This is a genomic window from Sphingomonas gilva, assembly GCF_003515075.1.
GTDB lineage: Bacteria > Pseudomonadota > Alphaproteobacteria > Sphingomonadales > Sphingomonadaceae > Sphingomonas > Sphingomonas gilva.
This window is the reverse complement of the sequence record NZ_QWLV01000010.1, coordinates 1-111,664: the sequence shown is the minus strand read 5'-3', so window position 1 is coordinate 111,664 and position 111,664 is coordinate 1. Positions and strand designations below refer to the sequence as shown.

The following is a 111,664-nucleotide window of genomic DNA, read 5'->3' as shown; positions in this document are numbered from 1 at the left end:
CAAGCTCGTCCGCCGCTACAACAATACACCCCGCAAATGCCTCGGCTTCCAAACCCCAGCCGAAGCCTTCCTCCAACCGTTGCACTTCAAATGTGAATCCACACCCGGAACAAGTCCGGGGTGACGAGATTGGCGATCAACGATTCAACGCGCGCGCGTAGATTACATCCTGGTGGACGGTCGCGCCGACCCTGAAGTCGCGCTTGCCCGAAAGCGTGAAGCCATGGCGCTCGTAGAACGCCCGGGCGCGGGCGTTTTCGCCGTACACGCCGAGCAGCACGCGTGACTTTCCCGCCCGCCGCGCATCGTCGAGCGCCAGCTCCATCAGCGCCCCGCCCAGCCCCGTTCCGTGGAACCGCGACAGTGCGTAGATGCGCTTGAGCTCGATATCGCCGGGCCCGATCGCGATCGGCAGGTCGGGCGCGGTGAGCACCGTGTAGCCGACCGGCGCGCCGCCGGTCGCGGTCTCGGCGATCGAGACGACGCTGCCCCCGTCGCCCAGCCATTTGCCGAACGCGGCCGCGCTGTTGTTCGCGGCGCAATGCGCGACGATATCGGGACCGTCGAGAATGCCGGCGAACGCGTCGAGGAAGGTCGCCGCCCCGACCAGCGCGAGCGCCGCGGCGTCTTCGGCCGCGGCGCGCCGCAGGGTGAAGTCAGGCGTCAGCCGACGATCTCTTCGGGCTTGAAGAAATAGGCGATCTCGATCGCCGCATTCTCGTCCGAATCCGAACCATGGACGGTGTTCGCCTCGATCGATTCGGCGTGGGTCTTGCGGATCGTGCCCTCGGCCGCGTCCTTGGGATTGGTCGCGCCCATCACGTCGCGGTTGCGCTTCACCGCGTCCTCGCCCTCGAGCACCTGCACCACGACGGGGCCGGAGATCATGAAATCGACCAGCTCACCGAAGAAGGGCCGCTCCTTGTGCACCGCGTAGAAGCCCTCCGCCTGCTCGCGGGTCATGTGGATGCGCTTGGAGGCGACGACGCGCAGGCCCGCATCCTCCAGCATCTTGGTGACCGCGCCGGTCAGGTTGCGGCGCGTGGCGTCGGGCTTGATGATCGAAAAGGTGCGGGTCGCGGCCATGCCGTGCTGTCCTCTAATAGGGTGGTGATGATGGATTTGCCGCGCCCTTAGACGCGGGGCGCGGTTCAGGCAACCTGTTCCCAGCGCCCGCCCTCGCTCTGCTTCCAGTAGCGGCGCTCGACGCCCTCGCGCGTCGCGAGGCCGCGCCACGCGGCGCGCGCCGCCTCTATTCCGGTCTCGTCGAAAAAGTGGAAGGCGCGGTCGAAGGCGAGCGCATCGTCGCGCCACTCGCCGTCGATCAGCGCGATGTGGCGCGCGCCGTTGGCGGCGGCGCAATCGGCGGCGATCAGCACCGGCTGGCCATCGTCACGCTCGCCGCCCGCCTGCGCGTGGGGCAGGAAGCTGTCGGGCGCATAGGTCCACAGCGCCTTGTCGATCTGCCCGCGCTGCGTCTCCGACGCCGACACCACCAGCAGCCGCGCGCCCGATTCCAGCACCCGCTCGGCGATGCGCGGCAGCGCGCGTTCGATCGGGGTGGCGGTCAGATGGTAGAAATCGACCTGCATTGCTGTGTCCGTCGCCCCTGCGCAGGCAGGGGCCGCTTGGTTTGTGGCACTTCTGAACTCTGCGCTTGCCGACTGAGGCCCCTGCCTGCGCAGGGGCGACGACTAAGCCTCGAAATTCTCGGCAACGAACCGATCCAGCAGCCGCACGCCATACCCCGTCGCGCCCTTGTCCCAGGTCGCGCCGGGCTTGTCCGCCCAGACCATCCCGGCGATGTCGAGATGCGCCCATTTGACGCCCTCGTCGACGAAGCGCTGGATGAACTGCGCCGCGGTGATCGATCCCGCGCCGCGCGGGCCGACATTCTTCATGTCGGCGATGGGGCTGTCGATCAGCTTGTTGTAGGCATCGGACAGCGGGAAGCGCCACAGCGGGTCGCCCACCGCCTTGCCAGCGGCGGCGAGCTTCTCGGCCAGTTCGTCGTCGTTGGAGAACAGGCCGCCATGCTCGTTGCCCAGCGCGATGATCATCGCGCCGGTCAGCGTCGCCAGATCGACGATCGTCCTGGGGCGGAAATGCTTCTGCACCCAGGTGATCGCGTCGCACAGCACCAGCCGCCCCTCGGCGTCGGTGTTGAGGATCTCGATCGTCTGGCCGGACATGGAGGTGACGATGTCGCCGGGACGCTGCGCCGCGCCGTCGGGCATGTTCTCGACCAGCCCGCAGATGCCGACGACGTTGGCCTTGGCCTTCCTCAGCGCCAGCGCACGGATCGCGCCGGCGACCGCGCCCGCGCCGCCCATGTCCCACTTCATGTCCTCCATGCCGGGGCCGGGCTTCAGCGATATGCCGCCGGTGTCGAAGGTCACGCCCTTGCCGACCAGCGCCAGCGGCGGATCGGCGTCGTTGCCGGTGCCGTTCCAGTGCATCGCCAGCAGCCGCGCCTCGCGCACGGAGCCCTGGCTGACGCCCAGCAGCGCGCCCATGCCCGCCTCGCGCATCGCCGCCTCGTCGAGCACGGTCAGCTTGACGCCGAGCGTCTCCATATCACGGCAGCGCGCGACGAATTCCTCGGGAAACAGGATGTTGGGCGGATCGGACACCAGCGCGCGGGTGAAGGCGACGCCCTGGGTCAGCGCGTCCTGATGCGCCCAGGCGGCGTCGCTGCCCTCGGGCGCGCCGACGATCGTCACTTCCTCCAGCGTGGGTTTCTGCTTGTCGGCCAGCCTGGTGCGATAGACGTCATGCCGCCACGCGCGCTGGCGCGCGCCGGCTGCGAGCAGCGCGGCGGCCGCGGCGTCGGCGGCGCTGCCGGTCAGGTCGATCGCCACGCCGGTCTCGCCGGAGACCAGCAGCCGCGCGGCGACAGCGCCGCCCGCGCGCTCCCATTCCTGCGGCGTGCCCCCGCCGGTGCCGACCAGGATGATCCGCCGCGTGCCCTTCCCTTCGGCGATGAACGCCTCGGCGATCGTTCCCGCCTCGCCTTCGAAGCGCACCCCGGCGGCCGAGGCGCGCACCAGCGTGGAGGCGTCCGCGCCGAGCCCGCCGATCGCGGTCCCGGCGAGCCCGCCCTTGGCGATCGGATAGGCGATGGGCATGCGGTCGGGAGCCGTATCGGCGAAGCGGACTTTCATTGCGGACGAGCCTTTCAGGGGAATCGGTATTGCGACCATCTAGGCGCACCCTCCGCCCGACGCAAAGGCGCGCCCTTGGATGGACGGCGCGGGTGCGGTGCGATAGGGCAGCCGCTTCGACGCCCCGTCAGGGGGGCGATTGGGGTGTTTGGCTGAGTAATGCGCCACGGACTGTTCGCCACCGCAGCCTTCGCGCTCGGCCTCGCGCTCGCCGCCCCGGCGGTCGCGCAGGACCTGCAGGATCGCCCGGTCGATCCGCCGCCGCCCAGCCCCACCGCGCCGGTCGAGGACGACCAGATCGAATTCAGCGCCAACAGCCTCGAATATAATTACGAGACCGAGATCGTCACCGCCTCGGGCGACGTCCGCCTGTTTCGCGAGGGCAACCGCCTGCGCGCCGACAGCGTTACCTGGAACCGCGCCACGGGCAAGGTGACGGCGACGGGCAACATCGCCGTGGTCAATCCGCAGGGCGATGTCGCCTACGGCGATTCGATCGAGCTGACCGACAGCCTGAAGGACGGCGTCGTCCAGAATCTGCTGATCGTGCTCGACGAAGGCGGCCGGCTCGCGGCGCAGCGCGGCACGCGCGGCGGCGACGTCGTCACGCTCGATCGCGCCGCCTACACGCCCTGCGCGGTGGTCGACAGCGAAGGCTGTCCCAAGGACCCGGTGTGGAAGATCGAGGCGGTGCGCGTCACCTATGATCAGGTGCGCGAGCGGATGAGCTACAAGGGCGCGCGCTTCTCCCTGTTCGGCTTCACCCTGCCGCTCCCCAATTTCTCGCATCCGACCGGCGATCTGGGCGGATCGGGCCTGCTGGTGCCCGATGTCCGCTATGACAGCATCAACGGCATCGACATCGCCGCGCCCTATTATTGGCGGCTGTCGCCCAACCGCGATCTCGTCGTCACCCCGCGCGTGTTCAGCAATGTCGCGCCTATGATCTCGGGCGAATATCGCGCGCTGACCGGGGACGGCGCCTACCGGATCGCGGGGCACCTGACCTATTCGGACGTGCTGCCCCAGACCGCCGAGGCCGGCGACGCCAGCCAGAACGAGCTGCGCGGCTATATCGACGCCTCGGGCCGCTTCCAGCTCTCCCCCGAATGGAGCGTGTCGGGATCGATCCGGCGGGTGACCGACCGCACCTTCCTGCGCCGTTACGAACTGTCCAACGACGATCGCCTGCGTTCGGTGGTGAAGGCCGAGCGGATCGACCGCGACAGCTATCTCCAGATCGCCGGCTGGGCGGTGCAGACGCTGCGCTTCGGCGATCCGCAGGGGCAGCAGCCGATCGCCCTTCCCGCGATCGACTATCGCCGCCGCATCGCCGATCCGCTGCTCGGCGGCGTGATCGAGCTGCAGGGCAATACGCTCGCATTGCTGAGGACAGAGGGGCAGGATACGCAGCGCGCCTTCGCCGGCGCCCGCTGGGACCTGCGCAAGCTGACCGATTGGGGCCAGGAGGTGACCTTCACCGCCTATGCGCGCGGCGACGTCTATCACACCAGCGACACGCTCTCGACCGAGATCCTCGGCTATCGCGGTGAGGAGGGCGTGCAGGGGCGCGTGATCGGCGCGCTCGCGGTCGACGTGCAATGGCCGTTCATCGGCGCGTTTCTCGGGGGCACGCAGCGGATCACCCCGCGCGTGCAGCTCGTCGCCTCCCCGCCGGTCCGCAATCTCGATATTCCCAATGAGGACGCCCGGGCGGTCGATCTGGAGGATTCGAACCTCTTCGCCCTGAATCGCTTCCCGGGCTACGACCGGTTCGAGGATTCGGCGCGCGTCACCTACGGCGTCGACTATGCGCTGGACCTGCCCGATTTCGCGCTCGAGGCGACGGTCGGCCAGAGCTACCGCCTCGACGCGCAGCCCACCTTGTTCCCCGACGGAACCGGCCTGTTCGACCGCACGTCCGACATCGTCGGGCGCACGCGCGTCAAGTTCCGCGATTTCGTCACCTTCACCCATCGCTACCGGCTCGACAAGGACGACCTCGCCGTTCGCCGCAACGAGATCGACGCGACGATCGGCAGCCGGCGCACCTACGCGCAGCTCGGCTATCTGCGTCTCAACCGCGATATCGGTGACGAGCTGGAGGACCTGCAGGATCGCGAGGAGGCGCGCGTCGGCGGGCGGGTCGCGTTCGCGCGCTTCTGGTCGGTGTTCGGATCGGCGGTGATCGACCTGACCGACCGCCAGGAGGATCCCCTGTCGCTTGCCGACGGCTATGAGCCGCTCAGGCACCGGCTGGGCGTCGCCTATGAGGACGATTGCATCGAGATCGGGCTGACCTGGCGGCGCAACTATTCGGACATCGGCGACGCGCGCTCGGGCGACAGCGTGCTCTTCCGGCTGGCGTTCAAGAATTTGGGCCGCTAAGCCCTCGTTCAGTTGAATGGCGGCATGGGCCGCCGATGCATTTGCGCCGTTGAAGAGGTTGCCTTGAAGAATATCGCCAAATCCCCGCGCGCGCGTCTTGCGCTTGGCGCCCTGGGGCTGATCCTCGCGGGCGCCGCGGTCGCGCAGACCGCGCCTGCGCCGCAGGACGACGTCCCGCCGCCGACCAACCTGAACCTGCCCGAAAATCCGACGATCTTCGGCAAGCAGGACCCGAACGTCCGCAAGGCCACCGCGATCGTCAACGGCGAGCTGATCACCGGCACCGATGTCGACCACCGCCTGGCGCTGGTCGTCGCGGCCAACCAGGGGCAGGTTCCGCCTGACGAGCTCGAGCGCCTGCGCCTGCAGGTGGTGCGCAACCTGATCGACGAGACGCTGCAGATCCAGGAGGCCAAGGCCAACGAGATCGAGGTCACCCAGCAGGAGATCGATCAGGGCTATGCCCGCGTGGCGCGCAGCTTCCAGCGCACGCCCGCGCAGTTCGACGAATTCCTGCGCCAGCAGAACTCCTCGCCCAAGTCGCTGAAGCGCCAGATCGAGGGCGAGCTCGCCTGGCAGCGCCTGCTCAGCCGCCAGATCACCCCCTTCGTCAACGTGGCGGACGAGGAGGTGCAGTCGATCATCGCCCGGCTGAACGCGTCCAAGGGCACGGCCGAATACCGTCTGGGCGAGATATTCCTGTCGGGCACGCCCGACACCATGGAACAGACCGTTGCGAATGCGCAGCGGATCATCGAGCAGCTCAAGAATGGCGGCTCCTTCGCCACCTATGCGCGGCAGTTCTCCGAAGCCTCGACCGCCGCGGTCGGCGGCGATCTCGGCTGGATTCGCGCCGCGCAGCTGCCCGAACAGCTCGCCTCTGCGGCGCAGGAGCTGCAGGTCGGCCAGGTCGCCGGTCCGATTCCGCTCCCGGGCGGCGTCTCGATCCTGCTCAAGGTCGACGAGCGCCAGATCCTGACCGCCGACCCGCGCGACGCGGTGCTCAGCCTGCGCCAGATGTCGATCGCCTTCCCGGCGGGGACTACCGAAGCGCAGGCCACGCAAAGGGCGTCGCAATTCGCGAGCGCGATCCAGTCGCTGCAGGGCTGCGGCCGGGTGGACGAGGTGGCCAAGACGTTGGGCGCGACCGTGGTCGACAATGATTCGGTGCGCGTGCGCGATCTGCCGCCGCAGCTGCAGGACATCATGCTCGGCATGCAGATCGGCCAGGCGACGCCGCCTTTCGGCTCGCCGACCGAGGGCGTGCGCACGCTGGTGCTGTGCGGCCGCGACGACGCCCAGGTGGCGAGCGCGCCGTCCTTCGATCAGGTGATGGGCCAGCTCGAGGAAGAGCGCACCAACCGCCGCGCCCAGCGCTATCTGCGCGATCTGCGCCGCGATGCGGTGGTCGATTATCGATGAGCGCGGCATGACCCCTCTCGCGGTTGCCCTGGGTGACCCGGCGGGGATCGGGCCCGAAATCGTCGCCAAGGCCTGGGAAGCACGCGACCAAGCCGAACTCCGCCCCTTCTTCGCCGTCGGCGACCCGCGCTCGATCGGCCGAATCTGGAACGGCCCGGTCGAGCGGATCGACGATCCGATCGAGGCGGAACGCGTCTTCGCCCGCGCGCTCCCCGTGATCCCGGTGCACGACGCGGGCGAGATCGAACCGGGCAACCCCGATCTCGCCGGCGCGCGCTGCTCGCTCGATTCGCTGGAGCTCGCCGCGGGGCTCGCGCGCGCGGGCGGCGCGGGCGCGGTCGTCACCGCGCCGGTCAGCAAGGCGCAGCTCTACGCGATCGGCTTCGCCCATCCCGGCCAGACCGAGTTCATCGCCGAACGCTGCGGCGTGGCGGGCGACAATACGGTAATGATGCTCGCCGGGCCTTCGCTGCGCGTGGTGCCGGTAACGACGCATGTGCCGATCAGCGCGGTGCCCGACATGCTCAGCATCGAGCTGCTGCTGGCCAAGGCGCGCACCACCGCGCGCGGCCTCACCCGCAGTTTCGGCATTCAGCGTCCGCGGCTCGCCTTCGCCGGGCTCAATCCCCATGCCGGCGAGCAGGGCGCGCTGGGCCGCGAGGAGGTCGACATCATTGAACCCGCGGTGTGCATCCTGCGCGACGAGGGCATCGACGCGACCGGCCCCTTCGCCTCGGACACGCTGTTCGACGCGCGTGCTCGCGCCAATTACGACGCGGCGATCTGCATGTATCACGATCAGGCGCTCATCCCGCTGAAGACGCTCCATTTCGACGAAGGCGTCAACATGACGCTGGGCCTGCCGATCGTGCGCACCGCCCCCGATCACGGCACCGCCTTCGCCATCGCCGGGCGCAGCGTCGCCAATCCCGGCGCGATGATCGCGGCGATCCGTATGGCCGCCGACGCCGCCCGCCACCGCGCTTTCGCCGAGGCGTGAGCGGCCTTCCTCCGCTGCGTGAGGTCATCCGCGCGCACGGCCTGTCCGCCAGCAAGGCGCTGGGGCAGAATTTCCTGTTCGATGGCCAGTTGCTCGACCGGATTGCGCGTGTGCCTGGCGATCTTGGGGACGCGGAGGTGCTCGAGATCGGCCCCGGTCCGGGCGGCCTAACCCGCGCCCTGCTGGCGGCCGGCGCGCGCGTCGCGGCGATCGAGCGCGACCGGCGCTGCATGGCGCCGCTTGCGGAATTGGGTGAGGCCTATCCGGACCGGCTGCGCGTGATCGAGGGCGACGCGCTGGCGATTGATCCGCTGCCGCTGTTCGAGGGCCGCCCGCATATCGTCGCCAACCTGCCGTATAATGTCGGCACCGCGTTGCTGATCGGTTGGCTGGAGGCGGACTGGCCGCCCTGGTGGCGAAGCCTGACGCTGATGTTCCAGAAGGAGGTGGCCGAGCGGATCGTCGCTTCGCCTGGCAGCGACGCCTATGGCCGGCTGGCGGTGCTCGCCCAGTGGCGATCGAACCCGCGCATTGCGATGAGCGTCCACCGCTCCGCCTTCACGCCGCCGCCCAAGGTGATGTCCGCGGTGGCGCACATTGTGCCGGAGGAAGCGCCGGAGGGTGTGTCGGTCAGGACGATCGCACGTCTGGCCGCCGCCGCCTTCGGCCAGCGCCGCAAGATGCTGCGCCAGAGCCTCAAGGGAACGCCCGGCGCGCTCGATGCGCTCGGCCGGCTGGGAATCGACCCGACCCGCCGCGCCGAAACCGTCAGCGTCGCCGAGTTCGTATCACTGGCGCGAACGCTCGATCAGGGCTGAGCGTCCTCGGTCTCTTCCGCGGTCGGTTTGGGCGCGACAGTCTGCGCGGCGACCACCGCCTGGGGCGGACCCTTGGCGATCGACGAGGCGAGCGTCGTCGCCTCGGGGCAGGCCGAGGTGCACAGCGCCTTGATGCGGGCGAGATTCTCGCGCGCCTTCTCGACCGCGCCCTTGGCGACCATTGCATCGCCCTGGCCCGCGAGCGCCTTCAAGTCATTGGGCTCGAGCGTCAGCGCCTCGCGATAGAGGCGGATCGACTTGCCGGTCAGCCCCTGCGCCTTGGCCACCTCGGCGAGGCGCAGGAACGCCTGGCGATTGCGCGGATCGACCACCAACGCTGTTTCCAGCGCGTCGGTTGCGCCCTTGAGGTCGCCGGCCTTCTGCGCCGCGACGCCCTTTTCCATCAGCGCCAGGCTGCGCGGATCGATCACGTCGTCCGCGCGCTGGCCGTGGCTGACGCTCGATACGGTCAGCAGCGTCAGCGAGATGGCGGCGGCGATGGGGGTAAAGCGCATGATCGTCTCCAACACGGCCGGTCGGGCCTGATCTGACCTGGCCTGATCTAACATGATCGCCCCAGTTTCGCGACAAAGAAGCCGTCCGTCGAGTCCCTATATGGATCGAGCCGCAAACCGGCTCCACGAGGCGTTCCAACTGCAAGATCAATCGTTTCCGCTTTCCATCCATCATGACGTGACAGGAAATCGGCGATCCGGTCCGCACCTTCCTCGTCGAGCAGCGAGCAGACGATATAGGTGAGCGTGCCTCCCGGCCGCACCAGCGAAGCCCCCAGGTCGAGCAGGCGCGCCTGCAATGCGACGAGGCGGGCGAGCCGCTCGGGAGTCAGCCGCCAGCGCGCCTCGGGGTTGCGCCGCCAGGTGCCCGTGCCCGAACAGGGCGCGTCGATCAGCACCAGATCGGCCGCGCCCACGACATCGCCCAGCGCCGCCGCCTCGCGCCCCGGATCCAGCAGCCGTGTTTCGACGATCGACACCCCCGCCCGCCCAGCGCGCGGCGGCAGCCGCTGCAACCGGCCGCGATCGGTGTCGGTGGCGATGATATGACCGTGATCCTCCATCGCCGCTGCCAATGCCAATGTCTTGCCGCCTCCACCCGCGCACAGGTCGATCACGTTCGCGCCGGGAGACACGGCAGCGGCCAGCGAAACGAGCTGGCTGCCATGGTCCTGCACCTCGACCAGCCCTTGCGCATATTCCGCGCTGTTCTCGATTGCGGCGCCGGTCGGCAGGCGCAGCCCGTCGGGCGCATGGGGCAAGGGTTCGGCGTCAGGCCAGGCCGCCATGACGTCATCGCGGCTCGCCTTGAGCCGGTTGACCCGGATGTCGAGCGGCGCGCGGCCGAGCAGCGCGGCCTGTGTCGCGGCATCGACGCCCGATTGCGTCAGCCGGTCGGCCAGCCAACCAGGCGCGGTTCCGGCGGGGGCAGGCGTCTCGTCCTGCCCGATCGGCGCGGGCGCGTGCGGCTCGCCGTCGAACAGCGCGGCGATATCAGGGCGGTCCTCGGTCAGCCCCAGCATCGCCGCCCGCCCGCTCGCAGGCAGTTCCCCCGCGCGCCGGATCGCGTCATAGAGCAGTTCGCGCACCGCGCGGCGATCCTTCGACCCGGCATAGCGTCGCGTTGCGAAATAGCGCTGAGCGAGCGTGTCCGCTGCCGCGCCGCCTTCCCGCGCCGCCGTTATGACCTGATCGAGGATCTCGATCGCCGCCTGGACACGCGCGCCTGGGGTCATATCCAGCCACCGTCATGCCGGACTTGTTCCGGCATCCATCGTGCCACACGCAAGGGCTTTGCCTGGGGCACGATGGACCCCGGAACAAGTCCGGGGTGACGGAAAAAGGGTGGTAATCTGATCGCCAATGAGCCCGCCCTAACGAGTAGGATAATTCGGGGCTTCCCGCGTGATCGTCACGTCGTGAACATGGCTTTCGCGCAGACCCGCGCCGGTGATGCGGACGAACTTCGCCCGCGCCTGCAGATCGGCGATGCTCTTCGAGCCAGTATAGCCCATCGCCGCCTTCACCCCGCCGACCAACTGGTGGATCACGTCGCGCGCGGGTCCCTTGAAGGGCACCTGCCCCTCGATCCCCTCCGGCACCAGCTTGAGCTGGTCCTTGATGTCCTGCTGAAAATAGCGGTCGGCCGAGCCGCGCGCCATCGCGCCGACGCTTCCCATGCCGCGATAGGATTTGTACGCACGCCCTTGATACAGGAAGGTTTCTCCCGGAGCCTCCTCCGTGCCTGCGAGCAGCGATCCGACCATCACCGATGACGCTCCGGCGGCCAGCGCCTTGGCGACGTCGCCCGAGGTGCGCAGCCCACCGTCGCCGATCACCGGCACGCCGGACTTGGCCGCCTCGGCCGCGGCTTCCATGATTGCGGTCAGCTGCGGCACGCCGACGCCCGCGACGACGCGCGTGGTGCAGATCGATCCGGGTCCGATACCGACCTTGATCCCGTCCGCGCCAGCATCGATCAGCGCGCGCGTCGCCTCGGCGGTCGCGACATTGCCGGCGACGACCTGCACCGAATTGGACAGCCGCTTCACCCGCTCGACCGCGCGTGCGACGTCGCGATTGTGGCCGTGGGCGGTGTCAATGACGATCAGGTCGCACTCGGCTTCGACCAGCGCCTCGGTGCGATCATAGCCCTTGTCGCCCACCGTGGTCGCCGCCGCCACGCGCAGCCGGCCCGATCCATCCTTGGTCGCATCGGGATAGGTCACCGCCTTCTCGATATCCTTGACCGTGATCAGCCCGACGCAGCGATAGGCGTCGTCCACCACCAGCAGCTTCTCGATCCGCCGCTGGTGGAGCAGCCGGCGCGCCTCCTCCTGGCCGACGCCGGTCGAGACGGTCGCGAGATTGTCCCTCGTCATCAGCTCGGCGACGGGCTGGCGCGGATTCTCGGCGAAGCGCACGTCCCGGTTGGTGAGGATGCCGACCAGCTTGCCCGACGCCTCGACCACCGGAATTCCGCTGATCCGGTTGGCCGCCATCAGCGCCTGCGCCTCGGCCAGCGTGGCGTCAGGCGCGATGGTGATCGGGTTGACCACCATGCCGCTTTCGAAGCGCTTGACCTGGCGGACGGCGGCGCATTGTTCCTCAACCGAAAGGTTGCGATGGAGCACGCCGATCCCGCCCATCTGCGCCATGACGATCGCCATGTCCGCCTCGGTCACGGTATCCATGGCCGAGGACAGGATAGGGATGTTGAGCGAAATCTCGCGGGTCAGCTTGGTGCGCGTATCCGCCTGGCTGGGCAGCACATCCGATTCGCCGGGCAGCAGCAGGACATCGTCGAAGGTGAGGCCGAGCGGAATGTCCATGAGCGCCAGAAGTCCCTTGTGCGGAATCGATTCGTGGCGGCCCATGTAATCAAGCGGCGGGCCGAGGGCTAGGGCCACGAACCGTCGCCCCTGCGCAGGCAGGGGCCTCAAGTCGGCATATGCGAGGGTCGATGTGCCACAAACCCAGCGGCCCCCGCCTGCGCGGGGCGACGGATCAGGTCACGCCCTCACGCGCCAGCAGCGCTTTCGCCTGTTCCACATGCATCTCCTCGATCATCCGGTCCTTGTAGCGCTCCGCCCCGCCCGACGCGGCGGCGATCAGGGCGTGCGCCTCGGCGATCTCGGTTTCGGTTGCGGCGAAGGCGCGGGCGGCGATGTCGATCTGGCCCGGATGGATCAGGCTCTTGCCGTCGAACCCCAGCGCGCGGCCATGACGACATTCTTCTTCCAGCCCTTGCGGATCGTCGAGCGCATTGAACACGCCGTCGAGCGCCCAGATCTCGCGCCCGCGCGCGGCGAGCACCACCAGTTGCAGCGCCGTCGCCATCGCCGCGCGGCCGCTCCCCGGTGGCAGGCGCAGGCCGGCGGCGAGATCGTTGGTGCCGACGATCAGCCCGGCGATCTCGTAACCCCAGCCCTTGGCGCTCGCGATCGGGCCGACATTCATCACACCGGCGGGAGTCTCGATCATCGCCAGCGCCGGCCGCTTGGCATAGGCACCGGCGGTGGCGATCACCTCGGGCATCTCGACCTTGGGGACGATCACATGCGTCGCGGCGGATTTCTTGACCGCCTTCAGATCGTCCTTGAAATGATCGCTGCCTTCCGCATTGACGCGTATGCCCACCATCCGATCGCCGAAGGTGGCGGATGCGGCCACCGCCGCGTCGCGCGCCGCCTCCTTGTCCTCAGCCTTCACCGCATCCTCCAGGTCGAGGATCACCATGTCGACCGCCAGGGTCCGCGCCTTATCGATCGCGCGAGGGTTGCTCGCAGGCATGAACAGCGCAGTGCGCGGGGCGATGTAGGTCTGTTCGCTCATCGGCGTTCTATGCTAGCAATCGGCTCGACAGGCCAAGGGGGAACCGGGACGATGTTGACGACTCTATTGAGCATTCTCGCTGCGGTGGTGGTGTTCTACCTGCTCGTCAGCGTGAAGATCGTCCGCCAGGGCTATCAGTATACCATCGAGCATTTCGGCCGCTTCACCAGTGTCGCCCGACCGGGCTTCAACTTCGTCCCCGCGCTCGTCTACCGCGTCGGGCGCAAGGTCAACATGATGGAGCAGGTGATCGACATTCCGGGGCAGGAGATCATTACCCGCGACAATGCGATGGTCTCGACCGACGGCGTCGTCTTCTTCCAGGTGCTCGATCCGGCCAAGGCCGCCTATGAAGTGAGCGACCTCTATGTCGCGCTGCTTCAGCTGACCACCACCAACCTGCGCACCGTGATGGGCTCGATGGACCTCGACGAGACGCTGTCGAAGCGGGACGAGATCAACGCGCGGCTGCTGTCGGTGGTCGATCACGCGACGACGGCATGGGGAGTCAAGATCACCCGCGTCGAGATCAAGGACATCCGCCCGCCCGCCGACATCGTCAACGCTATGGGCCGCCAGATGAAAGCCGAGCGCGAGAAGCGCGCCAACATCCTCGAAGCGGAAGGCACGCGTGCTTCCGAAATCCTGCGCGCTGAGGGACAGAAGCAGGCGCGCATCCTTGAGGCGGAGGGCCGCCGCGAATCGGCCTTCCGTGACGCCGAGGCGCGCGAGCGCGCCGCCGAAGCGGAGGCGAAGGCGACCCAGCTCGTCTCCGACGCGATCGAGAAGGGATCGAGCCAGAGCCTCAACTATTTCATCGCGCAGAAATATGTCGAGGCGGTGGGGAAGTTCGCCACCTCGCCCAACGCCAAGACCATATTGTTCCCCGTCGAGGCGACCCAGCTGATCGGATCGCTGGGCGGCATCGGCGAGTTGGCGAAGAGCGCGCTCGGCGATCGTGACGCGCCGCTCCCGCCCCCGGCCCCATCGCCTCGCACTGGCCCGTTCGAGATCAAGGGCGAATGATGGACGGCTGGTTCGATTCGCCCGGCGCGTGGTGGATCGCCGGCGGCGCGCTGCTCGTGCTGGCGGAGCTGGCGATTCCCGGCGTGTTCCTGGTGTTCCTCGCGATCGCTGCAGTTATCACCGGCTTGCTCTCGCTGCTGTTCCCCGAGCTGGGGCTGGCCGGGCAGCTGGTCAGCTTCGCCGCCTGGGCGGTGGTCGCGGTGCTGATCGGCAAGCGCTGGTACCGCGAATTCCCGGTCGACAGCAGCGATCCGCTGCTTAACGATCGCGTCGCGCGGCTGGTGGGCGAGACCGTGACGGTGGTCCAGGCGATCGAGAACGGCACGGGCCGCATCCGCGTCGGCGACGGCGAATGGACCGCGCATGGCCCCGATGCCTCCGTTGGCACGCGAATGCGCGTGACCGGCGGCGACCGCGGCGCGCTGCGCGTCGAGCCCCTACCGGGCGCGCTGCCGCAACATTAGCCGAGCGGACGCAGGTCGGGTTCGACGAAGCCGCGCCGTGCGGCGACGGAAAACAACCGCTCGGGCGAATAGAAGCGAAGCGGCCAGTCGCGCTTGCCCCGCGCCGACAGCAGCAGCGCGTTGACGCAAGCCTCCAGCGGCTCGCCCGCCGGACGATCAGCGACATGCGCGCGGACTCCGTGCAGGAACACGCGGGTGATCGTGTCGTGGTAGCCTTGGCAATCGTCGTTCACCCCGCCGACGCTTTCGTTGTAGCGGCGGATGATGCCCGGCAGCTCGGCGTCGAGGTCGATGTCCGGCCGTTCGCGCGCCAGCCATGTGGTGGCGCCGAGGTGCGCCTCATGTGTCCATTCGGCCCTGGGCAGCGTGCAGGCGAGCAGCCCCTGCCCCACCCGGACGATGGCGGCGGCGTCGGCGAACAGGCGGGGCGGATGGTCGGTCATCGATCGGGCTCCTTGGGGAGGGACCCGATCGCTGCCGGGCCGGTTATGCTGTTTCGGCGCTGCTTGCTTGCGGGGCGGCTTGTCGCACCCCCTCGTCCACCGCGTCCGCGAATTGGGCGAAGTTGGCGACGAACTGGTCGACCAGGGCCGCCGCGGTCGCGTCGTATTCCTCCTTGTTCGCCCAGGTCCGGCGGGGATCGAGGATCGCGCTGTCGACCCCCGGCACCGCCACCGGCACCTTGAAGCCGAAGTTCGGATCGGTGCGGAACTCGGCGTCGTTCAGGCTGCCGTCGAGCGCGGCGTTCAACAGCGCGCGCGTCGCCTTGATCGGCATGCGGCTGCCGACGCCGTACTTGCCGCCGGTCCAGCCGGTGTTGACCAGCCAGCACGAGACGCCACCCTGGGCGATCCGCTCCTTGAGCAGGTTGCCGTAGACGCTCGGGTGGCGCGGCATGAACGGGGCGCCGAAGCAGGTGGAGAAGGTCGCCTCGGGCTCGGTCACGCCCATCTCGGTCCCCGCGACGCGCGCGGTGTAGCCGGAGAGGAAGTGGTACATCGCCTGGTCCGGCGTGAGCTTCGCGATCGGCGGCAGCACGCCATAAGCGTCGGCGGTCAGCATCACAACGTTTTTCGGCACCGGCCCCATATTGTGCGCGGAAGCGTTGGGGATGAAGTCGATCGGGTAGGATCCGCGGCTGTTCTCCGCCAGGCTGGCGTCGTCGAGGTCGAGTTCGCGCGTGTCCGGGTTCATCACGACATTCTCCAGCACCGTGCCGAAACGGCGCGTTGTGGCGAAAATCTCCGGTTCGGCCTCTTCGGACAGGCGGATCATCTTGGCGTAGCAGCCGCCTTCGAAGTTGAACACGGCGGTGTCCGACCAGCCATGCTCGTCATCGCCGATCAGCGTGCGGCTTGCGTCGGCGCTCAGCGTCGTCTTACCCGTGCCCGAAAGCCCGAAGAACACCGCGGTGTCGCCCCTGGGGCCGATATTGGCTGAACAGTGCATCGGCATGATGCCCTCGGCCGGCAGCTTGTAGTTGAGCAGCCCGAATACCGATTTCTTCATCTCGCCGGCATAGGCGGTGCCGCCGATCAAGATCAGCTTGTCGGTGAAGCTGACCGCGATCACCGTCTCGCCGCGCGTGCCGTGGCGCGCAGGATCGGCGCGGAAGCTGGGCAGATCGATGATGGTGTATTCGGGGTCGAAACCAGCGAGCTCGCTCTCCTCCGGCCGCACCAGCATCGTGCGGATGAACAGGCTGTGCCAGGCGAGTTCGTTGATTACCCGGACGCGGACGCGGTGCTCTGGCTGCGACCCTCCATAGAGATCCTGCGCGAACAGCTCGTCGCGCTCGCCCAGCGCCGCAAGGAAATCGGCCTTGAGCGCGGCGAAATGCTCAGGACTCATGCCCTTGTTGGTTTTGCCCCACCAGATCGTGTTTTCGGTTTCGGCGTCGCGAACGATGAACTTGTCCTGCGCGCTGCGCCCGGTGTGCTTGCCGGTGGCGACGACCAGCGGGCCGTGCTTCGCCAGCCGTCCTTCGCCGCGGCGGATGGCGTGTTCGTAAAGCGGTGCGGTGATCAGATTCCAGTGGAGGGTCGCATCGGTTGCGATTCCCAATGACGACAGGCCCTTGACGGGCATACGCGGTGCCATATCGGCGATCTCCCCAAGTTTGCATGTCACGGACTTCTGCCGAGTCCGCGTCTTTATGCGGGTCCGTTATCCCGCACTTTGGGACGGGTCAAACTCGTAACCGGTTCCATCGGTTGAGCCGCCCCGCGCTTTGGTTTAACCGGGTGCGCAATGATCCCGCCGCGCAGCCCCGTATCGCGATGACAGCCACGATCGCGCTGGTCGACGACGACCGCAACATCCTTACCTCGGTATCGATCGCGCTGCAGGCCGAAGGATTTCTGACGCGAGTCTATTCGGACGGCGAGACGGCGCTCAAGGCGCTGCTGGAGAACCCGGCCGATCTCGCGGTGTTCGACATCAAGATGCCGCGAATGGACGGGCTGGAACTGCTCCGTCGCCTGCGCGAGAAGTCGGCGCTGCCGGTGATCTTCCTCACGTCGAAAGACGATGAGCTCGACGAAGCGCTGGGCCTGGCGATGGGCGCGGACGACTATATCGCCAAGCCCTTCAGCCAGCGCCTGCTCATCGCCCGCATTCGCGCCATCCTGCGCCGCACCGACGCCGCGCGCAGCAGCGACGAAGGCGCGGAAGAGGGCCAGCCCCAGCCGATCGAGCGCGGCCGCCTGGCGATGGACCCGGCGCGTCACCGCGTCACCTGGGGCGGCGAGCCGGTGACGCTGACCGTCACCGAGTTCATGATCCTCGAAACGCTCGCCCAGCGCCCCGGCATCGTCAAGACGCGCAACCAGCTGATGGACGCGGCCTATCAGGACGACATCTATGTCGACGATCGCACCATCGACAGCCACATAAAGCGCGTGCGCCGCAAGTTCCGCGCGGTCGACCCGGAATTCGACGCGATCGAGACGCTTTATGGCGCCGGATATCGATTCTCCGAAGATTGAGCGGTTCGAGAGCGATCTCGCGCTGCGCTGGTCGGGCCGCGTCTCGCTCACGCGGCGCATCCTCGCGGTCAACATCTTCGCGCTGGCGCTGCTCGCCGGCGGCTTCTTCTATCTCGACAGCTATCGCAGCCGCATTGTCGACAGCCGTGTGATGCAGGCGAACCGCGAGGTCCGGCTGATCGCCGAGGCGCTGCGCTCGGTCCCGCTCGATCAGATGGAGCCGCTCGCCGCCCGCCTTTCGCGGGAAACCTGGTCGCGCATCCGCCTCTACGCGCCCGACGACACCCGCCTGCTCGACAGCCGCGCGCTGGGCGTGCGCAACTTCGTGCTGCGCGATCCCGACAAGCAGGGCTGGGACCAGACCGCTGCGCGCTTCCTCGACGCGGTGATCGATACCGTGGTCGGCGCCGAGCGCGCGCCGCTCTACCGCGATCGCGATCCGGATATCGGCTCGGCCTGGCCGGGCGTTGTGTTCGCGCGCGAGAATGACGCGACGCGCGCGCAGGTGCTGCGCGCGCCGGACCGCACGCCGGTGATCCTCGCCTTTGCGCCGCTGGAGCCGGGCGGGCGCGTGGTGATGACCGCGGTCAACGCACGCAGCATCACCGAAACCGTCCGCGTCGAGCGATTCCGGCTGAGCGTGGTGCTGGGCATCGTTACCTTAATCTCGATCCTGCTCTCGCTGTTCCTCGCGCGCACCATCGTGCGGCCGCTGCGTCGGCTGGCGCGCGCGGCGGTGCGCGTCCGGCTGGGACGCGCGCGCGAGGTGGTCGTCCCCCGCCTGCCCACGCGCCGCGACGAGATCGGCATGCTGGCGCGCGCGCTGTCGGATATGAGCCTTGCCCTACGCGCGCGGATCGACGCGACCGAGGCCTTCGCCGCCGATGTGACGCACGAGCTCAAGAACCCGCTGGCCTCGCTGCGATCGGCGGTCGAGAGCCTCGCCACGGTCAAGGATCCCGCGCTCCAGGCGCAATTGCTTGAAATCGTCCGGGACGATGTGCACCGGCTCGACCGGCTGATAAGCGACATCTCGGATGCCTCCCGGCTCGACGCGCAGCTGAGCCGCGCGCAGTTCGAGGAGGTCGATCTGGCGCAGATGATCGCCGCGCTGATCGAGGTCCGCCGCGCCCGCGCGCCCGAGTCGAGCGTCACGCTACGCTTCGACCAGGCCGACGCCGCCGATATGGTCGTGCTCGGGGAGGGCGCACGGCTCGAACGCGTGTTCGAAAATCTGATCGACAACGCGGTCTCCTTCTCGCCGCCGGGCGGCACGGTGACGATCGGCGCGCGCGAGGAGGATGGCTGGCTGGTTGTCACCGTCGACGATGACGGTCCCGGCGTGCCCGAAGAGGCGCGCACCAGCATTTTCCGGCGGTTCCATTCGGTGCGCCCCGATGCGGAGGATTTCGGGCGGCATTCCGGCCTCGGCCTCGCCATTGCGCGGACCATCGTCGAGGCGCATCAGGGCACCATCGCGGTCGAATCGCGCGCGGACCGCGTGCGAGGCGCCCGTTTCGTCGTTTGCCTGCCGCTTGTGGAGCAATCATGAGCACGCTCAGTTCCGAAACGCTTCACGCCTCCTGCGTCGCCATCGGCGATCGCGCCGTGCTGATCGAGGGCCGGTCGGGGGCGGGCAAGTCCGATCTCGCGCTGCGCCTGATCGACCGGGGCGCCAGGCTGGTCAGCGACGATTACGTCATCCTCACCCGCCGCGACGGCGCGCTATGGGCGACGGCCCCGGCCAATATCGCCGGGATGATCGAGGTGCGCGGGCTCGGCATCGTGCCGATGGAGGCATTGAAGGAAGCGCGGGTCGGCCTGGTCGTGCAGCTTGCAGACAATCCGGAGCGCATGCCGGAACCGCGCGGCGCGCGATGGATCGCCGGTGTGGAGCTGCCCGAAATGGCGCTGCCGTCGCTCGAGGCCTCGGCTCCCATCAAGATAGAGATCGCGCTCAGGCGGCATGGCGGCTGACATCTCTTCCCCTCCGAAAAAACCGATCCTGCTCGTCACCGGACTGTCGGGCGCGGGGAAGTCGACCGTGCTCCGCACGCTCAACGATCTCGGCTGGGAGGTGGTCGACAACCTCCCCCTCCTCCTGCTTGACCGGCTGCTGGCGACCGAGCTTCCCGGCGGCGGCGACGACACCCGCCCGCTCGCCGTCGGCTTCGGCGCCGAGACGCGCGGATTCGACGCGGAGAAGATCGTCCGCCGGATCAAGCGGATGCGCGAGGAACATGGCCGTGAGATCGGCACCTTGTTCCTCGATTGCGCGGGGACCGAGCTTGAACGCCGTTACAACGAAACGCGCCGCCGCCATCCGCTCGCGCTCGATCGGCCGGCCGCCGACGGCGTCGCGCGCGAACGCGAACTGCTCGCGCCGCTACGCGCGTTCGCCAACCGGCTGATCGACACCACCGATCTCTCGTCCAACGATCTGCGGGCGCAGATCCGCGCCAATTTCGGCGGCGACCACTTCGAACCGGTGTTGAGCGTGATGTCGTTCGGCTTCGCCCGCGGCATCCCGCGCAACGCCGATCTGGTGTTCGACCTGCGCTATCTGCGCAATCCGCACTGGGTGGACGAGCTGCGGCCCGGCACGGGGCTCGACGCAGATGTCGCCGCCTATGTTATGGGCGATCCCGGTTATCACACGATCGAGCAGATCGAATCGCTGCTGTTCGAGTTGCTTCCGCGCTACCGCGCCGAAGGCAAGGGCAATGTCACCGTCGCCTTCGGCTGTACTGGCGGGCGTCATAGATCGGTACATGTCGCCGATCGTGTCGCAGGGCGGTTGCGCGCTGAAGGTTTTTCCCCCACGGTCACCCATCGCGATCTGGCCACGGCCCCGCAGGACGCGCTCGAACGCGCGCCGGTCGCAAGATGAGGTTTCGGAGCATCGATTTCGCATGATCGGTCTGGTTCTGGTGACGCACGGGCGGCTAGCCGAGGAGTTTGTCACCGCGATGGAGCATGTCGTCGGCCCGCAGGAGCGCATTATGCCCATCTGCATCGGTCCCGACGATGATATGGAGGCGCGCCGCGCCGATATCGCCAAGGCGATCAAGGCGGTGGACAAGGGTCGCGGCGTGATCGTGCTGACCGATCTGTTCGGCGGCACACCCTCCAATCTGGCCATCTCGCTGATGCGCGCGGGCCATGTCGAGGTCATTGCGGGCATCAACCTGCCGATGCTGATCCGCCTCGAAGGCGCCCGCAAGACGATGAAGGTGGTCGATGCCGTCGCCGCCGCGCGCGAGGCGGGGCGCAAATATATCTCGGTGGCCTCCGAGGTGCTTGGGGAAGCCGCCGCTTGAGCCGGATCGCGCGCACCGTGCTCGTCACCAACAAGCGCGGGCTGCACGCGCGCGCCAGCGCCAAGTTCGTCACGCTCGCAACCCAGCAGCTCTGCACCGTCGATGTCGAGAAGGACGGTGCGAAGGTGACCGGCACCTCGATCATGGGCCTGATGATGCTCGGCGCGGCGATGGGCGACAGCATCACGATCAGCGCTCAGGGCCACGGCGCCGAGGCCGCGGTCGCGGCGCTCTCCTCGCTGGTCGAGGACAAGTTCGGCGAGGATTGAGGCCGCCGTGCTCCGCGACATCTCCGGCTTCTCCAACCCGCTGGTCAAGCGTGTCCGCTCCTTGCGCGACCGCAAGCACCGCCGCCGCGAAGGGCTGTTCCTGGCCGAAGGGCTGCGCATCCTGATCGAAGCGGAAGAGGCCGGTACCCTGCCGGAGATGCTGTTCTTCGCCGATGTCTCCGAAGGTCACCCCCAGGTCGCCCGCCTGATTGCCGCGGTCGAGGCGGCGGGCGGCGAGGCGATTCGCACCAGCGTGGACATTCTCGCCAAGCTCTCCGGCAAGGACAATCCGCAGACCGTGATCGGCGTCTATCCCGAACGCCTGACGCCGCTCGCTCAGATCGACCGCACCGCCGCCGATATTTGGATCGTCGCGCAGAGCTTACGCGATCCCGGCAATCTCGGCACCATCCTGCGCACCGGCGACGCGGTCGGCGCGGGCGGGCTAATCCTGGTCGACGACTGCACCGATCCCTTCGCGGTGGAGGCGGTGCGCGCCAGCATGGGGGCGCTGTTCACACAAGCGGTCGCCGCCACGCGCTGGAGCGATTTCGTCGCCTGGCTCCGCGCCGGTCCCGGCCAGCTCGTCGGCACCTCGCTACGCACCGAAACCGACTATCAGGCGCCGCGCTACGTCAGCCCGACCTTCATCTTGGTCGGCAACGAGGCGCAGGGGCTGCCCGCCGCCTATGAGGACGCGTGCGACCTGCTGGTGCGCATGCCGATGCTCGGCAAGGCGGATAGCCTCAACGCCGCCGTCGCGACCGCGGTGATGGCCTATGAGGTGCTCAACCAGCGCCGTGCAACCAAGGGTTCAGGCTGATCGTTGCATCTCCGTAAACACGGAGGGACGACCCATGAAGACTCTCGCCACATTGCCGTTTGCCGCGCTCGCGCTTTCCGCCTGCACCATGACGATGCCGGGAGACGACGGGCCCGGCACCTATCCGCCCCCGCCCTCGAGCAAGAATTACCGCGCCGTGGGCACCGAGCCCTTCTGGTCGGTCGCCATCGGCGGCGGCGCGATGCGCTATGAATCGGCCGAAGGGCGCATCGTCACCGTGCCGACGCCGCGCCCGCGCGTCGGCATCAACGGCGAACGTTACGAAACCCGTCGCCTGACCGTCGACATCACCCATGTCCGCTGCAGCGACGGCATGAGCGACCGCTCCTATCCGGACACCGTTCGCGTCACCGTGGACGGCCGCAGGCTCAACGGCTGCGGCGGTGAGAGCGGGCTCGGCATGGCGCCGCTTGACGGCACCAGCTGGCGCGTCGCCAATATCGATGGCACGCGCGCGCAGTTCTCGACCATAGCCTTTGCCGAAGGGCGCATCTCCGGGCGCGCCTGCAACAGCTTCAGCGGGACCTATCGGGTCCAGGGCGAACGGTTGATCACCGGCCCGATCATGGCGACCAAGATGGCCTGCCCGGGTCCGCGCATGACTGAGGAGAACGCCTTGCTCGGCGCGCTCCGGGGCCCGCTCACCATTCGCGAACGCAACAATGGCCGGATGGTGCTGGTTTCGCAGAACGGACGGCGGATCGTCCTCGCCCCGCAGTAGAAGCGCCTACTCGGGAACGTAGTTGTCGGCCGCCTCCAGCTCGCTCTGGCGGGCGCGGCGGTCGGCGTACCAGGCGTCGATCATCGCCTGGGTGCAGCCGGTATGCCCGCCCGATCCGATCGGCGAGCAGGTATTGGGCAGCCCGCCGGCGACGCGGCCGACCTCGTCCATCGTCTGCACGCGCGTCGCCCAGGCGGCGTTGGGCTTCTTGTTGGCCGGTTCGCGGAAGCGCTTGGGCAGGCGGTAGCGCTCGCTCTCGGGCAGGCGCTTGCAGACGACGATCTCGTCCTCGGTCGCCTCGGGACAGGGATCGGCGCCATAAACCTCGGCGTTGACGATCCGCTCGGGCGGCGCGTCCTGTGCGAAGACCGGGGCGGCAAGCGCCAATGTGATAACGAAAGCGGCGGCGCGACCCGGCATGGATGTCTCCCTATCCGGCCGGCATGGGGGCCGCAACCTTTCCGCCTCCTGAACCGCCTCGCACTTGTGTGCGCCGCGTTCGCCGATAAGGGTGCGCTCCGCCATGATCCTCGTCATCGACAATTACGACAGCTTCACCTGGAACCTGGTCCATTATCTGATGGAGCTGGGCGCGCCCGTCGAAGTCGTCCGCAACGACGCGATCTCCGCCGGCCAAGCCTTGTCGAGCGGGGCCAAAGGTTTCCTCATCTCGCCAGGCCCCTGCACGCCCAACGAGGCGGGCGTCAGCCTCGATTTGGTCGCCGCCTCCGCCGATGCGGGGAAGCCGCTGCTCGGCGTGTGCCTCGGCCATCAGGCGATCGGCCAGCATTTCGGCGGCAAGGTGGTGCGCGGCCACCTGATGCACGGCAAGACCGCACCGGTTGAGCATGACGCAAGCGGCGTGTTCGCCGGCCTGCCCTCCCCCTTCACCGCGACGCGCTATCACAGCCTTGTCGTCGAGGACGCGGGCGCGCCGCTCAAGGTCAACGCGACCAGCCCGGACGGCGCGGTAATGGGCGTGCGGCACGCAAGCCTGCCGATCCACGGCGTCCAGTTCCACCCCGAAAGCATCGCCACCGAGCACGGCCACGCGCTGCTCGCCAATTTCCTCAAGATCGCCGGCATGGAGCCGACCAAGTGAACCAGTACGGCCCCCTGCCCGATCCGCACGAGCCGCTCGGCCGCGAAGAGGCGGCCAGGGCCTTCGCCGACATCCTCGACGCCAAGGCGAGCGAGGACGAGATCGCCATCTTCCTCGTCGCGCTCTCCGAACGCGGCGAGACCAGCCTCGAAATCGCCGAGGCCGCCAAGGGCCTGCGCCAGCGCCTGATCCCGATCGAGGCCCCGGCAGGGGCGATCGACGTCTGCGGCACCGGCGGCGACGGCCACCACACCCTGAACGTCTCGACCGCGGTCAGCCTGGTCGTCGCGGCGTGCGGCGTGCCCGTCGCCAAGCACGGCAACCGCGCCGCCTCGTCCAAGGCGGGCGCCGCCGATACGCTGGAAGAACTGGGCCTCGACATGGAGCGCGCCGGGCGGCTCGCCGAGGCGAGTCTCAGGGATATCGGCATCGCCTTCCTGTTCGCCGCCAATCACCATCCCGCGATGAAGCGCATCACGCCGATCCGGAAGCGCATCGGCCGGCGCACCATCTTCAACCTGATGGGCCCGCTCGCCAATCCGGCGCATGTCGGCCGCCAGCTGATCGGCATCGCCCGCCCCGATTATGCCGAGCCCTATGCCGATGCGCTGGAACAGCTCGGCACCGAGGCGGCCCTGGTCGTCTCGGGTGAGGAAGGGCTGGACGAGATCAGCTGCGCCGGTGCGACGCGGCTGGTGCCGGTCGGACGCTTGCGCATGGAGCACCGGATCACGCCCGAGATGGTGGGCATTCCCAGCCATCCCATCTCGGCGATCCGTGGTGGCGAGGCGGCGCACAACGCCGCCGCGCTCCGCCGCCTGCTCCAGGGCGAGCACGGCCCCTATCGCGACGCGGTGTTGATCAACGCCGCCGCCGCGCTGCAGGTCGCCGGCCATTCGCCCAGCTGGGAGGCTGGGATAGAGGAAGCCGGCGAGGTGCTCGACAACGGCCTCGCCAACACGCTGCTCGACTGCTGGATCGCCTATTCATGACCGACGTGCTCAAGGAGATCTGCAACAGCAAGCGGCTGGAGGTCGCCCGCCGCAAGGCCGCGCGCCCGCTCGCCGAGGTGGAGGCGGCGGCGCGCGAGGCGTCCGCCGTGCGCGGCTTCCGCGCCGCGCTCGAGACCAAGGCCGCGACCGGTCCCGCGCTGATCGCCGAGATCAAGAAGGCCAGCCCGTCCAAAGGCCCGATCCGCGAGCAGTTCGATCCGCCCGCCCATGCCCGCGCCTATCAGGCAGGCGGCGCGGCGTGCCTCTCGGTGCTGACCGACGAGCCCTATTTCCAGGGGGCGGACGCCTATCTGGTCGCCGCGCGCGAGGCCTGTTCGCTGCCCGTGCTGCGCAAGGACTTCATGGTCGATCCCTGGCAGGTCGCCGAGGCGCGGGCGCTGGGCGCGGACGCCATCCTGATCATCGTCGCGGCGCTGGATGACGGCGAGATGGCGGAGATCGAGGCGGCGGCGATCGATCACGGCATGGATGCGCTGGTCGAGGTCCATGACGCCGCCGAGCTCGACCGCGCGCTGCGGCTGAAGTCGCGGCTGATCGGCGTCAATAACCGCGACCTCAGAGACTTCTCGGTCGATTTCGAGCGCACCTATGAACTGGTCGGCCGCGCCCCGCCGGGCTGCACCTTCGTCGCCGAAAGCGGCCTTGCCAGCCGCGAGGATCTTGACGCCATGGCCAGGAAGGGCGTTCGCTGCTTCCTCGTCGGCGAAGCGCTGATGCGTCAGGCGGATGTCGAAGCGGCGACGCGCGCCCTGATCGGAACCGATTGACATGTTCCCCTTCCCCGTTCGTTTCGAGCGAAGTCGAGAAACGCGGTGCAGCGCGCTGGGCTACGTTTCTCGACTTCGCTCGAAACGAACGGATAGGGTGGAGCATGGCTGAACTCACCCATCTCGACGAAACCGGCGCGGCGCGCATGGTGGATGTGTCGGGCAAGGCGATGACCACGCGCACCGCCGTCGCGCGGGGCCGGGTCACCATGGCGGCCGAAGCATTGGCCGCCATCCGCGACGGCACCGCCGCCAAGGGGGACGTCCTCGCCACCGCCCGCATCGCCGGGATCATGGCGGCCAAGCGCACCAGCGACCTCATCCCGCTGTGCCACCCGCTGCCGCTGTCTTCGATCAGCATCGACCTCGCGACCGACGAGACCGGCATCACCGCCACCGCCACGGCACGCACCGACGGCAAGACCGGTGTCGAGATGGAGGCGCTCACCGCCGTATCGGTCGCACTGCTGACCTTGTACGACATGGCGAAGGCGCTCGATAAAGCCATGACCATCGGCGATATTCGCCTGCTCTCCAAGACCGGCGGCAAGTCCGGCGATTGGGTTCGTGGCTGATCTCCTGCCCGTCGCCGAGGCGCAGGCCCGGCTCCTCGCTCTGGCGCCGGCGGTCGCGGTCGAGACGGTCCCGCTCGCGCAGGCTGTGGGGCGCTGGACAGCCGCGCCCGTCATCGCTGCGCGCGACCAGCCCTTCGCCGATCTCTCCGCCATGGACGGCTACGCGCTGCGCTTCGCCGATCTCGGACAGCCCCTCAAAGTCGTCGGTGAAAGTGCCGCCGGAAAGGGTTTTTTGGGATCCGTGGCTGCGGGCGAGGCGGTTCGCATCTTCACCGGTGCGCCCGTGCCCGACGGCGCGGACACCATCCTTGTCCAGGAAGAAGCCGCGCGTGATGGTGACGGGCTTGCCTTGAGCGGCAAAGGGCCGCTGCGCATCGGCGCCCATATCCGTCCGCGCGCGCAGGATTTCGCCGCCGGCGCGGAGATCATTTCTGGCGGCGCGCACCTGACGCCAGCCATGATCGGCCTCGCGGCGGCAGCGGGGTACGGTGCTCTGCCGGTTCGCCGCGCCGTCCGCGTCGCGATTCTCTCGACCGGCGACGAACTCGTCCCCGCCGGCGCGCCAGCCAGCGGCGCGCAATTGCCCAGCTCGAACGCGCCGATGCTGGCGGCCCTGCTCGCCGACTTGCCCGTTACAGTGCTCGACGGCGGCATCGTCCGCGACGATCTCGCAGCGATGACCGCCGCCTTCACCGCGCTCGACGCCGACGTGATCGTCACAACCGGCGGCGCCTCGGTCGGCGACCACGATCTCGTACGCCCCGCGCTGCTGGCGGCGGGCGGCAGCCTCGATTTCTGGAAGATCGCGATGCGCCCCGGCAAGCCGTTGCTCGCCGGCCGTCTGGGCGGCGCGGTGGTGCTCGGGCTGCCCGGCAATCCGGTGTCCGCCTTCGTCACCGCCACGCTGTTCCTCCGCCCGCTGATCGCGCATCTCTCCGGCGCCGCCGATCCGTTCCCCCGCCGTCTCTCCGCGCCCCTCGCCCATCCGCTCCCCGCCAATGGCCCGCGCGAGGACTATATGCGCGCACGGCTCACGTCGGCGGGGCTGGACGCCTGGCCGGTGCAGGATTCGGGGATGCTCGCCGCGCTGGCCGGATCGGACGCGCTGATCGTCCGCCCGGTCCACGCCCCGCCCGTCGCCGCCGGCGATCTGGCCGAATATCTGCCGATCGCTTGACGAACTCGCACTTTGTTCCTACACGTTCTTCGTTCGTTCCATACGGAGGACCATGATGCTCACGCGCAAGCAGCACGAACTGATCTGCTTCATCAGCGATCGGCTGGAGGAGACCGGCGTCTCGCCTTCGTTCGAGGAGATGAAGGAGGCGCTCAACCTCAAGTCCAAATCGGGCGTCCACCGCCTGATCAGCGCGCTCGAGGAACGCGAGTTCATCCGCCGCCTGCCCAACCGCGCCCGTGCGCTGGAGGTGCTGCGCACCCCCGAGCGCCCCGACAGGAAGGTCACGCCGATCGGAACAGCCAAACCCAAGGCGACGGCATCCAAATCGCTGCCCATCGCCGCGAACGACGTGGTTGAGATTCCGCTCCACGGGCGCATCGCCGCGGGCCTGCCGATCGAGGCGCTGGAAGGCCAGTCGACTCTTTCGGTTCCAGCCGCCCTGCTCGGCTCGGGCGACCATTATGCGCTGGAAGTGTCGGGCGATTCGATGGTCGAGGCGGGCATCCTCGACGGCGACTATGCGCTGATCCGCCGCACCGAGACCGCGCGCGACGGAGAGATCGTCGTCGCGCTGATCGACGAGGACGAGGCGACGCTCAAATATTTCCGCCGCGAAGGCGCGATGGTCCGGCTCGATCCGGCCAATCGCAGCTACGATCCGCAACGCTACGATCCGCGCCAGGTCAGGGTGCAGGGCCGGTTGGCGGGACTGCTCCGCCGCTACGACTGATCCATCGCGGCGGGGTGACTCAGCATTGCCGTCGCCCCTGCGCAGGCAGGGGCCTCTGAGTTTGTGGCGCTCCGACGCCGCCCCTGCCGACTGCGGCCCCTGCCTGCGCAGGGGCGACGATATATTGGTGATGCGGTCCACCTCATTCGAACGGACCTAATGAACCCATCGCCCTCCACCCCTGATCGCGCTATGCCTTCCCCGGCAAGACGCGTCTTTCGGGGGGAAGCATGCGAAAACCGTTCAACTGGCTCCAGGCCACCATCCTCAAGGCGTTGACCGAGGCGCTGTTCCACCGCGTCGAGATGGTCATCCCACCCGCGCAGGTGGTCGCCAACATCCAGCACCAGTTCTCGATGGTGGAGGGCGGGAAGCCGCGCGAAATTGGCCTCACCCTCTATCTGCTCTGCATCGTGCTGGGCGGCCCCTTCTTCCTGCTGTTCGAGCCCAAATGGCGCGCGCGGCGCGTCGAAAAGCGGCTCAAGCGGTCGCGCAACGATCTGATGCAGGATCTCGCCCGCGTCCGCGGCGTCATCTATGCCGGCTATTACGGCCATTGGCAGGGCGAGAGCCAGGACGACAACCGCACCAACCCGGTCTTCGCCGATATCGGCTTCACGCTGCCCTGCCACCGCGTGCGCGGCCCCGGCGAGGTGCCGATCACGCCCTTTCCCGGCCGCGATCTGACCGCCCAGGACATCCTCGGTCACGACTCAATCCCCGATTCGGCCGGCGTCATCGTCATCGGATCGGGCGCCGGTGGCGCGGTCGCCGCGGCCAACCTCGCCGCCCAGGGGCAAGATGTCCTTATCGTCGAGGCAGGCCCGTTCTTCCCGTCTTCGGCGATCACGCACGAGGAACGCCGCATGACCGCGCGGCTGTTCGTCGATGGCGGCATCCAGACCAGCCGCGATCACGATATCGTCGTCTTCCAGGGCCGCTGCGTCGGCGGGTCGACCGTGATCAACAACGGCATCTGCCTGCGCGTGAATCAGGAAGGGTCGACCCATCCGGCGGCGAAGAACGTGTTCGCCGAATGGGCGGCGCTCGGCGCGCCGGTCGACGAGGCGCGCTTCACCCGCGCCTATGAAACGGTCGAGCGTCGCCTGTCGGTGCTTCCGATCGACCCCAAAAGCGGCCGCAACAATGGCCCGCACCTCACCGATGGCTGGCGCGCCTATGCCGCCGCCAGCGGCAATCCGGCCGATAGCGACGCCCCTGCAACCTGGTTCAGCAAGAATTACGGGCCGGACGGCATCGGCGCCAACTGCGCCTATTGCGGCTATTGCAACACCGGCTGCCCCTATGGCCGCAAGCAGGGCGCGGCACAGTCCTTCCTGCTCGACGCACGGCGTGACGGCGCGCGAATCCTCGCCGAAGCGCGGGTCGAGCGCATCCGCTGGCAGCCGGAGCTCGACGGTGAGGACCGCGTGGCCGAGGGCGTCGACGTCGTCCTGCCGAACGGACGCAAGCGCTTCATCCGCGCGACCGCCGGCGTCGTCGTCGCGGCAGGCGCGCTCGCCTCCAGCCGAATCCTCGACAAGAGCGGCATCGCCGGCGCCGGCCAGGGCATCTCGCTCAACATCGCCTGCCCGGTGGTGGCGCTGATGCCCGAGGACAAGGAGATGCGCGCCTGGGACGAGGACCAGATGGCGACCTATGTCGATTGCGGCGATTTCCTGATCGAATCGCATTTTCAGCCGCCGATGAGCATGTCGACGCTGATGCCCGGCTGGTTCCGCCGCCATGCGCGGCGGATGCGCAACTATAACCGGCTGGCCTCGGCGGGCGTGCTGTTTCCGGCGGACCGGCGCGGGCGGCTGGTGAATGGCGGGCTCAGCTTCAAGTTGCGCGACGACGTCGAGCTGCCGCTGCTCCGCCGCGCACTCGCGACGCTCTGCAAGGTCCACTTCGCCGCGGGCGCGATCGAGGTCTATCCGGCGCTTGCCCGCGGCCAGACGCTCACGCCCGATGACGACATCGACGCCTTCTTCGAAGACGCCATCCGCGAGGCGGACGACGTCACGCTTTCCAGCTCGCATCCCCAGGGGGGCAACGCCCGCAACGAAGACCCCGCAATGGGTGTGGTCGATCTCGATTGCCGCCTTCACGGCGCCGCCAACGTGCTGGTGACCGACGCCAGCACCTTCACCAGCTGCATCCGCGTCAACGCGCAGCTGACGACGATGGCGATGGCGCACTACGCCACCGAGGATGCGCCGTTCGGGCCAGTCGAGCGGCCGACAAGGGATGAGGTCGCATCAGCTTAGCGGGGCGGCATCACCGTTTCGGGGTTCCGCCAGGGGTGCTCGGCGTCCGGCTTCCGCACCGTGCGCACCACGGGATCATCGAAGGTGATCGCCACCCCACCGGTCCGCTCCAGTCCGGCCCGGTCGAGCTTCAACCAGCGCGGCGTACAGCTTCCCGGCAGTCTGCGGTCGCTGATTGCGATGTCGGCGCTGGTGCAGAGCGGTGCCATGTCGGCGATATCGACGAAATAGCTGCTCCGCGTTGCGAGGATGCGCCATGTGCGCCCATCGCGCGCGATATCCGCCACGCACAGATCGGCGCTGCACCGCGCGTTGGGCATCGCCGCCAGATCGGCGAGCTCATCCTCGGCTCCGCCATTCTCGGCGAGCGTGTCGCGCACATAATCGCCCGCCCGCGCGCGCAGCAGCGCCAGCCCGTCGCCCGTTCGAATCGCGGCGTGGCGGCCGTCGCCGGTCACCAGCAGATCGGGCGGCGGTGTCGCGGCGATCCAGATCAGTCCCGCTGCGATTGGGGCCAACCCGGCCAGTCGCAGCCGCGAATGCCACAGCAGCAGCCACAATCCGCCCGCGATCACCAGTGCGAACGCGCCGTCCGGCACGTGCGGGATCGCCGTCACCGATCCCGGCGCGGCGGCCACCGCATGCGCGAGCGCCAGCAACGCCTGCAGCGCCAGCCCCGCCAGCCACCAGACGGGCGCGCCGAGCCCGACCGGATCGAGCAGCAAAGCAAGCGCCTCGAGCGGCATGATGACGAAGGTGGTCAGGGGGATCGCAACGATGTTCGCCGCCGCGCCGTACAGCCCCGCCTTGTGGAAGTGGAACAGCACGATCGGCATCAGCGCGATCTCGACCGCGACTCCCGTCAGCAGCAGCGACAGCAGCACGCGGCCGGTCTTCGCCGCAAGCCCCTCCTCGCGCCGGGCGAGCAGCGCCTTCACGCGGGCGTGTTCGTGCAGCGCGACGATCGACGCGACCGCGGCGAAGCTCAGCTGGAAGCTGGGGCCCGCCAGGCTTTCGGGCCAGACCAGCAGCACGATCGCCGCGCCCGCTGCGACCAGCCGCATGGTGATCGCCTCGCGTCCCAGCGCGAGCGCGAGCAGCACCAGCAGCGCGGCGACACAGGACCGGATCGTCGGCACCTCCGCCCCGGCCAGCAGCGTGTACCCCACCGCCGCGGCCGCCGCCACGCCGGCCGCGATCAGCCTCAGCGGCGCGCGCAGCGCCAGCCACGGGCTGAGCGCCAGCAGCCGGAGCACCACCAGAAAGGTCGCCCCGACCACCGCGGTCACATGCAATCCGCTGACCGACAGCAGATGCGTCAGTCCCGCGCGCCGCAGCGCCTCGTCATCCTTCTCGGAAATCGCACCGCGATCACCGGTGACGAGAGCCGAGGCCACGCCGCCCACGCTCCCCGGCAGCTGCGCCTGGATATGCGCGGTCAGTCGGTCGCGCAGGCCCGGCGCGCGGTCGCCGCCCGAGATGATCTCGACCGGACTCAGAGCGCGCCCGGTCGCGCCCAATTGCAGGAACCAGGCGACGCGCCGGAAGTCGTAGGCGCCGGGCACCGCCGCATCGGCGGGCGGCATCAGCCGCGCCCGCAACCGCACGATTGCGCCGGGCGCGACCTTCGTCTCCTCGGCCGCGTTCACCCGCACCCGCGGCGGCAGCTCCGATCCCTTCTCTGGCGCGATGGTCAGCCGCACCATGTCGCGCGCTGGAAGCGGATCGGCCGCGATGACGCGCCCCCGCATCTCGACCACTGCCGGCCGTTCGAGCACTGGCGCGGCGAGCCGTTCCGCCCTCACCCAGATCAACGCGCAGCCCAGCGCTATCGCCAGCCCAGCCCAGAACGCCGCGCGGCCACCACGCCCACGCCAATCCATCGCGCCCGCCGCCGACAAGGCGAGGCCCACCAGAATAAGCGCCATCCATTCCGCGGGGCGCGACAGCAGGAACCAGCCGGCGATTCCCAGCCCCAGCATCACCGGCAGCCATAGAGCCAGCCGGTCGCGCTCGATCTCTAACAGACGCCCCAATTGAACCGGGCGCGGCCATTGCCCGCGCTCCTCATAGGCCGTAGAGGCTCCCCCGGTCGTACTGGCCATCCAATTCAGACTGGGAGCAGACGCGCTTGGGCGCAAGCACCGAAACCGGCGCGGTCGTGACGCGCTTCGCACCGTCGCCGACCGGCTATCTCCATATCGGCGGCGCGCGCACCGCGCTGTTCAACTGGCTATTCGCCCGTCATCACGGCGGCAAGTTCCTGCTGCGCATCGAGGACACCGATCGTGCCCGCTCGACCGAGCCGGCAATCGCCGCGATCCTCGACGGGATGCGGTGGCTCGGGCTCGATTGGGACGGCGACGCCGTCTATCAGTTCGCCCGCGCAAGCCGCCACGCCGAGGTGGCGCGCGAGCTGCTCGCGGCGGGCAAAGCCTATCGCTGCTATCTGACGCCCGAGGAGCTGACCGCACAGCGCGAGGCGGCCAAGGCCGAACGCCGCCCCTTCCGGCTCGACAGCCCATGGCGCGACGCCGATCCGGCGTCGGGGCCCGATCTGCCCAGCGTGGTGCGACTGAAGGCGCCGACCGAGGGCGATCTCGTCATCGACGACAAGGTCCAGGGGACGGTCACCGTCAACGCGGCCGAGATCGACGATTTCGTCCTGCTCCGCTCGGACGGCACGCCGACCTACATGCTCGCAGTCGTGGTCGACGACAATGACATGGATGTGACCCACGTCATCCGCGGCGACGATCATCTCTCCAACGCCTTCCGCCAGCTCGCGCTGATCCGCGCGCTCGGCTGGCGCGAACCGGCCTATGCGCATGTGCCGATGATCCACGGGCCGGACGGCGGCAAGCTTTCCAAGCGCCACGGCGCGATGGGCGTCGACGCCTATCGCGACCAGCTCGGCCTGCTGCCAGAGGCGGTCGGCAACTATCTGCTCCGCCTCGGCTGGGGCCACGGCGATGACGAGATCATCAGCCGCGCGGACGCGGTCCGCTGGTTCGATCTCGATCATGTCGGAAAATCGCCGTCGCGGTTCGATTTCAAGAAGCTTGCAAACCTCAACGGCCATTACATCCGCGAGGCGAACGATGCCCGGCTGGCCGCTCTGGTTGCCGATCGCCTGCCCTTCGCCGTCACCCCCGGGCAGCTGGATTTGCTGCGCCGCGCCATGCCCTCGCTGAAGCCGCGCGCCAGCGATCTCTTGGAATTGACCGACAATAGCGCTTTCCTTTTTCGCATGCGCCCACTGGAAATGGACGAAGCCGCCGCCGCTCTGCTAGGGGGGGATGCGCCGCTCATCCTGGCTCTCGCCCATGCTGCGCTTGACGCGAGCGAGAGTTGGGATACGGAAGCGCTCGAAACGGCGGTACGCCAGGTCGCCGAGGACGCCGGGGTGAAGCTCGGCGCGGTCGCGCAACCGCTGCGCGCCGCGCTCACGGGTCGCAAGACCTCGCCCGGCATCTTCGACGTGCTGGTGCTGCTGGGCCGCGAGGAAAGCTTGGGCCGCATCGCCGACCAGATGGCGAAGCCGGACTGACAACAGACGAAGGATCCATGATGACCGAGACCGCGAAGCTTCAGATCGGCAATCGCGAGGTCGACTATCCGGTGCTCACCGGCTCGGTCGGCCCCGACGTCATCGATATCCGCAAGCTTTACGGCGATACCGGGCGTTTCACCTTCGATCCCGGCTTCACCTCCACCGCGTCGTGCGAATCGGCGCTCACCTATATCGATGGCGACGAGGGCGTGCTGCTCCATCGCGGCTATCCGATCGGCCAGCTCGCCGAACATTCGAGCTTCATGGAGGTCTCGCACCTCCTCTTGAACGGCGAGCTGCCGAGCAAGGAGGAACTGGAGCGCTTCACCTACACCATCACCCGCCACACCATGCTGCACGAACAGCTGGCGCAATTCTATCGCGGCTTCCGGCGCGATGCGCATCCGATGGCGGTGATGTGCGGCGTGGTGGGCGCGCTTTCGGCCTTTTATCACGATTCGACCGACATCACCGATCCGCACCAGCGCATGATCGCCAGCCACCGGCTGATCGCCAAGATGCCGACGATCGCGGCGATGGCGTACAAATATTCGGTCGGTCAGCCCTTCGTCTATCCCGACAACACGCTGTCCTACACGGGCAACTTCCTGCGGATGACCTTCGGCGTCCCGGCCGAGGAATATGTCGTGAATCCGATCGTCGAGCGCGCGCTCGACCGCATCTTCATCCTCCACGCCGATCATGAGCAGAATGCGTCCACCTCGACCGTGCGGCTCGCCGGCTCGTCGGGGGCCAATCCCTTCGCCTGCATCGCCGCGGGCATCGCCTGCCTGTGGGGTCCGGCGCATGGCGGCGCCAACGAGGCGGCGCTCAATATGCTGCGCGAGATCGGAACGGTCGACCGCATCCCCGAATATATCGCCCGCGCGAAGGACAAGGACGATCCCTTCCGCCTGATGGGCTTCGGCCACCGCGTCTACAAGAACTACGATCCGCGTGCGACGGTGATGCAGCAGACCGTGCGCGAGGTGTTGGGCGAGCTCGGCGTCAGCGATCCCGTGTTCGACGTCGCGCTGCAGCTAGAGGAAATGGCGCTCAGCGACGATTACTTCATCGAAAAGAAGCTGTTCCCCAATGTCGACTTCTATTCGGGGGTGATCCTCTCGGCGATCGGCTTCCCGACCACCATGTTCACCGTGCTGTTCGCGCTCGCCCGCACCGTCGGCTGGGTCGCGCAGTGGAATGAGATGATCGCCGATCCGCAGCAGAAGATCGGCCGCCCGCGCCAGCTCTACACCGGCCCCACCCAGCGCGATTATGTGTCCATAGAGCAGCGCTGATGCGCACGCTGCTCTTCGTCGTCGGCATCCTGCTGCTCGCGGCGGGATCGCTGTTCATGGCGCAGGGCGGTAATCTCATTCATTGGCCATCAAGCAGTTCCATGCTCGGCGATGCGACCTGGGTGACTTACGGCTCGGCGATAGCGGTCGCCGGGCTGGTGCTGATCCTGATAGGACGGCGTATCCGGCGCTAGAGTTTGTCCTGTTTAGGTGTGGAATCCTTCCCTGCGCAGCCAGGTCCATCCGCCCATCCACAGTTGCCGCCGTCCGGGGTATGACGGGATAAGCCCCTGCCTCGGGTCTCAGCAAAGTACCACTTTGCCGGGTGCCCTACGCAGGGGCGACGAGAGAGTGAATCATGCAAAACAGGACAGCCCCTTAAGTCATAAGATGCGTCGGATTGGCGGGGAACGGACGCGAGCGCTGCTGCGGCTAACGCTTCAGGTCCTGAATCTCGCCTTGCGTCGCGCATCGGATCGTTTGCCAAGCATCGGCTTTATGAGTTCAAACTCTAATCCCGCGCCGGCAGCGTCAGCGCAAAACGCGCGCCCTGTCCCGGCGCGCTGTCGATTGAGATGTCTCCGCCCATCGCGCGCGCCAGGCGGCGGGCGATGTAGAGGCCGAGGCCGCTGCCGCCCGGTTCGGAAGGATCGATCCGCTCGAACTTCTCGAACACGCGCGCATGGTCGGACGCCGCGATGCCCCTGCCCTGATCGGCGACGATCACCGTCGCCAGGTCGCCCTCGCGCTCGGTCCTGATCCAGACCATCCCGCCTTCGGGCGTGTAGCGCACCGCGTTGCCGATCAGGTTCACAAGGATCTGCAGCACGCGGCGGAAGTCTCCGATCGCAGGCATCGCCTCTTCGGCGCCCGGCCGGTCGATACGGATGCCGCGATCGCTCGCGCGGACGGCGAGCAGCCCGGCTGCGCGGCGGGCGATATCGGCCAGGTCGACCGGTTCCTGCTCGGCGCGGAAATCGGCGCGCTCGATCGCCTCCAGGTCGGCGAGATCGTCGATCAGCCCCAGCAGGTGCCGCCCCGCACTGGCGATATCGCTGGCGTAATCGACATAATCGGCGCGCAGCGGCCCCTCCGACCGCGCGCTGATCGAATCGGCATTGGCGACGATGCGCGATAGCGGCCGGCGCAGCGCACGGCCGAGACGCTCCGCGAAGTCGGCCCCTATCACGGGCGGCAACCGCTCGTCGCCGCTATCGGGCGCGCGCACGGCCCGCCCGACATAGCCGGTCAGCCGATCCCGGCGATCACGCAAAGCGGATGCCGAAAGCAGCACGGCGGCGCCAGTGTCGCGCACGATCGCGCGCTGTCCGTCGAAATCGGCGCCTGCGGCGGTCGCCGCGAGGATCGGCAGCGATCCGTCATCCTCCTCCTCGAGCGCGAACACCCGGGTGAGCGGCCGGCCGATCAGGCGCGATGCGTCGAACGGAACGTCGCCATCAAGTGAAAGCGATACCAGCCGCAGTTGCGCATCGGTCTGCCAGCTCCAGTCCCCAATGGCGTCCATCTCGCCGATATCGGGGAACGCTGGCATACGCGGCGGCAGCGGCTTCCAGCCGCTCACCTCCAGCGCGACGCCCTCGGGCACCGGCTGCGCATCGATCCACAGGTCGAAATCATGCTCGCTGTCGCCGGCGATCGCCGGCCGGGAAACGGGTATTTCCAGCCGCGCGGCGAGCTTGGCGAGGGTCGCGACCTGCGGCAGCGCAAGCAGCCGGCCGATCGCGCCGCCCGCGCGCGCGTTGAGCGCAAGCAACTTCGGATCGGCGGACAGCAGGCGGCCTTCGCGGTCGAGCCGCGCGCGCGCAATGTCGCCAGGATCAGCCTCGGCCATGGCCCGCGCTTACGCGAAGCGCGGTTAAGACCGGATTACCCTTACCGCCGCAGCCGCTCGACCGCGACCGCCAGCGCGGCGGCGGCATGGATCGCGACCAGCGCCAGCCCTACCCGCGGCATCGCCAGCAGGCTGGCGGCGAACAGGATGCCCACGACCGTCGCCGGCGCGGGCGCCCATCTCAGCCGCTCGGCAAAGGCGCGCCGGCCGATCGCCAGCAAGGCCAGCGTCGTGGCCACGAGGGTGTATGAAGTCGGCCCGCCGCTGGCGAACACGCCCAGCGCCAATGCCGGAATCGCCGTCAGCGCCACACCGTCCGCGATCCATCCGGCGATCGCCGCGCGCGCCTCGTCGAAACCATGCAGCGCGCGGACGCGGATCACCGCCACCAGCAACACGGCCAGCAGCGCTAGGCCCATGCCCGGCGTCACCCAGCCGAGGGTCGCCGACGCCAGCCCGGCGAAGCCCGCGATCCCCGCCGCCACCTCCAGCGCCCAGGGCACGACCTTGCGCGCCTCCATCATCTCGATGAGCGGGCGGGCGATCCAGGCGGTGATCAGCCGCTCGCTCATCTGTCCCTCGCCGTCGGCCAGCGCCGCCATGCGCAGCGCGTCACCGCGCGCCGCATCCTCGCGGCCGGCGATCAGCAGATGGTCCGCGGCGCTCGCGTCGGGGCTCAGATATCGACGCACCGCGCCCGCCTGCGCGGTTCGCCGCAGCAGCGTCGATTGCAGGTCCCAGTCGCCCAGCGTCGTCACCGTCTCCTTGAGCAGCGCCGCGTCGATCAGCGCCACCCCCGCCCAGTGATCCTGCGGATCGATCCGCTCGAGCGCGGTGCCCGCGGGCGCCTGCGCCACCGAAAGCAGCACCGGCGCGCTTTCGTGGGCGATCGTGCGCAGCACGGCTTCGCTCACGACGACGCCGTCGCCCACCGCCAGCACCGGCTCGTCCGGGCGCAGCTTCTCGCTCAGTTCGGCGGGCCTGCGCGCCAGCTCTATCGCGATCCGACGCGAACCGAGCCGGTCGATCGCGGCGATCAGCGCGGGCGTGACCCGGCCTGCCGTGACGAACACGCGCGACGCGCCCGCCGCGACGAGCCGTCTCGCCTGCACCTCGATTACCGTCGCCCCGGCGAACGGCAGGGTCGCGACCAGCGCGCCATCGGCCTCGTCACGGGCGAAGATCAGTCCGGCGAACATGGGACCGTATTAGGCCAGCGATACGCCGCTTGGCAAAGTCATTGCACGGCGGCTGGCGCCGTCATCGTCGCCTAAACGCCCCCGGCTTAAGACGGGGGCTGCACCTGCCCCTTCGCATCGCCGCGAAAACTGATACGATGGCGAGATGACCGGGGGATATCAGATCATCGATCTGCACGGCGGCCGCGCGGCCGCGCAGCAGGCGGCGCCCACCCAGCCTGAGGAGGTCGCCGTGCCGGACATCGGTTTCGACGATGCCGAGCCTGCGGGCATATGGCCCGCGCGTCTCGCGCTCGGCGCGGCGATCCTGTTGGGCTTGGCATGGACCGGCTTCGTCATCTGGTCCTCGCTGCCTTTGCTTCGCGCCGATCCGCAACCGCCGGTGATCGCCGAGTGGTTGGCGGTGCTTTCCGCCCCCTTGGCGCTGATCGCGCTGATCTGGCTCGCCTTCCAGCGATCCGGCATGGCCGAGGCGAGCCGCTTCGCCCGCGCCGCCGCCCAGATGCGCGCCGAGGCGCAATCGCTCGATAATCTCGTTGTCAGGCTCGCCCAGCGGCTGGACGAGAATCGCGATGCTCTCACCGAACAAGCCGACCGGATGCTCCAGCAGGGCAACGTCGCGGCCGAACGGCTTGCCGCGATCAGCAACGGAGTCGCGCACGAGACCGCCTCGATCGATGCGCACGCCCAGCGCCTGCTCCAGGCGGCGACGGCCGCGCGCGCCGATATGAGCGTGCTGCTCGCCTCCTTGCCCAAGGCGCTCAACCAGACGCGCGGGATGGCCACCGGTATCCAGGAGGCCGGACAGAAGGCGCACGACGCTGCGCAGACGCTGGAGGCGCAGGTCGCCGCATTGATCGCGCGTGGACGCGAGGCGGACGAGGTCGCGGGCGGCGCGGCGCAGCGCCTGTCCGCACATCTCGCGCGGATGGAGAGCACCAGCGTCGCCGCGGGCAATCAGATCGACACCGCGGCGGGCGAAGCCGCAGCGATGGTCGAGCAGACGCTCGTCGCGGCACGCGAGACCATTGCGGAGGCCAGCCGCGACATCTCCGGCCAAGCCGAAGCGATGCGCGCGATGATCGCGGCGGGCCAGTCGGACATCGGCCGCGCGGGCAGCGGCGCGATCGACGCGATGGCCGAACGCATTGAGGCGATCGAGGCGACGATGGGCAGAATCGCCGAGCAACTGGCGCAGCAGCGCGAGGCCGGCGGTGCGGTGATCCAATCGATCGAGCGCGGCATCGATGGTGTCGAGGCTCGGCTGTCGCAGCTCGACGAGACGGGCACCGCGCGCACCCTGAAGCTGGCCGACTCGATCGGATCGCTGCGCGGGCATGCCGAGGAGATGGCCAAGACGCTGGAACAGGGCGGCAGCCTCGCCGATTCGCTCAAGGCCAAGGCCGAGGACCTGCTCGTGGCGCTCGAATCGAACGCGCGCGAGATCGACGAGACTATGCCCGAATCGATCCGCCGGCTCGACGCGCGCATCGCCGATACGCGCGCGGCGCTCGCTCCGCTCGGCGGCGAGGTCGACGCGCTCGTCGCTCCCAGCGAACGCACCCGCGACGCCGCAGCCGCCCTCGCCGCGCTGGTCGCCGAGCAGCGCACCGGGCTGGCCGCCGTGGAGCAATCCGTCTCCACGCACCTGACCGAGAGCAATGGCCAAGCCGAAGCGCTGTCCGCGCTGGTCGCCGAGATCTCGCAGGCTACGCAGGGCTTTGCCGACAGCGCCGCACCGCGGCTGGTCGAGGCGCTGCTCCGCGTTCGCGACACCGCGCACCAGGCATCGGACAAGGCGCGCACCGCGCTCGAGCAGGTCATCCCGCAGGCCGCGCAGGCGCTCGCCGACGCGAGCGGCGAAGCGCTGGAAAAGGCGCTGGACGACAGGCTGCGCGCCCGCCTGGGCGAGCTGGAGGAGGCGTCCTCCGCCGCCGTCGCCGCCGCGCACCGCGCCTCCGACCGCCTGATGCGCCAGATGCTGACCATTGCCGACACCACCGCGCAGGTCGAGCAGCGTCTGGCCGAGGCCAAGGCCGAGCGCGAGGAGTATGACGAGGACAATTTCGCGCGGCGCGTGTCGCTGCTGCTCGAGTCGCTCAATTCGGCGGCGATCGACGTCACCAAGCTGCTCTCGAACGAGGTCACCGACGTCGCTTGGGCGAGCTATCTGAAGGGCGACCGCGGCGTCTTCACCCGCCGGGCGGTGCGCCTGCTCGACAACAACGACGCGCGCGAGATCGCCCGTCATTACGACAACGAACCCGAATTCCGCGAGCAGGTGAACCGGTACATCCACGATTTCGAGGCGATGCTGCGCACCGTGCTGGCGAGCCGCGAGGGCACGCCGCTGGGCGTAACCCTGCTATCCTCGGATATGGGCAAGCTCTACGTCGCACTCGCCCAGGCGATCGAACGTCTGCGGACCTGACTTCCTTTAAACCCCTCCCTTTCAAGGGAGGGGAGGGGGTGGGTGAAGTGGCGGCAGCGGCTCGATGCCGCTGTCGGCGCTTTGGGCTGGATGTCGAAGAGTCTTTTGAGCGCGCAGACGCGCGCGCGCACCCCGACCCCCTCCCTTGAAAGGGAGGGGCCAGAGGCATCAGCCGGCGTTGCTGAACAAATCCAGCGCGTCGACGCCGATCCAGCCGTTGACGTAGTTGAGATAATAGAGCCCGAACAGCACCGTCGCGACGATCGTCGCGCGCAGCGCCATCCGCCAGAAATCGAACCGGTGGGGGGCGCTGTCGGCTTGGCCCGGCACCTTCGCCTCGCCCGCCTCGTCGCTGGTGCGCACGCCGAACGGCAGCACCAAGAAGATGCTGAGGTTCCAGAACAGGAAATAGATGGCGAGCGCCGAGGTCCACTGCATCGGTCGTCAGGCCTCCACGATCAGCACGTCGACCACCGGCTTCTTGCCCGTCCAGCGCGTCGCGCAGCGTCGGACGGCGAGACGGATACCCTCGCGCAGCATTTCGCGGTCGCGCTCGGGCTTGCGTGACGCTTCGGCCGCTGCCTCGGTCGCCTCGTCCAGGAACGCCTCGCGGTCCTCCTCCACCGGCACGCCCTGCAGCTTCAGCTGCGGTGCACCGATCGCGCGCCCGTCGCGTCCGATCGCGACCGCGACCGAGATCTGACCGTTCATCGACAGCCGCCGCCGTTCGCCCATCGTCGCGCCGTCCGCGGGCAGGATGACGTCGCCGTCCAGGATCAGCCGTCCAGTGCGCGTCTGGCCGATCCGCTCCGGACCATCGGGCGAAAGCCGCACGATATCGCCATTCTTCTGGACGATCGCGCTCGGCACGCCGACCTTGGCGGCGAAACGCGCCTGCTCCGCCATGTGGCGGATCTCGCCGTGCACGGGCACGACGATCTCCGGCCGGATCCACTGGTACATCGCCTTCAACTCGGGGCGCCCCGGATGGCCGGATACATGGACGAAGGCCTGGCGATCGGTGATCATGATCACCCCGTCGTCGGCCAGCCGATTCTGGATCACGCCGATCGCGGTTTCGTTGCCCGGAATCTGCTTGGACGAAAAGACCACGGTGTCGCCCGCGTCGAGCTTGATCGGATGGCTGCCATCGGCGATCCGCGCCAGCGCCGCGCGCGGTTCGCCCTGCCCGCCGGTCGCGACGATCATCACCTTGTCGCGCGGCAGCCGCATCGCCGTGTCCCAATCGACGGGTTCGGGAAAGTCGCGCAGATAGCCATTGGCCTTGGCGACCTTGATGATCCGGTCGAGCGAGCGCCCCGCGACGCACAGCGTTCGTCCGGTGTCCTTCGCTACCTCGCCCAGCGTCTGCAGGCGCGCGGCGTTGGACGCGAAGGTCGTCACCAGCACGCGCCCGCGCGCCTCGCCGATCACCTCGTCCAGCCCGCGCCGCACCGCGCCCTCGCTGCCCGACGCCTCAGGATTGAACACGTTGGTCGAATCGCACACCAGCGCGAGGATGCCCTGGTCGCCGATTGCGGTGAGCTCCTCGGCGGTGGAAGGCTGGCCGAGCAGCGGCTCCTCGTCCAGCTTCCAGTCGCCGGTGTGGAACACGCGGCCGAACGGCGTGCCGATCAGCAGCGCATTTCCTTCGGGAATCGAATGCGCCAAGGGCACATATTGGATGGTGAACGGCCCGATCGGGAACCGGCCTTCATTCTCGATGATGTTGAGCTCGATCTGGTCGAGAATGCCTTCCTCGGCCAGCTTGCCGGCGATCAGGCCGGCGGTGAAGGGGGTGGCGTAGAGCGGGACGCCGAGATCGGCGGCGAGATAGGGCAGGGCGCCGATATGATCCTCATGCCCATGCGTCAGGACGATGCCGAGCAGATCGTCGAGACGCTCCTCGATGAAGGCGAGATCGGGCAGCACCACATCGATGCCGGGATAGTTCGGATCGGCGAAGGTGATGCCGCAATCGACCATCAGCCACTTGCCCTGCGTGCCGTAGAGATTGACGTTCATGCCGATCTCGCCCGAGCCGCCAAGCGCGAGGAAGAGAAGTTCGTTACCGGGTGTCATGGAATTCCTTATATGCGCACGCGGGAGGCGGTTGCCTCAACCTTGATCGCGCGTGGTGCTCATATGGGCGCGGGCGTGCAGCATCGCCAGCCCCTGAATGGTCAGATCGGGTTCGACCGAATCGAAAATATCGGTCTGCGCGTCGAAAATCGTGGCAAGGCCGCCGGTGGCGATCACCTTGGCCGGTCGGCCGATCTCGGCGCGCATGCGGGCGACCAGGCCCTCCATCATCGAAACATAGCCCCAGAAGACGCCGATCAGCATCTGGTCCTCGGTATTGCGGCCCACAACCGAATTGGTCCGGGGCCGTTCGATTGCGATGCGCGGCAGCTTCGCGGCGGCGCTGACCAGCGCCTCCAGGCTCAGATTCAGACCCGGTGCGATGATCCCGCCCTTATAGGCACCGGTATAATCGACCAGATCGAAGGTCGTCGCGGTGCCGAAATCGATGACGATCAGATCGCCCTTGTAGAGCGCGTGCGCGGCGATGGTGTTGAGCGCACGGTCGGCCCCGACGCTGCCCGGTTCCTCGACGTCGAGCGCGATGCCCCACTCGGTCGTCCCCTGCCCGGCCACCTCCGCCTCGACGCCGAAATATTTGCTGCTCAGCACCTGCAAATTGTGCAGCGCGCGCGGCACCACGGTGCCGATGATCACCGCGGTGACGTCATCACGCGTACGCCCTTCCAGTTGCAGCAGCTGGTTGAGCCACACGGCATATTCGTCTGCCGTTCGCCGCGGATCGGTCGCGATGCGCCAGCGCGCCTTGATTTCCTGCTCCTCGGTGAGCGCGAAGACGATGTTGGTGTTCCCGGCATCGATGGCGAGCAGCATGGGAAGTCGGCCCTTCAGATCAGGAAAACGTCGGCGGCGTGAATGACACGGGTCGATCCGTCCGCCAAGCGCAGGACGAGCGCGCCGTCCTCGTCGAGGCCGTCGAACAGCCCCTCGACCGCGCCGCCATCGGGCAGGTTGGCGGTGAGCGCGGTGCCCTTGGGATGCGCCCGCTCGATCCACCACCGGCGGACAGGGGCAATCCCCTCGCCCCGCCAGCGTTCCAGCCAACGCGCGAAGCTGTCGGCGAGCATTTCCAGGAAGGGCTCGGGGCCGATGGGCGCACCGTGCGCGGCGAGGCTTGTAACCGGACGCGGCAGGCCCTCTGGATGATGCGCCAGATTGACGCCGATGCCGATCACCACCGCATCGCCGGCGCGTTCGAGCAGGATACCAGACAGCTTCGCTCCGCCGAGCAGCAAGTCATTGGGCCATTTGATCGTCAGGTCACCGCCCGGCAGCACTGTGCGCACCACCTCTTCCAACGCCACCGCCGCGACCATCGCCAGCGTCGCCGCCGGCGGACCGCCCGGCCGCAACCGCACGATCGTGCTGGCGTAGAGATTGCCTCGCGGCGAATCCCATGCCTTGCCCTGCCGCCCGCGCCCGGCGGTCTGGCGCTCGGCCCGCAGCCACAGCCCTTCCTCCGCGCCGCTCGCCGCGAGCGCGATCATGTCGGCGTTGGTCGATGCCGTCTCTGCGACGGTGCGGATCAGAACAGCGAAACCGCGGCGCGCTGCGCGGCGAGCCCCAACGGTGCGATCAGCAGATAGCCGATCGGCGACACCAGGATCGCCGCGACGGTGATCAGTCCGCCCTCGACATAGCTTTCGACCGGACGGAACGCCGGCGCCGGCTCATCGAAGTACATCGTCTTGACGATCTTCAGATAGTAGTAGGCGCCGATCACGCTGGCGGCGATGCCGACCGCGGCGAGGGTCAGGTACCCCGCCGCCACCGCCGCGTCGAACACCAGGAACTTCGCCCAGAAGCCCATCAGCGGCGGAATGCCGGCCAGGCTGAACATGAAGATGGCGAGCGCCGCCGCCACGCCCGGCCGCGTCTTGGACATGCCGGACAGGCTGGCGATGTCCTCCACCGGCTGCCCATCGGCGCCGCGCATCTGCAGCACGCAGAGGAACGCGCCCAGCGTCATCGCGACATAGATCGCCATATAGCTCATCACCGCGGCGACACCCTCGGGATTGCCCGCGGCGAGGCCGATCAGCGCGAAGCCGACATTGTTGATCGAGCTGTACGCCAGCAGCCGCTTGATGTTGGTCTGGCCGATCGCCGCCACCGCGCCTAGGATGATTGAGGCGAGCGCGGCGAAGATCACGATCTGCCGCCATTCGTCGGTCGCGGTGCCCATGCCCTCGACCGCCAGCCGCACCGCCAGCGCCATCGCCGCCACCTTGGGCGCGGAGGCGAAGAAGGTGGTCACCGGCGTCGGCGCGCCCTCGTAGACGTCGGGCGTCCACATGTGGAACGGCACCGCGCTGATCTTGAAGGCGATGCCTGCAAAGGTGAAGACGATCCCGAACAGCAGGCCCAAGGAAAGCCCGTTCTCACTCCCCTGCTGCTGCGCGATACCGACCGCGATCTCCTCGAAGATCGTCGTGCCGGTGAAACCGTAGACCAGCGAGATGCCGTAGAGCAGGATTCCGCTCGCGAGCGACCCGAGCACGAAATATTTGAGCCCCGCCTCGGCCGATCGCGTGTCGCGCCGCATGAAGCTCGCCAGCACATAGGCGGCGAGGCTCTGCAGCTCGAGCCCGACATAGAGCGTAATCAGATCGGCGGCCGACGCCATCATTCCCATGCCGACCGCGGAGAACAGGATCAGCACCGGATATTCGGGCTTCAGGTCGTCGCCCTCGGTGCGCGCGAAGAAGCGCGGCGCGATGGCGATGGCGACCGCCGCGGCGATGAAGATCAGCGCCTTGGCGAAACCGGCGAAGGCGTCCGCCTTGTACAGCCCGTCGAATGCGACGCCACCCGAAGTCGGCGGCCCGATCAGCGAGAAGGATGCGGTGAGGAGCGCCCCGATCGCGAGACCGCTCACCCAGCGCGTCGAACCGCCCCAGGCGGCGACGAGAAGCAGCGCGATCCCGGTCACCGAGAGGATGATCTCCGGCATCGTCATCGCAAGATTGGCGGCGTAATCCATCAGTGCGCCCCCTCATGCGCGGTCTCTGCATGAGCGGCTGCTGCGGCTGGCTTGCCCGCGGTCAAATGCGCATCGCCCGCCGGTCGCGCGCGCTCGATCCGCGCGACCAAGGTGCCGACATCGTTGCGCATCGGCGCCAGGAAGCTTTCCGGATAGACGCCCATCCACAGCACCACCGCAGCGATCGGCGCAAGCAGCCACAGTTCACGCGCCGATAGGTCCGGCATCGCGCGGACATCGTCCTTGGTCAGATCGCCGTACGCGATGCGCCGATAGAGATAGAGCGAATAGGCCGCGCCCAGGATGATGCCCGTCGTGCACACCAGCGCCACCCAGCTCGATACCTGGTATACGCCCATCAGGCTCAGGAACTCGCCGACGAAGCCAGACGTGCCGGGCAAACCGATCCCCGCCATGGTGAACAGCAGGAACAGCACGGCATATTTGGGCATGTTGATCGAAAGCCCGCCATAGCGGTCGATCTCGCGCGTGTGCAGCCGGTCGTAGATCACGCCGACGCACAGGAACAGCGCGCCGGAGACCAGGCCGTGGCTGAGCATCACGATCAGCGCGCCCTCGATCCCCTGCCGGTTGAAGGCAAACAGCCCGACCGTGACGATCGCCATGTGCGCGACCGAGGAATAGGCGATCAGCTTCTTCATGTCCTGCTGGACCAGCGCGATTAGGCTGGTCGCGACCACTGCGATCATCGACAGCGCGAAGATCAGCCAGACCAGCTGCGCCGAGGCTTCGGGGAACATCGGCAGGCTGAAACGCAGGAAGCCGTATCCACCCATCTTGAGGAGCACACCCGCGAGAATGACCGAACCTGCGGTCGGCGCCTGGACGTGCGCGTCGGGCAGCCAGGTGTGCACCGGCCACATCGGCATCTTCACCGCGAAGCTGGCGAAGAAGGCGAGCCAAAGCCACGTCTGCGCCTCAACGGGGAAGTCGGTCTGGAGCAGCACGGGAATGCTGGTGGTGCCGGCAAATTGCACCATCCACAGCATCGCGATCAGCATCAGCACCGATCCGAGCAGCGTGTAGAGGAAGAATTTGTAGCTGGCGTAGATGCGGTTCGCCCCGCCCCAGATGCCGATGATCAGGTACATCGGGATCAGGCCGGCCTCGAAGAAGATGTAGAACAGGAACAGATCCTGCGCGGCGAACACGCCGATCATCAGCACTTCCATCAACAGGAAGGCGGCCATGTATTCGGGCACCCGCGTTTTGATCGCTTCCCAGCTGGCGCCGATGCAGATCGGCATCAGGAACACCGTCAGCATCAGCAGCATCAGCGCCATGCCGTCGATGCCCAGCGCCCAGGCGAAGCGCCCGAACAGCGGGGCGTATTCGGTGAACTGCCACTGCGGCCCGCTGATATCGTAATTGACCCACAGCATGACGCCGAGGGCGAGGTCGATCAGCGTCGCCCCCAGGGCCAGCCAGCGCGCGGCATTGGCGCCGACGAAGAGGCAGGCGATCGCCGCCGCCATCGGCAGCGCGATCATCAGGGAGAGGATAGGGAAACCGTCCAAATTCATTACTCTACTCCCCTCCCTGGAAAGGGAGGGGTAGGGGGTGGGTCGACGCCGCGAAAACCGGCGAGGCGTGAAGCGCGCTGCGCGCGCACCCACCCCCGGCCCCTCCCTTGCAGGGAGGGGAGAAGATGACCGCGCTCATCGCGAAATCGCCCAGGTGACCGCGGCGGTCAGGCCGAGCAGCATCACCAGCGCATAGGTATAGACATAGCCCGACTGCAGCCGCGCCGTAATCCGGCCGCCGCCCGCCACCAGCGCGGCCAGGCCGTTGGGGCCGAACCGGTCGATCGTGCCCTCATCGCCCTTCTTCCAGAACAGGCGCCCCAGCCAGAAGGCCGGCTTGACGAAAACGACATGGTACAGTTCGTCGAAATACCATTTGTTGAGCACGAAGGCGTGGAGCACGCGGAAGCTTTCGGTGAAGCGCGCCGGCCAGTCGCGATGGACCAGATACGCCAGCACCGCGATTCCCAGGCCTATCAGCATCGCCGCGGTCGCCGACAGCTTCACCCACAATGGCACCTCATGCATCGCGTGCATCAGATGCTCGTCATAGGCGAGCGACCCGACCCAGAAGGCGCCATTCTCAAGGAAGGCGTGGCTGAAGACGAAGCCGGCGAGCACCGCGCCGATCGCCAGCACGCCCAGCGGCACCAGCATGGTCAGCGGGCTTTCGTGCGGGTGATAGCCGCCGGTGCCGGTCTTCACCTCCGCCGCACCCGGCGCATGCGTGTGCGGATCGTGCCCGGCATTCTCCTGCGCGGGCGCATTGTCGTGCGCGTCGCCATGGGCGTGCGTGTCGTGATCGCCATGCGCATCGTGCAGCGCGTGCTGGATGTGCTCGGACGCCGCCCAGCGCGGCTCTCCGAAGAAGGTCATGAAGATCAGCCGCCACGAATAGAAACTGGTGAGCAGCGCCGCGAACGCGCCTACCCAGAAGGCTGTGACCCCGCCCCCGCCGCTGGCATAAGCCGCCTCCAGGATCGCGTCCTTCGAATGGAAGCCGGCAAAGCCCGCATGCAGCCAATAGACGCCGACCCCGGTGATCGCGAGCGTGCCCGCCATCATCATCCAGAAGGTGAACGGGATGCTCTTACGCAGTCCGCCGTAGAAACGCATATCCTGCTCATGGTGCATCGCGTGGATCACCGATCCCGCACCCAGGAACAGCAGCGCCTTGAAGAAGGCGTGGGTGAAAAGGTGGAACATCGCCGCGTTGTAGGCACCGACGCCGGCCGCGAAGAACATATAGCCGAGCTGCGAACAGGTCGAATAGGCGATCACCCGCTTGATATCCATCTGCGCGGTGCCGACGGTCGCGGCGAACAGGCAGGTCGCGGCGCCGATGAAGGTGACGAAGCCCAATGCCACCGGCGCGACCTCGAACATCGGCGACAGGCGGCAGACCATGAACACACCCGCGGTCACCATCGTCGCCGCATGGATCAGCGCTGAAACCGGCGTCGGACCCTCCATCGCGTCGGGCAACCAGGTGTGCAGGCCCAGCTGCGCGGATTTGCCCATGGCGCCGATGAAGAGCAGCAGGCACAGCACGGTCATCGTGTCGAAGCGGTAGCCGAGGAAGCCGATGGTCGATCCCGCCATGCCGGGCGCCGCCTCAAGGATCTCGGGGATCGAGATGGTGCCGAACACCAGAAAGGTGCCGAAGATGCCGAGCATGAAGCCAAGATCGCCGACGCGGTTGACGACGAACGCCTTGATCGCGGCGGCGTTTGCGGAAGGCTTCTTGAACCAGAAGCCGATCAGCAGATAGCTGGCGAGGCCGACGCCCTCCCAGCCGAAGAACATCTGGACCAGGTTGTCCGCGGTCACCAGCATCAGCATCGCGAAGGTGAACAGCGACAGATAGGCGAAGAAGCGCGGCTGATCCGGGTCCTCCTCCATATAGCCCCAGCTATAGAGATGGACGAGCGCGGAGACGGTGGTGATGACGACCAGCATCACCGCGGTCAGCGTGTCGACGCGCAGCGCCCAGTCGACGTTCAGGTCGCCCGAAACGATCCAGCTGAAGACCGGCTGGACATAAGCCGCCTGATCGCCGCCAAGAAACGCCAGAAAGATCGGCCAGCTGAGCGCGCACGACGCGAACAGCGCGCCGGTGGTGATCAGCTTGCCGACAATATTGCCGAGCATGCGGTTGCCCAGGCCGACGATGATCGCCGCCAGCAAGGGCAGGAAGACGATGAGCTGGATGTTCACGTGTTCAGCCCTTCATCCGGCTGGGATCGTCGACCGAAATCGTCCCCCGGCCGCGGAAATAGATCACCAGAATGGCCAGTCCGATCGCCGCCTCGCCTGCCGCCACGGTCAACACGAACATGCTGAACACCTGGCCGACCAGATCGCCCAGCGCCGCCGAAAAGGCGATCAGGTTGATGTTCACCGCCAGCAGGATCAGCTCGATCGCCATCAGGATGACGATAATGTTCTTCCGGTTGATGAAGATGCCCAGCACGCCGATGACGAACAGGATCGCAGCGACGACGAGATAGTGGGTCAGGCCGATCATATCGCGGCTCCTGCAACTAGGACCGCGCCATAACCAAGCTCGTCACCCCGGACTTGTTCCGGGGCCCATCTCTCCTCCGGCCAGGCGCTCGCTTGTGGCGCAATGGATGCCGGAACAAGTCCGGCATGACGGGTAAGGAGGAACGGTTGGGGCCTCACAACTCCACCCCCTGTCCGACGCTGGGCTTCATGTTGCGCGTCGAATCCTGGGGGCGCCGGCGCACCTGCCGCGCGATATTCTGCGGCCGCGTGCCGCCCCGGGTACGGTGCGTAAGCACGATCGCGCCGACCATCGCCACCAGCAGAACCAGCCCGGCAGCTTCGAAGATGTATAAATAGCGCGTGTAGAGCAGCCGCCCCATCGCTTCGATATTGGGCATGTCGCCTGCCGCCGGCGCGATCCGCGCGCCCATGTCCACACCCCCGGCGTTCCACGCGGCGACGGCGAAGATCACCTCGGCAGCCAGCACCAGCGCCAGCAGCAGCCCGAACGGCAGATACCGCATGAAGCCGGCGCGCATCTCCGCGAAATCGACGTCGAGCATCATCACGACGAACAGGAACAGCACCGCGACCGCGCCGACATAGACGATCACCAGCAGCATCGCGATGAACTCGGCGCCGGCGATCAGCATCAACCCGGCGGCGTTGAAGAACGCCAGGATCAGCCACAGCACCGAATGCACCGGGTTGCGCGCGGTGATCGTCAGCACCGCCGCGGCGATGACGACGATGGCGAACAGGTAAAAGGCGAGTGTCTGAATCACGCTGGCAGATGGCCCCTCTTGGTGGCGTGGCGCTTAACGGTAGGGCGCATCGGCGGCAAGGTTCGCGGCGATCGCACGCTCCCACCGGTCGCCGTTGTCGAGCAGCTTGGACTTGTCGTAGATCAGTTCCTCGCGGGTTTCGGTCGAAAATTCGAAGTTCGGCCCCTCGACGATCGCATCGACCGGGCAGGCCTCCTGGCAGAATCCGCAATAGATGCACTTGGTCATATCGATATCGTAGCGCGTCGTGCGGCGCGATCCGTCGTCGCGCGGCTCAGCCTCGATGGTGATCGCCTGCGCCGGGCACACCGCCTCGCACAGCTTGCACGCGATGCACCGCTCCTCCCCGTTCGGATAACGCCGCAGCGCATGCTCGCCGCGGAACCGGGGCGAGATCGGGTTCTTCTCGAATGGATAGTTGATCGTCGCCTTGGGCTTGAAGAAATACCTCAAGGTCAGCGCATGCGCCTTGACGAACTCCCACAGGGTGAACGCCTTGATATGGGCAGCAATGCTCATGCGGGCACTCCGTAGCGGACCAGCATCAGATAGCCCGAGATCAGGAACAGGAAGGTCAGCGACAGCGGCAGGAAGATCTTCCAGCCCAGTCGCATCAGCTGGTCGTAGCGGAAGCGCGGGACGGTCGCCTTCACCCAGCTGAACACGAAGAAGAAGAACAGAATCTTGCCGAACAGCCAGAGGATGCCGGGAATGTCGAACCAGGGAATCAGGTCGATATCGAGCGGCGGCAGCCAGCCGCCCCAGAACAGGATGGCGTTCAGCGCGCACATCAGGATGACGTTCGCATACTCACCCAGCCAGAACAGCGCGAAGGCCATTGACGAATATTCGGTCTGATAGCCGGCGACGAGCTCGCTCTCCGCCTCGGTCAGGTCGAACGGCGCACGCGCGGTCTCCGCCATCGAGGAGATCAGGAACACCACCGCCATCGGGAACAGGAGCGGGTTGAAGCCATAGCCATTCAAGAGCCCGAAAACGTGCGCCTCCTGGCCGAGCACGATGCCCGACAGGTTGAACGTTCCCGCCCACAGCACGACCGAGATCAGCACGAAGCCGATCGACACCTCGTAGGACACCATCTGCGCAGCGGCGCGCAAGGCGCTGTAGAAGGGGTATTTCGAGTTGGACGCCCAGCCGGCGATGATCACCCCATAGACGCCGAGGGACGACGCCGCGAGGATGTAGAGAAGGCCGACGTTGATATCGGCCAGCACCACGCCCGCATCGAACGGGATCACCGCCCAGACGATCAGCGCGATAGTGAAGGTGATGATCGGCGCGAGCAGGAACAGTCCGCGATTGGCCGCAGCCGGCACGATGGTTTCCTGAAGGAACACCTTCAGACCGTCTGCGAACGACTGAAGCAATCCGAACGGCCCCACCACATTGGGTCCGCGCCGGAGAGCCATCGCCGCCCAGATCTTGCGGTCGGCATAGATGATCATCGCCACGGCCAGCATCAGCGGCAAAGCGATGATGAGGATGCCGATGATCGTGGCGAGGAACCACGCCCAACCGTGCATCATGCCCCATGATTCGAACCACGCGGTCATTCCGCCGCCTCCGCGAAGTCTTCACCGTGGACCAGCTCGGCCGAGCAGCGCTGCATCGTCGGGGAGGCGCGGCAGATGGCGTTGGTCATGTAGAAGTCGGCGATCGGATAGGTCACCTTGCCCTCGCCCTTGGCCGCCAGCTTGGGCGGGTTCCAGTCGAAGCGGACCAGCCCCTCCTGCCCTAAAGCGGGCGCAGCCTCGGCCATCTTGGCGCGCAGTTGCTCGAACGTGTCGAACGGCAGCGTGTGGCCGAGCTTTTCGGAAAGCGCGCGCAGGATCGTCCAGTCCTCGCGCGCGTCGCCCGGCGGGAACACCGCACGGTCGCCGCGCTGCACGCGGCCTTCGAGATTGACATAGGTGCCGGGCTTTTCGGCATAGCTCGCACCGGGCAGCACCACGTCCGCCGCATGCGCGCCCCTGTCGCCGTGATGGCCGATATAGACCTTGAAGCTGTCTGCGAAGGCCGAGAAATCGACCTCGTCCGCGCCGAGGAAGAACGCCAGCCTCGGCTTCGCGGCGGCGATATCGGCGATGCCGCCCTTCTGCGCATAGCCCAGCATCAGCCCCCCCATCCGGCTCGCAGCCATGTGGAGAACGTTGAAGCCGTTCCAGCCCTGTCCTGAGCCTGTCGAAGCGGCATCGCGCACCAGGTTGAGCGTCTTGGCCAGCGCCAGCGCCGCGCCGTGCCCGCCCTTCAACGCCGCGCCGCCGACGATCACCATTGGCCGCTCGGCCTTGTCGAACGCATCGGCGGCCGCCTTGGGCAGCTTGCCGAGCAGCGACAGATCGTCGCCTAGCCATTCGACCTTGTAAGTCAGGTCGATCTCCGGCCCGATGGCGAAGACCTTCGCGCCCTTCTTGATCGCCTTCCGGATACGCGTGTTCACCAGCGGCGCTTCCCAGCGCAGGTTGGTGCCGATCAGCAGGATCGCGTCGGCTTCCTCGGCCCCCGCGATGGTGGTGTTGAAATTGACCGCGGCCAGGCTGGAGGTGTCGTAATCCATCCCCGTCTGACGGCCTTCGAGGAGGCTGCCGCCCATCGCGGTGACGAGCGCCCGGGCAGCGAACAAAGTCTCGCAATCGACCAGATCGCCGTGGATCGCGGCGATGCTCGATCCCGCATCCACGGCGGCGATCGCGGCGAACGCCTCGTCCCAGCTTGCGGGCACGAGCTTGCCGTCGCGCCGCACGAATGGGCGGTCCAGACGCCGCCGCACAAGGCCGTCCACCGCATGACGGGTCTTGTCGTGCGCCCATTCCTCGTTGACGTCCTCGTTGATCCTGGGCAGCGCGCGCAGCACCTGCCGGCCGCGGCTGTCGAGGCGGATGTTGGTGCCGACCGCGTCCATCACGTCGATGGAGAGCGTCTTCTTCAGCTCCCACGGCCGCGCCTCGAAAGCGTAGGGCTTGCTGGTCAGCGCGCCCACCGGGCACAGGTCGACGACATTGCCCGACAGCTCGGATGTCACCGCCTGTTCGAGGTACGAGGTGATCTGCATCCCCTCGCCGCGCCCCAGCGCGCCGATCTCCTCGACGCCGGCGACCTCCTCGGCGAAGCGCACGCAGCGGGTGCAATGGATGCAGCGGGTCATGATCGTCTTGACGATCGGCCCCATATATTTCTCGGTCACCGCCCGCTTGTTGGCGTCGTAGCGGCTGTGGCCCTTGCCGTATGCGATCGACTGGTCCTGCAGGTCGCATTCGCCGCCCTGGTCACAGATCGGGCAATCGAGCGGGTGGTTGATCAGGAGGAACTCCATCACCCCTTCGCGCGCATGTTTGACCATCGGCGAATCGGTGCGGATCTCCTGCCCGTCGGCGGCGGGAAGCGCACAGGACGCCTGCGGCTTGGGCGGCCCCGGCTTCACCTCCACCAGGCACATCCGGCAATTGCCCGCTATCGACAGCCGTTCGTGATAGCAGAAGCGCGGGATCTCCTTCCCCGCCGCCTCGCATGCCTGGAGCACGGTGGCGCCTGCTGGGACTTCAACTTCGATCCCGTCTACCTTGAGTGTCGGCATTACTCCGCCGCCTCCATCATGGGAGCAAGATAACCACCGTTCTTCTCGGCGATCCGCCGCTCGATCTCCGGCCGAAAATGCCGGATCAGGCCCTGGATCGGCCAGGCGGCGGCGTCGCCCAGCGCGCAGATGGTGTGGCCTTCGACCTGCTTGGTGACTTCGTGCAGCATGTCGATCTCGCTGATGTCGGCATCGCCCTCGCGCAGCCGCTCCATCACGCGCCACATCCAGCCGGTGCCTTCGCGGCACGGGGTGCATTGGCCGCAGCTTTCGTGCTTGTAGAAATAGCTGATGCGGCTGATCGCGCGGACGATGTCGGTGGACTTGTCCATGACGATCACGGCGGCGGTGCCGAGGCCCGATCCGAGCGCCTTCAGCCCATCGAAATCCATCGGCGCGTCCATAATCTGCGCCGCCGGCACCAGCGGCACCGACGATCCGCCGGGGATCACCGCGAGCAGATTGTCCCACCCGCCGCGAATTCCGCCGCCATGCTTCTCGATCAGCTCGCGGAACGGGATCGACATCGATTCCTCGACCACGCAGGGCGTGTTCACATGGCCGGAAAGCTGGAACAGCTTGGTCCCGGCATTGCCTTCGTTGCCGAAGCCCTTGAACCAGGCCGCTCCGCGCCGGAGGATCGTCGGCACCACAGCGATCGATTCGACATTGTTGACCGTCGTCGGGCAGCCATAGAGTCCCGCGCCCGCCGGGAAGGGCGGCTTCAGGCGCGGCTGGCCCTTCTTGCCCTCCAGGCTTTCGAGCATCGCGGTCTCTTCGCCGCAGATGTACGCGCCCGCGCCGCGGTGGACGAACACGTCGAAGTCATAGCCGGACTTGGCGGCATTCTTGCCGAGCAGACCCTTGTCGTACGCCTCGGCAACCGCGGCGAACAGCGTCTCCGCCTCGCGGATGAACTCGCCGCGAATGTAGATGTACGCCGCCCGCGCGCGCATCGCGAAGCCGGCGATCAGCGCGCCCTCGATCAGCTTGTGCGGATCGTGGCGGATGATCTCGCGGTCCTTGCAGCTGCCCGGTTCCGATTCGTCGGCGTTGATGACCAGGAAATTGGGCCGGCCGTCCTTCGATTCCTTGGGCATGAAGCTCCACTTCATGCCCGTCGGGAAGCCCGCCCCGCCGCGCCCGCGCAGCCCCGAGGCCTTGATCTCCTCGATGATCGCGTCCTGTCCGCGCGCCATCAGCCCCTTGGTGTCGTCCCAGTCGCCGCGCTTCAGCGCCGCGTCGAGATTCCACGGCTGGAAACCATAGACGTTGGTGAAGATGCGGTCCTTGTCGGCGAGCATCAGCGCCCTCCCCGCTTCGAGAAAGCACCGAACGCCATCAGCACCACCCCGACCGCTAGCGCGACCAGTATCAACCCGAAGGCGAGCTTGAGCAGCACGCCGAGCAGCGCGACGGCCAGGATGATCAGCCCGATGACGATCAGCAGGTTCATGCCCATTCCCCGCGATAATCGTGGTTGGCAGCGACCATGTCCTTTAGCGTGGTAGGCCCGCCTTCAGGGCAGCTGGTCTGACGCTCGACCTGCGGGCCCGCCTTGGGGCTCTCTCCACGCGCCAGCGCCTCCAGCACCGCGGTCATGCTGTCGTAGGTCAGGTCTTCGTAATTATCGTCGTTGATCTGGACCATCGGCGCGTTGGCGCAGGCGCCCAGGCATTCGACCTCGGTCAGGGTGAACAGGCCGTCGGGCGTGGTCTTGCCCTTCTGCAGCCCGTGGTTCTTGCACGCGGCGAGCACATCGTCCGACCCGCGCAGCATGCACGGCGTCGTGCCGCACACCTGGACGTGGTAGCGGCCGACGGGCGCGAGATTGTACATGGTGTAGAAGCTCGCGACCTCCAGCACGCGGATATAGGCCATGCCGAGCTGCTCGGCGATCTTCTCCATCACCGGGATGGGCAGCCAGCCCTGCGTGTTGGTCTCCTCGCCGATCTGCCGCTGGGCGAGATCGAGCAGCGGCATCACCGCCGACGCCTGCCGCCCCTCGGGATAGCGCGCGATGATGATCTTCGCGGCCTCGACATTGACCGGCGACCACGCCCAATCGCCCCACCGCGCGCGGGTCTCGGCTTCGTCGGGAAGGTGGATGTCAGCCATCTTGCTTTTGCCATATGAAGACGCGCTCGCCCCGGCGATAGGCCAAGACGGTCAAAATAACGACCACCGCCCAACCCAATCCGAGCACAACAAACAAAGTGCTTCTGCCCGCCTCATCAGCTAGCTTGAATCCAAGAAAAGCCGACATCAGGATGATGACCAGAGTTTCTCGATTGCTCACCGGTCGCACTCCCCGAACACGATGTCCATCGCGCCCAGCACCGCCGTGGTGTCCGCCAGCATGTGGCCCTTCATCATGAAATCCATCGCCTGGAGATGGCTGAACGCGGTCGGACGGATCTTGCAGCGATAGGGCCTGTTGCTGCCGTCGCTCACCAGATAGACGCCGAACTCCCCCTTGGGGCTCTCCGTCGCGACATAGACCTCGCCCGCGGGCACGTGGAAGCCCTCGGTGTAGAGTTTGAAATGGTGGATCAGCGCCTCCATCGATCGCTTCATGTCGGCGCGCTTGGGCGGCGCCACCTTGCGGTCGAGGCTGCTGACCGGGCCTTCCGGCATCTCGGCCAGGCACTGCTTCATGATCCGCGCGGACTGGCGGACCTCCTCGACGCGCACCATGAACCGATCGTAGCAATCGCCCTTGGTGCCCACCGGCACCTCGAAATCCATGCGATCATAGACGTCGTAGGGCTGCGACCTGCGCAGGTCCCAGGGCACGCCCGCGCCGCGGATCATCGGACCCGAAAAGCCCCAGGCGAGCGCGTCTTCACGGCTGACCACCGCGATATCGACGTTGCGCTGCTTGAAGATGCGATTGTCGGCGACCAGGCTGATCGCATCCTCGAACAGGCGCGGAAGGCGCGTGTCGAGCCAGTCGGCAATGTCGGTCAGCAGCTTCAGCGGCACGTCCTGATGCACGCCGCCGGGCCGGAAATAGGCCGCGTGCATCCGCGCGCCGGACGCGCGCTCATAGAAGTTCATGCAGTCTTCGCGCAGCTCGAACAGCCACAGATTGGGCGTCATCGCGCCCACGTCCATGACGTGCGAGCCGAGATTAAGCATGTGGTTCTTGATGCGCGTCAGCTCGGCGAAGAACACCCGGAGATATTGCGCGCGCAGCGGCACCTCCAGATCGAGCAGCTTCTCGACCGCGAGCACATAGCTGTGCTCCATGCACATCGGCGAGCAGTAATCGAGCCGGTCGAAATAGGGCAGCGCCTGCAGATAGGTCTTGTACTCGATCAGCTTCTCGGTGCCGCGGTGAAGCAGGCCGACATGCGGATCGACCCGCTCGACGATCTCGCCGTCCAGCTCCATGACGAGACGCAGCACGCCGTGCGCCGCCGGGTGCTGCGGGCCGAAATTGATCGTGTAATTCTGGATCGCGACATCGCCCAGGGTCGGGTCGGCGGCATCGGCATGGCCCAGCCGTTCGTCGAAAACCTCAGCCATCAGCTGTCACTCTTCTTCGCCCGCGGCTTGCGCGTGGAGGGCTTCTTGGCCGGATCGGAATCGGCGCTGGTGGTGTCGTTCTGCGGCTGGGGCTTGCGCGGACTGCGCGTGCGCTTCGCCGCCTGCGCATTGGCGGGCTCCCCGGCGCCGGTGTCGGAGGTCTTCTCGGTCGTCTTCTTCTCGATCACGTCGACCTTGTTCGCCGCGATCGCCTTGTCGGCCTTGGCGAGCTGGTCGGCCGTCACCGGGCTCGGCGCGCCCTTGGCCTCGGGCTGGGCGCCCTTCTCGTCGCCCGGCAGGACATATTCGGCGCCTTCCCAGGGACTCATGAAATCGAAGCTGCGGAAATCCTGCGCCAGCCGCACGGGCTCATAGGCGACGCGCTTGGTCTCCTCCGAATAGCGCAGCTCGACGAAACCGGTCAGCGGGAAATCCTTGCGCTGCGGATGGCCGCGAAAGCCGTAATCGGTCAGGATGCGGCGCAGATCGGCGTTGCCCTCGAACAGCACGCCGTACATGTCGTACACCTCGCGCTCCAGCCAGCCGGCGACCGGCCAGATCGAGGTGACCGAGGGGACCGGCTGCGCCTCGTTGGTCGTCACGCGCACGCGCAGGCGATGGTTTCGCGTGACCGAGAGAAGGTGATAGCAGACGTCGAACCGTTCTGGCCGCTCGGGATAGTCCACCCCTGCTATCTCCATCAGCTGTTGATATTCCAGGCCGGGCGTATCCCTGAGCGCGGTCATCGCCGCGACCAGGCCGTCGCGGGAGAGATTGAGCGTTACCTCGCCCACCTTGTCCTGCGCATCCAGGAACGCCGCGCCAAGGGCGGCGCGCGCAGCTTCGATCACGCCGTCATTGGCGGCATAGACTGGCGCTGGCGAGCTCACCGTTCGATCGTCCCCATGCGGCGGATCTTCCGCTGCAGCTGCATCACGCCGTAGAGCAACGCCTCCGCGGTCGGCGGGCAGCCGGGAACATAGATGTCCACCGGTACGATCCGGTCGCAGCCGCGCACCACGCTGTAGCTATAATGGTAATAGCCTCCGCCATTGGCGCAGCTGCCCATCGAGATGACGTATTTCGGCTCCGACATCTGGTCGTAGACGCGCCGGAGCGCGGGCGCCATCTTGTTGCACAATGTGCCGGCGACGATCATCACGTCCGACTGGCGCGGGGATGCGCGCGGCGCGGCGCCGAAGCGCTCCATGTCGTAGCGCGGCATGTTGACGTGGATCATCTCGACCGCGCAGCAGGCGAGACCGAAGGTCATCCACCACAGGCTGCCGGTGCGCGCCCATTGGAACAGGTCCTCGGTCGAGGTGACGAGGAAGCCCTTGTCGGTCAGCTCGCCGTTCAGATCGTTGAAGAAGGTCTGATCGGGAAGCGTGCCCGCGGGCGGTGCTGTCAGCTCTACTCCCAATCCAGCGCTCCCTTCTTCCAGGCATAGGCGAGGCCCAGCGCCAGCTCACCGATGAAGATCATCATCGCGATCCACGCCGACCAGCCGATCCCGAACACGCTCACCGCCCAGGGGAAGATGAACGCGGCCTCGAGGTCGAAGATGATGAACAGGATCGCGACCAGATAGAAGCGCACGTCGAACTGGCTGCGCGAATCCTCGAAGGCGGGAAAGCCGCACTCATATTCGGAGAGCTTCTCCGGCGTCGGCTGGTGCGATCCGGTAAGGCGCGAGGCCAGCATGGGCAGCACGACGAAAGCGCCGGACAGCGCGAGCGCGACGCCCAGGAACAGGAGGATCGGCAGATATTGCGATAGGTCTAGCAACGGGACTCTCGCGGATGCGAACGGTTTGTCGGGGGCGCTTTAGGCCGATGGTCCGGGTGGGGCAAGGCTCGCGAAGCGTGAGAATCGCTCGCAAAAGCGCGCGTCAGGCGTTTCTCAGCGCGCCGGCCACCAGCTTGTGCAGCCGCGTGTGCAGGCCATCGTTGGCGGCCAGCATCTCGCGGCGCTCGATCGGCTTGTCGCCGCCGCGGTAATCGGTCACGAAACCGCCCGCCTCGCGCACCAGCAGCATGCCTGCGGCGACGTCCCACGGCTCGAGATCGTTCTCCCAGAAACCGTCATATCGCCCGGCCGCGACCCAGGCGAGGTCGAGCGCGGCCGATCCGAAGCGGCGGATGCCCGCCACCTCGGGCGCGATCGCGCCGAAGATGCGGCTCCACTTGGTGATGTCGCCATGCCCGGCATAGGGCACGCCGGTCGCGATCAGCGCCTCGGTCAGGTCGCGCCGGGCGGACACGCGCAGCCGCGCATCCTGCAGCCAGGCGCCTCGCCCCTTCTCCGCCCAGAAGCTCTCGTCGGTCAGCGGCTGATAGACGAGCGCGGTGGTCAGTTCGGTCTTGCCCGAAGGAAGCGGCGTCTCGACCGCGATCGAGATGGCGAAGTGCGGGATGCCGTGGATGAAGTTGGACGTGCCGTCGAGTGGATCGATCACGAAGCGCGGCTTGGTCGGATCGCCGGCGATCAGCCCCCGCTCCTCCATCAGGAAGCCCCAGTCCGGCCGCGCGCGGCTTAATTCCTCGTACAGCGTCTGTTCGGCCCGCTGATCCGCCATGGTGACGAAATCCGCCGTGCCCTTGCGGCTGACCTGCAGCTGCTGGACTTCGTTGAAGTCGCGCCGAAGCCGCGGCGCGGCCTTGCGCGCGGCGCGCTCCATGATGGTGAGAAGACCGGAATGAGAGGGCATGTTTCTTCTTTCCCCCTCCCGCTTTTGGGAGGGTTGTTCGGGAGCGCCGGACTCAGGCCCTCCCCTAGCCCCTCCCGCAAGCGGGAGGGGAATGATCAGTCCGCGCGCCTCACATAGGTGCGCTCATAGACGTCCACCACGATGCGCGTGCCGCTGGTGATGTGCGGCGGCACCATCACGCGCACGCCGTTGTCGAGCATCGCGGGCTTGTAGCTGGAAGAGGCGGTCTGCCCCTTCACCACCGCGTCGGCCTCGACGATGGTCGCCTCGACGGTGTCGGGCAGCTGCACGCTGATCGGCTTCTCGTCGTGCAGTTCCATCACCACGTCCATGCCGTCCTGCAGGAACTCGGCGGCGTCACCCAGCACGTCCTTGTCGAGCGTGATCTGCTCGTAGCTGTCCTTGTCCATGAAGGTCAGCTGGTCGCCGTCGGCGAAGAGGAACTGGAAGTCCTTGGTGTCCAGCCGCACGCGCTCGACCGTCTCGGCCGAACGGAAGCGGACGTTGGTCTTGCGCCCGTCGATCAGGTTCTTCATCTCGACCTGCATATAGGCTCCGCCCTTGCCGGGCTGGGTGTGCTGGATCTTCACCGCGCGCCAGATGCCGCCTTCATATTCGATGATGTTGCCCGGGCGAATGTCGACGCCGCTGATCTTCATGGGGATGCACCTGTCTGCAGATATGGAAAGAGCGTGAAGGCGTGGCCCTTAGCCGCCGCCCCCGCTCCCCGCAAGCAGCGGATAGGGATTGACCGGCCGCCCGCCCGACCAGTTGTCCCCCGGGGCCATCAGCGAGATGCCGAAATGGAGGTGCGTGTTGCCCGGCCCGGCATTGCCGCTGTCGCCGACCGTCGCGATCGGCTGTCCGGCGGAGACGATCGCGCCCTCGCGGATGCCGCGGACATAGCGGTCGAGATGCGCGTAATAATATATCAGCTTGCCCGAGGGCGACCGGATGTAGAGCGTCGTGCCGCCGTCGTCGCTCTGGAACAGCTTGGCGACCCTGCCCTTGGCCGCCGCGAGCACCGGCGTGCCGCGCGGCGCGGGAATGTCGATCGCCAGATGCGACCGCGAACCGCCGCCCCGCGCATCGCCCCAGCTGTCATAGAGCTGGTCGGGCCGGACTCCGGCCACCGGCACGATCAGCCCGGATGCGGTCACCGAGCGGGCGAGCCGCACCTCGTCGACATCGGCGGGCGTCCGCTCATCGAACAACGTCGGCGTCGCGCGCGCCGGCGCCGCAGCGGGTTCCGCGGTCCGGATCGCCGGCCCCTCGCCGCCCAGCAAAGCGACCAGCGCCGCGCCCAGCAAGGCGAACAGGCCCAGCATCATCCAGCCGAACCGTGTCATGCGGTCAGGCCTGGAACAGCGCCGGTGTGCCGGGCTTGACCATCAGCGACAGCCGCGCCGCATCCCAGTTGGTCAGGCGAATGCAGCCATTGCTTTCGGCGCGGCCGATCGTGCTCGGCTCATTGGTGCCGTGAATCCCGTAATGCGGCTTGCTGATGTCGATCCACACCACGCCCACCGGCGAATTGGGTCCCGGCGGCACCTCTACCTTGGGATCGCTCTGATCGGCGGTTTTGAGGAGATCGGGATTGTACGACCAAGTCGGGTTGTACGCGGTGCCCTTGATCGTCCATTTGCCCAGCGGCAGCGGATCGGAGGACGAGCCCATGGTCGCGGGAAACTGCGCCACCAGCTTGTCCGCCTTGTCGTACACCCGAAGCACGCCGTCCGACTTGTCGACGACGATCCGCGCAGCCTCGGGCTGATCGGCGGTGACGTTGAGCCCGCCCAGCGTCGCGCGCCATTGATCGCTCAGATCCGCGGGATAGTCGCGTGACAGCGGCAACGCGTTGGGAAAGACCAGCTTCGCGCCCGCCCCCAGCCTGGCGTCGCGCCCGTTGAGCGCGACCAGCGTCGCCGGCGTGGTGTGGAATTGCTCGGCGAGCTTCTCCAGCAGGTTCTTGTAGTTGAGCGCGGAAAGCTTCGATTGGGCGACGGGATCGTCGGGGAACGGATTGGTGAACGGCCCCTTGGCGGTTGAGGGCGCAACGATCAGCTCGCGCGTCGGCCGCCAGGCGCGATAGGGGTGCAGCTCCCGCAACGTCGCCGGGTCGATCTCGCCGGTCACCTTCAGCCCGCGCGCTTCCTGGAAGCCGCGCAGCGCCGCCGTCAGCGACTGCCCGCGCTTTCCGTCGAGCACGCCCGGCGAGAAGCCGAGCTTGCCTAGGATCACCTGCACGTGCAGCACATTCATGTCGATCGGGGAAACCGATGCGGCGCGCGGAGCGGCCACATTCTGCGCCTCGGAGGCCGAAACGAGGCCAGCCGTGGCCAGACCGAGACAAGCTACGGAAACAAAAGCTTTATACACGCCCAGACGCTCCTAACTTACGCACATGCCATTTCAACGCCGTAACGAGGGCTTGTTTCCGAACACGCCCCCCGAAACGTCCGATGCCTCCCGCCGCGCCCTGCTGTTCGGTGGCCTTGCCGCAGGCGGCGCCATGCTCCTGCCCGGCGGTCTCGGCAGCGCGACGCGTCCCTTTCTTCCCGTCGATGCCGCAACCGAACCGTCGGCCCCGCCGCCGCTCCCCGAAAAGCGCATCGCCTTTCGCAGCGTCAACACCGGCGAGCGGATCGATGCGCGCTATTTCAATGCGAATGGCTGGGACGCGGAAGGTCTCGCCGAGATCAACCACGGCTTGCGCGATTGGCGCACCGGCGAGGTGTTCGAGATCGATCGCAAGCTGATCGCGCTGCTCACCGATCTGCGCGACACGCTGGAGGTCGCGCCGCGAACCGCATTCGACCTCATCTCCGGCTATCGGTCGCCGGCGACCAACAGCAGCCTGCGCAAGGCCGGTGGCGCCCATACGGGAGTCGCGACCAAGAGCCAGCACATGTTGGGCAAGGCCGCCGATATTGCGCTCCCCGGCATTCCGCTCGATCGCCTCCGCAGCGCCGCCCGCGCCGCGCAGAAAGGCGGCGTCGGCTTTTATCCGGTCGACGGCTTCGTCCATGTCGACACCGGGCGCGTACGATTCTGGTGAGCCCCGTTCAGGGATAATTCTGCCGTGCGTGCTTCTTCGATTCGATCACCGCGCGCATTTCCGCCATCACCTCCTCATGATGCCTGCACCTTGGCGCGGAACCAAACGTCGTAAGCCGCCTCTTCCTCGCTGTTCGCGAACTCCGATTCGATGGGCGAATACTTCGTCATGCCGCCAGATTATCAGCTTGCGCCGGAATTGGCGAGAACCTCGCCGAACGCCCTCACCGCCGCCGCTTCATCGCCGCCCCACACGGCATTTGACACCGCGATGAAGTCGGCGCCCGCCGCCGCTAGCGGCGCGGCGTTGTCCGGCGTGATGCCGCCGATCGCGACCGATGGCAGCTCGAACATCGTCGCCCACCAGCTCAAGATCGACGGTTCCGGATGGTGGCGAACCTCCTTGGTCGTGGTCGGATAGAAGCTGCCGAACGCGACATAATCCGCGCCCGCCTCGCCTGCCTCCATCGCCAGGTGCCGGCTGTCGTGGCAGGTCACGCCGATCTGCGCGGATGGGCCGAGCACGGTCCGCGCGTCGCGCGGGTCGCCGTCGCCCTGCCCCAGATGCACGCCGTCCGCCCCCAGCCGCCGGGCCAGCGCGATGCTGTCGTTGACGATGAACGCGACTTGCGCGTCGGCGCAGATGCGCTGCAGCGGCTCGGCCAGCCGCGCCGCTTCATGCTGGTCGACATCCTTTACCCGGAACTGGAACGCGGCGACCGGCCCCGCATCCAGCGCGCGCGCCAGCCGATCGGCGAAGCCGCCCGTCATATCGAGCGGCGAGATCAGATAGAGCTGGCACGGCGGCCGTTTGTCATCGCGCACGAATTGATCCGCAAAGCCTTCCAGCGCGTTGTTGTCCAGCAGCGCCTCGTCACTTTCGGGATCAATCGGCATGTCTCACTCCAAGCGCGCGGACATCCGCGTGGGTTGTTCCGGCTGGAACTATCGTCATTGGCGCGGCGCATTCTACCCGGAAAAGTTGCCGGTCAAGTCATGGTTCTCACACTATGCCGAGCATTTCGATACGGTGGAGATCAACAACAGCTTCTACCGCCTGCCCAGGGCGGAGACCTTCGATGCGTGGCGTGAGCAGGCGCCGGCGGGCTTCTGCTACGCGGTGAAGGCCAACCGATATCTCACCCAGGCGAAGAAGCTGAAGAACTGCGAACAACCGCTCGCGCGGATGATCGCGCCGACGCGACACCTGGAAAGCACGCTGGGACCCATATTGTTCCAGCTTCCCCCTCGCTTCCGTCTCAATCTGGAGCGGCTGGAGAGCTTCCTCGTCCTGCTGCCGGACGACGTGACGGCGGTGTTCGAGTTTCGCGACAAGAGCTGGCTGATCCCGGATACGCTCGACTTGCTCGAACGCCACGGCGCGTCATTCTGCGCGCACGACATGCCGGGCCTCGCCACGCCGCGCTGGGCCACAGGCCCCGCCGCCTATGTCCGCTTCCACGGCGGCGAGGGCAAATATTGGGGCCGCTATTCGGACGAAGCCTTGCTCGACTGGAGCGACTGGATGGTTGAGCAGGCCCGGGCGGGGCGAGCCGTATGGGCCTATTTCAACAATGACGCGGAAGCCCATGCCATCCATGACGCGCTGACGCTGAAGGCGATGATCCGGCAGCGGAAACCTGGCTAGAGTTCGTCCTCCAGCCGGACCTATTCCTCGCCCTTGTAGATGCGCACGAGCCTGTCGAGCATGGCGAGCGCGTCCTCGCGGCTGCGCTGGAATGTGTTGCGGCCGATGATCGATCCATTGCCGCCGCCGTCGCGGATGTCGCGCGCGTCCTGGAACACCGCGTCCTCGCCCTTGGCCGCGCCGCCGGAGAACACCACGATCCGCCGCCCGCCCAGGCACGCCTTCACGACATGCGCGACGCGGTCCGATTGCTTCGACCAGTCGGTCCCTTCATAGGCCTTCTGCGCGTCCTTCTGCTCGACATGGTCGCTTGGCAGCTTGACCTTTATGATGTGCGCGCCAAGCAACGCGGCCATGTGCGCGGCATAGGCGCCGACGTCCAGCGCCAACTCACCCGACTTGGGCAGCGCGCCGCCGCGCGGATAGGACCAGATCACCGTGGCGATGCCGACCGAGGCGGCCTCGGCGCGCATCTCCTTGATCTCCTCCATCATGTCGAAGCAATCGTCGCTGCCCGGATAGATCGTAAAGCCGATCGCCGAGCACCCCAGCCGCAGCGCGTCGTCCACGCCGCCGGTCAGCGCCTGGTTGGCGCCGGTCGCCCAGCTGTTCGAGCTGTTGACCTTGAGGATCGTCGGAATCTGTCCGGCGAAGCTCGATGCCCCCGCCTCGATCATACCCAGAGGCGCGGCATAGGCGGAAAGGCCCGCATCGACCGCCATCTGGAAGTGGTAATGCGGGTCATAGGCCGGCGCGTTGACCGAGAAGCTGCGCGCCGGGCCATGCTCGAAGCCCTGGTCGACCGGCAGGATGACCAGCTTGCCCGTGCCGCCCAGCCGTCCCTGCATCAGAATGCGGGCGAGATTCGCCTTCACGCCCGGATTGTCGGATTCGTAATTGGCGAGAATGGCCTTCACGGTCGGCGTCATTGTAATCCCCTTAGTGTTTGCTAGAGGGCGAGCCAGCGCCGCAGCGCCTGGTCCACCAGAAACATCGTGTCCTCGGAGGCCTGACCGATTCGGCGGCCGATGCGATCCGCACGCACCGCCTGCAGCTTGTCGACGGCGATCTCGCTCGGTAAACGCAAACCCGTCGCGGCTCCGGGCAACACTGGAACGCGAAAAAGGTGATGCCCCGTCACGCCGCTGGTGACCAGACAGACCGTCACCGTCTGATGCGTTTCAAACACGCTGCTTTGCACGACGACGGCCGGGCGCGGCTTGCCGGCAAAATCGCCGCTGCGATCGGCGATGGTGACGAATTCTCCGCGCTTCATTCAGCGGCGTGGGGCGCTTGGTCGCGATCCGGATCGTCGTAGAGCACGCCGAGCCGTTCCCAAGCCTCGTCCTCATCGCTCCAGCCGCGCGCCGCGGCGCTACGCGATTGACGCCTTGCCTCCGCGAGAAAAGCTTGATCGTGCTGCTCGACGTAACGGCGCACCGCGTCGCGCGCGATATCGCTCTTCGACCGTCCCTGGCTACGCGCGACCGCAGACAGGCGGCGCTCAAGATCGTCGTCGAGTCGGACTCCCAACATTGCCGCACCTATGTGTTTAACATGTTAAACATAGCAGCGCCGCCAAGGGCTTTCAACGGGAAAGGGCCGCTACTCCCGGCAGCTCGCGGCCTTCCATCCATTCGAGGAAAGCGCCGCCCGCGGTTGAAACGAAGGAGAAATCGCCCGCGACGCCCGCCTGGTTCAATGCCGCGACGGTATCCCCACCACCTGCGACCGAGACCAGCTGACCCTCTTTGGTCAGCGCCGCCGCGGTCTTCGCCAGCGCGACGGTGGCCGCGTCGAACGGCGGCGTCTCGAACGCCCCCATCGGGCCGTTCCACACCAAAGTGCGGCAGGTCTTGAGCACGTCGGCCAGCGCCTCGACCGCGCTCGGCCCGACATCGAGGATCATCTCGTCGGCGGCGACTTCATGAACGTTGACGGTGCGCGTTTCCGGATTGGCGCGGAATTCCTTCGCCACCACAACGTCATAGGGCAGATGGACGGTGCAGCCGGCCTTGTCGGCGGCGTCCATGATCTCGTCGGCGGTGCCGGTCAGATCATGCTCGCACAAGGATTTGCCGACATCGACGCCGCGCGCGGCGAGGAAGGTGTTGGCCATGCCGCCCCCGATGATCAGGTGATCGACCTTGCCGACCAGATGCTTGAGCACGTCGAGCTTGGTCGAGACCTTGGCCCCGCCGACCACCGCGGCGACGGGATGCTCGGGGTTGCCCAGCGCCTTCTCCAGCGCGTCGAGCTCGGCCTCCATCGATCGCCCGGCAAAGGCGGGCAGCTTGTGCGCCAGCCCCTCGGTCGATGCGTGCGCGCGGTGCGCGGCGGAAAAGGCGTCGTTGACGTAGAGATCGCCCAGCGCCGCCAGCCGATCGACCGTGGCGGGATCGTTCTTCTCCTCTCCGGCATCGAAGCGGGTGTTCTCGAGGATGCCGACCTCGCCCGGCTGCATCGTCGCGATGGCGTCCGCGGCGCCCTGATCGTCGATGAAGCGCACCGGCCGGCCGAGCAGCTGGCTGAACGGCCGAGTCACCAGCGCGAGCGACATCTCCGGATTGCGCTGGCCCTTGGGCCGCCCGAAATGGGCGAGCACCACCACGATCGCGCCGCGATCGGCCAGCTCGCTCACCGTCGGCAGCGCCGCCCTCAGCCGCGTGTCGTCGCTGACCTGCCCGCCGTCCATCGGCACGTTCAGATCCTCGCGCACCAGCACGCGCTTGCCCGCGATATCGCCCATATCGTCGAGCGTCTTGAATGGCTTCATGGTCATTCCTCGATCCTGATCTCATCGCCGACGGCGATATCGCCGCCGCTCAGCACCCGCGCCAACGCGCCGCCGCGCCAGTCTGGGGTGAGCACCGCCTTCAGCCCGGGCGCGATCTCCTCCATGCGGCTGCACGGGTCGCATTCGACCGTGATCTCCAGCCGCACATCCCTGCCGATCGCGAGCACCGCGCCCGCCGTCTGCGGCAGGTCGAGGCCCTCGACCAGCAGGTTGGCGCGGCGCACCGACCAGTGCAGGTCCGCCCCCAGCTCGGCCATCGCCGCCGCCCAGTCGCCCGCTTCGATCAGCGAGACCTGGCGCTTGCCCTTGCCGCCCGGCCGAACCGCGCCGCGAAAATCACCGGCCAGGCCGCCTTTGAGGCTGACCGACACATGATCGATCACCTCGATCGGCCCGCGCGAACGCGCGTGGCGCGCAATCCCGGCGAGGCGGCCAGTCATGATATGCCCGTCGCCCCTGCGAAGGCAGGGGCCTCGATCGGCAAGCGGGACATCTGGTGTGCCACAAACCCAGAGGTCCCTGCCTCCGCAGGGACGACGGCGCCGAACATCAGATCAGCTTGGCCATCGCCGTCGCGGTATCGACCATGCGGTTGGAGAAGCCCCATTCATTGTCGTACCAGCTGACGACGCGGACCAGCTTGCCGTCCATCACCGCCGTCTCCAGGCTGTCGATGGTCGAGGACGCCGGGGTGTGGACGATGTCGATCGAAACCAGCGGCTCGTCCGAATAATGGAGCACGCCCTTCAGCGGCCCGCTCTCCGACGCCGCCTTCAGGATGGAGTTGACCTCCTCCTTGGTCGTATCGCGCTTGGGCGTGAAGGTCAGGTCGATCAGGCTGCCATCGGGCACCGGCACGCGGATCGCCGAACCGTCGAGCTTGCCCTTGAGCTCGGGCAGCACCTCGCCCACCGCGCGCGCCGCGCCGGTGGTGGTCGGGATCATCGACATGCCCGCGGCGCGCGCGCGGCGCAGATCGGGATGGATCTGGTCGAGGATCTTCTGGTCGTTGGTATAGGCGTGGACGGTGGTCATCAGCCCGCGCTCGATGCCCAGCGCGTCGTTCAGCACCTTGGCGACGGGCGCCAGGCAGTTGGTGGTGCACGATGCGTTGGAGACGATGTCGTGCCCCGCCTCCAGCTTGTCGTGGTTGACGCCATACACCACGGTCAGGTCGACGCCCTTGGCGGGCGCGGAGATCAGCACCTTCCTGGCGCCCGCGTCGATATGCTTCTGCGCGCTCTCGCGGTCGGTGAAGAAGCCGGTGCACTCCAGCACCAGCTCGACACCCAGCTCGCCGTGCGGCAGCTTGGCGGGATCGCGCTCGGCGGTGACGCGGATGCGCTTGCCGTCGACCACCAGGTCGTTGCCCTCGGCAGCGACGGTGCCGGGATATTTGCCGTGAACGCTGTCGCGGCTGAACAGCCAGGCGTTGGACTTGGCGTCGGCCAGGTCGTTGATCGCCACCAGTTCCAGGGCGCTGTCGCCACGCTCCAGGATCGCGCGCGCCACCAGCCGGCCGATGCGCCCGAACCCGTTGATCGCTACCTTGGTCATTGCTGTCTCCTCAGTTCCGGATCGCCGCAAGAACCTGCGGCGCTATGGCGTCGGCGGTCAGGCCGAAATGCTTGAACAGGTCGGGCGCCGGGGCGGACGCGCCGAAGCCGTCCATGCCGAAGCGCAGGCCCTGCACCATCGTATGCCGCTCCCAGCCGAGCGTGCTGCCCGCCTCGATCGACACGCGCAGGATCTGCGATGGATCGGCGAAGGGCAGGATTTCGTCCTGATAGGATTGAGGCTGCGCGGCGAACAATTCCCAGCTGGGCATGGACACCACATCGGCACCCACGCCCTCGGCTTCAAGCCGGTCCGCCACGCCCAGCGCTACTTCGACCTCCGAACCGGTGGCGATCAGGATCACGCGACGATCGGCGGATGCGGCGCGCAGACGGTACGCCCCCCTGGCAGAGAGATTCTCGCTCGCCTCGGTCCTCAGCTGCGGCAGATTCTGCCGCGTCAGCGCCAACACCGAAGGGCCGTCCGTCTTGGCCAACGCCAGCGCCCAGCATTCGGCGGTCTCCACCGCATCGCACGGGCGCAGCACCTGGAGATTGGGGATCAGCCTGAGGCTCATGACGTGCTCGATCGGCTGGTGGGTCGGCCCGTCCTCGCCAAGCCCGATCGAATCGTGCGTCATCACATAGATCACCCGCGCGCGCTGCAGCGCGGAAAGGCGGATCGCCGGGCGGCAGTAATCGCTGAACACCAGGAAGGTGCCGCCATAAGGGATCACCCCGCCGTGCAGCGCCATGCCGTTCATCGCCGCGGCCATGCCGAACTCGCGGATGCCGTAATAGATGTAGCGCCCGGCGTAATCGTCGCGGGTCAGGGGCCCCTGCCCCTTGGTCTTGGTGTTGTTCGAGCCGGTAAGGTCGGCCGAGCCGCCGATGGTCTCCGGCAGCGCCGCGTTGATCGCCTCCAGCGCGATCTCGGACGCCTTGCGCGTCGCGATCTTCTGCGGCGCCTCGATCAATCCTGCGATGTGCGCCGATATCCCGTCATCGGTGAAGGTCCCGGCCATGCGGCGCTCGAATTCCGCGCGATCGGAAGAGCTTGCGAGCCGATCCCGCCACTCCGCATGATCCGGTCCGCCCCGCTTGCCCGCCGTCAGCCATGTCTCGCGGATGTCGTCGGGCACCACGAACGGCGCATGGCTCCAGCCCAGCGTCTCGCGCGCCGCGGCAACCTCGGCCGCGCCCAGCGCGGCGCCGTGCGTCGCGGACGTGCCCTGCTTGTTGGGCGCGCCCTTGCCGATGATCGTGCGGCAGCGCACCAGCGAGGGCCGCGCGTCGGCGATCGCCGCATCGAACGCGGCGGCGATCGACGCGGTGTCGTGCCCGTCGCATTCCACCACATGCCAGCCGCCCGCCGCGTAGCGCGCGGGAATATCCTCGCAGGTGGAAAGATCGGTCGATCCGTCAATGGTGATCCGGTTGTCGTCCCACAGCACGATCAGCCGGCCGAGCCCGAGATGCCCGGCAAGGCCAACCGCCTCGTGGTTGACCCCCTCCATCAGGCAGCCGTCGCCCGCGACCACCCACGTCCGGTGATCGACCAGATCGTCGCCGAACGCCGCGTTCAGGTGCCGCTCGGCGATCGCCATGCCCACCGCCATCGCGAGGCCCTGCCCCAGCGGCCCGGTGGTGCATTCGACGCCGGGCAGCTCGAAATTCTCCGGATGCCCCGCGCACGGGCTGCCGAGCTGGCGGAAGTTCCTGATGTCCTCGATCGTCGGCCGGGCGTAGCCGGTCAGGTGCAGCAGCGCGTAGATCAGCATCGATCCGTGCCCGGCGGAGAGCACGAACCGGTCGCGATCCGCCCATTTGGGGTCGGCCGCATCGAACTTCAGATAGCGTGTCCACAAGACCGTCGCGACGTCGGCCATGCCCATCGGCATGCCGGGATGGCCGGAGTTCGCCGCCTCCACCGCATCCATCGCGAGCGCGCGGATGGCGTTGGCGAGATCGGTGTCGGAAACGGCCATGTCGTGCCCCTCGGGCTTGCGCGAATGGAAGCGACCCGCGGGCGCGAGTCGGCGAATGCGCGGGTCTTTGCGGGCCGCGGGCCACCGCGTCAACCGGGCTGGCGGGCTCAAGCAGGGTAATCCCGCTTGCACAGGCGATTGAGCGTGGTAGCTATCATCCGATGTCGAACGACCGCGCCTCTCAGGCCCTCGCCCGGATCGACGCCGCGCTGGCGCGGATCGAATCCGCGGCGCGCAAGCCGGCCGGAGATCCCGCGCTGGCAGCGCGTTACGCGAAGCTGCGCCGGACGACGGAGATGGCGGTCGAACAGCTCGACAGCCTCATCGCGAAGCAGCGCTGATGGCGCAGATCGTCATCACCGTCGGCGGACGCGAATATGCCGTCACCTGCCGCGATGGCGAGGAGGATCACCTGCGCAAGCTCGGCACCTTGCTCGATGCGCGCGCGGAGGAGGCGCGCCAGGCGGTTGGCGGTGTCAATGAGACCCGTCAGCTGCTGCTCGCCGGGCTGCTGCTCGCCGACGAGCTGCACAGCGGCGGTGGCGGCGCGCCCGCGGCACAGACGCAGCCCGATCTCGCGCCAGCGCTTGAACGCCTCGCCGAACGGGTCGAGGCGATCGCCTCCGCTCTTGAGCGCGAAGGCGCCAGCGCCTAGATTGGACGCGACGGGCACTGCCTGGCACGAGCCTTTGCATTATCCCTGAGGCGATTCATCATCCTTGGGGGTTGTCCCTGCGCAGGTCCTGGCCTGTCGCACATGATCCCCACCTGACGTTTACGGCGTCAGAGGATATTCAGGCAAACGACCAAGGCGGTCCCGTCACCCGTTCATGACAGACGCACCCGGCAAGATCGCGCTGCGCCGCACGATGCGCGCCACCCGCGCCGCGATCGTCGCCGCGCGCGGCTCGTCCGCGATCGAAGCGCCGCCGGGCCTTTCCGATCTGCTGCGCGGCGCGGGCACGATCGCCGCCTATGTCGCGACGGGCAGCGAAGCCGATCCCGCGCCGCTGGTCGCCGCCGCGCGTCGCGCCGGGATCGCCATAGCGCTGCCGCACACCGTGTCGCGCGAAGAGCCGATCCGCTTCCTGATCGACGACGGCACGCCGCTGATCCCCGGCCCCTTCGGCCTCACCCAGCCGCCGCACGACGCGCCTGAGGCGGCGCCCGACATCGTGCTGGTGCCCCTGCTCGCCTTCGACGCCGCGCTCCATCGCCTCGGCCAGGGCGCCGGTCATTACGACCGCGCGCTCGCCGGGCTGCGCAAGGCGCTGCGCGTCGGCGTTGCCTTTTCGGGCCAACGCGTCGATGTGCTGCCGGTCGACAGCTGGGACCAGCCGCTCGACGCGGTCATCACCGAAGCCGGCATCGTCTGGCGGGATGGAGCGAAGTCATGACGCCAACTTGGCGCAAGCCATTCGGGATGTTCGTCATTCTCGCGCTGATCCTGGTGTGGGTGGTGCTGATCGCCAGCTTTTCCGGCGTGATCGGCGGATGGCACTGGGCGCTGCAGCTGATCGTCTATCTGGTCGCGGGGATCGTCTGGATCGCCCCGCTCAAGCCGCTGCTGCGCTGGATGGAAACGGGCGCCTGGCGCTAGCCTCCGCTCACCCGCTCACCAGCGCATCGATCCGGGCGGCAAGCACGTCCATCGTGAACGGCTTGGTCATCACGCCCATCCCCGGCGGCAGCTCGCCATCGGCCAGCACGGACTGCTCGGCGAAGCCGGTGACGAACAGCACCTTCAGCTCGGGTCGCACCATCCGCGCCGCTTCGGCGACCTGCCGGCCGTTCATGCCGCCGGGCAGGCCGACATCGGTCACCAGCAGATCGATCACCGCCTGCGATCCGAGGATCGCCAGCGCCCCGGCCCCATCCGCCGCCTCGATCGCCGAATAGCCGAGCTCGGCGAGCTGCTCGGTCACCAGCATCCGCACCGTCGGCTCGTCGTCCACCACCAGCACCGACCGGCCCCGTCCGGGGCGCGGGATGATCTGCGCGTCGCCCTCGGCCGCGCCCTTCGCGTCCGCGCCGTGGTGGCGCGGCAGGTACAGGCGCATCACCGTGCCCTTGCCCAGCGCCGATTCGATGCGGATCGCCCCGCCCGACTGGCGTGCGAAGCCGTAGATCATGGAGAGGCCGAGCCCCGTTCCTTCCCCAAGCGGCTTGGTGGTGAAGAACGGGTCGAACGCGCGGGCGATCACCTCGGGCGACATGCCCGATCCCTCGTCCGCGACGCACAGCACGACATAGTCGCCAGGCGCCATCTCCCATGCCCGCGCGTCGGCTTCCTCGACGGCCTGGTTGCTCGCGACGATTTCGATATGTCCGCCCTCCGGCATCGCGTCGCGCGCGTTGATGCACAGGTTGAGCAGCGCGTTTTCCAGCTGGTTGGGATCGACCCGGGTTCGCCACACGCCGTCGTGGATATCGATGCCGATGTCGTGCGCCGGCCCCACCGCGCGACGGATGATCTCCTCGAGCCCGGTGATCAGCGGACCGGGATCGACCGGCCGCGGATCGAGCGTCTGGCGGCGCGAAAAGGCGAGCAGCCGGTGCGTCAGCGCCGCCGCGCGCTTCGCCGCGCCCTGCGCCGCGTCGATATAGCGCGGCACCTCGCTCGCGCGTCCCTGGCCGATGCGCAGCTGCATCATCTCCAGCGCGCCCGAAATGCCGGTCAGCATGTTGTTGAAGTCGTGCGCAAGACCACCCGTAAGCTGCCCAACCGCCTCCATTTTTTGGGACTGGCGCAGCGTCTCCTCCAGCCGCCTCTGCTCGGTGATGTCGACCGCGACGCCGGTCACCACGCGGGTCCCGCCCTCGCCGATCGAGGTGTTGGTGCGCGACAGCACCCACGCCACCGATCCGTCTTCCTGGATGACGCGATATTCGATCTGCGCGTCGCCCGGCCGATTGTGGCTTTTGGCGATCAGCGCCTTCAGGCGCACCAGGTCGTCGGGCTCGATCCGGCGAAATGCTCCCTCGATCGGAATGCCCCGCGCGCCGTCGGTCGGATCGACGCCGTAGAGCCGGGCGAAGTTGGTGTCGCAGCGGAACAGGTCGATATCGGGCCGATAGGTCCAGGTGCCCACGCCGTTGATCGCCGACAGCGCGAGCCGCGTGCGCTGTTCGGACCGGGCGAGCTCGGCGCGCTGCTCCTCCTCCGCGGTCACGTCGCGTCCCGTCGCGTAGATGCGATCCTCGATCGTCACCGCCGTCCACGATATCGTGCGATAGCCGCCGTTCCGCGCACGGAAGCGGTTGACGAAGCCGAAGGTGGTCTCGCCGATCGCAAGCTGCGCCACCTCGGCGCGCGTCGCGGCGCGGTCGTCGGGGTGCTCCATCCATTCGGACGTGCGGCCGATCACATCCTCCGGCTCCCAGCCGAGCATCGTCGTCAGCGCGGGGTTGACCGCCAGCCAAACGCCCGCCGTATCGGAAACCAGAAGCAGGTCCTGGCTGACGTCCCAGATGCGGTCGCGCTCGGCGGTGCGCTCTTCCACCTCCTCGCGCAGCGATTCGTTGCGCAGGCGCAATTCGGCGACCGCTTCGGCACGTCCCATCGCATCCCAGGAAAGCTGCGCAACCTCCTCGATCAAGCCGATTTCTTCGCTGGTCCATTTGCGGGGCTCGGCCTGATGAACGTAGAGGCCGCCCTCCAGCCGGTCCCAGCGCCGCATCGGCACGCCGACGCCCGCCGCCATGCCGATCTTGGGGAATACCGTATCGCGCCAGTTGGGATCGGCGCGGCTGTCGTCGGTCACGAGCAGCTCGCCCGCCTCGAGATGCTCGTTGACCCAGCCGCCCAGCGTGGCGACGGGCATCCGCCCCTCCAGCGGCTTGACCGCCGAAGTGGTCCAGCCCGCGCCGAACTCGATCTCCCCGGCGCCGACATAGCGGAAGAAGCCGACCCGGTCGGCGCCCAGCCGTTGCCCGAGCGTCTCGACCGCCGCCTGCATGATATCGTCGGGGTCGCCGATCGCGCGCATCCGCTCGGCCAGTTCGAACACGAAATCGCGGTCGTCGCGGGTGCGCCGCAATTCCTCCTCGGCCAGCTTGCGATCGGTGATGTCGAACGACACGCCCAGGAAGCGCTCCGCCCTGCCGTCGGCATCGTGCACTGCCCGCCCCTGGGCGTTGACCCACATCCATGACCCGTCGGGGCGGCGCAGGCGATAGTCGGAGGAATAGAGGTCGCCGCTGGCAAGCGCCGCGTTGATCTCCCCGCTGACGCGCGCGATGTCGTCGGGATGGAAATTGCGCATGAAGGCGCGGATCGGCTGGCCGGCCGCCGCGCGTTCGGGATCGACGCCGTAATGCCGCGCGAAACGCTCGTCGGCATGGACCCGGTCCGCCTTCACGTCCCAGTCCCACACGCCGACGCTGTTGGACGCGCCCAGCGCATGGTGGAGGCGCTCCTCGCTCTCGCGCAACGCCGCCTCGGCGGCGAAGCGGTCGGTGACGTCGGTCGCCTCGACGAAGATGGCGATGACGTTGCCGGCTGCGTCCTTGACCGGCTGATAGACGAAATCGAGCCGGTGCTCGTTGCGCGCGCCGTCTGCGCCGTCCAGCCAGACGGACGCGCCCGTCGCCCGGTGGGCGACCCCGGTGCCGCGCACCGCATCGAGCAGGTCGATAAAGCCCTGCTCGACCACCTCGGGCAGCGCGTCGGCCACGGTCTTGCCGAGCACCTCGCGCCCGCCGACCAGCGTGCGATAGGCCGGGTTGGCGACGGTGATGACATGGCGTTGCCCGGTCAGCAGCGCGATCGCGGCCGGCGCCTGCTCGACCATCTCGCGCATCCGCTCCACCTCTGCGCGATTGTCGCGCGCGGTGAGCACCTTGGCGGTCGTCTCGTGCCCCTGGTTGAGCACGCCGAGCACCGCGCCGTCATCGTCGACGATGGGCGTGAAGCTGTAGTTCCAATAGGTTTCGCGCGGAACCCCGTTCCGCTCCATCGCCAGCATCTGGTCGTACGCCGAAAAACCTTCGCCCGTGCGCAGCACCGCATCGAACTGCGGACCGACCACGTCCCAGATATCCGCCCAGACCTCCATTCCCTGCCGGCCGAGCGCCCAGGGATGGCGATCGGCCGGGATCGGCGCCCAGGCGTCGTTGTAGAGCAGGCGAAGCTCGGGCCCCCAGTAGATCGCGGTGGGGAAGCTCGAATGCAGGCAGATGCTCAGCGCGGTGCGCAGCGCCGCCGGCCAGGTCGCGGGCGGGCCGAACGGGTGCGCGCTCCAGTCGAACCCGCGAATCCGCTCGCCCATGTCGCCGCCGCCGGAGAGGAATGCTGGCGCGGCGACTTCGCCCTTTTCGGGCATTGTTCCAGGGACATCGGCCATCGGGCGCTTTTCTAGCCGGAAAGCGCGCCGGCTCCAATCAGACAAATCGCGTTGTGGAGAATGTCCAGGCAGGCGGCCATTCCATCCGGGAATGGCGCGAGTGACGGGGCTCGAACCCGCGACCTCCGGCGTGACAGGCCGGCGCTCTAACCAACTGAGCTACACCCGCTTGGGCTTGGGAGGCGCTCACCTAGAAGCGCGCCCCCACCCTGTCAAGCGCGGTCGCGGGTAGATTTCTGCTGGCGCCGAAGCAGCGCCGGCCGACCTTCCGTCGCCCCCGCGCAGGCGGGGGCCGCCGGGTTTGTGGCACAATCAAGCGCTGCATATGCCGACTGAGGCCCCCGCCTGCGCGGGGGCGACGGAAAAACAGGATACGGCTTGCTACCGCGGCGGATGCAGCGGGTCCTGATGCGCGGTCAGCGTGCCGTGCTCGAACAGGAAGCCGGCGATGTCGGGCTTGCCCGCGGCGCGCACCACGGTCTGGATGATGATGAGCAGCGGCACCGCGAGCAGCGCCCCCGGCGCCCCCCAGATCCAGCCCCAGAAGGAGAGCGAGATCAGGATCAGAATGGGATTGATCGTCAGCCGCCGCCCGACGATCAGCGGGGTGATGAAGTTCGCCTCGATCGTGTGCGCGGCGATCATCAGCGCCGCGGGCGCCATCGCCATCCAGATGTCGGCGAAGGTCATCAGCCCGCCCAACGCCAGCAGGAACGCCGCCAGGATCGGGCCGAGATAGGGCACGAAATTCAACAGCGCGACGATTCCGCCCCACATCAGCGGGCTGGGCATGCCCATCATCCACAGCCCCCAGGCGATCAGCGCGCCCAGGCCCATGTTGATGAAGGTGATCGTGCCCAGATAGCTCGACGTGTCGTCGACCACCTCCTGGATCACGCGCGCGGTCGCCATCGCGCCGCCGAAGCTAGTCCGGCTGGTGATCGCCCCGCGCCGCAGCCGCGTCCAGCCGGCGAGGAAGAAATAGATGACCAGCACCGCGAAGAACATCTCGATCAGCGCGGACGGCGCGGACGTCGCCAGCACCTCGACGATCGAACCGGGCGGCTCGACCGCCGCGGTCTGCGCCTCGCGCACGCCCGATCCCTGGGCGAACTGGCCGATGATCTCGTTCAGGAACCGGTCCAGGCTGGAATAGAGGTCGAGCAGCGGCGCCAGGTTGGACTGGATTCGCTCGATTCGCTCCGGCAGCACGCGGAACCACTCGATCCCCGGCACGACGATCGAGGCCAGGGCGATGTTGACCAGCACGAGGAAGCCGACGACGCACAGGAACGCGGCGAGCGGCGCGGGAATGCGGCGGCGCTCCAGCCATTCGAGCGGCGGCACCAGCGCGATGGCGATGACGATCGCCGCGGTCAGCGGCAGGAACACCGGCGCCGCGGCGCGCAAGGCGAAGGGCATCGCCAGGAACAACGCCACCGCGGCGATCAGGGTCAGCGCCGCGAGCAGCCGGTCGCGGCGCAGCGAGATCTCTTCGGCGCCCTCGTCCGCCGCGATCCGCGGGAGCTCCCCGGTCGGGTCTTTCTCCGCCGTCAATGCCCGTTCGTCGATCCGCAACGCATCACTCCCTGCCCGCATTCGGGACGGCAATATCCTTCACATATCCGGTTAACCGAAAATTTGCCCTTTTCGTTCAGAAGCCGTCCTCACGTTTGAGTGGGGATCAAACATGCAACATATTTCGGGCGTTGGCGCGCGCATAATTGCAGGCGCCGCCCTGGGACTGGCCAGTCCGGCGATCGCCGGCGGCACGACCGCGGGAACGCGGATCGATAACCAGGCGACCGCCAGCTATGACGGGCCGGGGGGCACCGTCACCGTGCCGTCGAACACCGTCAGCCTGACGGTGGACGAGCTGCTCGACGTGACGGTCGTTTCGGCCGATCCGGGCGACGTCCAGGCGATTCCGGGCAGCGCCGATCGCGTGCTGACCTTCACCGTCACCAATACCGGCAATGGCGACGAGGCCTTCGGCCTGGCGAGCGCCGGGACGCTCGGCGGCGACGATTTCGATCCGGCCGTCACCGCGATCGTCCTCGATTCGAACGGGAACGGCGCTTACGACGCCGGGGTCGACACCGTCTATGTCGCCGGCGGCAACGATCCGCTGCTGGCGCCCGACGCCTCGGTCACCGTCTTCCTGCTTTCGACCATTCCCGGCGGCGCAGGCGACGGCCACCGCGGTCGCGCGCAGCTTTCGGCCGAAGCGAGCACCGGCTCGGGCGCGCCCGGCGCCAGCTTCGCCGGCCAGGGCCAGGGCGGTGGCAACGCCATCGTCGGCGCCACCGGCGCGGATGCGGACGCGAGCGGCTTCTACGCCGTCAGCGCCGCCACCGTCGGCTTCGTCAAGAGCGCGACCGTCGCCGATCCATTCGGGGGGACCAGCGCGGTGCCTGGATCGGTCATCACCTATTCGCTCGTGGCGACGGTCAGCGGCACCGGCACGCTCGGCAACCTCGCCATCGCCGACGCGATTCCGGCGGGGTCCAGCTATCGCCCCGGCACGCTCACGCTCCAGGGCGCGGCGCTCACCGATGCCGCCGACGGCGACGCCGGCGAGCTGGCGAGCGGCGCCATCGCCGTCCGCCTCGGCAACGTCGCCGGCGGGCAGGTCCGCACCGTCACCTTCCAGGTTCAGGTCGATTGAGGAGACTTCGCATGATGAAGCGTCTCGTATTCGCGCTCGCCGCGCTGCTTTCGCCGGCGCTGGCGCACGCCGCCAACGATGTCGCGCTGACCAGCGCGGTGTTCGTCGAAAAGACCGTGCTGGCGAACGGCCAGCAGAAGATCGTGCTCGAGGAGCCGAGCCTGGTGGTGCCCGGCGACAAGCTCGTCTTCGTGCTCAACTATCGCAACAGGGGGGCGACCCCGGCGACTGATTTCGTCGTGACCAACCCGATGCCGGGCGCGGTCGCATTCCAGTCCTCGCCCGATCAGGCAGCGGTCGTTTCGATCGACGGGGGGCGTTCGTGGGGAACGCTTTCCAGCCTGAAGGTCAAGGAATCCGATGGGACGGTGCGTGGGGCCCGCCCGGAGGATGTCACCCATGTCCGCTGGACATTCGCAAAGGCCATTCCGGCCGGACAGGGAGGAAAGCTCAGCTTCCGCGGCGTCGTCCGCTAGTAAGATTACCCCGCTTCAGGCGCCGGCGGGTGGGGACTTCGGCGCCCAATTGAAGTGAGACCATCATGACCAGCAAGACCAGGCTGCTTCTTGCGGCCGGTGCTGTCGCGGGCGTCGCGGGGGCCTCCCCCGCGCTCGCCGGGGGCACCACCGCCGGCACGAGCATCACCAACAACGTCACCGTCAACTATCAGGTCGGCGGCGTCGCGCAGAACGCGGTGACCGCGTCGAACAGCTTCACCGTCGACCGCAAGGTCGATCTGACCATCGTCGAGACCGGCAACGCCACCACATCGGTGTCGCCCGGCCAGACCGTGGCGGTGACGACGTTCGCGGTCACCAACACCTCGAACGAGGTGCTCGATTTCGCGCTGACGGCCGCCCAGTTGACCGGCGGATCGGCGCCGCACGGCGGCACCGACAATTTCAACGTCACCGGCCTCGCCGTCTATGTCGATACCAACGGCAACGGCGTGTACAATGCTGGCACCGATCTCGCGGCGACCTATGTCGACGAGCTCGGCATCGATGCGACCCGCACCGTCTTCGTCGTCGCCGCCGTGCCGCTCGGCCAGGCGACCGGCGACAAGGCGGCCGTCTCGCTCACCGCGACCGCGCGTGAGGGCGGTACGGCGACCAGCCAGGGCGCCGCGATCAGCCAGACCTCGGGCGCCAACACGTCGGGCAAGGACACCGTCTTCACCGACGGCGCCGGCACCGACGATGCGGCGCGCGACGGCGCGTTCAGCGCGCGCGACGATTATACCGTCGCCGCGGCCAGCCTGACCGTCGCCAAGACCTCGACCGTCATCAGCGATCCGGTCAACGGCGCCACCGATCCGAAGATGATCCCGGGCGCGGTGGTCGAATATTGCATCGCCGTCACCAACGCCGCGGGTGGGGCCGCGGCGTCGAACGTCGCGATCAGCGATCCGCTGCCGTCGCAGACGACCTATCTCGCCTCGGGCCCCGGCTCGATCGGGATCATGCTGGGCGGAACCGTCACCGGCGGCGTGTGCAACGCCGACGGCGCGTCGGGCGGCTCGTTCGCCAGCAACACCGTGTCCGGCACGCTCGCCTCCGTTCCGGCGGGCTCGTCGAGCACGCTTCGCTTCCGCGTCACGGTCAACTGACCGTCAGCGGGGTCGGGAGCCGGTTCTCGTGGGGACGAGCCGGCTCCCGATTTGCCCAAGCGCGATGCACGTCATTCGCCATCTTCTTGTCCGGTGCTGCGTGGCCGTGGCGATCGCCGCCGCCGCGCTTCTCCCGTCGATCGCACGCGCGCAGACGCCGGCCCCGGCCATCGTCAACGTCGCGCAGATCGAATGGGACGCGGGGACCGCCCGCCAGGCTCGCCAGTCGAACCGGGTGACGATCGCGCTCGCCCAGACGCCGGCGGCCGCACTCAGCCTGCTGCGCTTCTCCGGCGATTCCGGCAGCCAGCCGCTCGATATCGGCGACGCCCTTTGCCCGCACAGCGGCCCCAACCAGGCGGCGCGCGGGGTCTACGGCCCCGCCGCGCTGCGTCCCGCATCGGTCGCCCCGGCATCCGCCATCCACGCCGCCGACGCGATCGTGCTGCGCTTCGAATCGCCCGCCGACAATCGCGATCCCGCAAGCACGGAGACGGTGCGCCTCGTGCTTTCGGGTGCGGACGGCGATCGCGAGACGGTGACCCTCACCGAAACCGACGCGGATAGCGGCATCTTCACCAGCTATATCCTGACGATCGCGACCCCGCCGGTCGCAGTCCGCGACGATTGCCGCCTGTCGGTCGCGCCGGGCACGCGCGTCACGATCGACACCGCGCGCGGCGACACCGGGGCGCTGGTCGGCTCGCCCGCGCTCGACATCCTGATCGATCCCTATGGCGTCACCTTCGACAGTGCGGACGGCGCGCCCGTCGCGGGCGCGCGCGTCACGCTGATCGACGACGCCACCGGCCAGCCGGCCGAAGTGTTCGGCGACGACGGCGTCTCCAGCTTCCCGTCGAGCGTCGTGACCGGATCGACCGTCACCGACAGCGGCGGCGCGGTGTATCAGTTTCCGCCCGGCGACTATCGCTTCCCGCTCGCCAGGCCGGGGCGCTACCGGCTGCGGGTAGAGCCCCCCGCGCCCTATTCGGCGCCGTCGAGCGCATCGCCCGCCGATCTGGCGGGCTTCGAGCGTCCCGACGGCGGGCCGTACGCCATCGTCGCCGGCTCCTATGGCGCGGCGTTCACGCTCGCGACGCCCGCGCCCGTCAGGATCGACATCCCGCTCGACAAGCCCGGCGCGCCCTTGTCGCTGACCAAGACCGCGAGCGCCGCGGTCGCCGAGCCGGGCGATATCGTCCAGTACCGCATCACCGTCGGCAACAGCGACGCCAACCGTGCGACCGGCGCGGTCACCGTCAGCGACACCATCCCCGATGCCATGCGCCTCAGGCCGGATACCGTGCGCTTCAACGGCGCGCGGGCCGATTACGGCGTCAGCGGCGACGGCCGATCGCTCAGCGTGCCGATCGGGCCGCTCGCCGGCGGCGCGAGCGGCCTCGTCACCTATCTGCTCGAAGTGCGTCCCGATGCGCAGCCCGGCGACGCGCTCAACCGCGCCCAGGCCGTCGATTCGCGCGGAAGCGAAAGCGTCATCGCCGCCGCCAGCGTGCGCATCGCCCGCGACGCGCTGGCCGATCGCATGACCATCATCGGCCGCGTCACCGAAGGCGGCTGCGCCGCCGATCCGCGCTCTTCCAAGGGGATAGCCGGCGTCCGCGTCCTGCTGGAGGACGGCAGCTACGCGGTGACGGACGAGGAAGGCCGCTATCATTTCGATGGCGTCCTGCCCGGCCTGCACGTCGTCCAGGTCGAGCCCGCCACCTTCCCCGCCGATCGCGCGCCGGTCGACTGCGCAGGCGGCGCGGAGGCGGCAGGCAGCGCCATCTCGCGCTTCGTCTCAGGCTCGGGCGGCATGATCAAACGCGCCGATTTCCGTGCCGCCGCGGTCGCACCGCGCGCCGATGCGGCGCGGAAAGCGGTCCGCGCGCCGGTCGCCAGCGACAGCGAGGCAGCGGGCGGCGCGACCGACTGGTTCGCCATTCCCGGCAACGACATCGCCTGGCTGTTCCCGGCCGAGGACCATAATCCACGCACTCGGGCCGTCCGCATCGCCATCCGCCATCTGCCCGGTCAGAAGGTGACGCTGTTCGCCGACGGCAAGCCAGTCGACACGCTCGCCTATGAAGGCGCGACCACGGCGCCCGACGGCGCGCGCGCGGTCAGCCTGTGGCGCGGCGTCGAGCTTGCCGGCCGCACGACCCGCTTCACCGCGCAAGTCCGCGACGCCGGCGGCGCGCTCGTCCGGACGCTTTCCCGCGACGTCCATTTCGCCGCCAGCCCGATGCACGCCGAGTTGGTCCGCAAACGCTCGCTGCTGGTCGCAGACGGCGTCACCCGCCCGGTCATCGCCGTCCGTCTCACCGATCGCGACGGCCGCCCGGTGCACCACGGCCTGGTCGGCGATTTCGCCGTTCCCGCGCCCTATTTCCCGGCGGTCGAGGCCGACGCGCAGGCCGCGCGCCAGCTCTCCGGCCTCGAGCGCGCCCGCCCCGTCTGGCGCGTCCAGGGCGATGACGGCATCGCCACTATCGAGCTTGAGCCGACCACCGCCTCGGGCACGCTCGCCGTCAGCTTCGCCTTCCGCGATGGCGAGGCGACGCGCACCCAGCGGCTGGAGGCGTGGCTCGACCCCGGCGACCGCCCCTGGACCATCGTCGGCTTCGCCGCCGGCACCGCGGGCTTCAGCACCCTCGCCAGCCGCAGCGAGGATCTCGGCAAGGGCGGGGAGACCTGGTTCACCGACGCCCGCCTGGCCCTCTACGCCAAGGGAAGAGTGCGCGGCAAATGGCTGATGACGCTCGCCTATGACAGCGACAAGGATGAGGACGAGACGCGCTTCCAGGGCGCCATCGATCCCGAAGCCTATTACACCGTCTATGCCGACCGTTCGGAGCGCCGCCACGACGCCGCATCGCTGCGCCGCCTCTATCTCCGCCTCGAACGCCCGCAATTCTATGCGCTGTTCGGCGATTACGAGACCGGCTTGGACGAGGCCGAGCTCGCCCGCTACGTCCGCAGTTTCAACGGTGTGAAGGCCGAGTTCAACAACGGCCGGGTGAAGGCCACCGCCTTCGCCGCCGACACCCCCTTCCGCCACCGCCGCGAGGAATTGCAGGGGAACGGCCTCTCCGGCCCCTACGCCCTCGCCGCGCGCGACATCCTGCCCAATTCCGAAACCGTGGTGATCGAGGTCCGCGACCGGCTCCGCTCGGACCGCATCGTCGAACGCACCACCCTCACCCGCTATGTCGATTACGATATCGACTATATCGCGGGCCTGCTCCGCTTCAAATCGCCCGTGCTCAGCCGCTCGTCGAGCCTCGATCCGCAGTTCATCGTGATCGACTATGAGGTCGACGGCGTCGGCGAGCGCGTGGTCAACGCCGGCGGCCGCGCCGCCTGGCGCCTGGCGGACGGCAAGCTGCAGGTCGCCGCCACCGCGATCCGCGACGAGACCGATAGCGATACGACGCTGCTCGGCGGCGCCGATATCCGCTACCGCCCCGACGCCGCGACCGAGATCCGCGCCGAGATCGCCGTCACCGACCGTGACGCCAAGGCGGATTCAGGCGCTGCCGAGGGCGCATCGACGGCCTGGCTGGTCGAGGCCGAGCATCACGGCTCGAAGATCGATCTGCTCGCCTATGCCCGCGAGCAGCAGGGCGGCTTCGGCGTCGGCCAGACCAACGCGTCGGAAACCGGCACGCGCAAATTCGGCGCCGACGTCCGCGCGCGGCTGACCGACGCCTTGTCGGTCTCCGCGCGCGCCTGGCAGGAGGAGTATCTCCTCACCGACGCGCGCCGCCGCGCCGGCGAGGCGCTGGTCGAATACCGCACCAAATCCACCGATCTGCGCGCGGGCGTCATCCTCGCCGACGATCGCCTCGCCGACGGCCGCGAGGCTAGCTCGACCCTCGCCCAACTGGGCGCGACCCAGCGGCTGTTCGGCAACCGCCTCGAACTCGACGCGCAGACCGAATTCGCGCTGTCGGACGCCGACGACAGCGTCGACTTCCCCGCCCGCCACCGCCTCTCCGCGCGCTTCGCCGTGACGCCCGGCATCGGCCTGGTCGGCGCGTACGAGATCGCCGAGGGGGAGGCGGTGAAGGCCCGCACCGCCCGGCTCGGCTTCGATCTGAAGCCGTGGACCGGCGCGCGCCTGGTCGCCACCGCCAACCGCCAGAACATCGCCGAATACGGCCCGCGCACCTATGCCGCCTATGGCCTCGCCCAGTCGCTGCCGCTCGGCAGGAACTGGACCGTGGACCTCTCGGTCGACGGCAATCGCACGCTCTCCGGTATCGAGCCGTCACGTGTAATTAATCCAGCTCAACCCGCCGCTTCCGGCGGACATCTCGGAAGCGACGGAAGCATCGCGGAGGATTTCACCGCGCTTACCGCCGGCGCCACCTATCGCGGCGACCGCTGGTCGTGGACCGGCCGTGCAGAGGTGCGCAGCGGTGACAGCGGCGATCGCTGGGGCGTCACCACCGCGGCGCTCCGCCAGATCGGCGAGGGCCGCGCGCTGGGCGGGCAGGCGAGCTTCTTCCATGCCGACGCGCCCACCGGCGCGACCACCGAAACCGCCCGCATCGCGATCAGCTGGGCGCACCGCCCGGCCGCGAGCGACTGGGCGCTGCTCGACAAGCTCGAACTCAAGTCGGACAGCATTACCGGCGCGGTGATCGGCGCGCCCGGCCCGATCGGCGGCGCGCCGGTGCTGGTCGATGGCGACGCGCTGTCGCGCCGTGTGATCAACAGCCTGTCGGTCAACTATGCGCCCTCGGGCGGGGCGTGCGGGGAGTACGCGATCTTCTGGGGCACGCGCTACGTCTTCGACCGCTTCGGCGCTGACGATGTCGAAGGTTGGAGCAACCTGGTCGGCGCGGACCTGCGCTTCGATCTGTCGGACACCGTCGCCGTCGGCGCGCAGGGAACCGTCCGCCAGGGCGCCGGCATGCGCAGCTTCGCCTGGTCCGCCGGCCCCAGCGTCACGCTGAGCCCGATGAAGAACAGCGCGATCACCGTCGGCTACAACGCCGTCGGCTTCCACGATCGCGACTTCGCGGACGCGCGCTACACCCGCTCGGGGCCCTTCGTGACCCTGAAGCTCAAGTTCGACCAGACGAGCCTGGCGGGATTGGGGCTCAGATAACACCCGTCGCCCCTGCGAAGGCAGGGGCCTCTGTCGGCAGGAGCGATGCCTGGAGGTGCCACGAACCCAGCGGCCCCTGCCTTCGCAGGGGCGACGATGGACAGAATAGGAAGCTCACCCTAGCCTCTCCAAATGCCCGACCACATCCTCGTCATCGACGAAGGCACCACCTCCACCCGCGCAATGCTGTTTTCCGCCGACGGCACGCCACTCGACACGGAACAGCAGGAACTCACCCAATCCTATCCCGGCCCCGGCCTGGTCGAGCACGACCCCGCCGAGATCTGGGACAAGACCCTCGCCTGCGCCCGCGCGGTCGCCTCGCGTGCCGCGCCCGGCAGCATCCGCGCGATCGGCATCACCAACCAGCGCGAAACCGTCGTCTTCTGGAACCGGCGCACCGGAGAGCCGCTCGCCCCCGCGATCGTCTGGCAGGACCGCCGCACCGCGCCGCTATGCCGCCGCCTCAAGGAGGACGGCCACGAAACCGCGGTCCAGGCCAAGACCGGTCTCCTCCTCGATCCCTATTTCAGCGCGACCAAGATCGCCTGGGCGTGCGAAAACTGGCCGCAACTGCGCGAGGCGGGCGACGATCTCGCCATCGGCACCATCGAAAGCTGGCTGATCTTCAAGCTCACCGGCGCGCACATCACCGATGCGACCAACGCCAGCCGCACCGCGCTGATGGCGATCGGCTCGGGCCAGTGGGACGACGGGCTGCTCAGCCTGTTCGGCGTCGATCGCCGTCATCTGCCCGAGATCGTCGATTGCGCCGGCAGTTTCGGCGAGACCGCGCTGCTCGGCGGCTCCATCCCGATCTGCGGCATGGCCGGCGACCAGCAGGCCGCCGCCATCGGCCAGGCCTGCCTCCGGCCCGGCGACACCAAGGCGACCTTCGGCACCGGCGCCTTCATCCTGACCCAGGCCGGCCGCCGCCTCCCCACCTCGCGCCACCGCCTGCTCTCGACCATCGCCTGGCAGCTGAACGGTGAGCGCCACTACGCGCTGGAGGGCGCGATCTTCGTCGCCGGCAGCCTCATCCAATGGCTGCGCGATTCGGTGAAGCTGATCCGGACCAGCGCCGAGACCGAGGAGATCGCCCGCTCGGTTCCCGACAATGGCGGGGTCTATCTCGTCCCCGCGCTCTCCGGCCTCGGCGCGCCCCATTGGGAGCCGGAGGCGCGCGCCGCCATATCCGGCCTCAGCTTCGCCTCGACGCGCGCGCACATCGTCCGCGCCGCGCTGGAGGCGATGGCCCACCAGGCGAGCGACCTCAAGTCCGCCTTCGCCGCCGACGGCCAGGACTGGGCCAAGCTGCGCGTCGACGGCGGCATGATGGCGAACGACTGGCTGGCGCAGGACCTCGCCGACATGCTCGACCTCGAGGTCGAGCGCCCGGCCTTCGCCGAAACCACCGCGTTGGGCGCGGCAATGCTGGCGGGCGTCGGCAGCGGCCTGTTCGCCGATCTGGAGGAAGCCGCCGCGATGCGCGGCAAGCTCGAAAGCTTCACCCCCAAGATGGATGGTAAGACGCGCGAAACGCGCCTCTCCGGCTGGAAGCACGCGGTCGAAGCGGTGATCGGCTAAGCGTTCGCCGCGAACGCGCGTTCGAACAAGGTGAAGGTCGGCGGCAGCTTGCGTGGGCGCTTGCCAGCCAGCACCCGCTCGATCGCCGCGACCACCAGCGTCACCTCGCGCGCGCCGAACGGCTTGCTCAGGCAGCCATGCGCCAGGCCGTCGGCGTCGCCGGGGCAGCTTCCCGTGGCGAACACCACGCACACCCCCTTCTCCGCCGCCACGCGGGCGATCTCGACCCCGCTGCCGTCGGAAAGCGTGACGTCGAGCAGCGCGAGATCGACCGGCTCCGTCTCCAGCACGCGTACCGCCTCGGCCACCGTATCGACCGTCGCGACCACCTCGAAGCCTTCGCTTTCCAGCGAATATTCGGTCTCGAACGCGATCAGCGCCTCGTCCTCGACCACGAGGATGCGGTTGATCCGCCGTTTCGATCTGCCGAATACCATTGCCGCCGCTTCCGATCACCTTATGACGGGGATACAGCCCCTTCGTCGTTACGCTCGCGGTTCATAACGCGCGTAACCGGATTGCGGCTGCACAGATTTTCCTGTGATCCGCGACAGAAGATATTCGAACAGGACCAACCGTGCCCCCATCCCGCCCAAAACCCACATCGGAAAAGCCCGGCGAGGGCCAGCGCATCGCCAAGCTGCTCGCCCGCGCCGGCGTCGCCTCGCGCCGGGAGGTCGAACGGCTGATCGAGGCCGGCCGCGTGTCGCTGAACGGCGCGGTGATCGAAACCCCCGCGACGATCCTCAAATCGCTCGCCGGGGTGACGGTCGACGGCCAGCCCGTCGCCGCGGCCGAGCCGACGCGACTGTTCCGCTACCACAAGCCCACCGGTCTGCTCACCGCCGAGCGCGATCCCAAGGGCCGCCCGACCATCTACGACCGCTTGCCCAAGGGGCTGCCCCGCGTCGTTCCCGTCGGCCGGCTCGATCTCAACACCGAAGGTTTGCTGCTGCTCACCACCGATGGCGGGCTCAAGCGCGAGCTGGAGCTGCCCGCCACCGGTGTCCCGCGCAGCTACCGCGCGCGCGCCTATGGCGCGGTGACGCAGGCCCAACTCGAGGAACTGATCCACGGCATCGAGATCGACGGCGTCCGCTATGGCTCGATCGACGCCAATCTCGAACGCCGCACCGGCGCGAACGTCTGGATCGAGATGACGCTCGCCGAAGGCAAGAACCGCGAGGTTCGCCGCGTGCTCGAACATCTCGGCCTCAAGGTCAGCCGCCTGATCCGAACCAGCTATGGCCCGTTCCACTTGGGCGACCTTCCGATCGGCGCGGTTGAAGAAGTGCGCCAGGTCGATCTGGAGACCTTCCAGAAGGAATTGTCCCGCCAAGTCCACAAGGCGAAGACCAAAATACCTCCCCGGAACGGGGAGGGGGACCGCGCGACGCAGTCGCGTGGTGGAGGGGGCGGCCCCAAGCGACGCCGCCCATGAGAATCATCGCCGGCACGCATCGCGGCCGTCCGATCCTCGCGCCCAAGGGCGATTCCACCCGCCCCACCGCGGACCGCGTGCGCGAGGCGCTGTTCTCGATGCTCGCCAGCCGTATCGGCGATTTCGCGGGCCTCAGCGTGCTCGACCTGTTCGCCGGCTCGGGCGCGCTCGGCCTGGAAGCGCTCTCGCGCGGCGCGGCGCATTGCACCTTCGTCGAACAGGACAAGGCCGCGCTGGACGCGCTCAAGGCCAACATCGCCAGGCTGGCGCTGCCGGGCGCGGAGGTCCGCGCCACCTCGGTTCTCGCGCTCGGTCCCGCGGCCCGGCCCTACGACCTGATCCTCGCCGATCCGCCCTATGGCACCGGCGCCGGCGCGGTGACGCTCGACAAGCTCGCCCGCCTCGGCTGGTTCGCGCCCGGCGCCTGGATCAGCGTCGAAACCGCCTTCAACGAGGATTTCGCCGCCCCCGGCTTCACCGTCGACGCCGTCCGCAACCACGGCAAGGCCAAGATCACGCTGCTGCGCCCGGACAGCTAGCGTAACCAACCGATGCGCCCCTACGTCCCCCTCAACACCCTCAAGCCCGTCGGCGAAGACATCTGGATCGTCGACGGGCCGGAGATCGGCTTCGACTATCTCGGCGCGACGATTCCCTTCCCCACGCGCATGACCGTGGTGCGCCTCGCCTCGGGCGACCTCTGGCTCCATTCGCCGATTGCATTCGACGAAGCGCTGGCGGCGTCGCTCACCGCCATCGGCCCGATCCGCTACCTGATCGCGCCCAACACGATCCATTACTGGTATGTGCCGGACTGGAAGGCGCGGTGTCCCGGCGCCGAGGTCCATGCCGTCCCCAACCTCCTGCGCAGGGCCAAGCGCCCGTTCGCGATCGATCACCCCCTCGTCGCCTGGCCCGCCGCCGCCTGGCCCGACGACTTCGATCAGGACCTGTTCACCGGCGACGTTGTGACCGAGGCGGTGTTCCACCACCGCGCCTCGCGCACGCTGATCCTCACCGACCTGATCGAGAATTTCGAGCTGGAGCGCGTCGAATCGCGCCTGCTGCGGGCGGTGCTGAAGCTCGGCGGCGCGGCCGATCCGGATGGCAAGGCGCCGTTCGACATGCGCCTCAGCTTCTGGCGCAACCGCAAGCGCATCCGCGCCAGCGCCCGGCGGATGCTCGATTGGGCGCCCGAGCGCGTGATCATGGCGCACGGCCGCTGGTACGAACGGGACGGAACGGCCGAACTCCGCCGCGCCTTCCGCTGGGCGCTTTAGAGTCGGGACGGTCGCGTCAGACCAATTCGCGATGTTGCGCCCGGACGGCGCTTCGGATTACCCTGTCGCCATGGGCAAGCTCTCCCCGATCGTCTCGGAGTTCGAAACCGAGGAAGATGCGGCGGCGTATGACGCATGGTTCCGCGCGCAGGTGGAGGCCGCGCTGGCCTCGACCGAACCGTCAATCCCTCACGAGGAGGTGATGGCCAGGTTCAAGGCGAGATTTCCGGGACTGGGCGATGTTGAAGCTGATCTGGAAAGCTGAGGCGGAGCATCAGTTCAACGACATCGTCGGATACATCGAAGCGCTCTCGCCAGATGGCGCAAAAAGGATAACCCGTCTTATCCTTGATGGCCTCAATCGCGCGAGAAATTTCCCACACATCGGTCGCCCGGGCCGCGTGGCCGGAACTCGCGAACTCATTGTGCATCCGAACTACATCGTCATCTATCGCATCACCCCCGATGCCATCGACGTCCTCCGCATCCTCCACGCCCGCCAGCTCTATCCCTGACCATTCATCGCCGGTGCCGCGAGAGCAGCGCCCACAGCGCCTCGTTGTCCACCACCCAGCTATGCCCGCCGCCGACGCTGATCCGCCCGATCACCTCCGCGCCGTCCGCACAATCCGCATAGCGCTCCTCGTACACGCCCTCACTCACCCAGCGCGTCACGGGCGCCGCGGTGCAGCGGTTGAGCGCCGCCCATCGCTGCTCGGCGGCGTGCATGCTGTATTGCCAATAGCCCGCGCCGCCGCCGGCGATCGGGTTGGTGCCGTCCTTGTCGCCGGCAAAGGCGATCACCGGCATCGGCCGGTCGGGGCGGCACGTGGCGGGGTCGGGGCGCGAGGGATCGCTCGCCAGCGGATTGCCCGCGCGCAGGCCGACCACCGGCGCGATCGCGGCGAAGCGATCGGCCGCGACGCAGCCCAGCCATGACGTCATCCGCCCGCCGCCAGAAAGGCCGGTCGCATATACCCGCGCGCGATCGATGCAGCCCTTCGCCGCCAGCGTGTCGATGATCCCGCCGATATAAGCGACGTCGTCGGCGTCGTCGGGCCCGGGAATCTTGCCCGCGATGGTGGGGACGCCGGGGATGTTCCACGCAAACCCCTTGTCCAGCGCAATGCCGGCGTCGGGCGCGACGAGGATGAAGCCGTGCCGGTCCGCGGTCTCCGCCAGCCGCGAATCGGCGAGCATCTGCGCGCCCGTGCCGCCGCTGCCATGGAGCAGGAAGACGAGCGGCGCCGGCCGGGAGCCGTCGAAGCCCTTCGGCACATGCGCCAGCAGCGGGCGCCCGGTATCGCCGATGGCGATGCGCGTGGCCGATCCCGGCGCGCCGATCTCGCAGCCGGCGGCGTGCGCCGCGGAGGTCCAGGCCAGCAGGGGAATGAGGAAAGCCAGAAGGCGGCGCATCATGGTCGTCACGGCTCCAGCATCACCGGTGCGGCCTCGCGCCGCCGTCCCAGCGCGAGCAGCGCGACCAGGCTCACCAGCGAAATTACCGCCAGATACCCGCCGACCAGGGTCAGCCCGCCACGCACGGCAAGCGCCTGCGCCGCCACCGGGGTCAGCCCGCCGGCGATGATCCCCGCCATGTTGAACGCAAGGCTCACCCCCGTATAGCGCACCCGCGCCGGGAACAGGCCGGGCAGCCACGCGCCGAGCGGTCCGTAGACGAATCCCATCACGAACAGCGCCAGCGCCAGCACCGCGAAGATCAGCGGAATCGAGCCCGATCCCAGCCCCGGCGCCAGCAGCAGCCCGGCGATCACCGCGCCCGCGCAACCCCAGGCGAGCACGTTGCCCGCGCTGGTCCGGTCGGCCCAGATGCCCGAAAGCACGATGCCCATCGCCATGAACAGGATCGCGACGAGCTGCAGCGACAGGAACAGCTGCCGGTCGATCCCCAAGGTCGTCGTGGCGTAGCCCAGCGCGAACGCCGTCGCGATGTAATAGACCGCGAAGCAAGCGAGCGCCCCCAGCGTCCCGCCGATCGCGGTGCGCCAGTGATCGCGCATCAGCTCGCCGATCGGCACGCTCGGCGGCGGGCCTTCCTCCAGAACGGCGGCAAAGGCGGGAGTCTCGGCGATCTTCAGCCGCACCCACAGCCCCAGCGCGACGAGGATGATCGAAAGCAGGAAGGGCACGCGCCAGCCCCAGCTCATGAACTGCTCGGGCGTCATCATCATGCCGAGCAACAGGAACAGGCCGTTCGCCGCGATGAAGCCGATCGGCGCGCCCAGCTGCGGCACCATGCCGTATCGCCCGCGCCAGCCCGGCGGCGCGTTCTCGACCGCCAGCAAGGCCGCCCCGCCCCATTCGCCGCCCAGCCCGAAGCCCTGGCCGAAGCGCAGGATGCACAGCATGATCGGCGCCCAGATCCCCGCGGCGGCATAGGTCGGCAGGAAGGCGATGGCGAGGGTCGATCCCCCCATCAGCATCAGGCTCGCGACAAGTGTCGATTTGCGCCCGATCCGGTCGCCATAATGGCCGAACACCCACGCCCCCACCGGCCGCGCGAGAAACGCGACGGCAAGGCTCGCATAGGAGGCGAGCAGCTGGGTCGAAGGCGAATCGGCGGGAAAGAACAGCGGCCCGAACACCAAAGCGGCGGCGGTCGCATAGATATAGAAATCGTAGAACTCGACCGAGGTGCCGACCAGGCTGGCGATCAGGACACGGCGGTGCTGGCGGATCGGATGCATGTTCGCGACATTCCCCAGCCGCGCCGCGCGGTCAATCCCGCTGGACTCGCGCCCCGTCGTTGGTCACACTCGCGATCGGCCTTGGGGAGGGCAATTCGATGAAAGGATTGGCAATGGTCGCGGCCGCCATGCTCGGCGGTACGCATGCGGTCGCGCAGGACGGTTTCGCCGCGCAATACCGCGTCGGTCAGAAGGTCCATTTCAGCGTCAGCGGAAACGCCGCCGATTTTCAGACGTGCACCGTCTCCGAAAACCCGTCCGGGGGGCTGATGCGCGTGCGTTGCGCGCAGTTCCGCAAATGGGCGGCGGGCAACTATATCGTCTATGGCCCAGCGCATATTCGTCCGCTCGGCGCGCCCGCGGGGACGGCGCCTCGGCCCGCATCCCGCCCCGCGACCATGGCCAAGCCCAAGCCCAAACCCAAACCGCCTGTCCCGGCCGTCGGCGGCGGTCTCAAGCCGGGCGAATATGCCTGCTATGGCAGCGGCGGGCGGATCATGATCGGGCTGGGCTTCAAGGTCGCGGCGAACGGCCGCTATACCGATCTTGAGGGCGGCAATCCCGGCACGGTCAGCGTCGCCGGCGGCAACGTCACCTTCCGCGGCGGCCATATGGACGGCCAGGTCGGGCGCGATCTTTCCAACCACGCCTTCCGCATCGGCCTGCAGGCGCGCTGCGAACCCTATTGATCGGCGGCCGCGCCGTCACGTCCGCAGGAATTCCAGGTGCCGGCGGACCGCCTTCTCTCCCGCGCGGGTCGCAGTCCGAGGCACAAGGACGCAAACCGGGCGGAAGCGGCTTTCCGCTTCCGCCCGGTCCGTCAGTCGCGCGGGGCGAGGCTGACCAGCCCCGCGCCTCCAGGATCAGCATCGTCCATTTGTCGGCGACGCGGCCGATCACCTGGGTCACCAGCGCCTCGACGCGCGGGTCGAGGGGCGGATATTCGCGCGGACGATCGGCGGCGGCGGCCATGCTGACACTCTCTTTCGGGTAAGTATAAATCTTTCGGGTGCCTTCTTCCGAAGGGAGAGGAACGGAATACATCGGCGGCGCCTCATGCGAAAGGAGCCAGTCATGAAACCCAGCGGCAACACCATTCTCGTCACCGGCGGCGGCAGCGGCATCGGCCGCGGGCTGGCGCAGCGCCTGCACGACCAGGGCAACACCGTCATCGTCGCCGGCCGCCGCCGCGAGGCGCTGGAGGAGGCGATCGCCGGCCGCGCGAACATGCACGCCGCCACCCTCGACATCGAGGACCCGGCCGCGATCGCCGCCTTCGCCGCGCGGATCGTCGCCGATCACCCCGCGCTCAACATCCTCGTCAACAATGCCGGCATCATGCGCTACGAGGACGTCACCCAGAAGCGCGACCTCGCCGATGCCGAGGCGACCATCGTCACCAACATCCTCGGCCCGATCCGCCTGACCGACGCGCTGGTCGATCATCTCGCAGCCCAGCCCGACGCGGCGATCTTGAACCTCACCTCGGGCCTCGCCTTCGTCCCTGCGCCAAAGGCCGCGACCTATTCGGCGACCAAGGCGGCGATGCACTCCTACACCGTATCCCTGCGCGCGCAGTTGGAGGGCAAGGTCGAGGTGATCGAGATCGCCCCGCCCGCGGTGCAGACCGATCTCACCCCCGGCCAGTCGACGCGCCAGGGCTATATGCCGCTGGAGGACTATCTCGCCGAGACGCTGGGCCTGCTCAACCAGCAGCCCACCCCGCCCGAGATCCTGGTCGAAAACGTCAAGCGCCTGCGCCATGCCGAGGCGAACGGCCAGTTCGACGCGGTGCTCGGCTTCCTCCGCGCGCTGTAGCGGGCGGCGGGCGGCACAAGGCTTGCCCCTGCCGCCCCCGTTCCCTACCTGTTCGCAGGTGAGTCTCCCCGCCCCCGCCCCCCAAGGCCAAGCAGCCGATCCGCCCTATCTGCGCGGCCTGAACGCTCCCCAGCGCGAGGCCGTCCTCACCACCGAGGGCCCCGTCCTCGTCCTCGCCGGCGCGGGCACGGGCAAGACCGCGGCGCTCACCGCCCGCCTCGCCCACCTGCTCTACACGCGCAAGGCGTGGCCGTCGGAGCTGCTCGCGGTCACCTTCACCAACAAGGCCGCGCGCGAGATGAAGGAGCGCATCGGCCGCATGGTCGGTGACGCGGTGGAGGGGATGCCCTGGCTCGGCACCTTCCATGCGATCGGCGCGAAGATGCTGCGCCGCCATGCCGAGCTCGTCGGGCTCCAGAGCAACTTCACCATCCTCGACACCGACGATCAGCTGCGCCTGCTCAAACAACTGATCGTCGCCGCCGATATCGACGAGAAGCGCTTCCCCGCCCGCCTGCTCGCCGGCCTGATCGACGGCTGGAAGAACAAGGGCCTCACGCCTTCGGACATCGGCGCGGACGACGCCGCCGCCTACGCCAACGGCCGCGGGCGGGAGCTCTACGCCCAATACCAGGCCCGCCTCGCCGCCTTGAACGCCTGCGATTTCGGCGACCTGCTGCTCCACATGCTGGTGATCCTCAAGCGGCATCGCGACGTGCTCGAACTCTATCAGCAGCGCTTCAAATATATCCTGGTCGACGAATATCAGGACACCAACGCCGTCCAGTATCTCTGGCTGCGGCTATTGGCGCAGGAGCGCAAGAACATCTGCTGCGTCGGCGACGACGACCAGTCGATCTACAGCTGGCGCGGCGCGCAGGTGGAGAACATCCTGAAGTTCGAGAAGGACTTCCCCGGCGCCGCCGTCATCAAGCTCGAACAGAATTACCGCAGCACCCCGCACATCCTCGCCGCCGCATCGGGCGTTATCGCCAACAATGGCGGCCGCCTGGGCAAGACCTTGTGGACCGAGGCCGGCGAGGGCGAGAAGGTCCGCGTCATCGGCATCTGGGACGGCCCCGAGGAGGCCCGCCGCATCGGCGACGAGATCGAGGCCGCCCAGCGCGGCGGCGCCAGCCTCGACGATATCGCCATCCTCGTCCGCGCCCAGCACCAGACCCGCGAGTTCGAGGATCGCTTCATCGCCATCGGCCTCCCGTACAAGATCGTCGGCGGCTTCCGCTTCTACGAACGCGCCGAGATCCGCGACGCGCTCGCCTATCTCCGCCTGGTCAACCAGCCCGCCGACGATCTCGCCTTCGAACGCATCGTCAACGTGCCGAAACGCGGCCTGGGCGACAAGGCGCTCGCCAAGCTCCACCAGCTCGCCCGCGCGCAGGGCGTCCCCCTCACCATCGCCGCCGCCCGCATCCTCGACACCGACGAACTAACCCCCCAGGCAAGACGCGCCCTCGGCAATTTCGTAGGCGACCTCGCCCGCTGGCGAGACCTGGCCAGTTCCTCCCCCGCTTCAGCGGGGGAGGGGGACCGCCCGGCGCAGCCGGGTGGTGGAGGGGGCCTGCCCCACACGGAACTCGCGCGAACCATCCTAGACGAATCCGGCTACACCGCCATGTGGCAGGCCGACCGCTCCGCCGAAGCCGCCGGCCGCCTCGAAAACCTCACCGAGCTCATCCGCGCGATGGAGGAATACGACTCCCTCGGCGCCTTCCTCGAACACGTCTCGCTCGTGATGGACAACGACGCGCAAGCGGAGCGCGAAAAGGTCACCATCATGACCATGCACGCCGCCAAGGGGCTGGAATACGACACGGTGTTCATGCCCGGCTGGGAGGAAGGCCTGTTCCCCTCCCAGCGCGCGCTCGACGAAGGCGGCAATGCGAGCCTCGAGGAGGAACGCCGCCTCGCCTATGTCGCCATCACCCGCGCCCGCGCCCGCGCCACCATCCTCCACGCCGCCAACCGCCGCATCTACGGCCAATGGACGTCGAGCATCCCCAGCCGCTTCGTCGGAGAACTGCCCGCCGACCACATAGAGGAGGAAACCACCCTCTCCGGCGGCGCCAGCCTGTGGCGCGCCAACTGGTCCGAACACACCGACCCCTTCGCCAACGTCGCGCGCGGCACCGGCCGAGGCCCCGGCTGGCAACGCGCCGCCGGCGCCGGCGGCCTAGCGCCGGTCTCGAACCGCGTCCTCGAAGCCCGAGCCCCCGCCGTCAGCCTAGGCAACAAGGGCCGCGACGACCTGGAGGTCGGAATGCGCGTGTTCCACCAGAAATTTGGCTACGGCAGCATCGCCGAGATAGAAGGCAACAAGCTGGAGATCGACTTCGAACAGGCCGGCCGGAAGCGGGTGATAGATAGCTTTGTGAGCTTGGGGTGAGGATGCCAACAACAGCTGAACTTGTCGCGCTTATCGCAGAACCTTCGGAATCGCTTTCTATCGAACACAAAAGTTGGCTCGATCTTTCCGAAAGACACAGTCAAGCCACTCTAGCAAAAGCTGTAATTGCTTTATCAAACCATGGCGGCGGCATCGTGGTGTTTGGCATGCGTGGCGATGATGCCGTGGCCGGCTTACAATCCTTGCCTCGCCCTGATGCCATCGGTCGATACCGACAGGACGATGTGAACGCCGCTGTCAATCGGTTTGCAGAGCCTCGCGTGCATTGCTCGCTGCTCTTCGCACGCCATCCCAACACGAATGTTGAGCATGCCTTTGTTGTTGTTCCTGGTGATGAGCACGTGCCGGTGATGAGCCGGCGTGATCACGCAGGCGTCATCTCTGCTCAGCGCTGCTATATGCGCAAGCCAGGGCCGCAAAGCGAAGAGCCTTTTACCGCACAAGAATGGCGCAGCATTTTGGATCGGTGTGTCCGATCGGGTCGCGATGACATGCTCGAAGCTATTCGAATCATTGTTCAAGGGCGCGCAGGTGTTACGCCCGATGATGCACGCTTGGAGCAGGTTGTCGATTTTACGAGTCGCGCCATCAGTCGTTGGAATGAGTTGACCGAAAACCTCCCATCCGATGACGCAGGAAAAATGCCGCTCGGGCGTTACGAGCTCACATTCGATCTGCAGAATGTCCCTAATGTGGCTACCCTTGCCAATTTAAGGGATCGGATGGCAGCAGCTGGGCAAACTAGGCACACTGGTTGGGGCCCATTCGTCACTCTGCATAGAGAACCATTGACCCCATACGCACGAGAAAGATGTATCGAAGCTTGGCTCGGCGCTCCGGACGTGGAACGGTATCAAAGAACACCGGCGCATTGTGACTTCTGGCAAGCAAATCTTGACGGCCAATTTTTTCTGATGCGTGGATTTGACGAAGATGGCGTTCAAAGTCGTCCGGCCGGCACTTTGTTCGACGTCACATTACCAATATGGCGTGTAGGCGAGGCAATGCTTTATGTGGCCCGCTTTGCTCGGGCGCTGGATGACAACGCTTCCATAACTCTTAGAGCAACATATAGAGGCCTAGGAGATCGAACACTAACAAGTTGGAATGGACGTCGCGCTATATTCGACAATCGCCGCTGTCGAGATGATGAAGCTGTGATTCAAACTCAAGCGTCGGCTGTTGAATTTGAGGAAAATTTAGTCGAAGTGATGCATCCTATGCTCATTCCACTATATGAGCGCTTCGATTTTTTTGAACTATCTGCTCAAATGGTCGCTGAGGAGTTGGCTGAAATGAGAGCCAATCGCTTCTGACGTCATAACAAATTCAGACACACAAGATCTAATTACGCCGCCACCCGCTCCACCTCGATCGCTCCTTCCCGCGCCCGTACCCACGCCAGATTGTGCGCCGCCTGCATCCGCACCAGCGTGTTCCGCCGACAGCCCGGCGCGGTGGCCCAGCTGGTTGCTCATCGCGCCCACGTCACATGCAGCCGCGCCGCCGCGTCGATAACGGACAGGCCGTGCGGCTCCACCACCTCCGCGCGCAGCCATGAGCCGGGATTCACTGCGAGGCTTGGATGCAGCTTGATTGCCATCAGCAATGACCTCACCCACACTCGTCACCCCGGACTCGTTCCGGGGTCCATCCCTCCACGCGCGCAAGCTGGGCTTGCGGCACGATGGATGCCGGAACTAGTCCGGGATGACGAGGAAAGGGGCGCGACGAACTCCGGGAAACGGCAATGCCGGGACAAGGGGCGGCCGCGCGTGAGGCCGATCGACCGCGGCTCGGCTCGGCCGGAAGAATGGTTCACGCGGAGGCGCGGAGAGCGCGGAGACACTTTCCCGGCAAGGCCCGTGTTCCATCAACATCGCGACACGTCGCGTGGTTGAGGGATGAGAACCGCCGACGCGGCAAAGCGCCCTCCGCGTCTCCGCGCCTCCGCGTGAAAATCCTTTTTCGCCTTCCCCTCGCAGTCCCGAGACGCCGGGAGCTGATCCCGGTCCAACTCTGCTGGTCACCCCGGACTTGATTCGGGGCCCGCCCCGCTTGCGCCGGGCGGCTCCGCGAAATCGATCAGTCGCCGTTTCCTGGGGAGGATCTGATTCACGCAAAGGCGCGGAGCGGCCCGCCGCGCCAGCGGCATTCATGTTCCCGCCGGCGAGCTAGGCATGACGCCGAGCCTGAGCGTGCGCCTCGCGCAGGGCCAAATATCTCCGCGCGCTCCGCGTCTCCGCGCGAACCACTCCTTCTTCTCCGCGGCTCCGCCCGCAACCCCCGTCGCGCACGCCCCCGAAGCGCAGGTTCCGATGCGAGGAAGGACGGACGCCCATCCCCCCACCTCGCGACCAATCATCCGCTCCCGCCGTCCCGGCCAGAACATATCGGAAACAAATCGCTGTCCTACATCGTCCGAAATCGGCATAGACTCGCCGATGACCGATTCGCCCGCCCCTGACGCCGCCACCGATCCGCTCGCCTTTGCGCCGGTGAAAACCGCCGCCCGCCATGACGGCTGGACGCCCGCCCGCCAGCGCGATTTCATCGCCCAGCTGGCGCGGATCGGCGTGGTCGGCGCGGCGGCGAAGGCGGTGGGGATGAGCGCGAAATCGGCCTATGCCCTGCGCAAGCGCGCCGGAGAGGGCAGCGGATTCGCCGCCGCCTGGGCCGGCGCGCTCGACATCGGCCGCGCGCGGGCGCTCAGCCTGGCGATAGACCGAGCGTTGAACGGCGAGGCGACCCCCGTCTTCTATCGCGGCCGTCAGATCGGCGAGCGGCGGCGCTACGACAATCGCCTGCTGCTCGCCGCGCTGCGTGCGATCGATCCCGCCGCGCGCACCGCGCCGGCCGATCTAGGCGGCGGGTTCGGCGGATGAGCCCAACGGCCCGCCGCAGTCCCGGGGTGGCGTGCCGTGACCTTCGTTACCTTCGCCGGGCCGCCTCAGGCCGTCGTCAGCGTCGCCGTCTGGGGCCTGGGCAGGCCGTTCGCCTTGTACTCCGCGGTCAGCGCTTCCTTGCGCGCGCGCAGCTCGTCGCCCAGCGCGTCCATGTCGAGCCCGGCGTGCCGCGCCTGGCTGAACATGCCCTCCATGCGCTTCTCCTCCTCCTCGACATGATGCTCGATCTGTTCGGAGAGGACCTTCACCTTGGCGTCGTAGAACTCGTCGTCGGGCCCGCCCGCCTCGATCTCGGCGATCAGCACCTTGGCGCCGTCATGCTCGACATAGGCCTCCTTCAGCAGGTCCTCCTCCACCTTGCCTTCGCAGGCGGGGTAGAAGATCTCCTCCTCGATCTGCGTGTGGACGATCAGCTCGAGGCAGATCTCGCGCGCCAGCTTCTCCTTGCGGCCATCGCCGCTCGCCTTTTCGAACGCTGCGAACAGCTCCTCGACCTTGCGGTGATCGGCCTTGAGCAGCGCGATCGCGTCCTGTTTGGTGTCTGCCATGCGGGGCCTCCTGTGGTTTCAGGGCCTCAACCGCGCGCCCCGCGCATCGTTCCCGCATATCAGCCTGTTGCGAGTCGTTCGCGCCCGGCGGCGTCACCGGCCATGCTTAACGTGCCACGCCGGAACAGCCCCATTTCGGCACAGACTCGCCCGCCTCCGATGCGTTAAGAGGGCCTCAACCAACCGGGAGCCGAGAGATGGCGAGACACAGGATCGCCCGCACCGCCGCCGCCATGCTGTTCGCCGCCGCGCTGGTCGGCATCACCCCGCCCCCGCGCGACGGGCTGGCGGAGGCGCACGCCCCGGCCGCGCCGTCCCCGCCGCCCGCCATCGTCCCCGAAGCCGCACCCGCGGAGCCCGCCCCCACGCCGCAACCGGCGCCCGCGCCCGCACCCGCGCCGGGGCCCGCCGCCGCCGCCGCAATCCCCGCGCCCAAGCCCAAGCCCGCCCCCGCCCCCTTCGTCGTCCGCCGCATCCTCGACATCCCCGGCCCGATGCGGCACGGCAGCTGGGTGTGGGACGATGCGGGCGTCCCCCCGGGGGAGATCGTCGTCACCGTCGATCTCGCCGCGCAGACCATGTCGGTGTTCCGCGGCGGGTACGAGATCGGCGCCGCGGTCATCATCTACGGCGCGACCGACAAGCCGACGCCCACCGGCACCTTCCCGATCAGCCAGAAGAAGCGCCACCACATCAGCAACCTCTACGGCGCGCCGATGCCCTATATGCTGCGCCTCACCAATGACGGCGTCGCGATCCACGCGAGCGAGGTCGAATGGGGCAACGCCACCCATGGCTGCATCGGCCTGCCGCCGGAATTCGCCGCGAAGCTGTTCGGAGAGGCGGAGCTCGGCACCCGCGTCATCGTCACCGACGGCAAGCACATGGCGCTGCCGAGCGCGTAGGCGAAGCCAACGCAGCGGCGGCGCAAGCCGACGGCAAGCCCGGCCGGCGGCGCGAAGCAGCCGTCCGACGACGCGGCTTTGCCGCGGCGCTGCCGAACGCTTGAGGAAAATTCTGCTGTCCTACATATAACCATATAGGTTATATGCCGAGTCGCTATGCAAATCCTCCCACCCCTGCCGCCCGGCGAGCGCCCGCCGATCCCGCACTTCACCCCGGTCGCCCGCAAATACCGGTCGGACGGCTGGACGCCCGAACGCCAGCGCGCCTTCGTCGCCGCGCTCGCCGACACCGGATCGGTCACCGCCGCCGCGCGCCGCGTCAACATGGCGAGCGAGGGCGCCTATGCATTGCGCCGGCAGCCCGATGCGGAAAGCTTCGCCGCCGCGTGGGAGGCCGCGCTCGATCACGGCGTCCGCCGCCTCGCCGATATCGCCATCGATCGCGCGATGAACGGCGTCCCGGTCCCCATCTTCTGGCGCGGCGAGCAGGTGGGCGAGAAGCGCTGGTTCAACGATCGCCTGCTGATGTTCATCCTCAAGCACCACATGCCCGCGCGCTACGGCGCCGGCCTGCTCGCCGCCCCGCGCAGCCGGGAGCAGATCGAGCAGGAGGCGGCGGAGAACTGCCCCGTCTGCAAGCAGCGCGCCGTGGACGAGGCCGAGGCCAAGGCGAAGGAGGAGGCCGACCGTGCGGCCGCTCTCGCCGCCTTCCCGTCCAAATGGCTGATGGACCTGTTCAAGCGATACCGGGCGAAGGTGTTGAGCGAGCGCCGCCACCGCCTGGCCGGGGAGGTGATCGCCGCCGATTACACGCTGCGCCAGCTCACCCATATCGAGCTGATGCTGTCGATGGGCGGCCGCACGACCGAGATGCTCGACATGTGGAGCACCGAGGACGGCCAGACGCCGTCCATCCTCCACGACAACAACTTGTTCGCCGATCCGGTCAGCAAGATCCTCGACGGTATCCGGCGGGAAGTGTGGGCGCGCCAGGACGGCGGCCTCGAACGCCCCGCCCTCCCCCACCACCACCGCAAGCTGCCGCCGGGCCACGGCCAGGACCCCTGGCCCGGCGACACCCAGGCCGAACGCAAGGCCGCCCGCCGCGCCGCCCAGGCGAGGATCGCCGAGGCGCAGGCGGAATGGGAGGCGGCGTGGAAGGAGGAGACGTGGGCGGTATGGCGCGCCAGCCGAAGCGAGTAGGCGCAGCCAACGCAGCACCGGCGCGAGCGCCGGCGGCAAGCGCGGCCGACGACCGGCCGGAGAACCGGCCGTGTCGTTCGACGACCTGGGCTTTGCCCAGGTCAGCCTGTCCTGAGCGCCTGCCTTGGCAGGCAGTCGAAGGGCGGCTTTGCCGCGGCGCCCCCGCGCGCCAAAGCGACACCCAACCCCAGCCCGCTCATGCTGAGTAGCGCCGCAGGCGCGTATCGAAGCACCGCCCTTCTTCTCCGGGCTTTGTGTTTATCCTACGATCAAGAAACCAGTAGTTGTTCTCTCACGTCAACGCCGCCTCGCATGTCGAGGACATGGACCTGGAGGATTATCACTGATGGCCATCAAGCTTCATCCCAGCTTCGCCGTCCACCCCGGCGCATGGCTGAAGACCGAGATCGTCGCCCCCCACGGCCTCAGCGTGACGGAGCTTGCCGGCAAGCTCGGCGTAACCCGCCAGGCGATGAGCAATCTCCTCAACGCCCATGCCGGCCTCTCCGCCGAAATGGCGATCCGCTTCGAAAAAGCCTTCGGCCTCCGCGCCGACACGCTGCTGCGCATGCAGGCCGCGCACGATCTCGCGCAGGCGCGCGCGCATGAGGGGGATATCCGGGTGGAGCGGGTGGCGGCTTAGAGGCGTCCCATATTCACGCTGCCGTTAGTTCTGAGTAGAAGCAGAGCCTATAAGGCAGCACCTTTTAAACTTCTTTCCGCTGCCACACGGGCAGGCCTCGTTGCGCCCGACTTTCGATCCGGTGGGCCTTGGTGCGATAGGTCGCGCTGCGGAATTTCGACTCATACCTTGAGTGGCCCGTTCAAGGGCATTGTCGTATTTCCACGGAAAGCGCAGATGGATTCCGAATTTCGGCAGTCCATCGTCAGCCCGAACCATTAGGCCGAACCAACTGTCGGCATGATGCACATACTTTCGGCGGCGGCAGTGATCTGCCAGCCGTTCGGTGGCGATCACATTGGGCAGCGACCCGCAATGGATAGTTAGACCGCTTTGACTGTCATCGAAACCTAGGGTGAGGTCATGGCTCTTCCCGTCCCCACGAGTCTGCTCGGCAATCTGCCGCAATCCGCGATTGAGATCGTCTAGTGTCTCGCCGCTCAACGACAGCAGCAAGAAGCCAAGATCAACCAGTGTCGGGTCAGGCCGGTTTTCGATGCTTGCTAGTAGCCGCCCAACTAGCGTGTCCTCCATATGAGTCAGGATGCCGGTAGGAGTATGCTCTCCCGCAATGCCCGTTCGGCGAACGGTCATCGCGGTATCGAGCGAGATGCTGAAATCGTCGGCAATGGTGACGAGATTCATTTCCTCATCGAGCCAGAGATTTTGCTTGAGATGGTAGGCAAGGATCGTCAACTCATTGATGGTGTTGATGCGATCGCCATAGCTCACCCGGCGGTTTACATAACTCAGCAAACGCAACGGAGTTGACAACATCTCCGCAAGCACATCGATCAGAAACACATCTCCGATCAGCGGTGCCTGGATCACTGCATCGGTCTCAAATGTAAGGAATTGGCGGGCCTGTGCCCCCAGCGCGGGATAATGGTCTGACACGACGCACACGGGATAAATCTCGCGCAACGCTGGGACTTCCAAAACTACGCCATCTGCCCGAACGAAGCTGAGCGTCTGATCACTCAGCGACTTCGCACATAGATGCGCTTGGTCGTAAGCGTCCTGTACAGCCTTCTTGAAGTCGCCCCGCAGTTGAAGATCGTTCCCCTTTCGTGCCTCTAGCGTGAGTTTCTTCGACTTGCACTGGACCACAACGGCGCGGTCGGCAAACAGAACCAGCACATCGATTTCGCTGACGCGGCCGCCCTTGCGCAACACATTCACGCTGCGATGAACATTTCCTTCACCGAATACCGCCGCGAGTCGCTTCGCAACAAGCGCCTCGGTAAAGGCTCCTCGATGCTGGAAGGCGGCGTTACGGTACGCTTGGTCGGAGGCCATCCAATAATAAGGGGATTCATAGAGCGCTTCAACGACCCCATAGGCCTGAAGCGAGACGTAGTCGCCCGATGGAGTTCGGAGGATCGGACAAGCATTGGCCACATTGAAGTCACCGATTGTCCTGAAATCAGCATTGGTCGGTGCCTCCGGCGCGGTAAACGCGTCGAGCACCGCAACTGCGATCTCGACCGGCACGGCCGCAGCAGCGGCGATCTCCTGGAGTGAAAAGGTGAAGCCGGGGAGAAAGTTCAGCGTGGTTTGATCGGCGCCAAGAATCTGGTCGAACATCGGCAGTAACTTTTTATTCGGTAGCGTGCTCAGCGCTTCGGCGACCGCTCGGCCATCCGAGGCGTGGAATCCCTTGTTGGCGAACAGCCAGTCATCGTCCGGCGTATAACGGTCGACCGCAAAGTCGCGGTACTGAAAGCTATAGGCAGATTCCCCACCATAGAAGATCGGCTCGCGAAGCACGTCACCTCGTAGGAAGGGACTTGCCTCCTCAACCGACCGCCCCGCCTGAACTTCCTCGAAAGCTTGTTTGATCGCGGCCATCATCGGCTGGTTGAAGCACGCGTGCAGCTCTTCTAATAACTTACCGGTGCGATCGATTAGGCGAAGGATTTTGTCAGGCGTTGGCAGCTCAAAGTCGATAGGGTGCTTGAGCATCAGGCCAAGCAAAGTCGAAAACTCGGTGCGAATAGTCCGCTGAGGCGCATAGGAGGCGGCAAGCGCCTCACTCGTCAACTCACCAGAATGGATGACAAGGTTGTCGCGAAACGACTGCAAGGCTAGGACATGAATATAGCCCGGCGACGAGCACAGATGTTCCAGGTCGTCAAAGACCTCCTGCTCGGTGCGTGATGTCTCGAGCCGAATCATCCCTCTCCTGCTGCCGGTTAACCGACGTACCCGAATCATGACGGGATTTTGTCATTGTGAAGAACTCGATGAAATTCACAACGAGCGACAGCATGATCAGATTGCCGATTGGCGGGCACCGGACCTTTCGATCAAACCCCCACCGCGGCGAAGCCGCGTCGTCGAACGGCTCGGCTGACGGCGGGATCAGCCGGCCGTCGGCCGGGATGATGCTGGTCCTCGTCTAACTCCCGGATCGCGTGCGATCCGCTCGTTAGCCTCGGGCATCATCCCCATCCTCAACGCCGCAATAAAGGCCTCCTGCAGGAGGTGATTGCGTCTTGTTCGAAAGCGCGGGGCGCTTTCGAAAGCGATCGCCCACGCGATCCGGCTCTATTCCTCACCCATGCGTAGCGCAGCGATGAACGCCTCCTGCGGAATGCTAACGGACCCATATTCCCGCATCCGCTTCTTGCCCTCTTTCTGCTTGTCCAGCAGCTTCCTCTTGCGGCTCGCGTCGCCGCCATAGCATTTCGCCGTCACGTCCTTCCTCAGCGCCGCGATCGTCTCGCGGGCGATCACCTTGCCGCCGATCGCCGCCTGGATCGGGATCTTGAACAGGTGCCTGGGGATCAGGTCCTTCAGCCGCTCGCACATGCCGCGGCCGCGCGCCTCCGCCGTGCCGCGGTGGACGATCATGCTCAAGGCGTCGACCGCCTCGTTGTTGACCAGGATGTTCATCTTGACGAGGTCGCCCGGCCGGTGGCCGATCTGGTGATAGTCGAAGCTGGCGTAGCCGCGGCTGATGCTCTTCAGCCGGTCGTAGAAATCGAACACCACCTCGTTCAGCGGCAATTCGTAGCGCAGCTGCGCGCGCCCGCCGACATAGGTCAGGTCCTTCTGGATGCCGCGCCGGTCCTGGCACAGCTTCAGGATCGAGCCGAGATATTCGTCGGGCACGTAGATCGTCGCCTCGATCCACGGCTCCTCGATCTCCTCGATGCGGTTGGGATCGGGCATGTCGGCCGGGTTGTGCAGCTCGATCACCTTCGCGTCTTCGGTCTTCGAATGGCTCAGGTGGATGCGATAGACGACGCTGGGCGCGGTGGTGATCAGGTCCAGATCATATTCGCGCATCAGCCGTTCCTGGATGATCTCCAGGTGGAGCAGGCCCAGGAAGCCGCAGCGGAAGCCGAAGCCCAGCGCCGCGCTCGTCTCCATCTCGTAGCTGAACGACGCGTCGTTCAGGCGCAGCTTGCCGATCGACTCCCGCAGTTTCTCGAAGTCATTGGCGTCGACCGGGAACAGCCCGCAGAACACCACCGGCTGCACCTCCTTGAAGCCGGGGAGCGGCGCCGCGGCGGGCTTCTTCGCGTCGGTGATGGTGTCGCCGACCGCGGTCTGCGCCACCTCCTTGATCTGCGCGGTGATGAAGCCGATCTCGCCGGGGCCGAGCTGGCCGAGCTGCTCGATCTTGGGGCGGAAGGCGCCGACGCGGTCGACCAGATGGGTGGTGCCTGCTGCCAAGAACTTGATCTGCTGGCCCTTCTTGATGCTGCCGTCGATCACGCGGACCAGGATGACGACGCCCAGATAGGGGTCGTACCAGCTGTCGACCAGCATCGCCTTCAAGGGCGCGTCGGCGTCGCCCTTTGGCGGCGGGATCTTGGCGACGATCTGGTCGAGGATCTCGTCGATGCCGATGCCGGACTTGGCGCTGGCCAGCACCGCCTCGGACGCGTCGAGGCCGATGATGTCCTCGATCTCGGCGCGGACCTTCTCGGGCTCGGCGGCGGGCAGGTCGATCTTGTTGATGACGGGCAGGATTTCGTGGTCGTGCTCGATCGACTGATAGACGTTGGCCAGCGTCTGCGCCTCCACCCCCTGCGCCGCGTCGACGACGAGCAGCGCGCCCTCGCACGCGGCGAGGGAGCGGCTGACCTCATAGGCGAAGTCGACATGGCCCGGCGTGTCCATCAGGTTCAGGACATGGCCCTTCCACTCAAGCCGCACCGTCTGCGCCTTGATGGTGATCCCCCGCTCCTTCTCGATGTCCATGTTATCAAGCACTTGTGCGGACATCTCACGGTCGGAGAGGCCCCCCGTGCGCTGGATCAGCCGGTCCGCCAGGGTCGACTTGCCATGGTCGATGTGCGCGATGATCGAGAAGTTGCGGATGCGGTCGAGCGGAGTCATTGCGGCCCCCTAGCAGCGTTCACGCGCTTGCCAAAGCCGTCCCGCGCAATAGTCTCGTCCACCCGTCCGGAGACCTCAGATGCGCACGCTCCTCGCCGCCCTCGCCCTCCTCTCCGCCGCGCCCACGCTCGCGCAAACGCTGATCGTCGGCAACAAGGGGGAGGATACCGTCAGCTTCATCGATCTCCAGACCGCGAAGGAACGCGCCCGCGTCGCCACCGGCGACATGCCGCACGAGATCGCCGTCTCGCCCGACGGCAAGCAGGCCGCGGTGGTGGCGTACGGCGGCACCACCATCGACGTGTTCGACGTGGCCAGCGCGAAGAAGCTGCGCACGATCGACCTCGCCCCCAACCAGCGCCCGCACGGCCTGCTCTGGCTCGCCGACGGCCGGCTGGTCGCGACCGCCGAAGCCAGCCAGTCGATCGCCGTCGTCGCGCCGGACGGCCAGGTGACGGGCATCAGGACCGATCAGCAGGGATCGCACATGGTCGCGATCACCCCCGATGCCGGCCACGCCTTCGTCGCCAACATCGGGTCGGGCACGGTCAGCGTGATCGATCTGGCCGCGGGCAGGAAGCTCCGCGACATCGCTACCGGCGGCAAGCCCGAAGGAATCGCGGTCACGCCCGACGGCAAGCAGCTCTGGGTCGGCGACCTCGACGCCCCGCGCGTCCAGGCGTTCGACGCCAGCAGCTACGAACGCCTCGCCGAGGTCGCGATTCCACCCGTCGCCATCCGCGTTCTTGCGAGCCCCGACGGCAAATGGATCGCAACCAGCAACATCGCCGCGGGCAGCGTCAGCCTGATCGATCCCGCAACCTTGAAGGTGTCGCGCACGATCCCGGTCAGCGGCGAACAGGAGGCGGGTCAGGTCACCCTGCTCTTCTCGCCCGACAACAAGCGCCTCTACGCCGCCGAGACCGGCCGCGATCAGGTGGCGGAGATTGATCTCGCCTCCGGCAAGGTGCTCCGCCGCATCCCCGTCGGCAAGAATGGAGACGGCCTCGCCATCGCGCCCTGATCCGCCGCGCTTGCCCTCCCCGCTTTCCCCGCTAGCATCGCGTTCGACAACAAGGCGTTGGGAGAGCGCGGATATGCTGCACGTCGCCGTGATCGGATCGGGCCCGGCGGGCTATTACACGGCGGAGGCGTGCCAGAAGGCGTTCGGCGACGATGTCCGCGTCGACATGATCGATCGCCTGCCCGTGCCCTACGGCCTGATCCGTTTCGGCGTCGCGCCCGATCACCAGTCGATCAAGGGCGTGTCGCGCCGCTACGAGGGCGTCGCGCTCAGCGACAATGTCCGTTTCGTCGGCAATGTCTCGGTCGGCGGCGACGTGTCGATCGCCGAGCTGATCGAGCTGTACGACGCCGTCGTCCTGGCGACCGGCGCGCCCAACGACCGCAAGCTGGACATTCCCGGCGCTGACCTGGCCGGCGTGCTCGGATCGGCGGCGTTCGTCGGCTGGTACAACGGGCACCCCGAATTCACTGATCTCGCCCCACCGCTCGACGTCACCAGCGCGGTGATCATCGGCAACGGCAATGTCGCGCTCGACGTCGCGCGCATCCTCGCCAAGACGCCGGGCGAGTTCACGGGATCGGACATCGTCGCCCACGCGCTGGAGGCCCTGGCGCAATCGTCGATCCGCCACATCACCATCCTTGGCCGCCGCGGGCCGCACCAGATCGCGATGACGCCCAAGGAACTGGGCGAGCTCGGCCACCTGGAGCGCGCCTCGCCGCGGGTCGATCCGATCGACCTGCCGGAAGAAGGCGCGGATGCGCTGCTCGAGCCGGGCATGCGCAAATCGGTCACCCATCTGCGCGATTTCGCCGCCAATCCGGTGGCGAAGCAGGTGACGATCGATTTCGACTTCTTCGCCGCACCCGTCGCGATCGAGGGCGACGGCAAGGCCGAGCGGGTGGTCGTGGAGCGCACCCGGCTCGACGATCAGCTCCGCTCGATCGGCACGGGCGAGACCTATGCCGTCCCCGCCGGGCTGGTGGTGAGCTGCATCGGCTACACCACGCCGCCGATCGAGGGGGTTCCTTACGAACATGGCCGCGGCCGCTTCGCCAACAATGACGGACGCGTGCTGCCGGGGCTCTACGCCGTCGGCTGGGCGCGGCGCGGCCCGACGGGCACGATCGGCACCAACCGGCCGGACGGCTTCGCCATCGTCGATCTGATCGCCGAGGATATCGGCAAGGGCAACGGCAAGGCGGGTCGCGCCGGCCTTGATGCGCTGCTGGCGAAGCGCGGCGTCGACATCGTCACCTTCCGCGACTGGCAGAAGATCGAGGCGGCCGAAATCGCCCGCGCGCGCGACGGTTCCCCGCGCGAAAAGTTCGTCGGCGTCGCCGAGATGATGGCCGCGCGAAACGGCTGACGCCGGGCTTGAACGTGGAGATTTCGCTGATATAAGCCGCCGCCTGCACGCGGATGCGCGCCCCGGAATCGGGGAATAGCTCAGCCTGGTAGAGCACTGCCTTCGGGAGGCAGGGGCCGGAGGTTCGAATCCTCTTTCCCCGACCAGGGCGCGCCGCCGCGGCACATGAAGGGCGCCGGACCACAGGGTCGCGGCGCCCTTTCCTGTTTTGAGCGCAAGCGCCGGAGCGCAATGCGCGCCGCTCGCTCCTACCTCACGCCCAAGATGGGTATGAACAAGATCAACTGGATGGAGGTGGCCGGTGAACTGGACACACGCGGCCATGCGCTGCTGCCAGCGTTGCTCGCCCCGGCGGCGTGCGACGCGATCGCCGCCCGCTATGACGAGGACCGGGGCTTCCGCAGCCGGGTAGTGATGGCCCGCCACGGCTTCGGTCGCGGAGAGTATCGCTATTTCGCCTATCCGCTGCCGCCGCTCGTCGAGCGCTTGCGCACCGCGATCTACCCGCACCTCGCCCCCATCGCCAACGCCTGGCATGAACGCATGGGACGCGACGACCGTTTCCCGACCGATCACGCCGCCTTCCTGGACCGCTGCCATGCCGCCGGACAGACCCGCCCGACGCCGCTGCTGCTGCAATACGGCGCGGGCGACTACAACTGCCTGCACCAGGACCTCTACGGCGATCACGTCTTCCCGCTACAGGTCGCGGTGCTCCTATCCCGGCCGGGCGAGGATTTCGACGGCGGCGATTTCGTCCTGACCGAACAGCGCCCGCGCATGCAGTCGCGCGCGGAGGTGGTGCCGCTCGGCCAGGGCGACGCAGTGATATTCGCGGTCAATGAGCGCCCGGTACGCGGCACGCGCGGCCATTACCGAGTCAAGCACCGCCACGGCGTCAGCACCGTGCGCTCAGGCCGACGCCACACCCTCGGCATCATCTTCCACGACGCCGCTTAGGCTAGGGCCGCTTGTGATCTGAATACCCGCCTCACCCGTCACCCCGGACTTGTTCCGGGTGTGGATTCACATTTGAAGTGCAACGGTTGGAGGAAGGCTTCGGCTGGGGTTTGGAAGCCGAGGCATTTGCGGGGTGTATTGTTGTAGCGGCGGACGAGCTT

The 111,664-nt window shown here is 67.6% G+C and carries 108 protein-coding genes, 2 tRNA genes and 3 pseudogenes; 55 read left to right on the top strand and 58 right to left on the bottom strand.

Annotated features, from left to right (window positions below):
* Positions 1 to 124, top strand: a pseudogene (locus D1610_RS17640) (IS30 family transposase); the annotation flags it as partial.
* Positions 125 to 136: 12 nt separating this feature from the next.
* Here the strand turns inward: D1610_RS17640 and D1610_RS16365 are convergent.
* Positions 137 to 502: a GNAT family N-acetyltransferase gene (locus D1610_RS16365; protein WP_342768371.1), complete on the bottom strand. Its 366-nt coding sequence runs from the start codon at positions 500 to 502 to the stop codon at positions 137 to 139.
* Positions 503 to 541: 39 nt separating this feature from the next.
* Here D1610_RS16365 and D1610_RS17475 point away from each other — a divergent pair, with 39 nt between their 5' ends.
* Entirely contained in the window at positions 542 to 697 is a 156-nt protein-coding gene (locus D1610_RS17475; protein ID WP_245942343.1) for a hypothetical protein, read from the top strand.
* Here the strand turns inward: D1610_RS17475 and ndk are convergent.
* The 3 genes from ndk to D1610_RS16350 form a co-directional block, all read right to left on the bottom strand.
* On the bottom strand, positions 664 to 1,086 hold the full coding sequence (gene ndk, locus D1610_RS16360) for a nucleoside-diphosphate kinase (protein WP_118865270.1): 423 nt from the start codon (positions 1,084 to 1,086) through the stop codon (positions 664 to 666). The two genes, D1610_RS17475 and ndk, sit on opposite strands and share 34 nt — an antisense overlap.
* A 65-nt stretch (positions 1,087 to 1,151) precedes the next feature.
* The gene (locus D1610_RS16355; protein ID WP_118865269.1) at positions 1,152 to 1,592 is read right to left on the bottom strand and encodes a DNA polymerase III subunit chi; all 441 of its coding nucleotides are present in this window, start codon (positions 1,590 to 1,592) and stop codon (positions 1,152 to 1,154) included.
* A 102-nt stretch (positions 1,593 to 1,694) separates the two neighbouring features.
* The gene (locus tag D1610_RS16350) at positions 1,695 to 3,164 is read right to left on the bottom strand and encodes a leucyl aminopeptidase (RefSeq protein WP_118865268.1); all 1,470 of its coding nucleotides are present in this window, start codon (positions 3,162 to 3,164) and stop codon (positions 1,695 to 1,697) included.
* Between the two features lie 159 nt (positions 3,165 to 3,323).
* Here D1610_RS16350 and D1610_RS16345 point away from each other — a divergent pair, with 159 nt between their 5' ends.
* Genes D1610_RS16345 through rsmA form a run of 4 tightly spaced genes read left to right on the top strand, consistent with a single transcriptional unit; the run spans position 3,324 to position 8,792 of the window.
* Positions 3,324 to 5,552, top strand: a complete 2,229-nt coding sequence (locus tag D1610_RS16345) for an LPS-assembly protein LptD (RefSeq protein WP_118865267.1) — start codon at positions 3,324 to 3,326, stop codon at positions 5,550 to 5,552.
* A 24-nt stretch (positions 5,553 to 5,576) separates the two neighbouring features.
* A complete protein-coding gene (locus D1610_RS16340; protein ID WP_118865266.1) occupies positions 5,577 to 6,974 on the top strand; it encodes a peptidylprolyl isomerase in 1,398 nt (465 codons plus the stop codon).
* Between the two features lie 7 nt (positions 6,975 to 6,981).
* Positions 6,982 to 7,974 (top strand): 4-hydroxythreonine-4-phosphate dehydrogenase PdxA, encoded by a 993-nt coding sequence (gene pdxA, locus D1610_RS16335; protein WP_118865265.1) that lies wholly within the window; start codon positions 6,982 to 6,984, stop codon positions 7,972 to 7,974.
* Positions 7,971 to 8,792 (top strand): 16S rRNA (adenine(1518)-N(6)/adenine(1519)-N(6))-dimethyltransferase RsmA, encoded by an 822-nt coding sequence (rsmA, locus tag D1610_RS16330; RefSeq protein WP_118865264.1) that lies wholly within the window; start codon positions 7,971 to 7,973, stop codon positions 8,790 to 8,792. Before pdxA ends, rsmA begins: the two co-directional genes overlap by 4 nt.
* Here the strand turns inward: rsmA and D1610_RS16325 are convergent.
* The 4 genes from D1610_RS16325 to D1610_RS16310 form a co-directional block, all read right to left on the bottom strand.
* Entirely contained in the window at positions 8,783 to 9,307 is a 525-nt protein-coding gene (locus D1610_RS16325; protein ID WP_118865282.1) for a hypothetical protein, read from the bottom strand. The two genes, rsmA and D1610_RS16325, sit on opposite strands and share 10 nt — an antisense overlap.
* Before the next feature lie 47 nt (positions 9,308 to 9,354).
* Positions 9,355 to 10,542 carry an RsmB/NOP family class I SAM-dependent RNA methyltransferase gene (locus tag D1610_RS16320; protein WP_118865263.1) on the bottom strand — a complete coding sequence of 396 codons (1,188 nt, stop codon included), beginning with the start codon at positions 10,540 to 10,542 and terminating at the stop codon, positions 9,355 to 9,357.
* Between the two features lie 138 nt (positions 10,543 to 10,680).
* Positions 10,681 to 12,138, bottom strand: coding sequence for an IMP dehydrogenase (guaB, locus tag D1610_RS16315; protein WP_118865281.1), 1,458 nt, complete (start codon positions 12,136 to 12,138; stop codon positions 10,681 to 10,683).
* Positions 12,139 to 12,313: 175 nt separating this feature from the next.
* Positions 12,314 to 13,141: an HpcH/HpaI aldolase/citrate lyase family protein gene (locus D1610_RS16310; RefSeq protein WP_118865262.1), complete on the bottom strand. Its 828-nt coding sequence runs from the start codon at positions 13,139 to 13,141 to the stop codon at positions 12,314 to 12,316.
* A 51-nt stretch (positions 13,142 to 13,192) separates the two neighbouring features.
* On the opposite strand from D1610_RS16310, the gene D1610_RS16305 reads away from it, so the two are divergent.
* Together D1610_RS16305 and D1610_RS16300 are read left to right on the top strand one after the other, a co-directional pair.
* Positions 13,193 to 14,167, top strand: a complete 975-nt coding sequence (locus D1610_RS16305) for an SPFH domain-containing protein (RefSeq protein ID WP_118865261.1) — start codon at positions 13,193 to 13,195, stop codon at positions 14,165 to 14,167.
* Positions 14,164 to 14,631, top strand: a complete 468-nt coding sequence (locus D1610_RS16300) for an NfeD family protein (protein WP_118865260.1) — start codon at positions 14,164 to 14,166, stop codon at positions 14,629 to 14,631. The genes D1610_RS16305 and D1610_RS16300 overlap by 4 nt, the downstream gene beginning before the upstream one ends.
* Here D1610_RS16300 and D1610_RS16295 read toward each other — a convergent pair.
* Together D1610_RS16295 and D1610_RS16290 are read right to left on the bottom strand one after the other, a co-directional pair.
* Entirely contained in the window at positions 14,628 to 15,074 is a 447-nt protein-coding gene (locus D1610_RS16295; RefSeq protein ID WP_118865259.1) for a hypothetical protein, read from the bottom strand. The two genes, D1610_RS16300 and D1610_RS16295, sit on opposite strands and share 4 nt — an antisense overlap.
* A gap of 43 nt (positions 15,075 to 15,117) precedes the next feature.
* Positions 15,118 to 16,731 carry a phosphoenolpyruvate carboxykinase gene (locus tag D1610_RS16290; RefSeq protein WP_118865258.1) on the bottom strand — a complete coding sequence of 538 codons (1,614 nt, stop codon included), beginning with the start codon at positions 16,729 to 16,731 and terminating at the stop codon, positions 15,118 to 15,120.
* 179 nt (positions 16,732 to 16,910) lie between these two features.
* On the opposite strand from D1610_RS16290, the gene D1610_RS16285 reads away from it, so the two are divergent.
* Genes D1610_RS16285 through D1610_RS16250 form a run of 8 tightly spaced genes read left to right on the top strand, consistent with a single transcriptional unit; the run spans position 16,911 to position 22,772 of the window.
* Positions 16,911 to 17,618 carry a response regulator transcription factor gene (locus D1610_RS16285; RefSeq protein ID WP_118865279.1) on the top strand — a complete coding sequence of 236 codons (708 nt, stop codon included), beginning with the start codon at positions 16,911 to 16,913 and terminating at the stop codon, positions 17,616 to 17,618.
* A complete protein-coding gene (locus tag D1610_RS16280) occupies positions 17,587 to 19,170 on the top strand; it encodes a sensor histidine kinase (protein WP_118865257.1) in 1,584 nt (527 codons plus the stop codon). The genes D1610_RS16285 and D1610_RS16280 overlap by 32 nt, the downstream gene beginning before the upstream one ends.
* Positions 19,164 to 19,595, top strand: coding sequence for an HPr kinase/phosphorylase (locus D1610_RS16275; protein WP_118865280.1), 432 nt, complete (start codon positions 19,164 to 19,166; stop codon positions 19,593 to 19,595). The genes D1610_RS16280 and D1610_RS16275 overlap by 7 nt, the downstream gene beginning before the upstream one ends.
* Positions 19,585 to 20,508 carry an RNase adapter RapZ gene (rapZ, locus tag D1610_RS16270; RefSeq protein WP_118865256.1) on the top strand — a complete coding sequence of 308 codons (924 nt, stop codon included), beginning with the start codon at positions 19,585 to 19,587 and terminating at the stop codon, positions 20,506 to 20,508. The genes D1610_RS16275 and rapZ overlap by 11 nt, the downstream gene beginning before the upstream one ends.
* Positions 20,509 to 20,530: 22 nt before the next feature.
* The gene (locus tag D1610_RS16265) at positions 20,531 to 20,938 is read left to right on the top strand and encodes a PTS sugar transporter subunit IIA (protein WP_118865255.1); all 408 of its coding nucleotides are present in this window, start codon (positions 20,531 to 20,533) and stop codon (positions 20,936 to 20,938) included.
* Positions 20,935 to 21,207, top strand: coding sequence for an HPr family phosphocarrier protein (locus tag D1610_RS16260; protein ID WP_118865254.1), 273 nt, complete (start codon positions 20,935 to 20,937; stop codon positions 21,205 to 21,207). The genes D1610_RS16265 and D1610_RS16260 overlap by 4 nt, the downstream gene beginning before the upstream one ends.
* 7 nt (positions 21,208 to 21,214) lie before the next feature.
* Positions 21,215 to 22,030: a TrmH family RNA methyltransferase gene (locus D1610_RS16255; RefSeq protein WP_118865253.1), complete on the top strand. Its 816-nt coding sequence runs from the start codon at positions 21,215 to 21,217 to the stop codon at positions 22,028 to 22,030.
* A gap of 34 nt (positions 22,031 to 22,064) precedes the next feature.
* Positions 22,065 to 22,772, top strand: coding sequence for an META domain-containing protein (locus tag D1610_RS16250; RefSeq protein WP_182466882.1), 708 nt, complete (start codon positions 22,065 to 22,067; stop codon positions 22,770 to 22,772).
* Between the two features lie 6 nt (positions 22,773 to 22,778).
* Here the strand turns inward: D1610_RS16250 and D1610_RS16245 are convergent, their stop codons facing one another.
* Entirely contained in the window at positions 22,779 to 23,192 is a 414-nt protein-coding gene (locus D1610_RS16245; RefSeq protein WP_118865251.1) for a hypothetical protein, read from the bottom strand.
* Positions 23,193 to 23,295: 103 nt separating this feature from the next.
* Here D1610_RS16245 and D1610_RS16240 point away from each other — a divergent pair, with 103 nt between their 5' ends.
* The 7 genes from D1610_RS16240 to D1610_RS16210 all read left to right on the top strand — a co-directional run bounded on the left by D1610_RS16240 (position 23,296) and on the right by D1610_RS16210 (position 30,409).
* Complete coding sequence (locus tag D1610_RS16240) at positions 23,296 to 23,874, top strand: anthranilate synthase component II (protein ID WP_118865250.1); 579 nt, start codon at positions 23,296 to 23,298, stop codon at positions 23,872 to 23,874.
* Positions 23,871 to 24,866: an anthranilate phosphoribosyltransferase gene (trpD, locus tag D1610_RS16235; protein WP_118865249.1), complete on the top strand. Its 996-nt coding sequence runs from the start codon at positions 23,871 to 23,873 to the stop codon at positions 24,864 to 24,866. Before D1610_RS16240 ends, trpD begins: the two co-directional genes overlap by 4 nt.
* Positions 24,863 to 25,654 carry an indole-3-glycerol phosphate synthase TrpC gene (trpC, locus tag D1610_RS16230; RefSeq protein ID WP_118865248.1) on the top strand — a complete coding sequence of 264 codons (792 nt, stop codon included), beginning with the start codon at positions 24,863 to 24,865 and terminating at the stop codon, positions 25,652 to 25,654. The genes trpD and trpC overlap by 4 nt, the downstream gene beginning before the upstream one ends.
* A gap of 104 nt (positions 25,655 to 25,758) precedes the next feature.
* Positions 25,759 to 26,229: a cyclic pyranopterin monophosphate synthase MoaC gene (gene moaC, locus D1610_RS16225; protein WP_118865247.1), complete on the top strand. Its 471-nt coding sequence runs from the start codon at positions 25,759 to 25,761 to the stop codon at positions 26,227 to 26,229.
* Positions 26,222 to 27,406, top strand: coding sequence for a molybdopterin molybdotransferase MoeA (locus tag D1610_RS16220; protein WP_118865246.1), 1,185 nt, complete (start codon positions 26,222 to 26,224; stop codon positions 27,404 to 27,406). Before moaC ends, D1610_RS16220 begins: the two co-directional genes overlap by 8 nt.
* 55 nt (positions 27,407 to 27,461) lie before the next feature.
* Positions 27,462 to 28,139 carry a transcriptional repressor LexA gene (gene lexA / locus D1610_RS16215; RefSeq protein ID WP_118865278.1) on the top strand — a complete coding sequence of 226 codons (678 nt, stop codon included), beginning with the start codon at positions 27,462 to 27,464 and terminating at the stop codon, positions 28,137 to 28,139.
* A gap of 230 nt (positions 28,140 to 28,369) precedes the next feature.
* Positions 28,370 to 30,409 carry a GMC family oxidoreductase N-terminal domain-containing protein gene (locus D1610_RS16210; protein WP_118865245.1) on the top strand — a complete coding sequence of 680 codons (2,040 nt, stop codon included), beginning with the start codon at positions 28,370 to 28,372 and terminating at the stop codon, positions 30,407 to 30,409.
* Here the strand turns inward: D1610_RS16210 and D1610_RS16205 are convergent.
* The gene (locus D1610_RS16205; RefSeq protein ID WP_245942346.1) at positions 30,406 to 32,391 is read right to left on the bottom strand and encodes a ComEC/Rec2 family competence protein; all 1,986 of its coding nucleotides are present in this window, start codon (positions 32,389 to 32,391) and stop codon (positions 30,406 to 30,408) included. The genes D1610_RS16210 and D1610_RS16205 overlap by 4 nt on opposite strands.
* A 149-nt stretch (positions 32,392 to 32,540) precedes the next feature.
* Here D1610_RS16205 and gltX point away from each other — a divergent pair, with 149 nt between their 5' ends.
* The 3 genes from gltX to D1610_RS16190 are packed head-to-tail and all read left to right on the top strand — an operon-like array spanning position 32,541 to position 35,457.
* Positions 32,541 to 33,959, top strand: a complete 1,419-nt coding sequence (gltX, locus tag D1610_RS16200) for a glutamate--tRNA ligase (RefSeq protein ID WP_118865243.1) — start codon at positions 32,541 to 32,543, stop codon at positions 33,957 to 33,959.
* Positions 33,960 to 33,979: 20 nt separating this feature from the next.
* A complete protein-coding gene (locus D1610_RS16195; RefSeq protein WP_118865277.1) occupies positions 33,980 to 35,263 on the top strand; it encodes a citrate synthase in 1,284 nt (427 codons plus the stop codon).
* The gene (locus D1610_RS16190; RefSeq protein WP_118865242.1) at positions 35,263 to 35,457 is read left to right on the top strand and encodes a hypothetical protein; all 195 of its coding nucleotides are present in this window, start codon (positions 35,263 to 35,265) and stop codon (positions 35,455 to 35,457) included. The genes D1610_RS16195 and D1610_RS16190 overlap by 1 nt, the downstream gene beginning before the upstream one ends.
* Before the next feature lie 317 nt (positions 35,458 to 35,774).
* Here D1610_RS16190 and D1610_RS16185 read toward each other — a convergent pair whose 3' ends face one another.
* The gene (locus D1610_RS16185; protein WP_118865241.1) at positions 35,775 to 37,115 is read right to left on the bottom strand and encodes a sensor histidine kinase; all 1,341 of its coding nucleotides are present in this window, start codon (positions 37,113 to 37,115) and stop codon (positions 35,775 to 35,777) included.
* Positions 37,116 to 37,156: 41 nt separating this feature from the next.
* Entirely contained in the window at positions 37,157 to 38,314 is a 1,158-nt protein-coding gene (locus D1610_RS16180) for a hypothetical protein (RefSeq protein ID WP_118865240.1), read from the bottom strand.
* A gap of 145 nt (positions 38,315 to 38,459) precedes the next feature.
* Between D1610_RS16180 and D1610_RS16175 the strand changes: the two genes are divergently transcribed.
* The gene (locus D1610_RS16175) at positions 38,460 to 40,745 is read left to right on the top strand and encodes a coiled-coil domain-containing protein (protein ID WP_118865239.1); all 2,286 of its coding nucleotides are present in this window, start codon (positions 38,460 to 38,462) and stop codon (positions 40,743 to 40,745) included.
* Positions 40,746 to 40,913: 168 nt separating this feature from the next.
* Here the strand turns inward: D1610_RS16175 and D1610_RS16170 are convergent, their stop codons facing one another.
* The 24 genes from D1610_RS16170 to D1610_RS16060 all read right to left on the bottom strand — a co-directional run bounded on the left by D1610_RS16170 (position 40,914) and on the right by D1610_RS16060 (position 62,805).
* Positions 40,914 to 41,183: a DUF1467 family protein gene (locus tag D1610_RS16170; protein WP_118865238.1), complete on the bottom strand. Its 270-nt coding sequence runs from the start codon at positions 41,181 to 41,183 to the stop codon at positions 40,914 to 40,916.
* A gap of 6 nt (positions 41,184 to 41,189) precedes the next feature.
* Positions 41,190 to 42,827, bottom strand: a complete 1,638-nt coding sequence (locus D1610_RS16165) for a ribonuclease J (RefSeq protein ID WP_118865237.1) — start codon at positions 42,825 to 42,827, stop codon at positions 41,190 to 41,192.
* 36 nt (positions 42,828 to 42,863) lie between these two features.
* Positions 42,864 to 43,661, bottom strand: a complete 798-nt coding sequence (locus D1610_RS16160; protein WP_118865236.1) for a type III pantothenate kinase — start codon at positions 43,659 to 43,661, stop codon at positions 42,864 to 42,866.
* 14 nt (positions 43,662 to 43,675) lie between these two features.
* Positions 43,676 to 44,377 (bottom strand): biotin--[acetyl-CoA-carboxylase] ligase, encoded by a 702-nt coding sequence (locus D1610_RS16155; protein WP_118865235.1) that lies wholly within the window; start codon positions 44,375 to 44,377, stop codon positions 43,676 to 43,678.
* Positions 44,374 to 45,831: an NADH-quinone oxidoreductase subunit NuoN gene (nuoN, locus tag D1610_RS16150; protein ID WP_118865234.1), complete on the bottom strand. Its 1,458-nt coding sequence runs from the start codon at positions 45,829 to 45,831 to the stop codon at positions 44,374 to 44,376. The genes D1610_RS16155 and nuoN overlap by 4 nt, the downstream gene beginning before the upstream one ends.
* A complete protein-coding gene (locus D1610_RS16145; protein ID WP_118865276.1) occupies positions 45,831 to 47,369 on the bottom strand; it encodes an NADH-quinone oxidoreductase subunit M in 1,539 nt (512 codons plus the stop codon). Before D1610_RS16145 ends, nuoN begins: the two co-directional genes overlap by 1 nt.
* 141 nt (positions 47,370 to 47,510) lie before the next feature.
* Positions 47,511 to 49,592 (bottom strand): NADH-quinone oxidoreductase subunit L, encoded by a 2,082-nt coding sequence (nuoL, locus tag D1610_RS16140; protein WP_182466881.1) that lies wholly within the window; start codon positions 49,590 to 49,592, stop codon positions 47,511 to 47,513.
* A 4-nt stretch (positions 49,593 to 49,596) separates the two neighbouring features.
* Positions 49,597 to 49,902, bottom strand: a complete 306-nt coding sequence (gene nuoK, locus D1610_RS16135) for an NADH-quinone oxidoreductase subunit NuoK (protein WP_118865233.1) — start codon at positions 49,900 to 49,902, stop codon at positions 49,597 to 49,599.
* Positions 49,903 to 50,056: 154 nt separating this feature from the next.
* The gene (locus D1610_RS16130; protein ID WP_118865232.1) at positions 50,057 to 50,668 is read right to left on the bottom strand and encodes an NADH-quinone oxidoreductase subunit J; all 612 of its coding nucleotides are present in this window, start codon (positions 50,666 to 50,668) and stop codon (positions 50,057 to 50,059) included.
* A gap of 33 nt (positions 50,669 to 50,701) precedes the next feature.
* Positions 50,702 to 51,187, bottom strand: a complete 486-nt coding sequence (gene nuoI, locus D1610_RS16125) for an NADH-quinone oxidoreductase subunit NuoI (protein ID WP_118865231.1) — start codon at positions 51,185 to 51,187, stop codon at positions 50,702 to 50,704.
* Positions 51,184 to 52,242 (bottom strand): NADH-quinone oxidoreductase subunit NuoH, encoded by a 1,059-nt coding sequence (gene nuoH, locus D1610_RS16120; protein ID WP_118865230.1) that lies wholly within the window; start codon positions 52,240 to 52,242, stop codon positions 51,184 to 51,186. Before nuoH ends, nuoI begins: the two co-directional genes overlap by 4 nt.
* Positions 52,239 to 54,263: an NADH-quinone oxidoreductase subunit NuoG gene (nuoG, locus tag D1610_RS16115; RefSeq protein ID WP_118865229.1), complete on the bottom strand. Its 2,025-nt coding sequence runs from the start codon at positions 54,261 to 54,263 to the stop codon at positions 52,239 to 52,241. Before nuoG ends, nuoH begins: the two co-directional genes overlap by 4 nt.
* Positions 54,263 to 55,567: an NADH-quinone oxidoreductase subunit NuoF gene (gene nuoF / locus D1610_RS16110; protein WP_118865228.1), complete on the bottom strand. Its 1,305-nt coding sequence runs from the start codon at positions 55,565 to 55,567 to the stop codon at positions 54,263 to 54,265. Before nuoF ends, nuoG begins: the two co-directional genes overlap by 1 nt.
* Positions 55,567 to 55,719: a hypothetical protein gene (locus D1610_RS17200; protein WP_182466880.1), complete on the bottom strand. Its 153-nt coding sequence runs from the start codon at positions 55,717 to 55,719 to the stop codon at positions 55,567 to 55,569. Before D1610_RS17200 ends, nuoF begins: the two co-directional genes overlap by 1 nt.
* Positions 55,716 to 56,381 (bottom strand): complex I 24 kDa subunit family protein, encoded by a 666-nt coding sequence (locus D1610_RS16105; RefSeq protein ID WP_118865227.1) that lies wholly within the window; start codon positions 56,379 to 56,381, stop codon positions 55,716 to 55,718. The genes D1610_RS17200 and D1610_RS16105 overlap by 4 nt, the downstream gene beginning before the upstream one ends.
* Complete coding sequence (locus D1610_RS16100) at positions 56,374 to 56,562, bottom strand: hypothetical protein (protein ID WP_118865226.1); 189 nt, start codon at positions 56,560 to 56,562, stop codon at positions 56,374 to 56,376. The genes D1610_RS16105 and D1610_RS16100 overlap by 8 nt, the downstream gene beginning before the upstream one ends.
* Entirely contained in the window at positions 56,559 to 57,794 is a 1,236-nt protein-coding gene (locus D1610_RS16095; RefSeq protein WP_118865225.1) for an NADH-quinone oxidoreductase subunit D, read from the bottom strand. Before D1610_RS16095 ends, D1610_RS16100 begins: the two co-directional genes overlap by 4 nt.
* The gene (locus D1610_RS16090) at positions 57,794 to 58,684 is read right to left on the bottom strand and encodes an NADH-quinone oxidoreductase subunit C (protein ID WP_118865224.1); all 891 of its coding nucleotides are present in this window, start codon (positions 58,682 to 58,684) and stop codon (positions 57,794 to 57,796) included. The genes D1610_RS16095 and D1610_RS16090 overlap by 1 nt, the downstream gene beginning before the upstream one ends.
* The gene (locus D1610_RS16085) at positions 58,681 to 59,217 is read right to left on the bottom strand and encodes a NuoB/complex I 20 kDa subunit family protein (protein WP_118865223.1); all 537 of its coding nucleotides are present in this window, start codon (positions 59,215 to 59,217) and stop codon (positions 58,681 to 58,683) included. Before D1610_RS16085 ends, D1610_RS16090 begins: the two co-directional genes overlap by 4 nt.
* The gene (locus D1610_RS16080) at positions 59,208 to 59,582 is read right to left on the bottom strand and encodes an NADH-quinone oxidoreductase subunit A (RefSeq protein WP_118865222.1); all 375 of its coding nucleotides are present in this window, start codon (positions 59,580 to 59,582) and stop codon (positions 59,208 to 59,210) included. The genes D1610_RS16085 and D1610_RS16080 overlap by 10 nt, the downstream gene beginning before the upstream one ends.
* A 103-nt stretch (positions 59,583 to 59,685) precedes the next feature.
* Positions 59,686 to 60,504 carry an inositol monophosphatase family protein gene (locus D1610_RS16075; protein ID WP_118865221.1) on the bottom strand — a complete coding sequence of 273 codons (819 nt, stop codon included), beginning with the start codon at positions 60,502 to 60,504 and terminating at the stop codon, positions 59,686 to 59,688.
* 95 nt (positions 60,505 to 60,599) lie between these two features.
* On the bottom strand, positions 60,600 to 61,163 hold the full coding sequence (efp, locus tag D1610_RS16070) for an elongation factor P (protein WP_118865220.1): 564 nt from the start codon (positions 61,161 to 61,163) through the stop codon (positions 60,600 to 60,602).
* Positions 61,164 to 61,211: 48 nt separating this feature from the next.
* Entirely contained in the window at positions 61,212 to 61,853 is a 642-nt protein-coding gene (locus D1610_RS16065) for a M23 family metallopeptidase (protein WP_118865219.1), read from the bottom strand.
* Positions 61,854 to 61,857: 4 nt separating this feature from the next.
* Complete coding sequence (locus D1610_RS16060) at positions 61,858 to 62,805, bottom strand: L,D-transpeptidase family protein (RefSeq protein WP_245942337.1); 948 nt, start codon at positions 62,803 to 62,805, stop codon at positions 61,858 to 61,860.
* Positions 62,806 to 63,016: 211 nt separating this feature from the next.
* On the opposite strand from D1610_RS16060, the gene D1610_RS16055 reads away from it, so the two are divergent.
* Complete coding sequence (locus tag D1610_RS16055) at positions 63,017 to 63,562, top strand: YcbK family protein (RefSeq protein WP_182466879.1); 546 nt, start codon at positions 63,017 to 63,019, stop codon at positions 63,560 to 63,562.
* A gap of 182 nt (positions 63,563 to 63,744) precedes the next feature.
* Here the strand turns inward: D1610_RS16055 and thiE are convergent, their stop codons facing one another.
* Positions 63,745 to 64,458, bottom strand: coding sequence for a thiamine phosphate synthase (gene thiE, locus D1610_RS16045; RefSeq protein WP_118865216.1), 714 nt, complete (start codon positions 64,456 to 64,458; stop codon positions 63,745 to 63,747).
* Here thiE and D1610_RS16040 point away from each other — a divergent pair.
* Positions 64,457 to 65,209, top strand: coding sequence for a DUF72 domain-containing protein (locus tag D1610_RS16040; RefSeq protein WP_118865215.1), 753 nt, complete (start codon positions 64,457 to 64,459; stop codon positions 65,207 to 65,209). The genes thiE and D1610_RS16040 overlap by 2 nt on opposite strands.
* A 20-nt stretch (positions 65,210 to 65,229) precedes the next feature.
* Here D1610_RS16040 and D1610_RS16035 read toward each other — a convergent pair whose 3' ends face one another.
* The 7 genes from D1610_RS16035 to tkt form a co-directional block, all read right to left on the bottom strand.
* Complete coding sequence (locus tag D1610_RS16035; protein ID WP_182466878.1) at positions 65,230 to 66,138, bottom strand: class I fructose-bisphosphate aldolase; 909 nt, start codon at positions 66,136 to 66,138, stop codon at positions 65,230 to 65,232.
* A gap of 20 nt (positions 66,139 to 66,158) precedes the next feature.
* A complete protein-coding gene (locus tag D1610_RS16030) occupies positions 66,159 to 66,485 on the bottom strand; it encodes a type II toxin-antitoxin system PemK/MazF family toxin (RefSeq protein WP_118865213.1) in 327 nt (108 codons plus the stop codon).
* A complete protein-coding gene (gene relB / locus D1610_RS16025) occupies positions 66,482 to 66,745 on the bottom strand; it encodes a type II toxin-antitoxin system RelB family antitoxin (protein WP_118865212.1) in 264 nt (87 codons plus the stop codon). Before relB (D1610_RS16025) ends, D1610_RS16030 begins: the two co-directional genes overlap by 4 nt.
* A 52-nt stretch (positions 66,746 to 66,797) precedes the next feature.
* A complete protein-coding gene (locus D1610_RS16020; protein WP_425453249.1) occupies positions 66,798 to 67,985 on the bottom strand; it encodes a phosphoglycerate kinase in 1,188 nt (395 codons plus the stop codon).
* A gap of 2 nt (positions 67,986 to 67,987) precedes the next feature.
* Positions 67,988 to 68,446, bottom strand: a complete 459-nt coding sequence (locus D1610_RS16015; protein ID WP_182466877.1) for an MOSC domain-containing protein — start codon at positions 68,444 to 68,446, stop codon at positions 67,988 to 67,990.
* A gap of 109 nt (positions 68,447 to 68,555) precedes the next feature.
* Positions 68,556 to 69,563, bottom strand: coding sequence for a type I glyceraldehyde-3-phosphate dehydrogenase (gene gap / locus D1610_RS16010; RefSeq protein ID WP_118865209.1), 1,008 nt, complete (start codon positions 69,561 to 69,563; stop codon positions 68,556 to 68,558).
* Positions 69,564 to 69,573: 10 nt separating this feature from the next.
* Complete coding sequence (tkt, locus tag D1610_RS16005; RefSeq protein ID WP_118865208.1) at positions 69,574 to 71,550, bottom strand: transketolase; 1,977 nt, start codon at positions 71,548 to 71,550, stop codon at positions 69,574 to 69,576.
* A 161-nt stretch (positions 71,551 to 71,711) separates the two neighbouring features.
* Here tkt and D1610_RS16000 point away from each other — a divergent pair, with 161 nt between their 5' ends.
* From D1610_RS16000 to D1610_RS15985, 4 genes are all read left to right on the top strand, one after another.
* Complete coding sequence (locus D1610_RS16000) at positions 71,712 to 71,891, top strand: hypothetical protein (protein ID WP_118865207.1); 180 nt, start codon at positions 71,712 to 71,714, stop codon at positions 71,889 to 71,891.
* Positions 71,891 to 72,205: a cell division protein ZapA gene (locus D1610_RS15995; RefSeq protein ID WP_118865206.1), complete on the top strand. Its 315-nt coding sequence runs from the start codon at positions 71,891 to 71,893 to the stop codon at positions 72,203 to 72,205. The genes D1610_RS16000 and D1610_RS15995 overlap by 1 nt, the downstream gene beginning before the upstream one ends.
* A gap of 175 nt (positions 72,206 to 72,380) precedes the next feature.
* Positions 72,381 to 72,947: a 5-formyltetrahydrofolate cyclo-ligase gene (locus D1610_RS15990; RefSeq protein WP_118865205.1), complete on the top strand. Its 567-nt coding sequence runs from the start codon at positions 72,381 to 72,383 to the stop codon at positions 72,945 to 72,947.
* Positions 72,944 to 73,150, top strand: coding sequence for a DUF2842 domain-containing protein (locus D1610_RS15985; protein WP_118865204.1), 207 nt, complete (start codon positions 72,944 to 72,946; stop codon positions 73,148 to 73,150). The genes D1610_RS15990 and D1610_RS15985 overlap by 4 nt, the downstream gene beginning before the upstream one ends.
* Positions 73,151 to 73,157: 7 nt before the next feature.
* On the opposite strand, the gene D1610_RS15980 is transcribed toward D1610_RS15985, so the two are convergent.
* From D1610_RS15980 to D1610_RS15970, 3 genes are all read right to left on the bottom strand, one after another.
* Complete coding sequence (locus D1610_RS15980; protein ID WP_118865203.1) at positions 73,158 to 76,895, bottom strand: PAS domain-containing protein; 3,738 nt, start codon at positions 76,893 to 76,895, stop codon at positions 73,158 to 73,160.
* 92 nt (positions 76,896 to 76,987) lie between these two features.
* Positions 76,988 to 77,064 (bottom strand) — tRNA-Asp (locus D1610_RS15975).
* A gap of 212 nt (positions 77,065 to 77,276) precedes the next feature.
* Complete coding sequence (locus D1610_RS15970; protein WP_245942344.1) at positions 77,277 to 78,413, bottom strand: AI-2E family transporter; 1,137 nt, start codon at positions 78,411 to 78,413, stop codon at positions 77,277 to 77,279.
* Positions 78,414 to 78,585: 172 nt separating this feature from the next.
* Here D1610_RS15970 and D1610_RS15965 point away from each other — a divergent pair, with 172 nt between their 5' ends.
* The 5 genes from D1610_RS15965 (at position 78,586) to glpK (ending at position 87,878) form a co-directional block, all read left to right on the top strand.
* Complete coding sequence (locus D1610_RS15965) at positions 78,586 to 79,563, top strand: hypothetical protein (protein WP_118865201.1); 978 nt, start codon at positions 78,586 to 78,588, stop codon at positions 79,561 to 79,563.
* Between the two features lie 11 nt (positions 79,564 to 79,574).
* Complete coding sequence (locus D1610_RS15960; RefSeq protein ID WP_118865200.1) at positions 79,575 to 80,039, top strand: DUF11 domain-containing protein; 465 nt, start codon at positions 79,575 to 79,577, stop codon at positions 80,037 to 80,039.
* Positions 80,040 to 80,104: 65 nt separating this feature from the next.
* Positions 80,105 to 81,172 (top strand): DUF11 domain-containing protein, encoded by a 1,068-nt coding sequence (locus tag D1610_RS15955; RefSeq protein WP_118865199.1) that lies wholly within the window; start codon positions 80,105 to 80,107, stop codon positions 81,170 to 81,172.
* A 100-nt stretch (positions 81,173 to 81,272) separates the two neighbouring features.
* Positions 81,273 to 86,291, top strand: coding sequence for a hypothetical protein (locus D1610_RS15950; RefSeq protein ID WP_245942335.1), 5,019 nt, complete (start codon positions 81,273 to 81,275; stop codon positions 86,289 to 86,291).
* A 132-nt stretch (positions 86,292 to 86,423) separates the two neighbouring features.
* Positions 86,424 to 87,878, top strand: a complete 1,455-nt coding sequence (glpK, locus tag D1610_RS15945; protein ID WP_118865198.1) for a glycerol kinase GlpK — start codon at positions 86,424 to 86,426, stop codon at positions 87,876 to 87,878.
* On the opposite strand, the gene D1610_RS15940 is transcribed toward glpK, so the two are convergent.
* Positions 87,875 to 88,315: a response regulator gene (locus tag D1610_RS15940; RefSeq protein ID WP_118865197.1), complete on the bottom strand. Its 441-nt coding sequence runs from the start codon at positions 88,313 to 88,315 to the stop codon at positions 87,875 to 87,877. The two genes, glpK and D1610_RS15940, sit on opposite strands and share 4 nt — an antisense overlap.
* Before the next feature lie 140 nt (positions 88,316 to 88,455).
* Here D1610_RS15940 and D1610_RS15935 point away from each other — a divergent pair, with 140 nt between their 5' ends.
* The 5 genes from D1610_RS15935 (at position 88,456) to D1610_RS15915 (ending at position 91,114) form a co-directional block, all read left to right on the top strand.
* On the top strand, positions 88,456 to 89,319 hold the full coding sequence (locus D1610_RS15935; RefSeq protein WP_118865196.1) for a pseudouridine synthase: 864 nt from the start codon (positions 88,456 to 88,458) through the stop codon (positions 89,317 to 89,319).
* Complete coding sequence (rsmD, locus tag D1610_RS15930; RefSeq protein WP_118865195.1) at positions 89,316 to 89,858, top strand: 16S rRNA (guanine(966)-N(2))-methyltransferase RsmD; 543 nt, start codon at positions 89,316 to 89,318, stop codon at positions 89,856 to 89,858. Before D1610_RS15935 ends, rsmD begins: the two co-directional genes overlap by 4 nt.
* A 12-nt stretch (positions 89,859 to 89,870) precedes the next feature.
* On the top strand, positions 89,871 to 90,599 hold the full coding sequence (locus tag D1610_RS15925; protein WP_118865194.1) for a DUF4336 domain-containing protein: 729 nt from the start codon (positions 89,871 to 89,873) through the stop codon (positions 90,597 to 90,599).
* A 70-nt stretch (positions 90,600 to 90,669) separates the two neighbouring features.
* Positions 90,670 to 90,864: a type II toxin-antitoxin system RelB family antitoxin gene (gene relB, locus D1610_RS15920; protein WP_118865273.1), complete on the top strand. Its 195-nt coding sequence runs from the start codon at positions 90,670 to 90,672 to the stop codon at positions 90,862 to 90,864.
* Positions 90,839 to 91,114: a type II toxin-antitoxin system RelE/ParE family toxin gene (locus tag D1610_RS15915; protein ID WP_118865193.1), complete on the top strand. Its 276-nt coding sequence runs from the start codon at positions 90,839 to 90,841 to the stop codon at positions 91,112 to 91,114. The genes relB (D1610_RS15920) and D1610_RS15915 overlap by 26 nt, the downstream gene beginning before the upstream one ends.
* A gap of 4 nt (positions 91,115 to 91,118) precedes the next feature.
* Here D1610_RS15915 and D1610_RS15910 read toward each other — a convergent pair whose 3' ends face one another.
* Positions 91,119 to 92,018: a CE1 family esterase gene (locus D1610_RS15910; RefSeq protein WP_245942334.1), complete on the bottom strand. Its 900-nt coding sequence runs from the start codon at positions 92,016 to 92,018 to the stop codon at positions 91,119 to 91,121.
* A gap of 5 nt (positions 92,019 to 92,023) precedes the next feature.
* Positions 92,024 to 93,307 (bottom strand): MFS transporter, encoded by a 1,284-nt coding sequence (locus D1610_RS15905; protein WP_118865192.1) that lies wholly within the window; start codon positions 93,305 to 93,307, stop codon positions 92,024 to 92,026.
* Between the two features lie 113 nt (positions 93,308 to 93,420).
* On the opposite strand from D1610_RS15905, the gene D1610_RS15900 reads away from it, so the two are divergent.
* The gene (locus D1610_RS15900; RefSeq protein ID WP_118865191.1) at positions 93,421 to 93,996 is read left to right on the top strand and encodes a hypothetical protein; all 576 of its coding nucleotides are present in this window, start codon (positions 93,421 to 93,423) and stop codon (positions 93,994 to 93,996) included.
* A 166-nt stretch (positions 93,997 to 94,162) separates the two neighbouring features.
* Here the strand turns inward: D1610_RS15900 and D1610_RS17470 are convergent.
* Positions 94,163 to 94,279 (bottom strand): annotated as a pseudogene (locus D1610_RS17470) (winged helix-turn-helix transcriptional regulator); the annotation flags it as partial.
* A gap of 102 nt (positions 94,280 to 94,381) precedes the next feature.
* Here D1610_RS17470 and D1610_RS15890 point away from each other — a divergent pair.
* From D1610_RS15890 to D1610_RS15880, 3 genes are read left to right on the top strand one after another with little or no spacing between them, the layout of a single operon-like run.
* Complete coding sequence (locus tag D1610_RS15890) at positions 94,382 to 95,125, top strand: SDR family oxidoreductase (RefSeq protein ID WP_118865190.1); 744 nt, start codon at positions 94,382 to 94,384, stop codon at positions 95,123 to 95,125.
* A 58-nt stretch (positions 95,126 to 95,183) separates the two neighbouring features.
* Entirely contained in the window at positions 95,184 to 97,529 is a 2,346-nt protein-coding gene (locus tag D1610_RS15885) for an ATP-dependent helicase (RefSeq protein WP_182466876.1), read from the top strand.
* 2 nt (positions 97,530 to 97,531) lie between these two features.
* Positions 97,532 to 98,866, top strand: coding sequence for an AlbA family DNA-binding domain-containing protein (locus D1610_RS15880; RefSeq protein WP_118865188.1), 1,335 nt, complete (start codon positions 97,532 to 97,534; stop codon positions 98,864 to 98,866).
* Positions 98,867 to 99,024: 158 nt separating this feature from the next.
* On the opposite strand, the gene D1610_RS17555 is transcribed toward D1610_RS15880, so the two are convergent.
* Positions 99,025 to 99,153: a hypothetical protein gene (locus D1610_RS17555; RefSeq protein ID WP_281268993.1), complete on the bottom strand. Its 129-nt coding sequence runs from the start codon at positions 99,151 to 99,153 to the stop codon at positions 99,025 to 99,027.
* Between the two features lie 841 nt (positions 99,154 to 99,994).
* Here D1610_RS17555 and D1610_RS15870 point away from each other — a divergent pair.
* On the top strand, positions 99,995 to 100,435 hold the full coding sequence (locus D1610_RS15870) for a hypothetical protein (RefSeq protein WP_118865187.1): 441 nt from the start codon (positions 99,995 to 99,997) through the stop codon (positions 100,433 to 100,435).
* Between the two features lie 65 nt (positions 100,436 to 100,500).
* On the opposite strand, the gene D1610_RS15865 is transcribed toward D1610_RS15870, so the two are convergent.
* Positions 100,501 to 101,004 (bottom strand): hemerythrin domain-containing protein, encoded by a 504-nt coding sequence (locus tag D1610_RS15865; RefSeq protein WP_118865186.1) that lies wholly within the window; start codon positions 101,002 to 101,004, stop codon positions 100,501 to 100,503.
* A 197-nt stretch (positions 101,005 to 101,201) separates the two neighbouring features.
* On the opposite strand from D1610_RS15865, the gene D1610_RS15860 reads away from it, so the two are divergent.
* The 3 genes from D1610_RS15860 to D1610_RS15850 all read left to right on the top strand — a co-directional run bounded on the left by D1610_RS15860 (position 101,202) and on the right by D1610_RS15850 (position 103,755).
* Positions 101,202 to 101,909, top strand: a complete 708-nt coding sequence (locus tag D1610_RS15860) for a L,D-transpeptidase family protein (protein ID WP_245942332.1) — start codon at positions 101,202 to 101,204, stop codon at positions 101,907 to 101,909.
* A gap of 156 nt (positions 101,910 to 102,065) precedes the next feature.
* Positions 102,066 to 103,112 carry a hypothetical protein gene (locus D1610_RS15855; protein WP_118865184.1) on the top strand — a complete coding sequence of 349 codons (1,047 nt, stop codon included), beginning with the start codon at positions 102,066 to 102,068 and terminating at the stop codon, positions 103,110 to 103,112.
* A 346-nt stretch (positions 103,113 to 103,458) separates the two neighbouring features.
* On the top strand, positions 103,459 to 103,755 hold the full coding sequence (locus D1610_RS15850; RefSeq protein ID WP_118865183.1) for a HigA family addiction module antitoxin: 297 nt from the start codon (positions 103,459 to 103,461) through the stop codon (positions 103,753 to 103,755).
* Between the two features lie 24 nt (positions 103,756 to 103,779).
* Here the strand turns inward: D1610_RS15850 and D1610_RS15845 are convergent, their stop codons facing one another.
* Both D1610_RS15845 and lepA read right to left on the bottom strand, forming a co-directional pair.
* The gene (locus tag D1610_RS15845) at positions 103,780 to 105,972 is read right to left on the bottom strand and encodes an SEC-C metal-binding domain-containing protein (RefSeq protein ID WP_118865182.1); all 2,193 of its coding nucleotides are present in this window, start codon (positions 105,970 to 105,972) and stop codon (positions 103,780 to 103,782) included.
* Positions 105,973 to 106,344: 372 nt separating this feature from the next.
* Positions 106,345 to 108,147, bottom strand: coding sequence for a translation elongation factor 4 (lepA, locus tag D1610_RS15840; RefSeq protein WP_118865181.1), 1,803 nt, complete (start codon positions 108,145 to 108,147; stop codon positions 106,345 to 106,347).
* A 79-nt stretch (positions 108,148 to 108,226) separates the two neighbouring features.
* Between lepA and D1610_RS15835 the strand changes: the two genes are divergently transcribed.
* From D1610_RS15835 to D1610_RS15820, 4 genes are all read left to right on the top strand, one after another.
* Positions 108,227 to 109,171, top strand: coding sequence for a YncE family protein (locus tag D1610_RS15835; protein WP_118865180.1), 945 nt, complete (start codon positions 108,227 to 108,229; stop codon positions 109,169 to 109,171).
* Between the two features lie 73 nt (positions 109,172 to 109,244).
* Complete coding sequence (locus D1610_RS15830) at positions 109,245 to 110,543, top strand: FAD-dependent oxidoreductase (protein ID WP_118865179.1); 1,299 nt, start codon at positions 109,245 to 109,247, stop codon at positions 110,541 to 110,543.
* 69 nt (positions 110,544 to 110,612) lie between these two features.
* Positions 110,613 to 110,689, top strand: a tRNA-Pro gene (locus D1610_RS15825).
* 85 nt (positions 110,690 to 110,774) lie between these two features.
* Positions 110,775 to 111,503: a 2OG-Fe(II) oxygenase gene (locus D1610_RS15820; protein ID WP_182466875.1), complete on the top strand. Its 729-nt coding sequence runs from the start codon at positions 110,775 to 110,777 to the stop codon at positions 111,501 to 111,503.
* Positions 111,504 to 111,541: 38 nt separating this feature from the next.
* Here the strand turns inward: D1610_RS15820 and D1610_RS17635 are convergent.
* Positions 111,542 to 111,664: pseudogene (locus D1610_RS17635) on the bottom strand (IS30 family transposase); the annotation flags it as partial.

Bases quoted from the DNA above. Each gene is read 5' to 3' on its own strand.
- D1610_RS17475 (WP_245942343.1), top strand. From the start codon at position 542: ATGCGCGACGATATCGGGACCGTCGAGAATGCCGGCGAACGCGTCGAG.
- D1610_RS15925 (WP_118865194.1), top strand. From the start codon at position 89,871: ATGCGCCCCTACGTCCCCCTCAACACCCTCAAGCCCGTCGGCGAAGAC.
- D1610_RS15830 (WP_118865179.1), top strand. From the start codon at position 109,245: ATGCTGCACGTCGCCGTGATCGGATCGGGCCCGGCGGGCTATTACACG.
- nuoN (WP_118865234.1), bottom strand. From the start codon at position 45,831: ATGGATTACGCCGCCAATCTTGCGATGACGATGCCGGAGATCATCCTC.
- nuoH (WP_118865230.1), bottom strand. From the start codon at position 52,242: ATGACCGCGTGGTTCGAATCATGGGGCATGATGCACGGTTGGGCGTGG.
- efp (WP_118865220.1), bottom strand. From the start codon at position 61,163: ATGAAGATCAGCGGCGTCGACATTCGCCCGGGCAACATCATCGAATAT.
- D1610_RS16355 (WP_118865269.1), bottom strand. From the start codon at position 1,592: ATGCAGGTCGATTTCTACCATCTGACCGCCACCCCGATCGAACGCGCG.
- D1610_RS16030 (WP_118865213.1), bottom strand. From the start codon at position 66,485: ATGAAGCGCGGAGAATTCGTCACCATCGCCGATCGCAGCGGCGATTTT.
- D1610_RS16035 (WP_182466878.1), bottom strand. From the start codon at position 66,138: ATGACGCCGACCGTGAAGGCCATTCTCGCCAATTACGAATCCGACAAT.
- D1610_RS16245 (WP_118865251.1), bottom strand. From the start codon at position 23,192: ATGCCGGGTCGCGCCGCCGCTTTCGTTATCACATTGGCGCTTGCCGCC.
- D1610_RS15855 (WP_118865184.1), top strand. From the start codon at position 102,066: ATGCAAATCCTCCCACCCCTGCCGCCCGGCGAGCGCCCGCCGATCCCG.
- rapZ (WP_118865256.1), top strand. From the start codon at position 19,585: ATGGCGGCTGACATCTCTTCCCCTCCGAAAAAACCGATCCTGCTCGTC.
- D1610_RS15915 (WP_118865193.1), top strand. From the start codon at position 90,839: ATGTTGAAGCTGATCTGGAAAGCTGAGGCGGAGCATCAGTTCAACGAC.
- D1610_RS15850 (WP_118865183.1), top strand. From the start codon at position 103,459: ATGGCCATCAAGCTTCATCCCAGCTTCGCCGTCCACCCCGGCGCATGG.
- D1610_RS16195 (WP_118865277.1), top strand. From the start codon at position 33,980: ATGACCGAGACCGCGAAGCTTCAGATCGGCAATCGCGAGGTCGACTAT.
- trpC (WP_118865248.1), top strand. From the start codon at position 24,863: ATGACCGACGTGCTCAAGGAGATCTGCAACAGCAAGCGGCTGGAGGTC.
- D1610_RS16065 (WP_118865219.1), bottom strand. From the start codon at position 61,853: ATGACACGGTTCGGCTGGATGATGCTGGGCCTGTTCGCCTTGCTGGGC.
- D1610_RS15940 (WP_118865197.1), bottom strand. From the start codon at position 88,315: ATGGTATTCGGCAGATCGAAACGGCGGATCAACCGCATCCTCGTGGTC.
- D1610_RS17200 (WP_182466880.1), bottom strand. From the start codon at position 55,719: ATGAACCTGCTGATCGTCATCGGGCTGATCATCCTGGCCGTCGCGCTG.
- D1610_RS16300 (WP_118865260.1), top strand. From the start codon at position 14,164: ATGATGGACGGCTGGTTCGATTCGCCCGGCGCGTGGTGGATCGCCGGC.
- moaC (WP_118865247.1), top strand. From the start codon at position 25,759: ATGGCTGAACTCACCCATCTCGACGAAACCGGCGCGGCGCGCATGGTG.
- nuoI (WP_118865231.1), bottom strand. From the start codon at position 51,187: ATGAGCATTGCTGCCCATATCAAGGCGTTCACCCTGTGGGAGTTCGTC.
- D1610_RS15995 (WP_118865206.1), top strand. From the start codon at position 71,891: ATGGCGCAGATCGTCATCACCGTCGGCGGACGCGAATATGCCGTCACC.
- rsmD (WP_118865195.1), top strand. From the start codon at position 89,316: ATGAGAATCATCGCCGGCACGCATCGCGGCCGTCCGATCCTCGCGCCC.
- D1610_RS15965 (WP_118865201.1), top strand. From the start codon at position 78,586: ATGCAACATATTTCGGGCGTTGGCGCGCGCATAATTGCAGGCGCCGCC.
- D1610_RS16000 (WP_118865207.1), top strand. From the start codon at position 71,712: ATGTCGAACGACCGCGCCTCTCAGGCCCTCGCCCGGATCGACGCCGCG.
- D1610_RS16185 (WP_118865241.1), bottom strand. From the start codon at position 37,115: ATGGCCGAGGCTGATCCTGGCGACATTGCGCGCGCGCGGCTCGACCGC.
- D1610_RS16075 (WP_118865221.1), bottom strand. From the start codon at position 60,504: ATGCCCTCTCATTCCGGTCTTCTCACCATCATGGAGCGCGCCGCGCGC.
- nuoG (WP_118865229.1), bottom strand. From the start codon at position 54,263: ATGCCGACACTCAAGGTAGACGGGATCGAAGTTGAAGTCCCAGCAGGC.
- nuoF (WP_118865228.1), bottom strand. From the start codon at position 55,567: ATGCTCGCCGACAAGGACCGCATCTTCACCAACGTCTATGGTTTCCAG.
- D1610_RS17555 (WP_281268993.1), bottom strand. From the start codon at position 99,153: ATGGCAATCAAGCTGCATCCAAGCCTCGCAGTGAATCCCGGCTCATGG.
- D1610_RS15910 (WP_245942334.1), bottom strand. From the start codon at position 92,018: ATGATGCGCCGCCTTCTGGCTTTCCTCATTCCCCTGCTGGCCTGGACC.
- relB (WP_118865212.1), bottom strand. From the start codon at position 66,745: ATGTTGGGAGTCCGACTCGACGACGATCTTGAGCGCCGCCTGTCTGCG.
- D1610_RS16285 (WP_118865279.1), top strand. From the start codon at position 16,911: ATGACAGCCACGATCGCGCTGGTCGACGACGACCGCAACATCCTTACC.
- D1610_RS15960 (WP_118865200.1), top strand. From the start codon at position 79,575: ATGATGAAGCGTCTCGTATTCGCGCTCGCCGCGCTGCTTTCGCCGGCG.
- D1610_RS16165 (WP_118865237.1), bottom strand. From the start codon at position 42,827: ATGACACCCGGTAACGAACTTCTCTTCCTCGCGCTTGGCGGCTCGGGC.
- D1610_RS16020 (WP_425453249.1), bottom strand. From the start codon at position 67,985: ATGAAGCCATTCAAGACGCTCGACGATATGGGCGATATCGCGGGCAAG.
- D1610_RS16295 (WP_118865259.1), bottom strand. From the start codon at position 15,074: ATGACCGACCATCCGCCCCGCCTGTTCGCCGACGCCGCCGCCATCGTC.
- lepA (WP_118865181.1), bottom strand. From the start codon at position 108,147: ATGACTCCGCTCGACCGCATCCGCAACTTCTCGATCATCGCGCACATC.
- D1610_RS16205 (WP_245942346.1), bottom strand. From the start codon at position 32,391: ATGCTGGGGCTGGGAATCGCCGGCTGGTTCCTGCTGTCGCGCCCCGCG.
- lexA (WP_118865278.1), top strand. From the start codon at position 27,462: ATGCTCACGCGCAAGCAGCACGAACTGATCTGCTTCATCAGCGATCGG.
- gap (WP_118865209.1), bottom strand. From the start codon at position 69,563: ATGACCAAGGTAGCGATCAACGGGTTCGGGCGCATCGGCCGGCTGGTG.
- D1610_RS15980 (WP_118865203.1), bottom strand. From the start codon at position 76,895: ATGGCCGATGTCCCTGGAACAATGCCCGAAAAGGGCGAAGTCGCCGCG.
- D1610_RS16170 (WP_118865238.1), bottom strand. From the start codon at position 41,183: ATGCAGTGGACCTCGGCGCTCGCCATCTATTTCCTGTTCTGGAACCTC.
- D1610_RS16290 (WP_118865258.1), bottom strand. From the start codon at position 16,731: ATGGCACCGCGTATGCCCGTCAAGGGCCTGTCGTCATTGGGAATCGCA.
- D1610_RS15985 (WP_118865204.1), top strand. From the start codon at position 72,944: ATGACGCCAACTTGGCGCAAGCCATTCGGGATGTTCGTCATTCTCGCG.
- D1610_RS15870 (WP_118865187.1), top strand. From the start codon at position 99,995: ATGACCGATTCGCCCGCCCCTGACGCCGCCACCGATCCGCTCGCCTTT.
- D1610_RS15955 (WP_118865199.1), top strand. From the start codon at position 80,105: ATGACCAGCAAGACCAGGCTGCTTCTTGCGGCCGGTGCTGTCGCGGGC.
- guaB (WP_118865281.1), bottom strand. From the start codon at position 12,138: ATGGACATTCCGCTCGGCCTCACCTTCGACGATGTCCTGCTGCTGCCC.
- D1610_RS15860 (WP_245942332.1), top strand. From the start codon at position 101,202: ATGGCGAGACACAGGATCGCCCGCACCGCCGCCGCCATGCTGTTCGCC.
- D1610_RS15865 (WP_118865186.1), bottom strand. From the start codon at position 101,004: ATGGCAGACACCAAACAGGACGCGATCGCGCTGCTCAAGGCCGATCAC.
- relB (WP_118865273.1), top strand. From the start codon at position 90,670: ATGGGCAAGCTCTCCCCGATCGTCTCGGAGTTCGAAACCGAGGAAGAT.
- D1610_RS15835 (WP_118865180.1), top strand. From the start codon at position 108,227: ATGCGCACGCTCCTCGCCGCCCTCGCCCTCCTCTCCGCCGCGCCCACG.
- D1610_RS15890 (WP_118865190.1), top strand. From the start codon at position 94,382: ATGAAACCCAGCGGCAACACCATTCTCGTCACCGGCGGCGGCAGCGGC.
- D1610_RS16040 (WP_118865215.1), top strand. From the start codon at position 64,457: ATGTCTCACTCCAAGCGCGCGGACATCCGCGTGGGTTGTTCCGGCTGG.
- D1610_RS16320 (WP_118865263.1), bottom strand. From the start codon at position 10,542: ATGACCCCAGGCGCGCGTGTCCAGGCGGCGATCGAGATCCTCGATCAG.
- D1610_RS16210 (WP_118865245.1), top strand. From the start codon at position 28,370: ATGCGAAAACCGTTCAACTGGCTCCAGGCCACCATCCTCAAGGCGTTG.
- D1610_RS16305 (WP_118865261.1), top strand. From the start codon at position 13,193: ATGTTGACGACTCTATTGAGCATTCTCGCTGCGGTGGTGGTGTTCTAC.
- D1610_RS15880 (WP_118865188.1), top strand. From the start codon at position 97,532: ATGCCAACAACAGCTGAACTTGTCGCGCTTATCGCAGAACCTTCGGAA.
- D1610_RS15845 (WP_118865182.1), bottom strand. From the start codon at position 105,972: ATGATTCGGCTCGAGACATCACGCACCGAGCAGGAGGTCTTTGACGAC.
- D1610_RS16310 (WP_118865262.1), bottom strand. From the start codon at position 13,141: ATGAGCGAACAGACCTACATCGCCCCGCGCACTGCGCTGTTCATGCCT.
- D1610_RS15990 (WP_118865205.1), top strand. From the start codon at position 72,381: ATGACAGACGCACCCGGCAAGATCGCGCTGCGCCGCACGATGCGCGCC.
- D1610_RS16280 (WP_118865257.1), top strand. From the start codon at position 17,587: ATGGCGCCGGATATCGATTCTCCGAAGATTGAGCGGTTCGAGAGCGAT.
- thiE (WP_118865216.1), bottom strand. From the start codon at position 64,458: ATGCCGATTGATCCCGAAAGTGACGAGGCGCTGCTGGACAACAACGCG.
- D1610_RS16190 (WP_118865242.1), top strand. From the start codon at position 35,263: ATGCGCACGCTGCTCTTCGTCGTCGGCATCCTGCTGCTCGCGGCGGGA.
- D1610_RS15900 (WP_118865191.1), top strand. From the start codon at position 93,421: ATGGTCGCGGCCGCCATGCTCGGCGGTACGCATGCGGTCGCGCAGGAC.
- D1610_RS16240 (WP_118865250.1), top strand. From the start codon at position 23,296: ATGATCCTCGTCATCGACAATTACGACAGCTTCACCTGGAACCTGGTC.
- D1610_RS16175 (WP_118865239.1), top strand. From the start codon at position 38,460: ATGACCGGGGGATATCAGATCATCGATCTGCACGGCGGCCGCGCGGCC.
- D1610_RS16265 (WP_118865255.1), top strand. From the start codon at position 20,531: ATGATCGGTCTGGTTCTGGTGACGCACGGGCGGCTAGCCGAGGAGTTT.
- D1610_RS16105 (WP_118865227.1), bottom strand. From the start codon at position 56,381: ATGGCTGACATCCACCTTCCCGACGAAGCCGAGACCCGCGCGCGGTGG.
- D1610_RS16325 (WP_118865282.1), bottom strand. From the start codon at position 9,307: ATGCGCTTTACCCCCATCGCCGCCGCCATCTCGCTGACGCTGCTGACC.
- nuoK (WP_118865233.1), bottom strand. From the start codon at position 49,902: ATGATCGGCCTGACCCACTATCTCGTCGTCGCTGCGATCCTGTTCGTC.
- D1610_RS16095 (WP_118865225.1), bottom strand. From the start codon at position 57,794: ATGGCTGAGGTTTTCGACGAACGGCTGGGCCATGCCGATGCCGCCGAC.
- ndk (WP_118865270.1), bottom strand. From the start codon at position 1,086: ATGGCCGCGACCCGCACCTTTTCGATCATCAAGCCCGACGCCACGCGC.
- D1610_RS16015 (WP_182466877.1), bottom strand. From the start codon at position 68,446: ATGACTGGCCGCCTCGCCGGGATTGCGCGCCACGCGCGTTCGCGCGGG.
- pdxA (WP_118865265.1), top strand. From the start codon at position 6,982: ATGACCCCTCTCGCGGTTGCCCTGGGTGACCCGGCGGGGATCGGGCCC.
- D1610_RS16340 (WP_118865266.1), top strand. From the start codon at position 5,577: ATGGGCCGCCGATGCATTTGCGCCGTTGAAGAGGTTGCCTTGAAGAAT.
- D1610_RS16250 (WP_182466882.1), top strand. From the start codon at position 22,065: ATGAAGACTCTCGCCACATTGCCGTTTGCCGCGCTCGCGCTTTCCGCC.
- D1610_RS16160 (WP_118865236.1), bottom strand. From the start codon at position 43,661: ATGCTGCTCGCCATCGATGCCGGGAACACCAACATCGTCTTCGCGCTC.
- D1610_RS15905 (WP_118865192.1), bottom strand. From the start codon at position 93,307: ATGCATCCGATCCGCCAGCACCGCCGTGTCCTGATCGCCAGCCTGGTC.
- D1610_RS16350 (WP_118865268.1), bottom strand. From the start codon at position 3,164: ATGAAAGTCCGCTTCGCCGATACGGCTCCCGACCGCATGCCCATCGCC.
- D1610_RS16055 (WP_182466879.1), top strand. From the start codon at position 63,017: ATGCTCCTGCCCGGCGGTCTCGGCAGCGCGACGCGTCCCTTTCTTCCC.
- D1610_RS16180 (WP_118865240.1), bottom strand. From the start codon at position 38,314: ATGTTCGCCGGACTGATCTTCGCCCGTGACGAGGCCGATGGCGCGCTG.
- D1610_RS16345 (WP_118865267.1), top strand. From the start codon at position 3,324: ATGCGCCACGGACTGTTCGCCACCGCAGCCTTCGCGCTCGGCCTCGCG.
- D1610_RS15820 (WP_182466875.1), top strand. From the start codon at position 110,775: ATGCGCGCCGCTCGCTCCTACCTCACGCCCAAGATGGGTATGAACAAG.
- glpK (WP_118865198.1), top strand. From the start codon at position 86,424: ATGCCCGACCACATCCTCGTCATCGACGAAGGCACCACCTCCACCCGC.
- tkt (WP_118865208.1), bottom strand. From the start codon at position 71,550: ATGGCCGTTTCCGACACCGATCTCGCCAACGCCATCCGCGCGCTCGCG.